At 61.3% G+C, this 115343-nt stretch carries 84 protein-coding genes, 1 tRNA gene, 1 other RNA gene and 4 pseudogenes (1 of these 90 running past the window's edge); 34 read left to right on the top strand and 56 right to left on the bottom strand.

The annotated features are described in order from the left end of the window. Positions 1-948, top strand: a 948-nt coding sequence (locus K315_RS0102435; RefSeq protein WP_029576030.1) for a type IV pilus twitching motility protein PilT, incomplete at its 5' end; no start/stop codon positions are given. Between the two features lie 1434 nt (positions 949-2382). On the opposite strand, the gene K315_RS0102440 is transcribed toward K315_RS0102435, so the two are convergent. The 4 genes from K315_RS0102440 to ptsP form a co-directional block, all read right to left on the bottom strand. Further along, a complete protein-coding gene (locus tag K315_RS0102440) occupies positions 2383-3906 on the bottom strand; it encodes a formate--tetrahydrofolate ligase (RefSeq protein ID WP_029576031.1) in 1524 nt (507 codons plus the stop codon). 328 nt (positions 3907-4234) lie between these two features. Then, on the bottom strand, positions 4235-5848 hold the full coding sequence (locus tag K315_RS0102445) for a C69 family dipeptidase (RefSeq protein WP_029576032.1): 1614 nt from the start codon (positions 5846-5848) through the stop codon (positions 4235-4237). A gap of 188 nt (positions 5849-6036) precedes the next feature. Beyond that, positions 6037-6588: a YbhB/YbcL family Raf kinase inhibitor-like protein gene (locus K315_RS0102450; protein ID WP_029576033.1), complete on the bottom strand. Its 552-nt coding sequence runs from the start codon at positions 6586-6588 to the stop codon at positions 6037-6039. A 193-nt stretch (positions 6589-6781) separates the two neighbouring features. Then, entirely contained in the window at positions 6782-8431 is a 1650-nt protein-coding gene (ptsP, locus tag K315_RS0102455; RefSeq protein ID WP_029576034.1) for a phosphoenolpyruvate--protein phosphotransferase, read from the bottom strand. A 253-nt stretch (positions 8432-8684) separates the two neighbouring features. Here ptsP and K315_RS0102460 point away from each other — a divergent pair, with 253 nt between their 5' ends. Continuing rightward, on the top strand, positions 8685-8948 hold the full coding sequence (locus K315_RS0102460; RefSeq protein ID WP_029576035.1) for an HPr family phosphocarrier protein: 264 nt from the start codon (positions 8685-8687) through the stop codon (positions 8946-8948). Between the two features lie 309 nt (positions 8949-9257). Continuing rightward, positions 9258-10316 (top strand): LacI family DNA-binding transcriptional regulator, encoded by a 1059-nt coding sequence (locus K315_RS0102465; RefSeq protein ID WP_029576036.1) that lies wholly within the window; start codon positions 9258-9260, stop codon positions 10314-10316. 274 nt (positions 10317-10590) lie between these two features. On the opposite strand, the gene K315_RS0102470 is transcribed toward K315_RS0102465, so the two are convergent. The 10 genes from K315_RS0102470 to rpsF form a co-directional block, all read right to left on the bottom strand. Then, positions 10591-11742, bottom strand: a complete 1152-nt coding sequence (locus tag K315_RS0102470) for a DNA polymerase III subunit delta' (protein ID WP_029576037.1) — start codon at positions 11740-11742, stop codon at positions 10591-10593. Next, on the bottom strand, positions 11739-12458 hold the full coding sequence (gene tmk / locus K315_RS0102475; RefSeq protein ID WP_029576038.1) for a dTMP kinase: 720 nt from the start codon (positions 12456-12458) through the stop codon (positions 11739-11741). The genes K315_RS0102470 and tmk overlap by 4 nt, the downstream gene beginning before the upstream one ends. Then, positions 12458-15442 (bottom strand): type I DNA topoisomerase, encoded by a 2985-nt coding sequence (gene topA / locus K315_RS0102480; protein WP_029576039.1) that lies wholly within the window; start codon positions 15440-15442, stop codon positions 12458-12460. The genes tmk and topA overlap by 1 nt, the downstream gene beginning before the upstream one ends. A 77-nt stretch (positions 15443-15519) precedes the next feature. Continuing rightward, on the bottom strand, positions 15520-17040 hold the full coding sequence (locus tag K315_RS10655; RefSeq protein WP_239645891.1) for a phosphatase PAP2 family protein: 1521 nt from the start codon (positions 17038-17040) through the stop codon (positions 15520-15522). Positions 17041-17584: 544 nt separating this feature from the next. Next, an RNA gene (ffs, locus tag K315_RS10130) (signal recognition particle sRNA small type) lies at positions 17585-17681 on the bottom strand. 62 nt (positions 17682-17743) lie between these two features. After that, positions 17744-19240, bottom strand: a complete 1497-nt coding sequence (locus K315_RS09870; RefSeq protein WP_029576042.1) for a polysaccharide deacetylase family protein — start codon at positions 19238-19240, stop codon at positions 17744-17746. A 721-nt stretch (positions 19241-19961) separates the two neighbouring features. Beyond that, complete coding sequence (rplI, locus tag K315_RS0102500) at positions 19962-20408, bottom strand: 50S ribosomal protein L9 (protein WP_026650709.1); 447 nt, start codon at positions 20406-20408, stop codon at positions 19962-19964. Positions 20409-20424: 16 nt separating this feature from the next. Next, entirely contained in the window at positions 20425-20673 is a 249-nt protein-coding gene (gene rpsR, locus K315_RS0102505; protein ID WP_015449763.1) for a 30S ribosomal protein S18, read from the bottom strand. A gap of 53 nt (positions 20674-20726) precedes the next feature. Continuing rightward, on the bottom strand, positions 20727-21371 hold the full coding sequence (locus K315_RS0102510) for a single-stranded DNA-binding protein (protein ID WP_015449762.1): 645 nt from the start codon (positions 21369-21371) through the stop codon (positions 20727-20729). A gap of 106 nt (positions 21372-21477) precedes the next feature. Continuing rightward, positions 21478-21771 carry a 30S ribosomal protein S6 gene (gene rpsF / locus K315_RS0102515; protein ID WP_015449761.1) on the bottom strand — a complete coding sequence of 98 codons (294 nt, stop codon included), beginning with the start codon at positions 21769-21771 and terminating at the stop codon, positions 21478-21480. A gap of 263 nt (positions 21772-22034) precedes the next feature. Here rpsF and K315_RS0102520 point away from each other — a divergent pair, with 263 nt between their 5' ends. Both K315_RS0102520 and asd read left to right on the top strand, forming a co-directional pair. After that, the gene (locus K315_RS0102520) at positions 22035-23048 is read left to right on the top strand and encodes a ribose-phosphate diphosphokinase (RefSeq protein ID WP_029576043.1); all 1014 of its coding nucleotides are present in this window, start codon (positions 22035-22037) and stop codon (positions 23046-23048) included. Positions 23049-23353: 305 nt separating this feature from the next. Then, positions 23354-24448, top strand: a complete 1095-nt coding sequence (gene asd, locus K315_RS0102525; protein ID WP_029576044.1) for an aspartate-semialdehyde dehydrogenase — start codon at positions 23354-23356, stop codon at positions 24446-24448. 652 nt (positions 24449-25100) lie between these two features. Here the strand turns inward: asd and K315_RS0102535 are convergent. The 11 genes from K315_RS0102535 to K315_RS0102585 form a co-directional block, all read right to left on the bottom strand. Continuing rightward, positions 25101-25667 (bottom strand): ACT domain-containing protein, encoded by a 567-nt coding sequence (locus K315_RS0102535; protein ID WP_029576046.1) that lies wholly within the window; start codon positions 25665-25667, stop codon positions 25101-25103. Positions 25668-25775: 108 nt separating this feature from the next. Continuing rightward, positions 25776-26546: an aspartate kinase gene (locus K315_RS0102540; RefSeq protein ID WP_015449757.1), complete on the bottom strand. Its 771-nt coding sequence runs from the start codon at positions 26544-26546 to the stop codon at positions 25776-25778. 135 nt (positions 26547-26681) lie between these two features. After that, positions 26682-27284 carry a recombination mediator RecR gene (recR, locus tag K315_RS0102545; RefSeq protein WP_029576047.1) on the bottom strand — a complete coding sequence of 201 codons (603 nt, stop codon included), beginning with the start codon at positions 27282-27284 and terminating at the stop codon, positions 26682-26684. 107 nt (positions 27285-27391) lie between these two features. Further along, positions 27392-30307, bottom strand: coding sequence for a DNA polymerase III subunit gamma/tau (gene dnaX, locus K315_RS0102550; protein WP_029576048.1), 2916 nt, complete (start codon positions 30305-30307; stop codon positions 27392-27394). 121 nt (positions 30308-30428) lie between these two features. Next, on the bottom strand, positions 30429-30920 hold the full coding sequence (locus K315_RS09875; protein ID WP_338069924.1) for an Rv3654c family TadE-like protein: 492 nt from the start codon (positions 30918-30920) through the stop codon (positions 30429-30431). Then, positions 30845-31399, bottom strand: a complete 555-nt coding sequence (locus K315_RS09880; RefSeq protein ID WP_029576050.1) for a TadE/TadG family type IV pilus assembly protein — start codon at positions 31397-31399, stop codon at positions 30845-30847. Before K315_RS09880 ends, K315_RS09875 begins: the two co-directional genes overlap by 76 nt. 1 nt (position 31400) lies before the next feature. Beyond that, positions 31401-31694, bottom strand: coding sequence for a DUF4244 domain-containing protein (locus K315_RS0102565; protein WP_029576051.1), 294 nt, complete (start codon positions 31692-31694; stop codon positions 31401-31403). Positions 31695-31975: 281 nt separating this feature from the next. Beyond that, the gene (locus K315_RS0102570; RefSeq protein ID WP_161786029.1) at positions 31976-32452 is read right to left on the bottom strand and encodes a type II secretion system F family protein; all 477 of its coding nucleotides are present in this window, start codon (positions 32450-32452) and stop codon (positions 31976-31978) included. A gap of 115 nt (positions 32453-32567) precedes the next feature. Further along, entirely contained in the window at positions 32568-33281 is a 714-nt protein-coding gene (locus K315_RS09885; protein WP_029576053.1) for a type II secretion system F family protein, read from the bottom strand. Then, the gene (locus K315_RS0102580; RefSeq protein WP_029576054.1) at positions 33281-34330 is read right to left on the bottom strand and encodes a TadA family conjugal transfer-associated ATPase; all 1050 of its coding nucleotides are present in this window, start codon (positions 34328-34330) and stop codon (positions 33281-33283) included. The genes K315_RS09885 and K315_RS0102580 overlap by 1 nt, the downstream gene beginning before the upstream one ends. A gap of 336 nt (positions 34331-34666) precedes the next feature. After that, positions 34667-35617, bottom strand: a complete 951-nt coding sequence (locus tag K315_RS0102585; RefSeq protein WP_029576055.1) for a CpaE/TadZ family protein — start codon at positions 35615-35617, stop codon at positions 34667-34669. A 1906-nt stretch (positions 35618-37523) separates the two neighbouring features. Between K315_RS0102585 and K315_RS0102590 the strand changes: the two genes are divergently transcribed. The 4 genes from K315_RS0102590 to upp all read left to right on the top strand — a co-directional run bounded on the left by K315_RS0102590 (position 37524) and on the right by upp (position 42848). Beyond that, positions 37524-39770, top strand: a complete 2247-nt coding sequence (locus K315_RS0102590) for an RNA degradosome polyphosphate kinase (protein ID WP_015449746.1) — start codon at positions 37524-37526, stop codon at positions 39768-39770. Positions 39771-40055: 285 nt separating this feature from the next. Next, positions 40056-41144, top strand: coding sequence for an NUDIX hydrolase (locus tag K315_RS0102600; protein WP_033521031.1), 1089 nt, complete (start codon positions 40056-40058; stop codon positions 41142-41144). A 19-nt stretch (positions 41145-41163) separates the two neighbouring features. Continuing rightward, a complete protein-coding gene (locus K315_RS0102605; protein ID WP_161786031.1) occupies positions 41164-41886 on the top strand; it encodes a hypothetical protein in 723 nt (240 codons plus the stop codon). A 320-nt stretch (positions 41887-42206) separates the two neighbouring features. Then, the gene (upp, locus tag K315_RS0102610; protein ID WP_015449741.1) at positions 42207-42848 is read left to right on the top strand and encodes a uracil phosphoribosyltransferase; all 642 of its coding nucleotides are present in this window, start codon (positions 42207-42209) and stop codon (positions 42846-42848) included. Positions 42849-43017: 169 nt separating this feature from the next. On the opposite strand, the gene K315_RS0102615 is transcribed toward upp, so the two are convergent. The 10 genes from K315_RS0102615 to K315_RS0102660 all read right to left on the bottom strand — a co-directional run bounded on the left by K315_RS0102615 (position 43018) and on the right by K315_RS0102660 (position 58346). After that, positions 43018-44073, bottom strand: coding sequence for a glycerophosphodiester phosphodiesterase family protein (locus K315_RS0102615; RefSeq protein WP_029576058.1), 1056 nt, complete (start codon positions 44071-44073; stop codon positions 43018-43020). Between the two features lie 180 nt (positions 44074-44253). After that, positions 44254-46131 carry an ABC1 kinase family protein gene (locus K315_RS0102620; protein WP_029576059.1) on the bottom strand — a complete coding sequence of 626 codons (1878 nt, stop codon included), beginning with the start codon at positions 46129-46131 and terminating at the stop codon, positions 44254-44256. Between the two features lie 110 nt (positions 46132-46241). Then, positions 46242-46469: a phasin family protein gene (locus K315_RS0102625; protein ID WP_015449738.1), complete on the bottom strand. Its 228-nt coding sequence runs from the start codon at positions 46467-46469 to the stop codon at positions 46242-46244. 162 nt (positions 46470-46631) lie between these two features. Further along, positions 46632-47429, bottom strand: coding sequence for a type 1 glutamine amidotransferase (locus K315_RS0102630; RefSeq protein ID WP_029576060.1), 798 nt, complete (start codon positions 47427-47429; stop codon positions 46632-46634). 73 nt (positions 47430-47502) lie between these two features. Next, the gene (locus K315_RS0102635; RefSeq protein ID WP_029576061.1) at positions 47503-49095 is read right to left on the bottom strand and encodes a Mur ligase family protein; all 1593 of its coding nucleotides are present in this window, start codon (positions 49093-49095) and stop codon (positions 47503-47505) included. Position 49096: 1 nt separating this feature from the next. Beyond that, positions 49097-50536, bottom strand: a complete 1440-nt coding sequence (dnaB, locus tag K315_RS0102640; RefSeq protein WP_029576062.1) for a replicative DNA helicase — start codon at positions 50534-50536, stop codon at positions 49097-49099. A gap of 2468 nt (positions 50537-53004) precedes the next feature. Next, a complete protein-coding gene (locus K315_RS0102645) occupies positions 53005-54837 on the bottom strand; it encodes a [protein-PII] uridylyltransferase family protein (RefSeq protein WP_029576063.1) in 1833 nt (610 codons plus the stop codon). Positions 54838-55077: 240 nt separating this feature from the next. Further along, positions 55078-55416: a P-II family nitrogen regulator gene (locus K315_RS0102650; RefSeq protein ID WP_015449732.1), complete on the bottom strand. Its 339-nt coding sequence runs from the start codon at positions 55414-55416 to the stop codon at positions 55078-55080. A 1-nt stretch (position 55417) separates the two neighbouring features. Beyond that, complete coding sequence (locus tag K315_RS0102655; protein ID WP_029576064.1) at positions 55418-56701, bottom strand: ammonium transporter; 1284 nt, start codon at positions 56699-56701, stop codon at positions 55418-55420. A gap of 295 nt (positions 56702-56996) precedes the next feature. Next, positions 56997-58346: an ammonium transporter gene (locus K315_RS0102660; protein ID WP_029576065.1), complete on the bottom strand. Its 1350-nt coding sequence runs from the start codon at positions 58344-58346 to the stop codon at positions 56997-56999. Positions 58347-58775: 429 nt separating this feature from the next. Between K315_RS0102660 and K315_RS0102670 the strand changes: the two genes are divergently transcribed. Further along, positions 58776-60005, top strand: a complete 1230-nt coding sequence (locus tag K315_RS0102670) for a cation:proton antiporter (protein ID WP_029576066.1) — start codon at positions 58776-58778, stop codon at positions 60003-60005. A 241-nt stretch (positions 60006-60246) separates the two neighbouring features. Here the strand turns inward: K315_RS0102670 and ftsY are convergent, their stop codons facing one another. Then, a complete protein-coding gene (ftsY, locus tag K315_RS0102675; protein WP_029576067.1) occupies positions 60247-61557 on the bottom strand; it encodes a signal recognition particle-docking protein FtsY in 1311 nt (436 codons plus the stop codon). Between the two features lie 233 nt (positions 61558-61790). Here ftsY and K315_RS0102680 point away from each other — a divergent pair, with 233 nt between their 5' ends. The 3 genes from K315_RS0102680 to K315_RS0102690 all read left to right on the top strand — a co-directional run bounded on the left by K315_RS0102680 (position 61791) and on the right by K315_RS0102690 (position 64683). Further along, positions 61791-62330, top strand: a complete 540-nt coding sequence (locus K315_RS0102680; RefSeq protein ID WP_029576068.1) for a DUF6652 family protein — start codon at positions 61791-61793, stop codon at positions 62328-62330. 146 nt (positions 62331-62476) lie between these two features. Further along, complete coding sequence (locus K315_RS0102685; protein ID WP_029576069.1) at positions 62477-63304, top strand: TetR/AcrR family transcriptional regulator; 828 nt, start codon at positions 62477-62479, stop codon at positions 63302-63304. Between the two features lie 152 nt (positions 63305-63456). Beyond that, entirely contained in the window at positions 63457-64683 is a 1227-nt protein-coding gene (locus K315_RS0102690) for a glycosyltransferase family 2 protein (RefSeq protein ID WP_029576070.1), read from the top strand. Positions 64684-64753: 70 nt separating this feature from the next. Here the strand turns inward: K315_RS0102690 and K315_RS0102695 are convergent, their stop codons facing one another. Further along, positions 64754-66421: a C69 family dipeptidase gene (locus tag K315_RS0102695; RefSeq protein ID WP_029576071.1), complete on the bottom strand. Its 1668-nt coding sequence runs from the start codon at positions 66419-66421 to the stop codon at positions 64754-64756. 158 nt (positions 66422-66579) lie between these two features. Here K315_RS0102695 and K315_RS0102700 point away from each other — a divergent pair, with 158 nt between their 5' ends. From K315_RS0102700 to K315_RS0102720, 5 genes are all read left to right on the top strand, one after another. After that, a complete protein-coding gene (locus tag K315_RS0102700; RefSeq protein ID WP_029576072.1) occupies positions 66580-67314 on the top strand; it encodes an amino acid ABC transporter ATP-binding protein in 735 nt (244 codons plus the stop codon). A 142-nt stretch (positions 67315-67456) separates the two neighbouring features. Beyond that, positions 67457-68269: a transporter substrate-binding domain-containing protein gene (locus tag K315_RS0102705; RefSeq protein WP_029576073.1), complete on the top strand. Its 813-nt coding sequence runs from the start codon at positions 67457-67459 to the stop codon at positions 68267-68269. A 53-nt stretch (positions 68270-68322) separates the two neighbouring features. Further along, entirely contained in the window at positions 68323-68985 is a 663-nt protein-coding gene (locus K315_RS0102710) for an amino acid ABC transporter permease (RefSeq protein WP_029576074.1), read from the top strand. Positions 68986-69195: 210 nt separating this feature from the next. Then, positions 69196-69456, top strand: coding sequence for a mycoredoxin (locus tag K315_RS0102715; RefSeq protein WP_029576075.1), 261 nt, complete (start codon positions 69196-69198; stop codon positions 69454-69456). 181 nt (positions 69457-69637) lie between these two features. Further along, positions 69638-69714, top strand: a tRNA-Lys gene (locus tag K315_RS0102720). Between the two features lie 126 nt (positions 69715-69840). On the opposite strand, the gene mtnN is transcribed toward K315_RS0102720, so the two are convergent. After that, positions 69841-70632: a 5'-methylthioadenosine/S-adenosylhomocysteine nucleosidase gene (mtnN, locus tag K315_RS0102725; RefSeq protein WP_044085946.1), complete on the bottom strand. Its 792-nt coding sequence runs from the start codon at positions 70630-70632 to the stop codon at positions 69841-69843. A gap of 313 nt (positions 70633-70945) precedes the next feature. Here mtnN and zwf point away from each other — a divergent pair, with 313 nt between their 5' ends. Continuing rightward, positions 70946-72484, top strand: coding sequence for a glucose-6-phosphate dehydrogenase (gene zwf / locus K315_RS0102730; RefSeq protein ID WP_029576077.1), 1539 nt, complete (start codon positions 70946-70948; stop codon positions 72482-72484). Further along, positions 72481-73476 carry a glucose-6-phosphate dehydrogenase assembly protein OpcA gene (locus K315_RS0102735; RefSeq protein WP_029576078.1) on the top strand — a complete coding sequence of 332 codons (996 nt, stop codon included), beginning with the start codon at positions 72481-72483 and terminating at the stop codon, positions 73474-73476. The genes zwf and K315_RS0102735 overlap by 4 nt, the downstream gene beginning before the upstream one ends. 134 nt (positions 73477-73610) lie before the next feature. Here K315_RS0102735 and K315_RS0102740 read toward each other — a convergent pair whose 3' ends face one another. Then, complete coding sequence (locus tag K315_RS0102740; protein WP_029576079.1) at positions 73611-74543, bottom strand: glycoside hydrolase family 113; 933 nt, start codon at positions 74541-74543, stop codon at positions 73611-73613. A 294-nt stretch (positions 74544-74837) separates the two neighbouring features. Here K315_RS0102740 and pgl point away from each other — a divergent pair, with 294 nt between their 5' ends. Further along, positions 74838-75641, top strand: a complete 804-nt coding sequence (pgl, locus tag K315_RS0102745) for a 6-phosphogluconolactonase (protein WP_029576080.1) — start codon at positions 74838-74840, stop codon at positions 75639-75641. A gap of 8 nt (positions 75642-75649) precedes the next feature. Then, positions 75650-76444: pseudogene (locus tag K315_RS10915) on the top strand (MFS transporter); the annotation flags it as partial. Between the two features lie 2070 nt (positions 76445-78514). Here the strand turns inward: K315_RS10915 and gndA are convergent. After that, positions 78515-79969 (bottom strand): NADP-dependent phosphogluconate dehydrogenase, encoded by a 1455-nt coding sequence (gndA, locus tag K315_RS0102755; RefSeq protein WP_029576082.1) that lies wholly within the window; start codon positions 79967-79969, stop codon positions 78515-78517. Between the two features lie 483 nt (positions 79970-80452). On the opposite strand from gndA, the gene K315_RS0102760 reads away from it, so the two are divergent. The 5 genes from K315_RS0102760 to K315_RS09890 all read left to right on the top strand — a co-directional run bounded on the left by K315_RS0102760 (position 80453) and on the right by K315_RS09890 (position 86043). Then, the gene (locus K315_RS0102760; RefSeq protein WP_029576083.1) at positions 80453-80767 is read left to right on the top strand and encodes a glutaredoxin domain-containing protein; all 315 of its coding nucleotides are present in this window, start codon (positions 80453-80455) and stop codon (positions 80765-80767) included. Between the two features lie 131 nt (positions 80768-80898). Beyond that, positions 80899-81417, top strand: coding sequence for a class Ib ribonucleoside-diphosphate reductase assembly flavoprotein NrdI (gene nrdI, locus K315_RS09205; protein ID WP_033521062.1), 519 nt, complete (start codon positions 80899-80901; stop codon positions 81415-81417). A gap of 95 nt (positions 81418-81512) precedes the next feature. Further along, positions 81513-83681: a class 1b ribonucleoside-diphosphate reductase subunit alpha gene (nrdE, locus tag K315_RS0102770; RefSeq protein ID WP_044085944.1), complete on the top strand. Its 2169-nt coding sequence runs from the start codon at positions 81513-81515 to the stop codon at positions 83679-83681. A gap of 120 nt (positions 83682-83801) precedes the next feature. Continuing rightward, positions 83802-84797, top strand: a complete 996-nt coding sequence (gene nrdF, locus K315_RS0102775) for a class 1b ribonucleoside-diphosphate reductase subunit beta (protein WP_044086021.1) — start codon at positions 83802-83804, stop codon at positions 84795-84797. 361 nt (positions 84798-85158) lie between these two features. Further along, a complete protein-coding gene (locus tag K315_RS09890; RefSeq protein WP_029576087.1) occupies positions 85159-86043 on the top strand; it encodes a type II secretion system protein in 885 nt (294 codons plus the stop codon). A gap of 202 nt (positions 86044-86245) precedes the next feature. Here the strand turns inward: K315_RS09890 and K315_RS0102785 are convergent, their stop codons facing one another. Further along, positions 86246-87694, bottom strand: coding sequence for a putative ABC transporter permease (locus K315_RS0102785; protein WP_152571475.1), 1449 nt, complete (start codon positions 87692-87694; stop codon positions 86246-86248). 913 nt (positions 87695-88607) lie between these two features. Between K315_RS0102785 and K315_RS10585 the strand changes: the two genes are divergently transcribed. Further along, positions 88608-89522 carry a hypothetical protein gene (locus K315_RS10585; protein ID WP_029576089.1) on the top strand — a complete coding sequence of 305 codons (915 nt, stop codon included), beginning with the start codon at positions 88608-88610 and terminating at the stop codon, positions 89520-89522. Between the two features lie 388 nt (positions 89523-89910). Then, on the top strand, positions 89911-90618 hold the full coding sequence (locus K315_RS0102800; RefSeq protein WP_029576091.1) for a hypothetical protein: 708 nt from the start codon (positions 89911-89913) through the stop codon (positions 90616-90618). 432 nt (positions 90619-91050) lie between these two features. On the opposite strand, the gene K315_RS0102805 is transcribed toward K315_RS0102800, so the two are convergent. Further along, the gene (locus tag K315_RS0102805; RefSeq protein ID WP_029576092.1) at positions 91051-91665 is read right to left on the bottom strand and encodes an SMI1/KNR4 family protein; all 615 of its coding nucleotides are present in this window, start codon (positions 91663-91665) and stop codon (positions 91051-91053) included. After that, entirely contained in the window at positions 91652-92455 is an 804-nt protein-coding gene (locus tag K315_RS0102810) for an SMI1/KNR4 family protein (protein ID WP_155804613.1), read from the bottom strand. Before K315_RS0102810 ends, K315_RS0102805 begins: the two co-directional genes overlap by 14 nt. A gap of 1583 nt (positions 92456-94038) precedes the next feature. On the opposite strand from K315_RS0102810, the gene K315_RS0102815 reads away from it, so the two are divergent. The 3 genes from K315_RS0102815 to K315_RS0102825 all read left to right on the top strand — a co-directional run bounded on the left by K315_RS0102815 (position 94039) and on the right by K315_RS0102825 (position 99683). Continuing rightward, complete coding sequence (locus tag K315_RS0102815; RefSeq protein ID WP_029576094.1) at positions 94039-96615, top strand: YhgE/Pip domain-containing protein; 2577 nt, start codon at positions 94039-94041, stop codon at positions 96613-96615. Positions 96616-96620: 5 nt separating this feature from the next. Beyond that, entirely contained in the window at positions 96621-98825 is a 2205-nt protein-coding gene (locus K315_RS0102820; protein WP_029576095.1) for a YhgE/Pip family protein, read from the top strand. A gap of 153 nt (positions 98826-98978) precedes the next feature. Continuing rightward, positions 98979-99683 (top strand): TetR/AcrR family transcriptional regulator, encoded by a 705-nt coding sequence (locus K315_RS0102825; protein ID WP_029576096.1) that lies wholly within the window; start codon positions 98979-98981, stop codon positions 99681-99683. A gap of 244 nt (positions 99684-99927) precedes the next feature. Here the strand turns inward: K315_RS0102825 and K315_RS0102830 are convergent, their stop codons facing one another. From K315_RS0102830 to K315_RS0102840, 3 genes are all read right to left on the bottom strand, one after another. Further along, the gene (locus K315_RS0102830; protein WP_420796743.1) at positions 99928-101403 is read right to left on the bottom strand and encodes an MFS transporter; all 1476 of its coding nucleotides are present in this window, start codon (positions 101401-101403) and stop codon (positions 99928-99930) included. A gap of 305 nt (positions 101404-101708) precedes the next feature. Then, positions 101709-102197 carry a type II secretion system protein gene (locus K315_RS09895; protein ID WP_274518220.1) on the bottom strand — a complete coding sequence of 163 codons (489 nt, stop codon included), beginning with the start codon at positions 102195-102197 and terminating at the stop codon, positions 101709-101711. A 540-nt stretch (positions 102198-102737) separates the two neighbouring features. Further along, a complete protein-coding gene (locus K315_RS0102840) occupies positions 102738-103208 on the bottom strand; it encodes a prepilin-type N-terminal cleavage/methylation domain-containing protein (RefSeq protein ID WP_029576099.1) in 471 nt (156 codons plus the stop codon). 322 nt (positions 103209-103530) lie between these two features. On the opposite strand from K315_RS0102840, the gene K315_RS0102845 reads away from it, so the two are divergent. Next, on the top strand, positions 103531-103995 hold the full coding sequence (locus K315_RS0102845) for a YbaK/EbsC family protein (RefSeq protein WP_029576100.1): 465 nt from the start codon (positions 103531-103533) through the stop codon (positions 103993-103995). A 190-nt stretch (positions 103996-104185) separates the two neighbouring features. Here K315_RS0102845 and K315_RS0102850 read toward each other — a convergent pair whose 3' ends face one another. From K315_RS0102850 to K315_RS10145, 10 genes and pseudogenes are all read right to left on the bottom strand, one after another. Continuing rightward, a complete protein-coding gene (locus K315_RS0102850) occupies positions 104186-104890 on the bottom strand; it encodes an ABC transporter ATP-binding protein (protein WP_029576101.1) in 705 nt (234 codons plus the stop codon). Beyond that, on the bottom strand, positions 104883-105740 hold the full coding sequence (locus K315_RS0102855) for an ABC transporter ATP-binding protein (protein ID WP_029576102.1): 858 nt from the start codon (positions 105738-105740) through the stop codon (positions 104883-104885). Before K315_RS0102855 ends, K315_RS0102850 begins: the two co-directional genes overlap by 8 nt. 1 nt (position 105741) lies before the next feature. After that, complete coding sequence (locus K315_RS0102860) at positions 105742-106845, bottom strand: branched-chain amino acid ABC transporter permease (RefSeq protein ID WP_029576103.1); 1104 nt, start codon at positions 106843-106845, stop codon at positions 105742-105744. Between the two features lie 2 nt (positions 106846-106847). After that, positions 106848-107771 carry a branched-chain amino acid ABC transporter permease gene (locus tag K315_RS0102865; protein WP_015449691.1) on the bottom strand — a complete coding sequence of 308 codons (924 nt, stop codon included), beginning with the start codon at positions 107769-107771 and terminating at the stop codon, positions 106848-106850. Between the two features lie 238 nt (positions 107772-108009). Beyond that, a complete protein-coding gene (locus K315_RS0102870) occupies positions 108010-109206 on the bottom strand; it encodes an ABC transporter substrate-binding protein (RefSeq protein ID WP_029576104.1) in 1197 nt (398 codons plus the stop codon). 827 nt (positions 109207-110033) lie between these two features. Further along, positions 110034-110339: a transposase gene (locus K315_RS10920; protein ID WP_081666366.1), complete on the bottom strand. Its 306-nt coding sequence runs from the start codon at positions 110337-110339 to the stop codon at positions 110034-110036. Further along, positions 110258-111446 (bottom strand): annotated as a pseudogene (locus tag K315_RS10140) (IS256 family transposase). The gene K315_RS10920 and the pseudogene K315_RS10140 overlap by 82 nt, the downstream one beginning before the upstream one ends. Positions 111447-112158: 712 nt before the next feature. Then, complete coding sequence (locus K315_RS0102890; protein ID WP_029576105.1) at positions 112159-113250, bottom strand: NYN domain-containing protein; 1092 nt, start codon at positions 113248-113250, stop codon at positions 112159-112161. Between the two features lie 168 nt (positions 113251-113418). Beyond that, positions 113419-113922 (bottom strand): hypothetical protein, encoded by a 504-nt coding sequence (locus tag K315_RS0102895; protein WP_029576106.1) that lies wholly within the window; start codon positions 113920-113922, stop codon positions 113419-113421. Then, a pseudogene (locus K315_RS10145) lies at positions 113904-114288 on the bottom strand (transposase); the annotation flags it as partial. The pseudogene K315_RS10145 and the gene K315_RS0102895, both read right to left, overlap by 19 nt. A 340-nt stretch (positions 114289-114628) precedes the next feature. Between K315_RS10145 and K315_RS09230 the strand changes: the two are divergent. After that, positions 114629-115343: pseudogene (locus K315_RS09230) on the top strand (IS3 family transposase) (its annotated part continues 233 nt past the right edge of the window); the annotation flags it as partial.

The following is a 115343-nucleotide window of genomic DNA, read 5'->3' on the forward strand; positions in this document are numbered from 1 at the left end:
GTCTGGGATAAGGAGCGGACGTTGGCTGCGGTGCAGGTGATGACGACGGATGAGGAGTTGCAGCGGTTCGAGCAGGAGCTCGAGTTGGATGTGTCGTTCGCGATCGGTGACCTGGTCAGGTTCCGTGTGAACGTGTACCAGGATCGTAACGGCGTGTGCGCGGCGTTGCGTACGATCCCGTTGGAGATCAAGACGGTCAACCAGTTGGGCCTGGACCAGAGGATCGCGGACCTGGCGCTCCTGCCGCGCGGCCTGGTGCTGGTGTGCGGGCCGACGGGTTCGGGCAAGTCGACCACGCTGGCCGCGATCGTGGACAAGGCGAACGCGGAGCGGCACGACCATATCATCACGATCGAGGACCCGATCGAGTTCGTGCACCGGCACAAGAACTGCGTGGTCAGCCAGCGTGAGGTCGGCACGGACACGTTGAGTTTCGCGGAGGCGCTCAAGCACGCGTTGCGTGAGGACCCGGACATCATCATGGTCGGCGAGTTGCGTGACCTGGAGACGATCAGCACCGCGTTGACGGCGGTGGAGACCGGTCACCTGGTGTTCGCGACCCTGCACACGCAGGACGCGGGCTCGACGGTGGACCGTCTGATCGACGTGTACCCGGAGAACCAGCAGCAGCAGATCCGCGTGCAGGTCGCGTCCACGTTGCGGGCGGTGATCGTGCAGACGCTGCTGCCGAAGGCGAGCGGGCACGGGCGTGTCCCGGCGACCGAGGTGATGTACGCGACGCCGGCGATCAGCGCGCTGATCCGCGAGGGCAAGACGCACCAGGTACGCACGCAGTTGCAGTCGGGCGGCGACCTGGGCATGCACACCCTGGACCAGGACCTCGCGCGGCTGGTCAACCGCGGCGACGTGCAGCTCGACGTGGCCGAGCAGCGGTGCCAGGACCGCAAGGAGTTCGAGAAACTCGTCCAATCCCGCGTCGCCTACTGAGCCGCGGCGGTAGGAGCCACGTGTCTCCTACCGAGCCCCGGCGTCTGAGTCCCTAGCGGCGCCCAATCCGGTTTCGGCCCCCGTCCACACCATGCGGGCGGGGGCCGAACCATACCCCCGGCAACCCGGACCGTGGTCGTACGCGCCAATCCTCACAAACCGACGCCCCCAGCCCGCCAACCAACCAAATCCAGCCACCCGAACCGCCATTGTGTGAGCGAATCCTCACACAATGGCCCCCTCACACCACGAAATCAGCCAACCCCAACAACTCCACCCGGTGTTATGTGAACCAAGCCTCACACAGACACCACCGGACACCACCGAAACCACCACCCACCGCAATCCGACCCGCCACCGTGCAAGCCAATCCTCACACAATGACACCCCGACCCCACCAAGCCAGCCGATTCCGCCAGTCCGCCCGTCACCGTGTGAGCAAATCCTCACAAATCGACGCCCGGAACAATCATCGGGAAATTAGCGCATGTCCCCACATACGCAACACAACAGAACCCACGCACACCACGCTCACCGACGCAGCCAACCCCACCACCCGCATGCGCCGACATACGAATCACGACACATCGGACGACAAACTCTGGCCGAGCACCACCAATCATCATGGCCCGTATCCGCCGGTATGCACAACCCAACACATCAGCCAACAAACCCTGTTACCAAGGCCAGCAACCATCGTGACCCGCATGACACCACATACGCAACGCGACGCATCACATATCCAGTCTCCGCCAACCCGGCGATATGTGAGCGAATCCTCACACAGTCGCCCACCGGATCTACTGCATCGGACAAGGACTCGGGCGCACCTTGATGACATCCACCACGGATCCGACTCTGCTTCTGCCGACGCTGAGAACACTGTCAGCGTCGGCAGACGGTTACACAGACAACATGGGTAGGACGGAGCTTCACTCCAAATCGGCCAAGGCTGTGGCTTTCGGAGCCATCCGCGCACGGGTGAGACGGTGAACCGCCACGGCTCTTCGGTGATTCCGGGCTATTGCCTCGTAATGCGGGAATCGATACCGATCCGCGCGGGTGAGCACCAGTCAGGTGTCCGAGTCAGACCGCCGCCGGCTTGGGCAATCACTACACCGCATAAGAAACCCCGCGCACCAATCGGTACGCGGGGTATTCGTCACTCGTCAGGGTGTCGGCAGACTGGTTCCGGGTCGTCTGATTCCAGTCCCGTGTCAAGCGGTGACGCGAACAGGAATCAGACGTAAAGCATAGACTCGATGGCGTAACAGCGGCGCCGTGAGTCAAGCGTCCAACCCGCAGACCGGTTCGCGGACAACGGACTCAGCACACCTGATTCAGTCAAGCGACCAGTCCACACACAGCCGGCCTACGAACAGCCCGTCTGCAACGTCCACAGCCGACCCGCAAACAACCAGCCCGATCTGAGCGTCAGACGATCTTCGGCATCGGCGTGGTCAGCAAGGTGGTCAGATTGACCTGCACCAGACCGGCGCCGGCATGCACCTCGACCTTCTTCAGGGTCACGGTGCGCTCGTCAGCAGGTGCGGAATCGTTGTCGGTCATTGTGGCCGGAGACTTCACAGCAACCAGCGCAAGATCATTCAGGCTGAATCCGGCATCAGCGCACAGTTGCTCGGCCGCAGCCAGCGACTCGTCGAAACCGTCGCGCTTGACGACACGCTCGGCGGGCACACCGTACGCATTGCCGGCAACCCAACGAATGTCATCGATCAGCGGCATTCCCTTGTGGCTGGCCGGGCTGGCCGGAGCCTTGCCGTCGCCAACACCCAGCACATCAACGAATGCATCGAGCTGCGGAGCCAGCGCCGCACCGCCGTCACGGAACAGGTTGCCGATGATCGGGTCGCGGAACTTCAGGTCCTTCGCGGTCGCACGCAGCGAATCAATCTGATCGTCTTCGCCGCTCCACAGGTTGATCAGCGGGAAGGTCGGGATGTTCAAGCCTTCGAGACGCTGCACGTGGAATGGATAACGCCACTGCAAGGCCGGGTCGTCGCGCCAGGTGGTGGCACGGGTGACCACAACCGCGGCGGACGGCCATTGCGCGCCGTACTCGCGGCAGGCGATATCCAGCCACTTCTGAGCGCCCGCGTCGGCGCCATAACCGGCTTCGACGATGACGACATCATGCAGTGTGCAGGCGAGTTCGACGGACACGAGCGTCGGGATGCCGATGGACACGTTCGCGAACGGACCGCCGTGCACATACACCGGCGAGCCGTTGACCGTCTCGGTGAGGGCCGGCTTGACGGCATCGCCCAGAATGCCGGTGATGCGCCACAAATCGGTGAATTCGCCGAACTTGACCGGCTTGCCGTCCTTCGTGCCGGCGATCATGGCGGCGACACGCTCGGCGATTTCGTCCATGGAACGGGAAAGCACGACAATCTGCATCAGCTCGCATGTCGGGGTGAGCACCACGCGTTCGGCGACATTGTTCTTGCCGGCGTCGACGACGATCTTGCGCAGCGAGCGGGACGGGACCTCGGAGACGCGCGGCACCAGCACGGTGTCGAGCTTGCCTTCATCCACGGCCTTTTCGGCGAAGGAGACGAGCAGGTTCTGCGCGGCCTCGATCGCGGCCATTTCACCGCACAGACCCCAGTCGATGAGTTCCGGGTGGGTCAAGGACGCCTTGCCGCCGCCGGACGCGCCGCCCTTGGAACCGGCTGCAGTGATGCCCATGCTCGGCTGGCGCAGCACGGCGGTCGCGTCGATGCCACGTGCACGCAGCGCGTCAATCAGCGCGATGGTGGTGGTGGTCTTGCCTTCGCCGCGGGATGCCTTCAGCGGCGTGTCAGCGGTGACGAGCACGATTTTGCCGTGTTTGCGCGGCGCTTCGGGATGCGTCTTGAGATAGTCGAGGTAGCCGTACGCATCGATCTTGCGGACCAAGCCGTACTGGCGTGTGTAATCCTCGATACCGGTCATGGGGTCTCCTTACCTGTCGGTGATACTGCACCGTCGGCGGCCGCCGACGGCAAGTCTGGTCGGGCAAGTCCACACTGTAGACGCGCTGCTACAGCCACAAGCAAGAAACCATGCGCAAGCCCGCGTTGCGCACGTCTTCACTATAATCGATGGCCCTGTCAGCAACGCCGGGTTGTCCGGAAAACAGACAGCGCTTATGGCGAACAGGCAGATACGGAAAACCCGCGTGTCGGGGCGTGGTCATGTCTACACCACAGACACGCGGGCTGGCTGACGCAGCCGGGAAACCACGGCATTTCCGCGGCATGGCCACGGCAGCAACCGTAGGTCAGTTGTCGGAACGGTTGAACCCGTTCTTCATCTTCATGCTGGTGATGTACAGCACGGTGTCGAGCAGCTTGTCGGTCTCTTCCTTAATCTGGTCGGCCATGGTCTGGTTCGCGGCGGCGAGCACGTCGCGCACCTCCTGATCGCGCACAACCTCAATGATCTGGTCGGGCTCGAGCGGCTCCACATCGCCATCGAGATTGTCCGCTTCGAACTCGTCCTCCAGCTGCTTGGCCTTCGCCTCGTTCTCACCGCCGAGACGGGACACCTGCTCGTCGGTCGCGGCGATCAGACGGTGGGCCATACCGCCGGTCTTCTCCTGATAGCGTTCCACAGCGTTCGCGGTGTCGGAGAACGCCGCATCGCACAGCGCCGCGATAATGCGATTCTCCCAGTAGAAGTTCTCGGAAGTCACGCGGGTAGTCGTGTCCTCGAAGTACTTCGGGGTCGTATCCACGTTCGGGAAGAACGGGACCAGTGTGTTGAACGGGTTGGAACCATAGGCAATCCACTGGATTGCGCGGTTGGACTGCGGACGGTACGGACGGATCTGCATGACCGACAGCTGGCTCTGACGGTTGATGCCAATCGTGCGGTACATATGCCGGGTGTGTTCGTCGCCCAGATGCCCGTACGGATCGAACGGCGTGCCCTGATAATGCGAGCTGAGCACGTATTTCACGTCCTCGATGGTGATCTTGCGCTCCGGCTGGCGGGCCCACGGGATGTCGTTGCTTTCCGGCGTATGATCCGCGTCCTTGCCGTCCCACACCTCGTCATACGGGTTGAGGAAACGCTGCATGTACCATGCGCGCGGCGTGTTGTACACGTGGTCGGAATCCGAATGGGATCCGAACGCGTCACGCGGGTTGAACGGCGAGGTCGATTCGACGGCGAGGTCGAGATGGTTGTGCTCGATGAACTCGGCAAGATCGGCGGAGCACATATGGCTCTCCTGATCTTCCAAAGCGTCGTCCAGATCGAACTCGTCAATGCCCAGCTGGTTCGGCATGGTCACATACGCCTCATCAGGCACGCGCTTGGCGATCCAGTGATGCCCGCCGACCGTTTCCAGCCACCAGATCTCATGCGAATCGGAGAAGGCGACGCCGTTCATCTCGTATGTGCCAAACTGCTCAAGCAGCGAGCCGAGACGCTTCACACCTTCGCGAGCGGTTTTGATGTACGGCAGCACGAGGGTCAGGAAATCTTCCTCACCGATGCCGCCAGGGGTTTCAGGCTCGTAGCCGTCCTCGCCGGGCTTGCCTTTGGCCGGGGTGAGTTCGACGAACGGGTCGGCGCCGAGCACGCGTTCGTTGGTGGTCAGCGTTTCGGTGGCGCTCATCGCCACGTTCGCCTCGTTGACGCCCGCTTCGCCCCAGATACCTTCCTTGGTGTCGGCGTTCGGCACGGCTGTGTATTGCAACGGATTGTCCGGAAGATCAACTTCGACGTGGCTGAGCACACTGCGGTAATGCCGCGGCTGTTCGGTCGGGCGAACGACGATGAAACGCTTCGGATTGAATTCGCCGTTGGCGGAATCCTCGTTGCGGGCGATGATGGTCGAGCCGTCATAGCTCGCGTCCTTACCTACCAAAATCGTGGTGCAGGCCATGGTGTTCCTTTCAGTTTTGCCGAATTTCCAAGCCTTCGCGCGTATCCGTCGGTCAGGTCACAAATGGGTCCGCGGTATCTGACGCGGGGATCACGCGATTGAACCGAATGGAACCGGATTGAACCGGTTGCATCGATTGCATCTGTCAAGCGCATTGTGTCACGCGGGCCATACGACAGGCCGGTCGCTCAGGCGCGGCCGGTGAAGAAAGTGGCCCCCTGATCGACCAGGCTGTCCGCCTTGCGCAGGTCGTGCAGCATCTCGTTGAACCAGAATCCCTGATTCAGCCCAGGCAGCTCCTCGCGAGAGGCCCACACCTGCAGCAGGTAGTCATGATCCTTGTCTGGCGGCTGCGGGCCGTTGTAACGCATGGTCACCGCGGGGTTCGTCGCGCCGACAAACTTGCTGGCCGCCGACGTACGCCCTTGCACTGCCTCGGGAATCATCGAAGGCAGGGAGCGGGAGAAATCAGCCGGGATCTGCAGGGCATGCGAATCGTTGAAATCAAACATGAGCGCGTCAACCGGCACGTTGGCGACCACCCAGTGGATCCATTCGAAACCACACACAGGAATGGAGTCCGGATCGGACAATTCCCAATGCAAGAACATCGCGTCAGGTGCGAGGTCGTCGATATAGAAGGGGAAGGAGACAATAGGCGTGCCATCCACGCGGTTCTCGGCGGGCGCACGCTTGGCGAACTCATCGGGCACAACGGTAAAATCAGCGGAAATTCTCATGTCTTCAGTATCGCGCATCGTGATGACGTGCGTGCAACCGCAACAGGCCCAAATACGACGACGGGCCGGCCCGTGTAGGAACCGACCCGAAACCGTCCAGGAACCGACTCATCGGCGATACGCCCTATTGCCCGGTGTAGCGCCTGATGCGCCAAGCCTGATTTCATCGGGCTCGGCGCATCAGGCTGAAGCGTCACTCCGCCGGCTTGTAGAAATCACCGTTGAGTGCCGCGGCAGCCTTTTCTTTGGCCTCCTCGAAGGTGACGGAGGCGAGCTGCGCGCGCACATCGTCCAGTGCGACCGGGGTCATGGACAGCGAGTTGACGCCGATGCCGGCGAGCACGACCGCCAGATCCGGGTCAGCCGCGGCCTCGCCGCACACGCCCACCGGCATGCCGTTCGCGTTGCCCGCGTCGGCGATCAGCTTGATGGCGCGCAACACCGCCGGATGCCATGCGGTCTGGTAGTGGGCCACAGAACCGAGCGTACGGTCGGCGGCCAGCGTGTACTGGGTCAGGTCGTTCGTACCGATTGACACGAAATCGGCGACCTGGGCGACTTTGTCGGCCATCAGGGCGATTGACGGGACTTCGGCCATGACACCGACCTTCTTCAGGCCCTTGGACTTGCCGAGCTTGACGAAGTAGTCGGCCTCCCACTGGTCGGCGACCATCGGGACCATCACCCACAAATCGGCGTTGGTCTGGGCGTCGGCGCGGGCGATCGCCTCGAGCTGGTCCTCAAGGACCTTCTTGTGCACGCGCAGCGTCCGCAGGCCGCGCAGGCCGAGCGCCGGGTTCGGCTCGTCCTCGGGGGTCAGGAACGGCAACGGCTTGTCCGCGCCGGCGTCCAGCATGCGGATCACAACCTTCTTGCCCGGGAAGCGGCTGAGCAGCTTGGCGTACGCCTCGGTTTGCTCTTCGACGCTCGGCGGCTCCTCGTTGCCGAGGAACAGGAATTCAGTGCGGAACAGGCCGACGCCTTCGGCGCCGTATTCGAGTGCCGGGTCGGCATCCTCCGGCTTGCCGACATTGGCGAGCAGCGGGATGAGATGGCCGTCCTTGGTCTGCCCGGGCTTGCCGCGCAGCTCCTTGGCCTTGGCGGCGTTCGCCTTCGCCTCGTGCGCTTCGGCAATCTCCCCGTCGCTCGGGTCGATGATGACGGTGTTCTTCGCGGCGTTGACCACGACGGTCTGCCCGTCCTTGATGTCATCGGCGCCTTGAGCGGACACCACGGCCACGATGCCGCGGGCGCGCGCCAGAATGGCGGTGTGGCTGGTCGGACCGCCCTGGCTGGTGACGATGGCAAGGGTCTTGTCCAAGTCAAGCGCAGCGGTGTCAGCCGGGGACAGGTCCTCAGCCACAAGTACGAACGGCGTGTCACTCTGGGGCACACCCGGAGCCGGCAGACCCATGAGATCCGCGATGACACGCTGGCCGACATCGTGCAGGTCCGCAGCGCGCTCAGCCTGGTAGCCGCCGATGGCCTTGAACATCTCCTCAATCTGGCCGAAACCTTCCAATACCGCGCGTTCGGCGGTCTTACCGCCGGTGATGAGATTCTTGATTGATTCGGCCAACGACGGGTCGGAGGCGAACATGGCAATCGCTTGCAGAATCGGGGCGGCTTTCTTGGTGGCCTCATCGCCGTTCGCGGCTTCTTCGGCACGGCGGTTGAGATCGGCGTTGACGGTATTGAGCGCCTTCATCGCGCGATCGATTTCATCTTCGGCGCTCACACTTGCGTTCCTCGGCGTGTCCGCCGGTTCGGGAAGCGGGGCTGCCATACGGACAACAGGACCGACAGCGACGCCGCGACCGATTCCAACACCAGTGATGACCATGGGGACTCCTTCTGTATCGCCGGCGTCCGCCGGCGGAAATCGTATGGGAGACGCTCACACCATCGCAGGCGTCTCTTTTCTGCAATACATAACTATATATCAGAAATCCGCGACGCAACGCCGGTAAACGTTTTCTATTTTTCAGAAAAACGTGATACGATTATCGACAGAACGCTACAGCCAAGGTTGTGGCGTGCAGCGGGTGCAATGAGCATCCGCATGACATACCGCATGACGCAAAGGAGTGTCTCATATGGCAACCGCAACCCGTACCGCAACAGTCAACGATCCAGTCGGCATCCACGCCCGCCCGGCAGCTGAATTCGCACAGGCAGCCACCGCTTCCGGCTGCGCGGTCACCATCGCCAAGCAGGGCGGCAATGCCATCAACGCCGGCAGCATCCTGTCCGTGATGGGACTGGGCATCAAGCAGGGCGACACCATCGAAATCACCGTGGACGGAGACAACGCGGAAGCCGTCGCCGACAACCTCGTCACGACCCTGATCAAGGACTGACCAAGGAAAAGCCAGGGCTGAGCAGGGGCTGAGGTCAGGCGAATCCGGACCATGCCCCGTCCTCACACACACCCACGAACCAAGTAAGCCGTCCCGTTTTGACAACCGGGGCGGCTTACTGCTATCAGCGCGACGCCGGAGCACTGGTACACCGGGTATACCGCCGATACCGCCGCCACCGGAGCACGGCGGGGCGCAGCCCGGCGAACACGGCTGCACGGCCGACGCCTCAAACCGCTATAATCCACACAGCGGAAAGCATGTTTACGAAAACAAATGCTTTCCTGGAATCACTGACTGGGAGCACACATGGCATCATCACACGGCAAGCAGAACGGCACCTCAATCACGAACGTCGCCGCCCTAGCCGACGTCTCGATTGCCACCGTCTCACGCGTCCTGTCAGGCAGAAGAACCAAAGACGACGACATTGCGCGGCGGGTGCGCAAAGCCGCCCACGAACTCAACTATTCGGTCAACAGCGCCGCCAGCGCGTTACGCAGCGATGTGAGCAACACCATCGCCCTGTCCATGCCGGCGACCTCGACGCTGATGGCCGCAAGCGTGGTCACCGCCGTGAGCGAGGCGGCCAGCACTGCGCACATGCAGCTGCTGCTTGGCATTGACGGCACCGCGGCGGCGCAACATCGACGCATCAAAACGTTCTGCGGGCACCCTACCGACGGCATCATCGTTCTGCCGTGCCCGCGCGCCGGCGTATCCCTCACCTGGGGCATCGCGGCGGACACGCCGATCATCCAGCTGCTGGGATCGACGAATCTGCTGCGACACGATTGGGTCAGCATCGACAATGGCGCTTCCGTCGAATTGGCGGTCACCCATGTCGTCGCACGCGGGGCGGCGTCCGTCGCGTATCTGAGCGATGAGGTCGCCTCCAGCGATGGTGCGGAAACCCTGCTCGCGTTCCAATCCTCACTCAATTTGCTGCACGTGCGCGCCGACAACGAGTGGATCACCATCGCCGATGGAACCGTGCAACGTGGGTTCTCCGACACCATGCGGATGTTCGCCGGCCGTGGGGCGGACCAGACCCCCGAAGCAGTGATCTGCTCGTCATCGGACACGGCGATTGGCGTGCTCATCGCGCTTGGGCAGCTTTCCATCAACGTGCCCGGGCAGGTTCAAGTCGTTAGTTTGCAGGACAACGAGGCAGCAGCATCCAGCACACCCGCATTGACTTCGATGCGTGCGCCTTTGCAGCAAATGGCGGCGGAGAGTCTGCGGCTTATCGCCAACGCTCAGGCGAACGAATCCGACACCGAGGTGGGGGCACGGCTCGGGCGTCATGTGATGTTCCCCCGCCGCGTCATCGCCAGACAATCCACCCGCGAGTCCAACGACGATTGACATTGTTTGGGTTGACGTTGTTTAGATTGACGTTGTTTGGATTGACACGGCCCGAGTTGATGTTGCCCAGGTTGACACCACCTGGATTGACATGCCCCTAGCGTACTTTCGCGCTCGGAAGCGGCAACACCCGTCAAGAACAGCGCCTAGGCAGTAGCAGATCGGTGGACGCAAGGGCGGAAGCATTCCGCGGGAAGGGCGCAAACGGAAGCGCGCCAGAGCGGAAAGGGCGTTACAGCGGAAAACCCTTAGCAGGGCAACACGCCGAGTCGGCTCAAACAAGCAAAGCGCAGAACAACGCCTCGAACACCAGCAGCGGATTGCCGTTGCCCGCGAGTCTGCGACGAGCCGTCGCAATGTCCTCCAGCCTCCGCACGGCATCCCGGCGCGTCAATCTGACCGAAAGCTCGGTGATGGCTGTGCGATTCTCGAGATTGATCAGCCCGACGGCATCATCAGCGTTGTTCTGGATGACGGCGACATCGCGGTACACACTCGCCACAGTGGTCAGCGCACGGTCGAGCACATCGCGTGTGCGTCTGGTGGCACGGCGTTTCAGATCATCCTTCTTGCTGATCGCATGGTAGGCGGAACGCAGCTTGGGCGGAATCCGGTCCTTCTCTCCCAGTCCGTTGACCCGTCTGAACTCGCGTTCATCCTGCTGCGCCTGACGGTCGACATCACTCTGCGCTTGTGCCTTTGCACTGTCGGTCAGCCGTCCGGCGAGCAACACCGCGTCCGACGCCCGATGCATGCCAAGCACCCCGACCACGAGCTCATCGCGGTCGGCAAGCACCTGATCATTGCCAGCGTATAGCCGGGCAATGCCGATATGCCCTTCAGCGAGCCGCGCCGCACGGGACGCCAAGGCGGAATCGACGCCGTCGTGCTGTTCCAGGAAGCGCGCCACCGCAGCATTCGAGGGCACCGCTAGATTCACAATACGCGTACGCGAGCGAATCGTCGGTAACACGTCCTGCGCGCTCGGGGCGCACAACAGCCAAATCGTATGCTCGGCGGGTTCCTCGATTTCCTTGAGCAGCACGTTGGTCGTGCGTTCGAGCATCCGGTCGACGTCTTCAATGATGATGATGCGCCACGGCGAAATGCTCGGCATCTGCTCCGACATGCCAATCAACTCGCGAACTTCGTCAATGTCGATAGTCACTTTGTCGGTTGACAGGACCGTGACATCCGGATGTGTTCCGGCCAACACCAGATGCGCGGCACGCGTCGATTCGTCGCCGAGCCCATGGTCCGGACTCTCCAAAGCCGCGGCGAAGGCCTTGGCGACATTCGAACGCCCCGATCCAGGAGGCCCGCAAATCAGCCATGATTGGGCGATGGCCGCAGGGTCGCCGGCCGCAATCGCACTCAGCTGACTGACCACGGGCTGCTGCCCGACAATCGAATCCCATACACTCATGAGCTGTGTTCCCCCGTCTGCCGTACGTCGCCTGATACTCCCGGAATTCCCGATATTTCTGATATTTCCGGAATTCCCGTGGATGCCGCCGCTCCCCCGAGCAGCTGTCCGGCATCGTTACGAATAGTATTCCAGACGGCCTCGATTCCCTGTGACGCATCCACCACCAGGAATCGCGCAGAATCCGCACGAGCGAGATTCAGGAATTCCTGACGGGTGCGACGCTGGAAATCATAGCCTGCAGATTCCATCCGATCCTCACCGTGGGTGAGTCGCCTATGCGAAACCTGCGGATCGACATCGAGCAAGTATGTGCGTCGCGGCAGCAATCCGCCGGTCGCCCACATGCTCAAACCCCGCACATCATCGACGGTCAGTTCCCTTCCCCCCGCCTGATACGCGAGCGAAGAGTCGAGATACCGGTCAGTGATGACGATATCGCGGCGTTCCAACGCCGGAACGATAATCTCCGCTACATGCTGGGCACGGTCGGCGGCGAACAGAAGCGCTTCCGTCCTGGGGGCGATATCGCCCCCGTGCAGCAGCATAGTGCGCAATTGCACGCCAAGTTCGGTCCCGCCGGGTTCGCGCGTCACCACGACGTTTCTACCCAATCCCGCGAAATAGTTGCGCAGACGTTCGACCTGCGTGGTCTTGCCCGCCCCGTCAACGCCTTCGAAGGATATGAACAGGCCTGCTGGGGCGTGTGTGGTCATTACTGCTCCTTCGTGGCGGCTGCGCTCTTCGTGCTGCGCTTCGTTCCGGATGCCGATGAGCTGGCGCCTGCGGTTTTCTTCGTGGTGGTCTTCTTGGTTGCGGTCTTCTTGGTTGCGGTTTTCGCTGTAGACTTCTTCGCCGTCGTCTTCTTGGCCGTCGTCTTGGAACCGGACTTCGAAGCACCACGTCGGGTGCGCCGCTTGGACGGGCCCGCAGCACGTTTCTCGGCGAGCAGTCGGAACGCCTCCTGCGGATCGATTGATTCGGGCGTGTACTGCTTGGGCAGCGTGCGATTCGTCTCACCGTCGGTGATATACGCCCCGTAGAAGCCGTCCTTGATAGTCACGGGCTTGCCGGTCTCCGGATCGTTGCCGAGGGTACGCAGCGGCGGTTTGGCAGAGCCACGGCCGCGGCCACGCCCATACTTCGGCTGGGCGAATAGCTCTTGGGCTTTCGCCAAATCCACAGTGAAGATCTCGTCCTCACTGCCCAACGACCGCGTCTCGGAACCGCCATCGGCCGTGGTCTTGGTCAGATACGGGCCGTAACGACCGTTGCTTGCGGAAATGGTCGCCTGCTTGATTTCGCCGGTCTTCGCATCTGTCTCCTCGACCGTACCGACGACACGCGGCAGACTCAGCAGCTGCAACGCCTGCTCCAAGGTCACGGTCTCAGGCTTCATCGACTTGAACAACGACGCCATCTTCGGTTTCGGAGCGCTGCTCTTCTTGCTGCTTTTGGCCCCTGCCGCCTTGCTCTGTGCATCCTGCGACTGCGGGATGGTCAGCGAGACATACGGGCCGAATCGGCCGTTGCGCACTTCGACAATGCCGCCTGTCGCCGGATCGGTGCCCAGTTCACGCGGACCGCCGGCGTTGCTTTCGATCAGCTCATGGCCTTTCTCGACGGTCAGCTCGTCGGGGGCGAGCGTCGGCGGCAGGGATGCCCGCTTGGGATTGCCTTCGGCATCCAGATGATTCATATCCTCGAGATACGGGCCGTAACGTCCGACGCGCACATGCAGGCCGTCACCGATTTCAATGGTGTTGATCGCACGGGCATCAATCTCGCCCAGCTGCGCGACCTGCTGTTGCAAGCCTTCATGCGCTTCATCGGCGTTCGCCGCCGCACCGTCGCCGGACCCGAAATAGAAGCGGGTCAGCCACTCCTTGCCGGTCTCCTTGCCACGGGCGATGCGGTCGAGGCCATTTTCCATATCCGCCGTGAACTGGTAATCCACATACTTGGGGAAATTCGTTTCCAGCAGCTTGACCACAGCGAACGCAAGCCATGAGGGAATCAGCGCCCGGCCGCGTTCGTACACGTAACCGCGGTCGATAATCGTGGAGATGATGCTCGCGTAGGTGGACGGGCGGCCGATTTCCTTGGCTTCCAAAGTCTTGACCAGCGAAGCCTCCGTGTATCGTGCCGGCGGCTGCGTCTCATGGCCGTCCGCCTTGACATCGTCGGCGGCAAGCACGTCCCCTGGTTGCATCGGCGGCAAGGAGACGTTTTCGCTCTCTTTGCCCGACTTGCCGCGCGTCGCGAGCGGCGCCCCGCTTGCCGAAGCTCCGCTCACAGAGGTGGACGCCGATTGCGCGGGATGCTTGCCTTCGCCGGTCGCCCGCATGAATCCAGGGAACTCGATAACCGTGCCGGAGGCCTGGAACACCGCCTCGCCGCGGGACCCGGCGGCCGCGTTCAAGCGCACGGTCGCCGTCGAACCGGTGGCGTCGGCCATCTGCGATGCCAAGGTGCGCTGCCAGATCAGCCGGTAGAGTTTCGCTTGGTCCGCAGGCACTTTACGCGCCACATCGTCAGGATCGCGGAAGCTGGAACCCGCCGGACGGATGCATTCGTGCGCCTCCTGCGCGCCCGCGGTCTTGGTCGCGTACTGTTTCGGGGCGTCGGAGAGGAATTTCTTGCCGAAGTGGAATTCGACAGCGTTGCGCGCCGCGGCAATCGCCTCTCGCGACAGAGTGACGGAATCGGTACGCATATACGTGATGAAACCGTTCTCGTACAGTCCCTGCGCGGCCCGCATCGTCTGGCGGGAGCTCATGCCGAGCCGGTTGCCGGCCGTCTGCTGCAAGGTGGATGTGGTGAACGGCGGCAGCGGACGCCTGCGGTACGGTCGGGATTCCATCGACTCCACAGTGAATGGCGCTTCGCGCAACGCCTGCGCGACCTCAGCGGCACCTCCGGCGTCCAGCTGGCAGACATTGTCCGCGAAGCCCGCCGGCGTGAGCTTGCCGTCCGCGCCGAAATCCTTGGATGTAGCGAGTCGTTTACCGCCGAGCTGCACCATACGCGCGTCAAAGCACACCGGTTCGCCTTCTGCGCCCGGCGCCGACAGCGTCGCCACGACATCCCAGTAGGGGGCCTTGACGAAGGCCATACGCTCGCGTTCCCGCTCGACGATCAGGCGCGTGGCCACCGACTGCACGCGGCCGGCCGACAATCCCGGACCGACCTTGCGCCACAGCACTGGCGAAAGCTCGTAGCCATAGAGACGGTCAAGCACACGCCGGGTCTCCTGCGCGTCCACCATATGGTCGTCAACATCTCGAGTGTTGGTCAACGATGCCTTGATCGCCTCAGGCGTGATTTCATGGAACACCATGCGCTTGATGGGGACCTTCGGCTTGAGGGTCTGCACGAGATGCCATGCAATCGCTTCGCCTTCGCGATCCTCATCAGTTGCCAGATAGAGCTCGTCGGCGTTTTTCAACGCGTCCTTGAGCTGCGACACGGTTTTCTTCTTGTCAGGGCCGACGATGTAATACGGCTTGAATCCGTCATTCACATCAACGCCGAATTTGCCGAATTTGTCCTTCTTCGATGCGGGTACCTGGCTTGGCTGGGCAAGGTCGCGAATATGACCGACCGATGCGAGCACGGTATATCCATCCCCGAGGTATCCCGCGATTTTCTTCGCTTTCGTCGGAGACTCCACGATAACGAGCTTTGTGCCGGCTGTCATTGCCCCTCCTTACGTACTGCTTACGGAACGCCATAATACTCACGGCGTATGGTCAACGCCGTATCTGGTGTGCCGTGCTACTTTGACGGCGGGGCCGGCGGGGCGCCGACCAGACCGAGTTTTGTCAACGGTGAAGCGGTGAGTTGGCGCATCGCGAGCACAAGCCCGAATACCAGCATCGACACGCCGCACACCAGCATGGTCGTCGCCGCGCAGGCGCCGGATTGCGTCCAGCTCGCGCCCAGCGAAAGCCCCGGTTCAATCTGCCACACGAGATACGCCCCGTACAAGCTGACCATGATGCCACCGGTGATCATCACGCTGCCGACAATTTGGATACTCGCCGAAGCCGAACGGGTGCCGATTTCATCCATGCCGGATGTGCGCGTGCAGGCGAGCACCAGCAACGCCCATCCACCGACGATCAGCAGGCTCATCACCACATCCGTAGGGCGATGCCACTTTCCGGCGACCAGGGACAACGCAACGAGCAGCGTATAGGCCGAACCGACTGCGGCGCACGCGGCACGCCAAGCGCGAGGCACCGCGCACACCAGGACCACGACAGCCGCTGCGGCGAGCAACGTATGCCCCGATGGCGCAGTATTGCTGGCTGAAGAATTGATATTCTGCAGGTACGGGCGAGGCAGGACGCCCTTCAACAGCGAAGACCCGTAGCACAGGCCGGCGAATACGACCAGCTGGCCGAGCAGCCACCACCGCTTGCGGACCGCGGCGACAACGATTCCGACGAGTGCGAAGACGACGCTGATGGCGATCACCGTACTCGACACCGCGAGCAGATGCACCAGCGATCGCAGCCACGACGGCAGCGAGGTGTTGAGTCGAAGCCACACTTCGTCATCGAAATTCTGCCCGTTTGCCGTGCGCACGCCAAGCCACCACACGCCAGCGGCCGCGGCGAGCAACAACAGCCCGAACACCACGCACAGAATTCTGCTGGACAGCCGCGGGTGGACGGCGAGCGGGTCAAGTCGGGCAAGACCTGAATCCATGCCTTCGACCGTGAGATCGCTATCCGCCGAGGCTGCAGCCTTTGCTGAAACCACCGGGGAACTTGCTGATATTCCGGCCAATAATCCGGAGTCTGCGTTATCGCCGGCACCGGTGAGCGCGCCTGCATTGCGTCCGCGTTTGGATGACGGAGACGCTTCAAGCGGGTCGGACGGCCAAAGATTGCGCATGCGCGCATCGGCCAGGTCGCCGGCATCGGCATCGTCTGGAATCGGCGCGAACATCGGTTTCGTTGGCGTCCTGGGCGTTGTCTGGCCCTGCGCGTCATCGGTCTGTGGGAACAGCATGGACGACTTGGGGTGCTGCAGCTGCTGCGATTGCTGTGATTGTACCTGCTGCTGCGATTGCTGCGGGGCTGTCTGAGATGGGCCAGTAGGGCTGGACAGGCGTTCTGATGCCCCCGACCGGGACGGTGAGTGTTCCGCGGACTGTTCCGCGGTATCCGTGTGGACGATATCTCCGCGACCGGAGGCGGCATCGTGCGCGGGTTGCGATGAAGCAATCCCGGAAGTGGGATGCAACTGTGCGGACTGGTCTGAAGGCGCGGTATGTATTGCTGGCATCGGAGGCATCGGAGGAACGCGGGGAGCTGGCGGCACCGGTGGCGCTGCAGGTGTCGATGGCGCTGGCGCAGGCGCTGGGTCAGCATATTCCGAAGGCACAGAGGCGGCCGGAGGCGCAGGCGCAGGTACGGCAGGAGGCACGGTCGAAGCCGGTGGTAACACGGATTGCGCAGATGCAGCAGGCGGCTCAGCCCCGCCTTGTGCGGCATTCCGTTCGGGGGCACGAACCGGTTGCATCACGTCCTGTTCCTGCGATCGCGGGTCTTGTGCATTCTCGTCCATAGTCTCTGACTATACCTTCAGCGCTTCTGCACGCTTGCGCAATTCCCAGTGATTGTTCACAACCGCGGCACATCAAGTCAATCAGGACATGTAAAAAGACAGCAGCAGGGATCATGCAATCCGGCGCCGAATTATCCGGAGGTCGTCGACAGCCACCGCCACCTCACCCTCCTGCTTCTACCGACGCTGAGAACCCCGTCAGCGTCGGTAGAAGGTTGAAAGACGACACATTGTCGGGCATCCAGCTTCCGCCGACGAGGAAAAAGAAAAACCTCCGCACACCCGTCAGAGGCCACTTACCCTTGCTGCATTCCTGCCCTGGGGGAGTTGGGTGACGTAACGCCATGCGGAGGCGTATACAAGTATACGCCATGGTCAGGGACAACACGAATCGGCATGGTGGCATCGTGGGACACGCCGGCTACCAGGGGATGATATTGTCGCGCGAATAATACACGTATCCCGGGCGCGGGTACTGGCCTGTCAGTTCTTCGATGGTGACCGTCCTGTAGCCTTTGGCGTGCAAGGCGTCTAGGATATGCGGCAGCGCAGCCGCAGTATGTTCTTGGATGTCATGCATGAGGATGATTGAGCCCGGCCTCGCCTGCGCGGTGACCTTCCACTGGACAGACCGTGCGGATGCGCCTGCCGCCCAATCGTAGGAATCGACATCATACAACGCGATGCCTGCACCAAGATGATTGGCCAGATACCGCCGGCTCGTCTCGTCCGCGGCGCCGTGCGGCGGACGGAGCAGATTGACCGGGCGGCCCGTCGCTTCGCTGATACGCGCTGCAGCGTCATCGAATTCCTGGCGTTCGGTTCCCGCCTGCATAATCGCCGGCAGATCCGTATGCGACATGGTATGGCTTCCCACCGGCATGCCATAGCGCGTGTCATCACGCAGAACCGGGATTGTGGCATCGTTGATTGCCCCGCCAACCGCGAAAAACGTCGCCCGGTCGCCCTTGTCCCGCAGCGTTCGCACGACACGACGGCTCGTTTCGGCTCGCGGGCCGTCGTCGAATGTCAGTGCGACACATGCCATGCGGCCGCAGTCGATGCCACGCTCCGCATTCCTCGCGCGGATGAGCGCGTCCGCCTTCGCGAACAACGTATGCTCGGCATCGGCTAGGGTACGATACGTGGAGCCGGGATTATCCGCCGCAGATGCCGCCTGGGTCAAGGCTTTGTGCAATCCGCTCCTGGTACCGGCATCGCGCAAACCAGTGTTATCCCGATACAACGCGCGCATACCCGGCATGACCGCGCGGATACGATTGACGACCGCCGCCCTGACTTGCGGATCATGTTCGAATACGCGCGCCGCGACAGGCTCGAACGCGCTGTGAATACGCCCGATCTCGGGCCGCAACCGGTTCGACGCATCGCGGAATGCTTCGACATGCTCATGCAAGGCGACCGGCGACTGCTTGGCGGCGCAAGACACTTGAATATCAGTGATTGCGTGCACGGCCATATCGGCTTGACGCCGTTGTTTCGAGGCTTCTGCGGCAACCGTCCGCAGACGTTGTGTCTCACGTGTTCCACTGTTGGCAGTGCGCGATTCGGCGGCATCCCGTGCGGCGAGCGCATCCGCCTGATCGGTCAGCACCGCGACATGCGTGTCAATGAGCCGATACGTGGTCCCCCACTCCACGCAATCCGCCAAAGCACGGCGATACCAGGCGTACGCAGACAAGCATCCCAACAGCACGGCGCTGCCGGCGAACATCATGATGATGAGCGCCGCGACCACGCGCCGGGCGAGCGTTCGGGACGTGGAATGGGATTGAGAGCGAAGTATGGGCGATTGCGCCGGTTGGGGTTGTGACTGGGACCGGGGCTGGGACTTCGATTGCACGTGACCGGCTGATACGCAACTGTGCGTCGGCAGGTCGTCATGGTCTGTCATCATGCCATGTTCCTTTCCCACGTTCCTTCCGGAATCGCCACCGCCGCGATGCATCCCCTTCATACGGCCACGCACGCCTCACGCTCGATACACCATATCCGTTCCGTACGACGCAGCACACTGCGCTGTGTCAAATAGATGCGCCGTGTCAAGTAAGCGCGCTGTGTCAAGTAAATCCACGATGCCGTGACGGTTCGTGCAGACCTTACGATTATCCCATACTCTGATGATTGCTGCAAGGATGCCGGATTGAGGATTGACGAAGGTCCGCAGGCCTAGATCCAAGATCGCAACCCGAAAACAGAATCGGGCCCGGTCACGGACGACCCCACCCCATCACCACGACTGGCAGCACACCGAAAACCGCAGAACACCAACAATCTCACCCACGACCCACGCACACCACACCCCGCCGGCCCGCACCAAATCCAAGATCACACCCCGAAAACCGAATCAGGCCACCGACCCAACCACCCACGACCCACACCACAACAACCACCATCACGGGGCCAAATCCAAAATCGCACCCCGAAAACCGAATCAGGACACCGCACCGACCGCCCACGGCCTCGGCACCACGGTCTTCCACCAACCCAGCCCAGCGACCTTCGCCACGTAACAACACGAAAGCCCCCGTATTCGGGGGCTTTCGCATGCTTAAGCTCAGACTGTTATGACCATGTCATGAGCCGAAATCGGCGGCATGGCCGGAGTCTGGAATCGGTTACTCCGCGACGACCTTGACGGTGAAGGAGGCGGAGATCTCCGGGTGCAGGGCCACGGTGGCGGGGAATTCGCCGGTGGTCTTGATGGTCTCGACCTTGATGGACTTCGGGCTAATCGGAGCCTTGTCAGCAAGGGCGGAGGCGATCGCGTCAGCGGACACAGCGCCGAAGAGCTTGCCGGACTCGGACACCTTGGCGGCGATCTCGACGACCGTGCCCTCGATGGCGGCCTTGGCGGCGACGGCATCCTCGCGGGTGGCGAGGGCCTTGGCCTGGCGTGCGCGCTTCATCGCTTCAATTTGAGCGGCGGCACCCTTGGTCCACTTGAACGCGAGACCCTGCGGGAAGAGGTAGTTGCGGGCGTAACCCGGACGCACCTCGACAACGTCACCGGCGTGACCCAGGTTGGCCACGGTCTGGGTGAGAATGATCTTGGTTTCAGCCATGTCGATATCCTCCTGTTCAGCGACCGGTGGTGGCGTACGGCAGCAGAGCCATCTCGCGGGCGTTCTTCACGGCCTTCGCGATCTCGCGCTGTTCCTGGACGGTCACGCCGGTGATACGGCGGGAACGGATCTTGCCGCGATCGGACACGAACTTGCGCAGCAGCGCGACGTCCTTGTAATCGATCTCGGTGATCTTAGCGGCCTTGAGTGGATTCGGCTTCTTCTTGAACGGCTTGACCGGCGGTTGCGGCCTCTTGCGTGACATCTGATGTTCTCCTTAGTGCAAACTTGATTTACTGCTGGAAGCAAAGTCCGGCGTCAGAACTCGGGTTCTTCCGAATCTCCGCCAAAATCGTCGCTGGATCCGAACGATCCGAAGCTTGATCCCGACTGGCTGGAGCTCGACGTGCCCCACGGATCCGCTGCCGGAGCGGCGGGTGCCTGTTGGGCAGCCGGGGCGACGGAAGCGCCGCCGGTGTAGCCGCCCGAGTAGCCTGCGCCACCCTGGTAGCCACCGTTGCCAGCGAACCCGCCATTACCAGCGTTCCCCGAGTTTCCTGCGAATCCGCCACGATTGCCGCCAGCGAACCCGGAGCCGGAGCTCTGACGGGTCACCTGCGCGGTGGCGTACCGCAGGGAAGGACCAATCTCATCGACCTGCATTTCGACGACAGTACGGTTTGACCCGTCCTGCGCCTGATAAGAACGCTGCTGCAGACGGCCTTGCGCAATGACGCGCATGCCCTTGGTCAAGGATTGGGCGACATGGTTCGCCAAATCACGCCACGCAGAGCAACGCATGAACAGCGCCTGTCCGTCTTCCCACTGACCGCTGTTGCGGTTGTAGGAGCGCGGTGTGGATGCAATGGTGAAACTTGCGACCGTCGCCCCGCTGCCAATGGTGCGCAGCTCAGGGTCGCCGGTGAGATTACCGATGATGGTGATTGTTGTCTCGCCTGCCATGACGCTACCTTCTTACCTGTTGCGGACTCGTCTGTTGCGAATCGGATGTGACCGGACTTGTGAATCGGACGGCTCGTTGAGCCTTGCTTCAGCAATGCTGAACGACTTACTTGTCCTTGCGAAGAATCTTCGTGCGGATAACGGACTCGCTGAGGTTAAGCAGACGGTCGAGCTCGTCACTCGTGGCCGGCTCAGCGGTGTAGTTGACGACAACGTAGTTGCCCTCGGTGTTGCCCTGGATCTCATAGGCGAGCTTGCGGCGACCCCAGTAATCGGTGCCGTCGACAGAACCGCCCTCCTTGGTGACGATCTCCAGATACTGCTCGGTCAGCTTCTTCAGACCGCGCTCATCCAGCTCAGGATCGGCAATGAACATCAGTTCGTACTTATGCGCAGACATCACCCACCTCCTTCGGACTAAAGGCCGTGGACCTTCCACGGCAGGAGTGTGTATGCGACTGCCCGCAGGTGCTGCGGACAACCATGTCAGCATACTCCCGATGCCTGACTTTCGACATGCGTCGCGCGGCACGCCTGATTTGTCGCGTTCTCCCGGATTTGACGCACATCCCGCCTCCGCCCGTACCGTCTTATGCCCCTGCCTTGTTATATTAGGTGATGTTTCAATCCCATCAATCGACCAAAGGGTCGGGAAGGCGCAAGATGTCGGCAATTCTCGAAGGCAAACCGGACAAGCGATTAGCAGTGGTCACGGGACGCGCCTACCCGCAGCTCGCTCAGGAAACCGCCGAATACCTGGGCACGCATCTGCTGGAGACCACCGCATATGATTTCGCGAACGGCGAGATGTACGTACGGTTCACCGAACCGGTTCGCGGCACCGATGTATTCGTCATCCAATCGCATACCGACCCGATTAACAAGTGGCTGATGGAGCAACTCATCATGGTCGACGCGCTCAAACGTGCCTCCGCACGTTCCATCACCGTGGTCGCGCCGTTCATGGGCTATTCGCGTCAAGACAAGAAGCACCAAGGCCGCGAGCCCATCACCGCGCGCCTGATGTTCGACCTGTTCCGCACGGCGGGCGCCGACCGCATCATGACCGTGGACCTGCACGCTTCCCAAGAGCAGGGCTTCTTCAACGGTCCGGTCGATCACCTCACCGCCATGCCGGTGCTGCTTGACTACGTGCGCAGCTCCATGCCGATGGAGAACGCGACCGTCGTCTCCCCCGACGCCGGGCGTATCAAGGTTTCCGAACAGTGGGCCGCGAAGCTCGGCGGCCTGCCACTGGCGTTCATCCACAAGACCCGCGACACTACGCGCCCGAACCACGCGGTCGCGCACGGCATCATCGGCGAGGTCGAAGGACGCGATTGCATCGTCGTCGATGACATGATCGACACCGCCGGCACGATTTGCGAAGCTGTGCGGACGTTGCGCGACGCCGGTGCGAAGAGCGTCACGCTGGTTGCCACGCATGGTCTGCTGTCCGGCCCCGCTATCGACCGACTCAAGGACTGCGGGGCGCGCGAAATCGTGCTTATGGATACCGTCCCCGTGCCCCAGAGCAAGCGCCTGCCCAATATGACCGTCCTGTCGGTCGCGCCACTGCTGGCCGCCGGCATCCGTTCCGTGTTCGAGTCCAGGTCGGTGACCACGCTGCTCAACGGGCTGCCTGACGACATGCGCCCACGCAATATCTATGCGTGATTTACGCGTGAACGAATCCGTGCGATGCGTTCATGCGTGTCTATCCTGCGTGGACAGACACGCATGAACGGACATTTGTAAACGGATGCCTGTGAGCTGATACCTGCGACAACTGGTTCGTGCCACCGCAACGACGCGGTGGTACGAACTGCGCAAAGCCTTACTGCTGAGCCGAAACCGGCCGACCACGATATGAAAACCGGACGCTTGCTGAGTATGCGATCTGCTAGCATGGCTCGCACACGTACACGACCGAAGGTTCGGGCATTGTACTGCGCAGTTACCCTTGCAATCGAAAGGCCATAATGTCACAGAAAATCAAGGTCGGCATTCTCGGCGCAACCGGCATGGTCGGGCAACGCTTCGTCACCCTGCTCGAAAACCACCCGTGGTTCGAGCTGGTCACCCTCGCGGCGTCGGCGCACAGCGCCGGCAAAACCTACGAGGAGGCCGTCGGCGGGCGTTGGAAGATGGAAACCCCGATGCCTCAGTTCGTCAAGTCCATGGTCGTCAAGGATGTGGCGGATGTCGACAGTGTTTCCGCTGATGTCGATTTCCTGTTCTCCGCGGTCAATATGCCGAAGGACGAGATTCGCGCAATCGAGGAACAGTACGCGAAGACCGAAACCCCGGTGGTGTCCAATAACAGCGCGCACCGCTGGACGCCGGACGTGCCGATGGTCGTGCCGGAAATCAATCCGCAGCATTTCGATGTGATCAAGTACCAGCGCAAGCGTCTGGGCACCACGCGCGGCTTCATCGCCGTCAAGCCGAACTGCTCAATCCAAGCGTATACGCCGGCTCTCGCCGCATGGAAGGAATTCGAGCCGCACGAGGTCATCGTCAGCACGTATCAGGCGATTTCCGGCGCCGGCAAGACCTTCAAGGACTGGCCGGAAATGGTCGGCAACATTATCCCGTACATCGCGGGCGAGGAAGCGAAATCCGAGAAGGAGCCACTCAAGGTCTTCGGCCACGTCGATGACGCGACCGGCCAGATTGTTCCGTTCGAAGGCCCGCTGCGCATCACCTCGCAGTGCATCCGCGTGCCTGTGCTCAACGGTCACACGTCCACCGTGTTCATCAATTTCGGGAAGGACCCGTCCAAGGAGGAGCTCGTCGACCGTCTCGTGAACTACACGAGCGAAGCCGCCAAACTCGGCCTGCCGCACGCGCCGAAGCAGTTCATCCAGTACCTCACCGAGGACGACCGTCCGCAGGTGAAGCTGGATGTCGATTACGAGGGCGGCATGGGTATCTCCATCGGCCGCTTGCGCCCGGATTCGATTTTCGATTGGAAGTTCGTCGGACTCGCACACAACACACTGCGCGGTGCGGCCGGCGGCGCGCTTGAATGCGCTGAGATGCTGCACGCGCTCGGCTATATCGAAGCGAAGTAAGACCAGCGTCGGCGAGCGTTGAGAGCAGGTGGACGTCTGTCGGCTGTTGCAGTCCAGCTGCGATGACGGTTGCCGACAACAGCGACGATTCAACAGCGACGATTGCTGACAACGGTAACGGCGGTATTCGTCTTCTCACGTATGTCACGGCATACGCGGGCGGGCGGATACCGCCGTTCGTTGTTGCTACAGCCTGTCCATTCGATCAGTTGCGCATGCCGAGACATACACAACGCAACGCATACGCCAACATTCTGTCACCCAGCGACCCGTGCGTTTGAATCGTGTATGCCGTGACATACGTCATATGCCAAATGCGGCAACGTCCGCCGCATTGGTACGTCAAACCACCCGGTCACGCATGCCAAGACATACACGACGCGACACATACGGCAACGTCCGCCGCCCAGCAGCCCATTCCGTCTAAATCACGCGTGCCAAGACATACACGACGGGCAGAACACACCTGACGCGTCAGACGCACCAGACAATCCCCAACACCCACCCCCAACAACACACAATCCCAAACCACAACAGGAAAGGCCCGCCGCCGGCATACAACCAACGACAGGCCTTCGCCCCATCAACGCCCTGCCGCCCCGAGGCATGAGCATCACCGAGTTTGCGGCTCAGAAGCTCACAGCCCGGCGATTCAGCGACCGGTGCCGCCGTAGACCACGGCCTCCACCTGATCGGCGTCGAGGCCGTAGGCGGTGTGCAGCGCACGCACCGCGTCATCGAGCTGGTCGAGCGGGACCAAAGCCGCGATGCGGATTTCGGACGTGGAAATCATCAGCACGTTGATGCCCGCGTCGCTCAGCGCGTTGAAGAACTTTGCGGCCAAACCAGCGTGCGTCTTCATACCCACGCCGACCACAGCGACCTTGCCGACGCTCGTGTTGACGTCGAAGGACTGGTAGCCGAGCTCGTCATGCTTGTTCTGCAGCAAATCCTGCACCTGCTTGACGGCGGTTTCCGGGACGGTGAAGGAGATATCGGCGGTGCCGGTGGAGGCGCTGGCCTGCACAATCATGTCCACGTTCACGCCGACTTCAGCGAGCTTGGTGAACACCTTCGCGGCCATGCCGGGCTCGTTCGGCACGCGACGCACGGTGACCAGCGCCTCGCTGCGGTCGTGCGCGACACCGGAGATGACCGGGGTCTCGGGACCGAGGTCGGGGAACAGGTCGCCCATGGATTTGTTATCGTTCTCGTTCATTGTTTCCTCGAATCAGTGCAACTTGCGGTTGTGTTGCGGACAGTTGTGTTGGTATGGATATGTCGTGTGTCGTGCGCCTTGCGCAGGCGCCCCGGAATCCTCCGGATGCTATTTGCGCGTAAGGTTCGGCACCGATGCGGGACTGACGCCCTCGGGCAGAATCAGGGTGCCGTTGCGGTGGGAGAAGGAGCTGCGCACATGCAGCGGCATGCCAAAGCGCTGCGCGTATTCGACGCAACGCAGGGCGAGCACCTTGGAACCGCAGGATGACATTTCAAGCATGGATTCGTAATCGATGACCGGGATGCGGCGGGCGGTCGGGACGATACGCGGGTCGGCGGTGAACACGCCGTCAACGTCGGTGTAAATCTCGCACACATCAGCGCCAAGCGCAACAGCCAAGGCAACAGCAGATGTGTCGGAACCGCCGCGGCCGAGCGTGGTAGCGTCGCCGTCCTCATTGATGCCCTGGAAGCCTGCGACGATGGCAACGCTTCCCTTCTCAAGCGCATGGCGGACACGGTCAGGCTTGACGGCGCGAATATGCGCCGCACCGAACCGCGCGTCCGTCATGAAACCGGCCTGGGACCCGGTGAACGAGTACGCATGGGAACCGGCGGAGTGAATCGCCATGGACAGCAAGCTCATGGAAATACGCTCGCCTGCGGTCATGAGCATATCCATTTCACGGGCCGGCGGGGTCGAATCGATGCTCATCGCCTGGTCGATGAGGTCATCGGTGGTGTCTCCCATAGCCGAAACCACTACAGCGACGTCGTTGCCAGCGTTTTTCGTTTCGATGATGCGCTTGGCAACACGCTTGATCGAGTCAGTATCGGCGACCGAGGAGCCGCCGTACTTCTGCACGATAAGAGCCACGATTGTCCTATCTTCTCTAAAGGAATGTCCTGCGCCCGTATTGTACGCAAGTGAGACGATTATACGAGTCGCACAATCCGGCAGAATAGCCGGTGACCAGCATACGGAACGGCATGATGGCAAGGTTTTTACGCGTTATGCCTCACGTCTGCCGGCGAGTGCCCGGCCGAGGGTGATTTCGTCCGCGTATTCAAGGTCGCTGCCGACGGGCAGGCCGCTGGCGAGCCGGGTGACTTTGATGCCGAGCGGCGCCAGCAGACGGCTGAGGTAGCTGGTGGTCGCCTCCCCCTCGATATTCGGGTCGAGGGCGAGGATAATCTCCTTGATGTCCGGGTTTTGCAGGCGCTCGAGCAGTTTGGGGATGTTGAGGTCCGCCGGGCCGACGTTGGCCATCGGGTTGATGGCGCCGCCGAGCACGTGGTAGAGGCCGTGGTATTCGCGGGTGCGTTCGATGCTCATCACGTCCTTGGGCTCTTCGACCACGCAGATCATAGACTGGTCTCGCCTGGGGTCGGAGCAGATCGGGCAGGGGCTGGTCTCGCACACGTTGCCGCACACGTCGCAGAATCGCACTTTTTCTTTGACGTCGGTGATCGCCTCGACCAGGTTGCGCACCTCGTCGTCGTTGGCGGACAGCAGATAAAAAGCGATGCGTTGTGCGCCTTTGGGGCCGATGCCGGGGAGTTTGGCGAATGCGTCAATCAGGCGTTGGATTGCGCCGTCATATGCCAATGCCATTGTTGGGCTCCTTTTACGATAAATCTGCCGATTGAGCGGGTGCCCCACCAAACCCCGGCGATATACGCCGGTCAGGCGATTGCGGGGTTCTGCATGCTATCCGCCTGTTATTTCTGGGACGAAGCGTCCATGTCGTTGTGACGGTTCGGCGGCTGAAGGTTCTTCGGGTTCTTCGGGTCGTCGGGGGCGAATTGCTCGACCGTTTTCACTTCGAAGAGTTCTTTGAGCTCTTCGACGCTGAGTGCTGTGGCAGTTCCGAGCGATTCGTCGTTAAGCGAGTACTCGTCTTCCTCCGGGGGAACTTGCGGGCCGCCCGACGCACCGGAGTACGGCTGCGGGTTGTGTGCACCGAGGTCGCCCGGCTGCCGGGCCCAAGGGTCGTCCTGAAGCTCCACCGGTTCCGGATAATCCTGTGGTTCCGCGGTCTGTGCTCCTGCTGCCGGCATGGAACCCCATACATCGCCTTCGCCCTGACGCACCGGCGTCCGGGGATTGCCCCGGGTTGCCGAGCCTGATCGTGCGGCGGACGGCGATGCCGGGTTACCCGCGGCAAGTCGTACTGTCGGCGCAGCTTGTCCGGAATGCGTTGCGGATACGTTCGGCACGGCTGGAGCGGTTGAAGCGGCATGTGTCGCAGGCGTGGCCGGCTTCGCCCACGGATCGATGCCATCGCTGATGTCCGGCACCGCCACCTGCTTGCCGTGATGCGGCTGCGCGGTGCTCTGGCCATTCCTGCCGCTCTGGTCGACCAGGTTTGACGGGAATCCGCCACCGACAGACGACACCGAACCGTTGCTTCCTGTCGGTTTATGCACCGGCAATGGCTGCATCCACGGGTCATCCTCGGCGAACGCCGCATCGACGGACGCAATTGGCCCAGAACCCGCCGGAATCATGGAAGGGACAGGTGCGGCGGACGTCATCGCGGGCGGCGTCATCGTAGCCGTCGGTGCTGCAACGGCCGCCGCCTGAACACTCCCCCGCCCTCGGTGACCGGGGTCGTCGGCGTCCTGCGTGTCATCGCCGGACTGCCCCGGAGTCTTCGCCTCCTTGCCAGACGGACCGGCATGGATACCGACAGTCACCGCGGCAAGGGTGGCTGCGCTTTGTTTCGCTTTCGCGAGCGCAATTTCACGTTTGACCTGGCTGACCTGCTCGGGCGACATGCGTCTGATGGATTCGACAGTTTCCCCGTTCGCTGCGGTCGGCGTAGGCGAAATGCGCGCGCCATCGCCGAAGATTTCCTTGACGATGTCCTGCACCACGACAGCCGCTTTCTTGCCGTCATACGCTTCATCTGACGACACTGCAAGCGCGAAGGCGTGCTGGTCGATGGGCTTGGCGAAAGTCATGAGGAGCTTGGATTTCCCGGCGGGACCGGCGATGAGCCGGACGGACGGCACCCGCTGTTGGTCAACGTATTCGCGGATATCCGACGGCAACTTGGTCAGAACGGCCTGCCAACGTTCCTCGACGCTGCGGGCGTCCTGCGGTTCAGGCATGGCGGGTGGGGTCGCGCCGTCAGTGCGCAGGACCTGATTGCTTCCAGCGGTCGGCGGCATTGCGGGTGCACCGGCCTGCTGTGTGGCGGGTGCAGCAGACGCCTGCACGCCGTCGGCTTGCGTACTGGATGTACCGGATGTCTGTGTTTCCGTCGTCCGCACGCCTGTCACAGCATGGTCCGGCAATGGCGCGGCAGGGGCCTGCTGGCGTGCTGCCGCCTGAGTGTCTGCATTGCTTGCCGGTTGCGCGGCAGTGTTGCCTGACGCGGCAGTCTGGGCTTGTCCCTTACGCTTGTTGCGGGTCGAATCGATGAAACCGCTGTGCATCGGAGGATTGCCGGCGCGCTGCTGAACCGGGGCACCGGATTGGGCCGTCATATTCGCCGAAGACGTGGCTGACGGACCGAATACGCTTTCCTCACGGCCTGCCAGCAGGCGGGCGACCAGCAGTTCCAGGCGCATACGGGGCGACGTGGCACCGCTCATCGTGCCGAGCGTGTCGTTAATCGTGTCGGCAATGGATGTCAGCGAGCGCAATCCCAGGGCGGACGCCTGCCGGTGCAAATCGGCGATATCCTCAACTGCCGCATCGTCGCTGAGCACACTTTCGGCACGGTCTCCGCCCAGAGTGAGCACCAGAAGGTCGCGCACACGCGCCAGCAGATCTTCCACGAAACGTCGTGGATCGAATCCGCCGACCACAACCTTCTGCACGACCCCATACAGCTGTTCACCGTTGCGGTCGATAATCGCGTCGATCGCCTCTCCGATCAGAGAATCCGGGGTAAATCCGAGCAGTGCAACCGCCGAATCATGGGAAATGACGCCATGCTCGGAACCCACCATCAGCTGGTCGAGCACCGACAGGGTGTCACGTACGGAGCCGCCGCCCGCGCGCATGGCGAGCTTGAGCACGCCTGGCTCCGGCTTGATCTGCTCTTTCTCACAGATTCCCTCGAGGTACGGGCCCATGATTTCGGGCGGGACCAAGCGGAACGGGTAATGGTGGGTGCGGGAGCGAATCGTGCCGATCACCTTGTCCGGTTCCGTCGTGGCGAAGATGAACATGACATGTTCCGGCGGTTCCTCAACGATTTTGAGCAGCGCGTTGAACCCCTGCTGGGTGACCATATGCGCTTCGTCGAGGATAAAGATCTTGTACCGGTCGCGAGCGGGCGCGAAGCCTGCGCGTTCACGCAGTTCGCGGGCATCATCGACACCGTTGTGGCTTGCGGCGTCGATTTCCACGACATCGATGGATCCCGGGCCTCCTGTGGCGAGATCCTTGCAGCTCGGGCATTCACCGCACGGATGAGACGTGGGGCCTTTCGCGCAGTTGACGCATCGCGCGAGAATACGCGCGGAACTAGTTTTGCCGCAACCGCGCGGCCCGGAGAACAGGTACGCATGGGTGAGCCTGTTCTGGTCAAGCGCCCGGCTGAGCGGTACGGTCACCTGATCCTGTCCGATGACCCCGTCGAACGTATCGGGACGATACCGTCGATACAATGCCAACGCCATGTCCAACTCCTTCATAGGCCGCAAACGTGCCCTACAAGCATACGCGGCGCAGGCTACCGCACCGCGACCACCAGTGTCCCTTTCACCAATCTAGCGTTGCGGCAGAACACGCCACACCGCCTCAGCCACAGGCCACGGGTCCGGCGCGAGAGGTTTTCATAATCACCATGCCGAAACCCTGCCGGTATTCGTAGCGCACGCTCACCGTGACGTCCTCGCCATCAACTGTGCAAGCCGCGACACCAGCCCCATCGGCGCGAACGACACGCCCTGCCACCGCGCATGGGTCGCGATGGCCTTCACTCAACGCCACTGCGGCGGACACCGCAGCATCATCAGCCCACGATCTGACACGATTGCCGGTGATTCTCGCATGGCCGACGCCGGCGGCGGCAAGCGCCGCTACGCATGCGACGGATATGATCATCACCATGAGCACCACCGCCGACCCCTGTTCGCGGGATGGAGAGGATTCGCGGGATTCGCGGGATTCATGGGGCTCATGGGACTCACAGGTTGTATGGCGGCGAACACCGGTCACGAGGACGCTCCGCTCGCAGACCCATGCACCGATGCCGGCAAGACGCTGCTCATCCCGGACACAACCGGGCACTGCGTGTGCACAGTGACCAGTCCCCCATCCTCCGAGATCGTGGCCGTAGCGTCTTTCCCCGCGACCGCGGCAACAGCCGTCGATGCAAGGTTCCGCGCCTGTTCGCCGTGCGCAGGCACCCGGGCGACCACCACTTCGCGAACAGCTGAAGATGCCGCGTCCTGACACGCCATCGACGTGGTCACCACATGCGTCAGCGAAAGCAACATCGCCATGAGCACCGCCGCGACGGGAAGCACCATCGCGAATTCCGCGGTGATGGCACCCCGCTGCCCATTTTGTTCAGGGGCATGAGAACGGCCCCGCGCGGCGCCGGATTCCCCCGGCCACTGTTCCCCCGCCAACCGAGTGGGCCATGCCGCCGACATGCCGAATCCCCCATCGGCATTTCTGCGAGCGCCCGATGCGCCGTTCATCCCCTGCACGGCGCCGTGGCTTCCGGCTGCCCTCATGCGGGGCCGTTCACATGCGTATCCCATTTCAGCCCTTCTTCAACTCCATAGCACCCTTGATCAGAGCGAGCACGAGATTCTTCACGATATCCGATTTGATGACCGCGAACAGCACAGCGGCGAAACCGCAGGCAGCAACGAGAACCATCGCGTATTCCGCGGTCGCCGCACCTTTCTGCGGTTCGACGGCCATCAGGCGGATTTTCGCGTCAATCATGCACGCACGTTCTTTGGCTTTGCGCGCCGCCGTTATCGGAGCGCTCCGCATGGCTGTGATGAATCCTGTTTTCCCTTGCATCAGGGGTTGGTGAATGCCGGTCATGGTTGTTCCTTTCTGATATGGCCCGAGGCTTCGGGCACCGCCTGCCTTGGCGGTATCCCCAGTGTGCCCGACCGGGACCTCTCGAGGGAAGCTCGAACGGGCAATGTGGTCGAAAGACGACTGTTATCCACATCGACTTATCCACATTGACTTATCCACATCCCTGTCCATGTCATCCGTCCATGTCATCCGCACTGATTCCGCCCTGATTCCGGTCGGTTCCAGGCGGGTTCCGTCAAGTCGCCAGGCGAAACGCGCCATCGAAACAACAAACGACCCGCTCAGCCTCCTATCAGCGACATCGCGGTCGGCACCACGCCAATCACAACGAACGCCGGCAGAAAACACAACGCCATCGGCAATAGAATCCGCACCGACAACCCCGCCGCCCCCTGCTCAATGGCATGGCGGGCGTCACGGTCGGCGCGTTGCACTGCCAATTCCAATCCGCGCACCGGGGAAGACCCATGCTCCCACGAATCACGCAAACCCTCACGAATCAGCCGACACACCGAAATGCCGGCATCGTCCCCGATCCGCCACGCATCATCCCACGACGTACCCCGGTACAACCGTCGCGAGACCGTACACAGCGCGTCCCCGGTCAATCCTCCGGTCACCTCGCCCACCGCGTCCAACGCGCATGGAACCGATGCGCCCTTACGCAACGCGACCGCAAGCATCTGCACCACAAGCGCATCGCTCGGGCGTAGCCCCTCATCCGCAAGCCGGCGAGCCGCATCAATCCGGCCAATCATGCACGGTCCCGACCTACGCAGCATCAACAACAATGACACGCAACACGAGGCCAACACCGCAAACGCCACAGCAGCCTGCACACCCATCAACTCCCCTTCCATCCCTGCAGCCCGGTTACGCTTCTTGTAAAGCCGAACGCACCATGGAACGCACCCACACGGCACCAGCCGCATACCCGGACAATCCCAGACACAGGCACGCCACACCGACAGGCGAACCGAGCAGAGTCTGCAACGGATGCGCGCCAAGCAGGGCGCCGAACCCCCAGGTGCCGAACGGCAAAACGAGCAGCAGCTTCACTGTTGCCTTCGGCATCGCACTCGCTTGGGCGACCAGCTGGTCACGGCCCACCGAGCGGCGGAACGAAGCGCCTACCGCTTCCAGGCAGGACCCCAGTTCGCAACCCAAGCGACCGCTCAGCTGCGCGACGGCACACACTTCCGCCGCAATCCGCTCAAGATACGCCGACTCGCCGTCCCGAGCGTGGGCAGCGAGCGCTCGAATCACCGCAAACCGGTCCACGGCGTGCCCCGATAGGCCAGATAATCGGCTGGATTGACCTGACTGATCTGACTGGCCTGACAATTGGCTCGATTGTCCCGATTGCTGCCCGGAAAGTCTGGAAAGCGAGTCCTCCAACGTGCCTCCCGCACGCACCCCGGCAGTCAACATCGCCAGCGCCGCATCCAATCCCGCGGCGGCAGGCTGCTCCACTGCCCGACCATCAGCGGCATCGCGCAACCGCCCTCGGCACGACACGCCATCCCACACCGGCAACATCAGCAACGCCGCACAGCAGATTGCGGCAATCAACGGCCACAGAATCATTATGCTTCCACCACCTTCAGCGAATGGCCCTGCCACGATGTCGCCGCCGACGCAAGCCAGCGTGCCGCGAAATCCTGCCATCCCTCAATCGCGAGCGGCCGGCCGACACCATCCCATGCCAACAACGGCACCCCGACCAAAGCGCCGTGAACCACCGCAAGGGTGCCCACCTGCGCGATATGCCGCCCGACCGACGTACGCTCCACATGGATTACCGCATCAAACGCGTCCTGTGCGAGCATACCCAAAGCCCGAGCGTCAAGACCCGCCAGCAACCCCAACGATATCAACCGTGCAGGCACACGCTCCACGCCATCGGCATGCAAGGTCGTGGCACCGCCACGATGCCCGGAGTTGAACGCACGCAACAAATCAGCGATCTCCTCGCCGCGGCATTCACCCAACACCACACGGTCGGGACGCATCCGTAACGTCGCCTTCACCAGCTCAGGCAAGCCCACCGCCCCAGCGCCCTCGACATTCGCCTCCCGTGCAACCAGCGACACATGATTGCCGCCGGAAACCGCCGCCAATTCGCCAAGCTCGCGGACTTCCTCGACGCTGACGATACGCTCGCCGATTTCGCAACGACCGAGCAACGCCTTGAGCAGCGTGGTTTTCCCAGCGCCTGTGCCGCCGGTGATGAGTATCGTGGCACGGCCGCGGACCAAGCCGTCCAGCAGGGCAAACCATGCCGGCGGGAACATGCCGGAGGCACACAACGATTCCAATGTTGGCGGCAGGCTTCCCGGCAGACGGATCGAAATCGAGGCGCCTTGTGGCACAATCGGCGCGATGACCGCGTGGACGCGGATTCCGTCAGCTGTTGACGCGTCTGCAATCGGACAGGCGTCATCAAGACGACGACCCATCTGTGCGCACAGCCGCACGGCGTAATCGCGAACGACCTGCGGCGAGCGGAACGGCACGGCGATGCGGCACGGAAGCATGCCTGCCCCACGATCGGCCCAGACCCCGCCGTCGCAGGTCACCGCGATATCAGTGACCTGAGTGTCCTGAGCTAGCCATTGCAACGGGCCGAACGCGATGGACAATGCTCTGCGCGGCGCTGCGGGTGCGGGGATTCCCGGGTTTGCTGGGTTTGCTGAGTTTGTTCGACTGGCTGGGCTGGCCGGGCTTGCAACTTTGGCGCTTGCGTTGTTCCGGGGATCATCACGATTCATGCGATGTCCTCGTTGCGACGAATTGAGCCGGCGCGCTTACTGGCGGCGGAGTCAGTGTGGTGGCCTCTGGTGTGGCCGTTGGTGTTGTTGCTGTCAGCGGGGCTGATGTTGGTACTGGCACTGGCTGTGAGACTGGCGCTTGCACTGACACAAACGGCGAGACTGACTCTGACGCTAGCGGCACCGTTGCATTCATCGCAGTCATCGCCGCTCCCCACTCCCCGCCGGCCTTACCGACCCCGCCCGCCTAGCATCAAGCCACGATGCCACAGTGCGCAATGCTTTCGCATTCGCCCGGTTCGGCTTGAGCAAGCCGGTCCCCTCAAGTATCTCCGCACACAACCGCGCATCGGGCTGGATGCTGCACAGCACGTCGATGCCCAAGTATTCCGCCGCCTCATCAACGCCAATCACACCACGGGCGGATGCACGGGCGGTCGGCGGCAGAACCCCGACCAGCGCGATATCATCCTCTGTGACTGTTCCCGAAGCGGTACGATTGGCGAGCATGGCGCGGTGATCGGATGACCGTCGACTGCCCCGGCCGGTCAGTGCCTCGATGCACGCCTGCGCGCGGACCGTGCCGAGAACGGACAATTCAACTAGCAGAATCATCGCGGAGCCTTTGAGCGGCAACGGAATCGCCTCACCAGGCGAATACCCGGCACGCCCCGCATCGACAACCACCATGTCGTATATCTCGGCCAGTGCGCAGACCGTCACAGCGATCTCCCAATCCTGCGGCATCGGGCAAATCCACGGGCGGCTGGACAGCACGTCAACGCCATCCCACGTGGTAAGCCGACGACGCAAGGCAGCGCCGTCCACCTCGCCCAACGGAGCCGTGACGGCATTGAGCAGGACGCCAAGCTCGCTTTCCACGCCAAGCAGGACATCCAATCCGCCGCCGGACAGGTCAGCATCCACCAAGGCGAAGTCCCTGTCGTCGTATAGACCGTGCAGTGTTTGCGCGAGCAGCGCCGCGAAGGTGCTCGTGCCCAATCCGCCGCTCGCCGACAGTACAATCGCCGCATTCGGCGCGCGATACACCGGCGACGGGCATGGAACGCCGAACGAATCAGCCCCGGACCGGTAGGGGACGTTTGCCGCCGCGTTGGGGCGGGCGACCTGCTCAGATTGGTGCGTATTCATGTGTGTTATATGTGTCATATGCGATGTATGTGATGTCATACCATCCAATCGAACACGGTATGGGCGCTCGAGCGCCACTTCAAACCGGGAATGTGGTCGAAAGATGATTCCCGCGGTGTGGCTGGGTTTCTGGCTGGTGTGCGGGCGATTGTCCCTCACGTGATGCCGATGGTTTCGCGCGTCTCAGGGTCACTTGGTATCGCGAATCGGGACGGACCGCAAGTGATAATGCCCCGCCCGTGTTGGCGGGTGGCGGAGTCAGGCTGTGGACGGGAGTGTTTGCAATCATCTGCGGTCCGCACTGGTGGTTTGACGTCGGTATCTTGCGTATTTGCGGTACTTGATGGTGCCTGGCAACGTGTATCTCAACTGACTGTAGTACCTCGCGGATTGCATCTGCGTTATCTGCGTGCGGATAGGTTCGATACCGCGAGTACGACCCGCGGAATTTCAACGACGCTACTTCGGGTCTCGGGCGCCGATGAACACAGGTACGCAAGATACGGTCGGGCAAGTACTACGGATACCGCAGATACCCACTCTGAGCGCATGGTATCGCGGTGTATCAAGACCGCTCCTGAGGGTTATAGGACAAAATGTGTATCCGGTGGCGGGTCAGTCGGAGGTGCCGTGGCATTTGGGGCATCGTGGAGTGTTCATCCCGCCAATCTGGCACATTCGAGCCGCCCGTATGCCTTGCACCGCAACGGGTCCACGCTGATTCCGGACACACATTCTGGCCGCGCTCGAAAGTGACGGCATGAGGACTCGAAACCGCGACACGCCTGGCAGGACAACCCCTCACACCCGATTCCGGACAACTACCCAAACTGGTTACGCTAACGACCCTCCCAGCGTAACCAGTTTGGGAAAAGGACTGCAGCAGGCACACGCACCGCCCAGCCACCGGACCACTGAACGCACACTGGCCTATTGCTTGGGGAATACGATCGAACAAGGCCCCGGACAAACGAGAAGGCCCGCCGAAGCGGGCCTTCCGTACAAGGCTTAATGAGCAGAATCTCTTCACAACACCATCGTTGTAACGGTAAGTCTTTCCAATGCCCGTCCAACGTAACAACCTTTCGTGGCTATACACTACTGTGGGCTTCTGCTCTCTTAAGTTTTCCTTGTACTTGTTATTATGCCCCGATTCTCGCCGACCGCAACTCGATATCGTCGTTTGCGGCGGAATTGTTCATTTATTTGCGCAAGTGTTCGACGGCACATCCAGACGCGGCAATCTTGCGGATTCGTGTGCGCATCGAACCGGTTCGCATGTGCGATTATGTGCGCACCGAAAGACACGCCGGTCGCACCGGTCCGGCAGCCCGTCCCCCAACCAACCATTTCCGCACAAATCAGTACCAGAACACACATTCCACCACGCCATTGATGTCCTTGGAACCCAGCGGCAACAGCGAGGCGCGGGACGGCATGCTCTGCCGACCGCCGAGCTATCCGTCACTCGATTCCTTGCCGACAGATCGGGGATATCGGCAATCTCGCGTATGCGGAGACATACATCGTGCACCGAAACCAAGCGCACTGACGCTCAAACGCACCGGAACCTCCAAGTCATGCATGCCATGACATTCGCAGACCGACAGATATGATCACACAGCGCATTCAAGTCGCCGGATACCACTCAGTCCTGCAATCATCTGTTGTGCCACAGGCCGATACCGACCGCCAAGTCCCAGAACACCCCACACGACACCCCGCCATGCGACCCGCCGGTCGCACCACAACCGGGTACCATCCAGCCAACCAACCCCACCCGCAACCCATCGCACCCCAGCAACCACCGCACCCACCCCACCCGCAACACGCCGAAATGTAAACACCGGCTAAATTTTCCTGACTTTGCCGCGACAACTCCCAGCCAAGCGCCTAGAGTGGTGGTATGGCACAAATTTTTGACGCACCCTCGAAGGCGATTCTGCGCAGCCAGATAGCTGAGCACATCGCCGAGACAGACAAGAACGACAAGCGGGAGACCCAGGAAGGCGAGCAGCCGCTGCCGCCCGATCGGTTCTTCGACCGCGAACTCAGCTGGCTGAAGTTCAACAAGCGCGTCCTCGAGCTCGCCGAGAACGAAGATGTTCCGCTGCTCGAACGCGCCAATTTCGGCGCGATCTTCGCCTCCAACCTCGACGAGTTCTTCATGGTCCGCGTGGCCGGCCTCAAGCGCCGCATCGACACCGGCATCGCTGTCACCTCGCCGAGCGGCCTGAGCCCGCGCCAGCAGTTCCGCGCCATCAGCGAACAGGCCCACCGCCTGCAAGACGAGCACGCGCACTACATCATCGACCATATCCTGCCGGCACTCGCCGATCAGCATATCGTCCTGCTGAGCTGGGACAAGCTCACCACCGCCGAACAGGAGCGCCTGTCACGCTACTACCGCCAGCAGGTGTTCCCCGTGCTCACCCCGCTCGCCGTGGACCCCGCGCACCCGTTCCCCTACATTTCCGGCAACTCGCTGAATCTCGCGGTGCTCGTCGAGAATCCGACCAGCGGCAAGACTCATTTCGCCCGCGTGAAGATTCCGGGCAACCTCAACCGTCTGGTCCCGGTCGATGATCTGACCGATGAGGAGAGCCGCGAGGAACGCTACGGCTTCATCACGATGGAGAACCTAATCATCGCCCATCTGGAATCCCTGTTCCCCGGCATGATTATCAAGGAGGCGCGATCCTTCCGCGTCACCCGAAACGAGGATATCGACGTCGAGGAAGACGACGCCGAAAACCTGCTCAACGCGATGGAGAAAGAACTGCTGCGCCGCCGCTTTGGACCTCCGATCCGCCTCGAGATCTCCGACGCGACAAGCCCGTTCCTCTCCCAGTTGCTCGCCGACCAGCTGCGCGTCAGCGCCGACGAGGTCTACCGTCTTCCCACCCCGCTGGACATGACGGTTCTGTTCGAGCTGCAGGCCATCGACCGCCCGGATCTCAAGTACCGCCCGTTCATCCCGATCACCAACCGGCAGATTGCGGAAGTCGAATCCAGCCATGCGCAGGACATTTTCGCCGCCATCCGCGAGCGCGACATCCTGCTGCACCATCCCTACGATTCCTTCTCGACTTCCGTGCAGGCGTTCCTCGCCCAGGCGGCCGCCGACCCGAAGGTGCTCGCCATCAAGCAAACGCTGTACCGCACGTCCAGCAATTCGCCGATCATCGATGCGCTGATTGACGCTGCGCACGCCGGCAAGCAGGTCCTTGCGCTCGTCGAGATCAAGGCGCGGTTCGATGAGGACGCGAACATTATGTGGGCCCGCAAGCTCGAACGCGCGGGCGTGCACGTGGTCTACGGCATCGTTGGGCTCAAGACGCACTGCAAGCTCTCGCTCGTGGTCCGTCAGGAAGCCGATGGCCTGCGCCGCTACTGCCACGTGGGCACCGGTAATTACAACCCGAAGACCGCCCGTCTGTACACCGACCTCGGCCTGCTGACCTGCGACCCGGTGGTCGGCCAGGATCTGACCCGCCTGTTCAATCAGCTGTCCGGTTACGCGCCGAAGTCCAGCTTCCACCGTCTTCTGGTCGCCCCGCGTACCGTACGCACCGGCCTGATCCAGCGCATCCGCCGCGAGGAGGACGCCGCCCGCGCCGGCAAGGAGGCATGGATCAAGATCAAGGTCAACTCGATCGTCGATGAGAAGACCATCGACGCGCTGTACCGCGCAAGCCAGGCGGGTGTGAAGATTGATATCGTCGAGCGCGGCATTTGCGCGCTCAAGCCCGGCGTTCCCGGCCTGAGCGAGAACATCCGCGTGCGTTCGATCCTTGGCCGCTTCCTCGAGCACAGCCGCATCTACGCCTTCGCAAACTCCGACGGCCCGCAGATCGGCGAAGGCCCGATTTCCGGCCCTGAGGTGTGGATCGGCTCCGCCGACCTCATGCATCGCAACCTCGACCGTCGTGTGGAGGCGCTTGTACGCATCACCGCGCCGGAGCAGGTGGAGGAGCTCATCCATTACGTCGATTTGCAGATGGCCGACTCCACCATTTCGTGGCATATGCAGCCGGACGGCGCTTATGTGCTGCATTCGCGCGATGAGGAAGGCCGGCCGCTGGTCGATTGTCAGGAATACCTGATTCACAAGCATCAGCGCAAGCCGGGAACCAACACGCTCGCTCACTGAGCCCACCCGGCGTAAAACCGCAGGAAATCAGGAAACGGGATGCGAGGGATTCGCCGCGTACGACACCCTTGCGATTGCCACGACGATGATGGCGACCGACTGCAACCGCTCGGCCGCCATCATTCATGTCCGGGCCCTGTTCGCGCGGGTTTCGCCGTCACGACCGCATCAGTAGCTGCATCAGCAGCCGCTTTCGCAGTCGTATCCGCGCCGCGCGCAAACAACCCGTGCGAATCCAAGCGTTCACGAACGGTATCGTTGATAGTCAAGGGGAAAGGAATCAGTATGCCAAGAATCGTCGAAGCCGCGGGAGGTATCATCTACCGCCCGCAACAAGCCGCATCGGGCGTGATGAAGTTCTCCGATGACGGAAGGCTGCCCGTCGGGTCGAATCCCGCATCAGCGCTCGACGCCATCGAAGTATGCGTCGTACATCGGCCAAAATACGATGACTGGAGCTGGCCGAAAGGCAAACTGGAGAACAACGAAACCCACCGGCACGCGGCGGTACGCGAAATGGGCGAGGAATCCGGCGTCGCCGTGGAATTGGGGGCGCTGATCGGGGACATCGAGTACCCGCTGGCGGATGAGGGCCGACGCAAGCGTCGCGTGAAAAACAAAACCGTCGACCAGAAACATGTCGTGTTTTGGATGGCGACGCCAATCACTGAAGAAGCCGAAAAGCGCCGTCACACAGCGCTTGGCCCGGTCCTGCCTTCGGACAAGGACGAAATCGACACGGTGGTGTGGGTGCCGGTATCCCGCGCGCGCAAACTGCTGACCCATATCCTCGACCGCACGATTCTCGACAAGTTCGTGGCTCTAGTCAAAGCCGGCGCAGCGCAAAGCCGCACGTTGCTGATCGTCAGGCACGGCAAAGCAGAGGCGCGCAAACAGTGGAAAGGGCTGGATGGCGACCGCCCGATCACCCCGCGTGGAGCCGCGGCTGCATTCGCGTTGAACCGCGAGCTGGCGTGCTACAGCCCTGACCGTCTGGTCAGCTCACCGTGGCTGAGATGCATGCAGACCATCGAGATTTTCTCCTGGCAGACCGGCCTGACCGTTGACACGGCGGACGAGCTGACCGAGGATGCGTTCGCCGAGAACCCTGATGCGGCATGGCAGCGGTTCCGTAAGGAAATCGACCGAATGCTGGACACCGGCATGGACACAGCCATCTGTATGCACCGCCCGGTCATCGGCGGCATGTTCACTCATCTGCGCGGGATGTGCGCGTCCGAGGCTTTGGCGAAACGGCTCATCGCGAAATCGCCGTATATGCCCACCGGCAACGCGATTGCCTTGGCTATCATCGAAACGGGCGACGGCCCGAAAATCATCGATATTCAGAAAGTGAGCCCACTTGTCTACTGACTCCTCCAGTTCCGGATCAATCCAATCCAGCAGATCGGGGTTCCTCGCTTCACTGTCAGGCTCGGCGCGGCCAGCCCGTCCGGCGCAGCTCGACCCGGCGATTTTGGACCATCTGGGGGGCGGTCTCGACCCGGAGGTCATCAGCGAGATGAGCCACGCTTCGGCGGCGGCGCTGCTTGACCGCGTGCACCACACCGAAGATCCGCAGATTGTGCGGCGTGTCATCACGCTTGTGGACACAGAAGGCGTGGATATCATAGCGCAGCTGTGGAGCAATGCGGAGCCAGATTCCCTGCCAGGTATTCTGTGGCGCCTGTATCTGCTGCGCACATGGATGCAACGCAATCGTGAGCAGATAGCGCGATTGTGGCGGCTCGGCGAACCGGTGGCAACCACGGCTTCCGCCATTGTGGGGGTCGATGAGACGCCGGATGCCGAGGATATCGTCCGGACCGCGGATTCCATTCTGTCAGGTGCGTTCACCGGTGATTTCGCTGTGGCGTTGGGCCGGGCGAGCGCGTTCACCGATGTCATCGCCAATGGGTTGCGTGTTCAAGCGCACCGGATCACCGCGGCGCAGAAGGATGCAGCGGCACACAGCGGGACGCAAGGAGCACAAGAGGCGTCGCACGACGCGCAGACCCGCGCCGCACGGCTCATGCACACCGCGGCGAATCTGCTGACCACGTCGCGCGACTTCCATGAGGGCGCGCACCTGTGGCGTCGAGGGCGGTTGGAGTAGCACAACGATTCAGCCTGTGCGGCGGAACCTGCATCTGCACGAATGCGCACGAATGCGCACGCCACGCCGTGACAGAAAACCTCCGGATACCGATATACTGGGCTGTGCGCCGAGCCGTGCTTAAGCCCCGGGCTCCATTTGTTGCCGCTGCGAGCGGCGTTTGCGCCGACAGGCGCTTTCACGGTCCGGCGCATTTCTTTCGTTTTCCCTTCTTTGCGGCGGCCGCCGAATAGCGCGTCACCTCAGGTCCGCATCGTCGTCATTCGCCACGCCGTCGGACCGGCTCGCCCGATCACGCAGATGGCGGTAATCTGGGAAGCATGGAATTGCATGTACTCAACCACCCGCTGGTGGAACACAAGCTCACTGTGCTGCGTGACAAAAACACGCCGTCCAGCACCTTCCGCGAACTCATCTCCGAACTCGTCATGCTCGAAGCCTACGAAGCGACGCGCAACCTTGACGTGGTCGACAAGCCCATCGAAACCCCGGTCGCCCCGATGATTGGCAAGCACATCGCCGAACCGCGCCCGATTATCGTACCGGTACTGCGCGCAGGCCTCGGCATGCTCGACGGCATGACCAAGATGATTCCGTCCGCAGAAGTCGGCTTCCTCGGCATGAAGCGCGACGAAGACAATCCGACCAAGCAGATTACCTACGCAAACCGCCTGCCGGAAGATCTGACCGGACGCCAGTGCTTCCTGATCGACCCGATGCTCGCCACCGGCGGCACGCTGGTCGCTGCAACCCACTATCTGGCCGAACGCGGAGCCAAGGACATCACCGCGATCAACATCATCGCGGCGCCCGAAGGCCTGAAGTTTGTGCAGGAGCAGATCGACCCGAGCATCGCGTTCAAGGTCGTCGTCTGCGCTGTCGACGAGAAGCTCAACGACAAGGCATATATCGTGCCGGGTCTCGGCGATGCCGGCGACCGTCTGTACGGCGTCATCGACTAGACAGTGTAGTGGCACAACCGCTCACGAAACCTAAGAAAGCCGGGAATCCTCGCTATTGCAAGGGTTTCCGGCTTCTCGTTTCCTGCGGTCCATTCCGACTGCGGTCCATTCGGGCCTGGGGTCATTCCAGCCGGGGACATTCCGGCCGGCAGCGATGATGAATCGGCGATTACGCCTTGTCGGACGCGCGTTCGGGGACGAAGGCCTCAAAGATGTGGCGGTCGAACCACCGGTCGCTGATTTTCAGCTCCGCGCGGCTGCGAACCGTCCACGACACGGCGGTCGCGCCCATCGCGCGGGTGGCGCGCATCTGCGGAAGGTCGCCGCCTTGCCAGTCATAGGCCACAAAATCAGGACGACTCATCCAATCGAAACCGAGCAGGCCAGCGAGCCAGCCCTTCCAGTCGGACTGACCCGGCTGCGGCGGCTCGGCAAGCTGACCGCGGCACACCTCCGGACGGTGCTTCCGATACCATTGCACCGCCGCCGGGTTGAAGGACTCAATCACATACTGGCCGTCATAGCGGCGCAGCAACTCGTCCCCACGCTGCATCAGGGCTTCGTCGCGCTCGCCCCACAGGGAGTTGTCGTCGAACTTGTACTCCACGATCAGCGGTACGCGGCCGTTGACCACGCGCAGAACATCCGCGAACAGCGGGACATGCTGGTAGTAGCCGTCCGGCGCGGTTTGCGGAGTGGACGGCTGCCCACCGGCAAAATCAATCCGCTCTGCGGCGGCGTCACCGGGGGCCGCGGGGGCTGGGAACAGCGGGATCCTCGTCAATTCGTCATAGGTGAGGTCTTCGATTCTGCGCGGGTCGCCAGCCACACGCAGCAGGTCTCCGTCATGCACGACCACGACCTGGCCATCACGGGTCAGCTGCAAATCAAGCTCGATACCATACCCAGCCTCGCACGCCGCCGCAAACGAAGCCAAGGAATTCTCGGGCGCGATCGGACCTTCGACCACTGGCGAGCCGTACCCCGCCTGCATGGCCATGCGGCGCGCCAACGCCACGTATTCGCCGCTTTCCGCAGCGTACTGCTCCGTCAGGCCCGAACCGGCATCGTGCAGTCCGCGATGCGCGTACCACACGTGTGGCACGACTGGCACGAAATTGTTGCGCTTGTCGTTGAATGAGCGAGGCGCGATGGCCCATGCCGCAGCTCCGGCCGCGGCGGCGGCGCCGAACAGCAGATGCGTGAGTTGCTTATTACCGGACATGTTTCCTCCTCGTGGACATGCTTATTCGAGCCTACCGTACCGGCCGAACCAATATCGAGGAATCCGGTGAACGCAGCGTAACCATCCGACAAACCGTGAGAAACCCCGCCGCCGATCGCCCGCCTAGCGTAGACAGTTTGGGGATGCCACGGGGTGGCGATGCCTGGCGGGCGGCTCGATTCAGTGCTTCTTTTTGCGGCCTTTGAAATAGATGTCGAACACAATCCATACCGACAAGATGAACGCGATGACATACCCCATGAACCCGACCACGGGGATACCGAAGATAATCGGCTTCATGCCGGCGTAATACACAATCGACGAGCCGATGAACAGCCCGACCACAATCAGCGCCATCGTCAAACGATTGACCATATCGCTCAGCAGCTTGAACGGCTCATCGAATCCGACGAGCTGCATATTGGCACGCAATTGGCCGCGAGTGAGCATCCGCGAGGCGGTTTTCATCTCGGCGAGCGTCTGCAACGCACCGTGCAAGGCCTTATGCCCCTCGATACCGAGCGTCTGGACCTCATTCTCGATTTCGGCGAGGTTTGTCTTGCTGTTGGCGATGTGCTGGGAGATGATCTCGATCATATTGACATCCGGAATGAACTCGTCCAGCAGCCCTTCCAGCGTCACCAACGCCCGACCGACCGTGGTCACCGAACTTGGCACCTCGATGCCGTGCCGTTGGGCGAGCTGGGTGAGTGACGTGATGAAACTGGCGATATCCAGCTCATCGAGGTCAACCGTGCCGTATTCTTCGACGATCAAATCAAGATCCGCAAGCAATTCCGGGTAGTTGTCCACCGCGGCGCCCGTCGTCGCGAACCGCAGCAACCCGTCGGCAAGCGCCGGTGAATCCTGCTTGGCGACAGCGAAAATCATATCCTTCATCACCGTGCGGGTCTTTTTGTTGAGCCTGCCGGTCATACCCAAGTCGATCAGGATGATCTTGCCGCCGGAGATGATGATATTGCCCGGATGCGGGTCGGCATGGAAGAACCCTTCGTCCAGCACCTGGGTCGCGTAATTATCGACAAGTTTGGTGCCGATTTCCTTCAGATCGTAGCCTTTGGCGACAAGCGCGCCCGGATGCGACAGCGAGATGCCGTCGATATAATCCATGACGACCACGTGTTCGGTGCACAGGTCCATATATGGTTTCGGGCAGTCCATATAGGCGAATCGCGAGCAGAACCGCTTGAATTCCTGCAAGTTGCGTGCCTCGACCAGAAAGTCCGTCTCCGATTCGAAGGTATCCCACAGTTCTTCGACGACGCCTTGGAAGTCGACGACCTGCGCGTTGTGCATGATTTTCGTGGCGCTCCTGGCGATGGTGCGCATGATGGACACGTCTTGCGCCATGGTTTCACGCACGCCCGGACGCTGGACTTTGACGGCCACATCCTGCCCGGTCACGAGGGTCGCGCGATGCACTTGCGCGAGTGAAGCCGAGCCGAGCGGAGTCGAGTCAATCGATTTGAAAATATCTTTGACCGGTTTGCCGTACTCGTGGGACAGGGTGTCCAGCACGGTCTGGTAGGGCATCGGGTCGGCGTTGGCCCGCAGTTTGGCGAGTTCGTCGCAGAAAGATTGCGGCAGAATCTCCGAACGCATGGACAGGATCTGCCCGACTTTGACGAAGGTGGGGCCGAGCGCCTCGAACATGAGACGCATTTTGACCGGCGTGAGTCCGTGGATTGCGTCGAACTGGTTGGCGATCCGGATGATCTGGTCGAGACGCTTGAGTTTGCCGCGCCGGGTGAGATGGTATTTTTCGGAGAAATCGTTCTTCCGGCCGCTGAACAGGCCTATTTTTTCGCCGGCGTATGTGGGCGCGGCGCCCGAGGCCTCCTGCTGGGGACCATCGTGCGCGAGCGGCGTATTGTCAGGCGAGGCGTCACCAGAAGCAGCAGCGCCGGAAGCGGCCGCATCGTCACTCCGGAATGACGCGCCCTGCGTTTCCGTGTGCTCTTCCGGCTCAGGCGCTACCGGCCCGCCGGATTCCTGCTTCGCGACATCGCGCGATGCCTCGTGTTGATCGTCTGCCATATCAGCCATATGCTACTGCCTGACGCCGGGCATGCCACATGCCGCCATCGGCCCTGCCGCATGTCATAGCACGCGACGAAGGCGGACGGCGGCATGGCAACCGACCGGAGTCAGTCCTTCTTCTCGTCGGAAGCGGGCTTGGTTTCCTCGGCCTTCGCTTCCTCAGCCTTGTGCTTGAGCTCGGCGTTCAGCGCCTTGCCCTGTTCAACGGTAATCTCGCCCTTCTTCACGAGATCATCCACGATTTCCTGGCTCTTTTCGACCGTAGTCGCCAGAGCGCCGACACCTGCGAGGAACACCTTGTGCAGCAGGCCGTCGTTGAAGTTGAAGTCAGCCATCATTACCTCCTTGTATCAAGTCCTTGTACGTCCAACATTACCCCACGAAGGTCACGGGCGGGAGGTATGACACTCCCATTCGCGCGTCGCGTAGGCAAAATCCGGCCTGGAATGACGACGACAGGCGCTTCCGCCTTCCATCTGCCAATCCCCGTCTGTCGTTTATCTGGGCCGGGATGCGGCCACAACCCGAGCATGCTGCGCGAAATCGTCGATTCTGCGCAGCTCGGCGGACTGCTGCTCGTCCTGCTGAGGAGAAAACGCGCCATACCGCCGTTCGGCGGCGATTCGAATCAAACCGTCCGCCAAACGAGGGTTCTTCGGCAGAACCGACCCGTGCATGTATGTGCCGATCACGTTGCCGAACCGCGCGCCCTCGGTGTGGTCGGTGCCGTTGTTGCCGGTGCCGTCGGCATCCACGCGGCCCAGAGGCTTGGTGCCGCCGGTCAGGAAGGTCTGCCCGGAATGGTTTTCGTAGCCGATGATGTCGCCAAATTCCTCGCTGTGCTCGACCAGATTGCCGATCATGCGGTGTTCGCGGCCCACGGTGTACGCACCGAGGATGCCAATGCCGTCAAGCCTGGTGCCGTCCACGGTTTCGAAATACTCTCCGAACAGCTGGTACAGGCCGCAGATCATGAGCATCGGCACGCCGTCCGCGGCGAGCGCACGCAGGGTGTCCGCGCGGGCGAACAGGTCTTCGGTGATTTTCTTCTGCCCGTTGTCCTGTCCGCCGCCGCCGAGAATCAGGTCCACATGTTCCGGCCACGGGTCGCCCTGGTTGTATTCGTGGAGAACCGGGTCGTAGCCGTACAGCGACAGCCGGCGCATGACGGTGAGCACGTTGCCCCAATCGCCGTAGATGTTCATATCCTTCGGGTACAGGGACACGACGTCAATGCGACGGCCCGGACGCGTGTCGGCCTCGGTATCCGCAAGGTTCCGGGTTGCTTCGTTCATTGCTGGCATGACAAGCTCCTTCATATTTCGCTGATTGCGTCCATGCATGATGGCGATGGCGTCGTTGGCGCGGTCATCTGCCGACGCCCGCGTCCGCGACATCGGTGATATGCGAGAGTTTCGCGCGCGTGCGCAGCATCGCCGTGTAGGTGCAATAGATGCGTTTCGGCGTGGTCGGGTCGGCGGCGACGAAATCGGCGACCGCCTGTTCGAGGTCGGTATCGACATGGCTGACCGGCACCTGGTCGTATTCGAGGCGCAGGGCCATATCCCAGGCGCGCGTGCCGGACACCGCCGCTACTCCAGTGCCTCGCAGGCCGGTGAAATCAACATCCCACAGCCAGCTCATATCGCGGCCGTCGGCGTATTCGTCGTTGATGATGATCATCGTGTCGTGCCCGACGGGCGGGAACGAGGCAAGCGACAGGCGGAAGCCCATCGGATTCTTGACCAGCAGTAGCTCGACGGGCGTGCCGCCGACGCTGATGGTCTCGCCGCGGCCGAACGCAGGGGTCACGCGGGACAGCGATGCGATCAGATCGTCATCCGAAGCGACGCCTTGCGGGGTGTCGGCGGTGACCGCGCGCACGACCGTCGCGGCAGCGGCTGCGTTGAACAGGTTGTAGACGCCTTCGAGTTTCACGGATGTGGCGATGTCGTGATCGGCGATCCGGTACGTGGCTTCGTGGTCGCCTACGTGAGTGAGAGTCACGTCGGCATTGAGGCGGTCGGGGTTGTAAGTGGCGGAAGAGGTGGCGGTGGCGGTAGCCGTGCTGCTGCCGGCGCCTGTGGGCTGTGCCCCCGCGGCTTGTACGGCGGCGGCCTGCACTTCAGCAGTTTGTACCTCAGCGGCCTGCATATCGGTGTTGTGCATGTCGTCGTCAGACGGGAAATAGCTGCGCAACGCCTGGGACAGACCGAAATAGCGCACCTGCACGCCCGGCTGTACCTCGCCGGCAAGCCGAGCGATACGCGGATCCTCGCGGTTGAGCACCACGGTCCCGGTGGTCACACGCGCCACGTGGGCGAGCAGGCGGGCCGTGTTGTCGATTTCGCCAAAGCGGTCAAGCTGATCGCGCATCACGTTGAGCAGCAGCGCGTAGCGGGGGCGGACCTGCCGGACGAAATGCACAGCGTACGCTTCGTCAAGCTCCAGCACCGCGATATCCGCGTGCAGATGCCCGAAGGCGCTCACTTGAGTAAGCAGCGAGGAAACCACGCCGCGCGTGAAATTCGAACCCGTCGGGTTCGTGAACACGCGCAACCCCATGTCGGAGAGCATGGAGGCGACCATGCGGGTCGTGGTGGTCTTGCCGTTCGTGCCGGACACCAGCACCACCCCGTAGGGTAGCGAGCTCAAGGTGCGGGCGAGGAAGCCCGGATCGATGCGCTCGACCACCTTGCCGGGCAGCGCGCTGCCGCCATGATGCAGCAGACGGGACGCGTGCCGGACGACCCGGCCGATTGTCGGTGTCGCGAACGCGTACCACGGACGCTTCGGCGCGGGCGTCGATTCGGCAGTGGAAGCAGGCCGGTCGGTCACGGTCTGCTGTTGGACGGGCTGTTGCTGACCGGACCGTTGCTGACCGGACTGGGCGGTCGCAGGTTGGGCGGTCGCGTCGGAATCCTGCCGATCTCCCGATACCGGGGAAAGCTGTTGCGCCATGTCATACCTCCTGCTGTTGCTGGTAATCCTGCGGCATGTCCTTGAACTTCGACGTAGCGCCAAGGAAGGCAAGATGGAACGTTTCTGTCGGGCCGTTACGATGCTTCGCCATGATGATATCGGCCTCGCCGGGGCGATCCTCTTTATCGTAGAAGTCCGGGCGATGCACGAGGAACACCACGTCGGCGTCCTGCTCAATCGAACCGGATTCACGCAGATCGGACAGCTGCGGCTTGCGGTCGTTACGCATTTCCGGGCCGCGGTTCAGCTGGCTCAGCGCGACGACCGGCACCTCAAGCTCCTTGGCGAGCAGCTTCAAGGCGCGGGAGAATTCGGAAACCTCCTGCTGACGGCTTTCCACCTGCTTGCCGGAACTCATGAGCTGCAGGTAATCGATCACCACGAGTTTCAGGTCGTTCGTTTGCTTGAGTCGGCGGCATTTCGCGCGGATTTCCATCAGGCTCATATTCGGGCTGTCGTCGATAAACAGGGGCGCGTCCTGCATCTTGTTCCAGAAATTATTCAGCCTGTTCCACCGTTCCGGCGTGATGTCATCCGCTCGACGCAACGCGACCAGCGGAATGTTCGTCTCGGCGGAGATGATACGCTGCGCGAGTTCCACGCGGCTCATCTCAAGGGAGAAGATGATAGTCGTCATATTGTGGTGTAGCGAGGCGGAACGTGCGAAATCAACGCCGAGCGTGGACTTGCCCATGGCCGGGCGGCCGGCGACGACAATCATCTGGCCCGGCTGCAGGCCCTGCGTCACGTCATCGATATCGCGAAAACCGGTCGGCACACCACGCTCGACCTCGCCGTTCTGCAGTTTGTCGAGCTGGTCGAGCGCATCATGGATCACCGGGCCGATGGCCGAATAATCCTGACGAACCTTGCCGACGCTCATCTCATAGACCTCGGCCTGGGCCATATTCACGACATCCTCGGCCTGCGAACCTTCCGCCGAATAGCCGAGCTGCGCGATTTTCGTGCCCGCTGCGATCACATTGCGCAAAATCGCGCGCTGATGCACGATTTCGGCGTAATACGTGGCGTTTGCGGCGGTCGGGACGGAGGCGACCAGGCTGTGGAGGTAATCGGCGCCGCCGACCTTTTCTAGGTCCCCGTTCTTCATCAGCTCATTCGCGACGAGCACGGCGTCGACCGGCTGCGAGGCTGAGAACAAGTCGATAATCGCCTGATAGATCGTCTGGTGCTTCGGCTGATAGAAATCAGACACGCTGATCATCTGCGAGACTTCGCCGATGGCGTCTTTGCTCATGAGCATGCCGCCAAGCACGGCCATCTCCGCGTCATCGTCATGCGGGGGCACGCGGTCGAACACCGCGTCGCGGACCGGAGTGCCCGTCTCACCCTTCACATAGCCGGTGTTTTGCGATTGCCGACCGGTGCGGGTATTTTCCCAAGGATTTCCTTCAGCCATACCCTTGAGTATAGGGGGCGTTGAGTATCGGCGGCCAAGTGTTTGCCGTGGTGAAAACCGCGCGATGCGAAGCCGATTGCCGGTGCGATGCCTCCAGTTTCCCGCGCGCGCCCGCGTGTCATCGGCGGGTGGGGCGGGGAGCGAGGAGATGGTTGCGTGTACGCCAATGTGCGAGCCAATCCTCACACGATGACGGTTCTGGCAGCCCGATGGCCGCTTCCTGCCATCCCGGGTGGCCGTTGTGCGAGCCAATCCTCACGCAATGACGGTGTCATCAGCCCGATTGGTCATTCTCAAGTCGGTGAAGGGTGAGTGTGCGAGCCAATCCTCACGCACAACCGGTGTGTGGATGTTCAAGACTGCGCATTCACTTTCGGTTCGTCGTGCCGGTATGTGGTTCGCGCACCGTTTACCTGTGCGACACGCGGATGCCACGAAATGTGGATAGAAAATCGAGTTATCCACATTGTGGGGATAACCGTGTGGATAACGTATGTGATTATCCACATATTGGGGATAATTCTGTGGATAGCTTGGGGACAATCCGCAGCCGGCACCGCATCGACTTGCATCAATCTCGTCAAAGTGCTATGCGAAGCGATCTCCGCAGCATGGCCCACACACCGTCTTCCCCGCAACCCCCTACCCCGCAACCGACCATCTGCAAACGCCCAGCACGCCCCACTTCCCCACACAACAGCACCGTCATTCGGAATTATTGACGCTGGCGTCAGAAATTCCGAAAACAATAGGTTATCTGCGGTGCGACTAGGTCAGGCCGCAGGCAAGGCAGCAGCGCCGGTTCGGCTTAATCCGGCCGACCCACAATCAGGCTGACCGAGACCAGCGCCGCCGCCTGTGTTCCGCCAAGTTGACTTTGTATGGTGGCATCGCTTTCCCAGGCAGCCCCGTCGTTCAATCCGGGCTGATTGTCCGGGGCGGGACTGCGAAAGGACAGCGAAGAGAAGGATGGGATTTAGGCAGACAGCCGGATGCCTCTGCACCGAATCTGAGAACACAGGATGAAATCGGAATCAGTCCTCAACAGGGACTGGCAGCAATGGGCCGCCAATCACGGAGCTGCCGCAAACCCGCGGAATATCGAGGATTCGCTTATACCACGATAACCAGCAGCAGCCATCACGACCGCCAAAGACACCCGAGACACGGACCGAATCGGAGTACACCAGCCGAAAACCAGTCCAGTCCATACAGGCACCGACCGCCACACACCCAGCGACCACGCCCAAGCCGCAAACCGCAAAACTCCAACGGTCCCCCAACACCACGATAACCAGCCGCCGGCACACCGGCCACACAACCGCCCGAAACCGCGGACCGAACCCGAAATCACAGGCCGAAACCGGAACCAGTCCATACAACAACCTGACTGCACCGGGGCCGTCAATCACGACACCACTGCAAAACCGCGGAATTCCAAGTATCTGCTTGCTGAGCTACAATCTTCCACCGCCGAATCAGCTGCCCGGTCCGCCCGAGCTACGGACCGAACCGGAAAACACCAGCCGAAAACCAGTCCAGTCCACACAGGCACCGACCGCCACACATCCAACGGCCACGCCCGTGCCACAAACCGCGAAATACCAAGGGTCCCCCAACACCACGATAATCAACCGCAGCCAACGCGACCGCAAAGACGCCTGAACCTGCGGACCGAACCCGAAATCACAGGCCGAAACCGGAACCAGTCCACGCCCACCCTCGCCAACACCCAGACGCCAACCACGACACCACCGCAAAACCGCGGAATACCAACGGTCAGATCGTTTCACCACAATCCGCCACCGCCAGGCCAGATACCCGAGATGCCCGCGCCACGGACCGAATCGGAAAACGAATCCAAAAGCCGATCCAATCCCACAATGGCACCAGGAGCCCCGGCACACCGACTACGACCACGCTGGAAATGCGCAATACATCAACTATCCGTCAACACTGCAAACATCAGCCACCAGCACTTCGATATCCCGACAGCCCATACTTTCGGAATTATTGACGCTGGCGTCAGAAATCCCGAAAGTTATGGATGATTGTTGTGACGAACGCTGGGCTTGGGCAGGGACAGTTGCGCGGGTTCGACAGCCCAACCCAATCAGGCCGTTCCGACCACAACGCAGTGCCAGCCGGATCACCGGACCGGCCCTGCCCGATTTCACACCAGCCCGGCCCAACCAGCACAGCCGCCACTGTTCAAACCACCGCACGGTTCGACTTAATCCGGCCAGCTCAATCAGCACTGCGCCAGCCGGTCCGCTGTACAGCCGGCTTAATCCAGCCCGATCCAACCAGCATTGCCGCCATCCGGCCTACCGTTCGGCCCGGCTCTAGCCGACTCCGGTAAGCTTCGCAACAGCCCCGTCAGCCCCGGCCCGTCAGCCCAGCTCCAGCCGACTCCGGCAAGCTTCACAACAGCCCCGTCAGTCTGGCCCGTCTGAGCCCAGTCCAGCTCAGCCCTCCATCGCCTCGCGCGCGGCCTGGTACATCATGCGCACGGTCGCTTCGCGCCAATGCGACCAGCCGTACTGCTTGGTGATCGCCTCGCCGGAGGTGGCGCCCAGCGACGAGCCGTCCGCTCGCGTCAGGTCGAAGAGCATGTCCAGCAGCACCGGGTCGTTCTCGACACGCCCGGCGAGTTCGCGGCCAACCGCGGGATCCTCCGGATCCTTGCCCGTGGCGAATTGCGAGAGCGTCAGATGCTCGCGCACCAGCAGCGTCGCCTGGGCGACCACCTGGCCATCGAAGCCCATACGCCCTAGAATGACCGGCACATGCCTTGCGCCCTCGGCCGCATGGTCGCGCACGCCCGGCCGCTTGCCGATGTCGTGCAGCAGCCCCGCCAGCAGCAGTGTCGCGTATTGTGTGTCGTCGTAGCGCATGCCGCTCGGCGCCTCACGTCCAAGCCGTGAGACGACTTCGATCATATGGCGGTCAATCGTATAGCGGTGCGCCGCAGACGCGGACGGCCGGTTGCGCACGCCCAGCCACTCTGGCATCCACCTGCCCGGCAAATCAACGAAATCAAGCTCCTCCCACACCGGTGGCAGTGCCTGACCCGTGGCCAGGAACCGGATGAACAGTTCGCGCGTCTCGTGGCCCCAGCTTTTATCGGTGACCGGGCAATGCTTGAGATTCAGCAGGGTTGACGGGTTAATCGGCAGGCCGTATTCCGCGGCCGCCACCCCGACACGCAACGGGAGGGTCGCGTCCCGGCTCGGCTCGACACCCACGGCAAGGGCTACCTCCTGCTCATGCTCGACGACGCCGGGCGCGATGGCTTTGAAGGTCGGCGCCTCACGTTTGCCGCCCGCCCGGGGCTGGAACATCTGGAAGAACGCGAACCGCGGTTTTTCATGGGTGAGCGTGTGCCGTGCATGCGAAGCCGTGGAATCCAGCGAGAACGCGATGCGGCGGCCCAGCGTGGCCAGCAGGGTTTGCAATCCTTCAACCGCATCCGTCTCGCGCTCGCCTTCCGGCAGGGTCGGGTCGGCCAAGCCGAGCATCGCGGCGACTTTCGGCTGGTAGGCAGGCAGCAGCAAGTTAGTTTCCTTGCCTGCGACCACGTGCAGGCAGTCGCGCACATCCAGCAGCCGTTCGACCGCCTCATCATACGAGCCGTGGGGCCGGTCGGCGAGCCATGATGCAGCAAGCGCCGACACCAGCACGGTGTCGCGCAATCCACCGCGCGCCTCCTTGATATCCGGCTGATTGAGGTAGGGCAGCCTGCCGAACTCCTCAAGCCGCGACGACGCCGAATCAAGCAACTCCTGCAATCGTTTGCGCGCCGCTTTGCGCCAGCGTTCGAGAATGGATTTCGCCGTTTTCTCGATGAGTTCGGTATCCCCGGCGACCGGCTGCACGAACAACCAACCCATCGCCGCCGGCAAATCATGGTCGGTCACCGACTCGCACTGCTGCCGGGTGCGGACCGCATGGTCGAGGTCGAGACCACTGTCCCACAGGGGATACCACAGTTTGTTCGCCAGCTGGTTGAGCTGGTCGTCTTTCAACGTGTGCGGCTCGACCATGAGCACGACGTCAATGTCAGAGCTCGGGCCGATCTGCCCGCGTGCAAGAGAGCCGACCGCGGCAAGACCCACGCCATGTTCGGGCACGTCGAAGGGCACGGATTCGACCGCTTCCTTCCACAGTTCGCGCAGGCTGGTCATCGCGATTTGCGTACGCTGCTTGCGTTTATCCTTGCCGTGACGGTAGACGCCGTCGGCGTCCGGCTTGCTGACGTCCATGAAGCGTTGTTTCAATCCATCAACCGCAGAAGCCATATCCCCTCCAAACGAGCCATATTCCCCGCGATTTGGGCGGACCGCGCATCAGACGCGACCCACCCCCGCACGGGTGATGAAAGTCCAGCGCACCGCCCGCCAACAGTCCGCTTGAACCTCGATACGGGCGTATAAAGAATCCCCGCACTGCGCCAGCACGTGCGGGGACCCGTCTTATCAATACCCGACCGTCAGCGCCGCGGCAAACAGACGAAACCGCGGCACCGGGGACGGCAGCTTTCAGATGGCGGCCGAACCGGTTTCGCCGGTACGGACGCGGGTGACGGAGTCAAGAGGCGTGACCCACACCTTGCCGTCGCCGATGGTTCCGGTGCCCGCGGACTTCACGATCACACCGACCAGCGTTTCCGCGTCGGCATCGTCGGAGAGCACTTCCACGCGAATCTTCGGGATGAGATCCACCGTGTACTCGGCGCCGCGGTAAACCTCGGTGTGGCCGCGCTGACGACCATATCCATTGGCTTCCGAGACGGTCAGGCCATGCACGCCCGCAGCAGCGAGCGCTTCCTTGACATCATCAAGCTTATGGGGCTGAATAATAGCGGTAATAAGCTTCATCTCACTTCACCTCCTTGAGGACGGAGCTGGCAGTGCCAGCGAAATCATATGCACGCTCGCCCTGGTCGGCCATATCGATGCCTGAAACCTCCTGGGCTTCGGTGACGCGCCAGCCCATCGTCTTCTCAAGCGCGAAGACGATGATCGAGGTCACTACAGCGGAGTAGAGGACGGCAATCAGGGCCACCAGGATCTGGACGACCAGCTGACGCCAACTGCCACCGGTGAACAGACCGGTGCCGACACCGAAGAAACCGATGAGCACGGTACCGATCAAGCCGCCAACGCCGTGAACGCCGACCACATCGAGCGAATCGTCATAACTAAACTTGAATTTCAGACCGCACGCCAGGCAGGTGACCACACCGGCGATTGCACCGATCACCATGGCCCACAGTGGGGAGACCACATCGGCCGCAGGGGTGATGGCGACCAGACCGGCCACCATACCGGATGCCGCGCCGACCGCGGTGTAATGGCCGGAGCGCACCTTCTCGGTGAAGCCCCAGGCGAGCATTGCGGCGGCCGCAGCGGCGGTCGTGCTGACCCACGCGTAGCCGGCGGTGCCGTTCGCGCCGAACGCAGAACCTGCGTTGAAGCCGAACCAACCGAACCACAGCAGGAACGCGCCGAGCATGACGAACGGAACGTTGTGCGGGCGGATTGGCTGCGTGCCGAAGCCCTTGCGCTTGCCGATAATGAGTACGGTGACAAGAGCCGCGGTGGCCGCGTTGATGTGGACGACCGTACCACCTGCGAAATCATGCGCGGCGGCGCCGAGAGCCTGAGAGATGGCACCCGTCGGGGACAGCAGGCCGCCGTTCCAGACCATGTGCGCCATCGGGGCGTAGTCGAAGGTGATCCACAGCGCCACGAACAGCATCCAGGTGCTGTACTTCACGCGCTCAGCGATCGCGCCGGTAATCAGTGCGACGGTAATCATCGCGAAGGTGGCCTGGAATGCCACATCAATGCTGCCCGGATAATCACCGGACGTGTTGGCGGCGGTGAACACGCCGTCCTTGGCGACCATGGAGTCCTTGAGCAGGAAGCCGGTGGCCGGATCGCCGAAGATCCCGCCGATATCCTTGCCTGCGTAAGCGATCGACCAGCCCCAGAACGTCCAGATGATTGCGGTGACCGAAATCGCGGCCGCCGACAGCATCAACATGTTCAGGACGGCCTTCGCGCGGACCATGCCGCCGTAGAAGAACGCCACACCAGGCGTCATCAAGAAGACCAGAGCTGCGGATGTCAACATCCACGCTGCATTTCCGGTGTCCATACATTACCTCCCTCTCCGGCGCCCGCCTTGGACGAGGCGGGCGGGCGAGCGAACCACTCACTTGTAATCCCCATGTGGGAACTGACACGGTTATGGAACGCCCGCCGGGTTTTCGAAACGTTACGGAATGTTACGCCAACGTTACAGCGCTTGTACAATTATCCGCGACTTGTCCCGAATTCCGCGCTTCGCGGGGAACCATGGACAGGAATTCCTGCCGAGTTTGATGACCACATTGTGGGCATTGTCCAACGGCGTGCCACAGGTTGGCGGGCCACAGGACGGCTGCCTCTTGTTACTTGGCGGCGGCGGCCTCCTTCGCCGGTGCGCCAGCGGCACCAGCCGCACCAGCGGCCTCGGCTTCAGCTTCGCGGGCGATACGGGCCTCATAGGCGTCCTCGCTCTTGGTGAGCACGCTCGGCTCGAAATCAGCGTAGGCGGCAATCAGGCCGTGTTCAGGCAGATCAAGGCCGGACAGCTCCTCCTTGGCGGAGACGCGCAGGCCGATCGTGTGCTTGATGCCCCAGAAGATGATGATCATCGTGACCGTGGTCCATGCCGCGACCGCGACCACACCGAGCAGTTCGACGCCCAGCAGCTTCAAGCCGCCGCCGTAGAACAGGCCGCCGTCCTTCGCGAACAGGCCGACCAGCAGGGTGCCACCGGCACCGCAGCAACCGTGGGCGGCGAATGCGCCGACCGGGTCGTCGATCTTGAACTTGTTCTCGACGATGGATGCGGCGTACACGTAGATGAACGCGCAGATCAGGCCGATGAAGAAGGCGCCGACCGGGCTGACCACATCGCAGCCCGCGGTGATGCCGATCAGGCCGGCGAGCGCGCCGTTGATGGTCAGGCCGACATCCGGCTTGCCGTACTTCTTCCAGGCGAGGAACATCGCGGTGAGCGCGCCGACAGCAGCCGCCAGGTTCGTGGTGATGAAGATGCTGCCCATCTCCACCCAGGTGTCCTTGCCGTCAGCGGTAATCGTGGAGCCGGGGTTGAAACCGAACCAGCCGATCCACAGCAGGAAGATGCCGAGCATGGCGAGTGTCATGCTGTGGCCCGGGATTGCGCGGGCCTTGCCGTTCTTATCGAACTTGCCGATACGCGGGCCCAAGAAAATCGCGCCGACCAGCGCGGAAATGCCGCCGACCATGTGCACCACGGTGGAACCGGCGAAATCATGGAAGCCGAGCTGGGCGAGCCAGCCGTCCGAATTCCAGCACCAGTGGCCGGAAATCGGGTAGACGATGGCGGAGATCAAGGCGCTGTACAGCAGGTAGGCTGAGAACTTCGTGCGTTCCGCCATGGCGCCGGAGACGATGGTCGCGGATGTCGCGCAGAACACGGTCTGGAACATCAGGTACACCATCGTCGGAACGTATTGGTTGTACTGGTAGCTGCTTGTCACGAAGAAATCAGGCTTGCCGATGATGCCGCCGATGGACGGGCCGAACATGATGCCGAAACCGAAAATCCAGAACAGGACCGTGCCGATACAGTAGTCCATCAGGTTCTTCATGGCGATATTGCCGGCGTTCTTCGCTCGCGTGAAGCCTGTCTCAAGCATCGCGAAGCCGGCTTGCATCATGAACACCAGCGTCGCGGCGAGCAATGTCCAGATGACATTGGTCGATGACATGGCACCCACTTCCCTTCCTCTCTTGGGGATGGCTGTCTGAATCCAAAGGACGTGGACGGTGTGTCCGAAGGGCGTGAACGCCGTGTCCGAAGAACCGGCCTCAACCCGTCTCTTGTGCGTCCCGGATTCTGGCAACCATGCTAAACAAACGGATTTCGGGGGAACGCACGCCTTGTTACGGGCAGGTCATGTAGATTGCGCTCGTGTAACAGTCGATACCGTGGCGAGATTACAGTGAATCCGTAAGTGAATCCATATATATGATGTCGGTTTGCGGGCGATTGACGGCAGGCGGGCTGAATGTATGCGTGCCGCGCGCGTCATGTATGTCATGCGCATCATATGCGCGAAATGCGATATGTGTGCACGCTGGGAGTGACGGGGCGCCGACGGTCGAAATGTCCAAGGCGTTCGGGAAGGAAGGTTCCGATGGCGGTGTTCGTCGCAACGTTATGCGCGATCTTGGTGCTGACCATGCTGTCCGGTGCGATTTGCCGGAAAACCGGGCTGCCTGAGGTCGTCGGGCAGATCGTGGTGGGCATCGTCTGTGGCCCGGCCGTGCTCGGAGTGATGCAGCCGAGCGACTCCACCGAATTGTTCAGCAATATCGGCATCATCGTGCTCATGTTCCTCGGCGGCGTGGGGTGCGACCTGGGGCTGCTCAAACGCTACTCCAAGGCGGCGCTCATCGTGGCGTGCATGGGCGTGATCGCGCCGGTGCTCATCATGGGCGGGGCGAGCATGGCGTTCGGCTTCGACCTCATGTCATCGCTGTTCATCGACGTGGTGTTCTCCGCGACGTCGGTGTCTATCTCAGTGGCCGTGCTCAAAGAAGCGGGGCGGCTGGACACGAAGGAAGGCGCGTCGATTCTGGGCGCTGCCGTTGCGGACGACGTGATCGGCGTGATCCTGCTGAGCATCATGAGCACGCTGATCAGCACCGGCAGCGTGTCGATTCAGCAACTTGGGTTGATTGCGCTCAAGCAGGTCGCGTTCTTCGCGGGGACGGTGGTCGTGGTGTTGTGGGTGGCGCCTTGGCTGATGACTTTGGCCGCGCTCATCAAAGCGCCGAGCGGCATCGCGATCATGGCGACGATCATCTGCCTGGCGATGGCTTGGTGCTCGGAGCTGGTGGGATTGAGCTACGCGGTGGGCGCATTCTTCGCGGGCATCGCCGTAAGCCGCAGCGACTACCGCGAGCAAGTGGACCGCGACATTGAGCCGATTGGCGACTGCTTCTTCGTGCCACTGTTCTTCGTGAGCATCGGTTTGGACACTGAAGCGGTGCACGACATGCACCTGGTGTGGTTCATCGTGGCGATGACATTGCTGGGCGTCATCACGAAGATCGTCGGATGCGGGCTGGGCGCACGGATGGCCGGATTCAACGGACGCAGCTCCCTAGTGATCGGCACGGGTATGATTCCGCGCGGCGAAATGGCGCTGATCACCGCGCAAATCGGCTTCTCGCAACATATTCTGTCGGACAACTACTATTCGACGATTATTTTCACGATTTCACTGGTGACACTCATCGCGCCGCTGTTCCTGAAGGCTGCGCTGCGAGGCGCGCCGGCGAAAGGCGAGGCGGCTGGGGCCGAGGCTGCAGACGAGGCCGAAGCTGCAAACGGGATCGGTGCTGCGGCGACAGTCGCCTGATTCCTTGCTGGTCGGGCGGCCCTCATATGGCGGGGCTCAGCAGCGGGTCCCGATGGTGGATGTAATCAGCGAGTCCCATCAGCGAATCTCGTCGCGGCCACGAAATCTCAATATCTCAATCCTGTGCCCCGAAATCACGAGATATTGAGATTTCGAATCGCGAGGAAACACGACACAGTAGATGAGGATGCCGCCGATGCGCTCCGTTGCGCACGGCGGCACCACTCCGCACCGCCCAGTGTCAGGCGAGAATGCCGTCGACGAAGTCCTCCGGATTGAAGGGCGCCAGATCGTCCGGGCCTTCACCCAGACCGACCAGCTTGACAGGCACGCCAAGCTCCTTCTGCACGGAAATCACGATGCCGCCCTTCGCGGAACCGTCCAGCTTGGACAGCACGACACCGGTGATGCCGATTGCCTGGGCGAATACCTTCGCCTGTTCCATGCCGTTCTGGCCGGTGGTCGCGTCAAGGACGAGCAGCACCTCATCGACCGGCAGGTTCTTTTCGGTGACGCGGCGGATCTTGCCGAGCTCATCCATGAGGTTCGCCTTGTTCTGTAGGCGGCCCGCGGTATCGATGATCAGCACGTCCGTGTTCTCGTCCTTCGCGCGCTGCGATGCCTCGAACGCGACGGATGCCGGGTCGGCGCCATCCTTGTCGGAACGCACGACCGGCACATTGACCTTTGCGCCCCAGGTTTCCAGCTGGTCGGCCGCCGCCGCGCGGAAAGTATCCGCCGCGCCGAGCATCACGCTCTTGCCGTCGGCGACGAACAGGCGCGCGAGCTTGCCCGCGGTCGTGGTCTTGCCGGTGCCGTTGACACCGACCATGATGATGACGCTCGGCTTGTGCGCTTCGGGCTTGTCAGCGTTCAGGCGACGGTCGGTATCCGTACCGACCATCGCGAGCAGCTTGGAACGTAAGGCCTCGCGCACTTGGGCGGGGTCATGCGTGCCGGTGATGCGGGCGTCGTTGCGCAGCTCATCGACCAGCTGCTCGGAAGCATCCGCGCCGACATCAGCCATGAGCAGCGTATCCTCGACATCCTCCCAATCAGCCTCGGACAGGTGGTCCTTGGCGAGAATGTTGAACAGGGCCTTGCCGAAGGGGTTCGCGCTGTTCGCCAGGCGCGCCTTCAGACGGGTCATGCGGGAGGTCGCGGATTCCGGCGTTTGCGGCTGGGATTCAGCGGTCTGAGAGGTCTGGCTCTCAGGTTGGGCGGATTGGGCCGAACCGGCGGATTCGGTTGACGAAGCCGCTGATTGCGCTGATTCGGCTTGTTTCATCGATTCAGCCGATTCAGCTCCCGACTTCTGGTCGGACGGCGTCGATGCAGTCCCGGCGGCGGATCCGGCTTCGGAACCGGCAGCCTGTTTCGCCGCAATCGCCTTGTCGGCGGCCGCTTTCGCCGCGGCCTCACGGTCTTCACGAGCCTGCTCCGCCGCATCGATGCGCTTCTTGCGCGAACGGTCAGCAAGCACGCCGGCGACAATCAGCGCGATGGCGATAACCGCCACCACAACAATCGCGATAATCTGTTGAGTATCCATACCCCCAGCCTATGGTTTTCAAGGGACAGACCGGACTGGACGCATCCGTCGCCCCCACCCGCCGATCCCACCCGGCACAACGTCTTCGACTCGCCTTGATACACCGGGTTAAGCGGAAGGCACATCGTTGTATTCCGCATCGCTGTATTTCCATGCTGCTGCGTTTCGTCGGCTCCCGTATCCACACAGCCGCATGTGACGCGAGATATAGACCATCGACGGCAGGACATGATATGAACACCAAACATTCGCTCACCGCGCTGACCGCGTTCGAAGCCGCGCAACCCTACCTGTTCTGGCTGTTGGTGTTGTTCCCCGAAATGAACTTGGATGAGGGCGGCAGATTCCTCGACGCGATTCCGTGGGTTTCGGTCTGTTGGGTTGTCGCGACCGTCATCGTGGGCGGGGTATACGTGTGGCTCAGCCGCGGCGGGGAATTCCGTACGCTTGCTCGGAATGCGATGATCATCAAACTGGTGCATATCCCCTACTATCTGCTGGTGTTCGCCTTGGCCGTGGTATCGATTGTGCTCTCGCTGAAGATACCGTTCATCACGCTGACCGTGTGGGCATTCTGCTTCGTCGCCGATGCGACGCTGATTGTGACGAGCGGACTGTATGAACTTGCAGCGGTGATTGCCGGGGTGCGGTGCAAACGTATGACAGGCGGGCAAGGCGTGGTGTTCGCGATTGCCGGTTTCCTGTTCTGCGTGGATGTGGTCATCGCGGTGGTGACGTATGTGAAATCGCGCGAGGTGGTGACGGTTGTTTAAGGCCAGGAAGCTGGCCGAGCGAACCGGTCGTCCGCCGATGCTGAAGACATCTGCGGACGGCCACGTCACCCGCCGATCACCACGCCTCCCCACAGCTGAAATCCACAAGGGGTGGGAAACTAGACACTATGGCAAGTAGTTCGAGGATGACGTCGTATCAGCGGCGCGAGCAGCTTATCGAGATAGGGCGGGCACTGTTTGCGTCCAAAGGGTTCGAAGCGGTGAGCGTCGAGGAAATCGCCGCGAGCGCTAAAGTCAGCAAGCCCATCGTCTACGAGCATTTCGGCGGCAAGGAAGGCCTGTACGCCGTGGTCGTCGACCGCGAAATGCGCGCGCTGACCGACGCGCTCATCGGTTCACTCAGCGACACGGACGCCCATCCCCGGCAGATTGTGGAACGCGCGGCCCTCGCGCTCCTCACCTACATCGAGGAGAATCCGGAGGGATTCCAAGTGCTGGTGCGGGATTCCCCGAGCACCGACCCAACCGGCTCGTTCAGCTCACTGCTCGGCGATGTGAGCTCAAAAGTCGAGCAGATTCTCGTCGAATGGTTCAAACGCCAGCATCTTCCCGTCAAAAGCGCGCCGTACTACGCGCAAATGCTTGTCGGCATGACCGTGTTCACCGGCCAGTATTGGGCCGACCGACCCAAGCTCGGCAAGGAACAGCTCGCCGCGCTCATCGTCAACCTCGCCTGGCACGGTCTGTCCCACCTCGAAGCCAAGCCGGAACTGCGCTATGAGGGCACGAAAGCCAAGCGTGCGCGCGAAGCGGCCGAGAAAGCCGAGCAGAAGGCTGAACAAAAGGCGAAACGCGACCGAGACGATGGCGAGGAACAGCGTAATTCTTCCGCCGCCGGCGCTGATACCGACACCAACGATACCGATGCCAACGCCACCGCCGAATCAACCCCGGCAGACCATACAAACCCCGCAAACCCCGCGAATCCCAAGTCTCCGGAAGACGCGGCGTAATCCGCGGGAACTTGCCGCGTTCTGAACCCGCGGTAACGCCTTTGTGAAATCATCATGCAAATTATGGTGATTTCACAGCAAATGGGTCAATTCCGGCATCGCGTCGTTCCGCCTCGTGATAGCCTTGCACGGGACATACAGAAGGTGGAACAATGACCAATTTTACGGGCACCACGACGCAGCCTCAGCCTGATCTTCAACGAGGAACGATTCCGCAGACGCACGGCGAGGGCGGCAAACTGCCACAGGAACGCACGCTGGTCGATACGCAGGAGAACACACAAGGCGACACGGCCGACAACACGGCGGACAGCACGACTGACAACACACCCGGCACCACACCCGCCAACACGACCGCCAAAACATTGACGTTCGTCGTACCCGCCTACAACATGGAGCAGTATCTCGAACGTTGCGTCGCTTCGTTGATTGACACGCCCGATACCGGCGACATCGAGGTGCTCATTGTCGACGACGGGTCATCCGACACGACTCCAGAGCTCGCCGACCGGCTCCAGGCAGCGCATCCGGGCGTGGTCAGGGCGATCCACCAGCCGAACAAGGGGCACGGCGGCGCGGTCAATACCGGCATTCGTGAGGCCGCCGGCATGTACGTCAAGGTCGTGGACGCTGACGACTGGGTCGGCAAGGCTTCATTCGGCCAAGTCATGGAAACCCTGCGCGCGCAACGCCTCGAACGGGAGCCCATCGACCTGCTGGTCACCGATTACGTCTATGACAAGGTTGGCAAACGCAACAAGCATGTTGTGCATTTCAGCAACGTCATGGATGCGAACCGTAGGCTCGGCTGGGACGATTTGCGGCATTTCGGCATCGCGCAGTACATGATCATGCATGCGCTGACCTTCCGTACCTCGGTCATGCGCGAATCAGGCATGATTTTGCCGGAGCATACCTTCTATGTCGATTTCATTTACTCGTATCAGCCGTTCCCGTGGGTGCGCAGGCTCATGTACCTGGATACGCCGTTCTACCACTACTTCATCGGGCGCGAAGGCCAGTCTGTGCAGACCGATGTGATGATCCGGCGCGTGCGGCAGTTGCAACTCGTCAACCATCTCATGCTTGAGGCGACGCCGGAACGCGGCACCGTGCCGGACGGGCTGTACCGGTACATGATCCACTTCCTGTCGATCAACAGCGTGGTGACCAGCGTGTTCCTGATTCTGTCGCGCGACCGTGAAAATTACCGCCAGAAGGACCGGCTGTGGCACGACATCGATGTTACTTCGCCGCAAATCGGGCATGATGTGCGGCATAAACTCGTCTCACGCGCAATCAACCTGCACGGGCAGACCGGGCGATTCATCATCCGGCACGGCTACAACATCGCCGAACACGTCGTTGGTTTCAACTGACGACCGTTGTCCCGGACCGGCTACACCGCAACGAGTTTCGGACAGTAGCCGGTCCGAGAGCCTGGGATGCTCAGCGGTCGGACATAGCAAAGGAATTGCGCATCAGGTTGCTGGACGTGTACAACACCTTGCTGAGCAGCTCCTGGGTTTGCGAGCGCAAGTAATCCGCCATCTGCTGGTTCGCCTGCTCGAGGGCGTCGCACGCAGTACGGCAATCGGCGGATTCTCCGGAAGCAGCATCGTCGGCCGCCCCGACGGCAGCATCCACGCGCACCCCGCTATGCTTGATGCCTTCGACATCCTCGATATCGGCGCAACTCACGGCATGCCCGGCCCCGGCGCCAGCACCAACACCCGTCGCACCCCGCAGCGAGGCATCGACGCGAGCGATATGCGCATGCCCATGCGACATGACGTTCTCACGGTAATGCTCGATCGCGTTGCTGTTCGACACATAATGCGGGTCGGCGAGCGCCGCGATAATCCGGCTCGTCCAGTAGAACGAGTTCGTCGACACCTCCGCGCCCGTATCACGCAAATACGCAGGCGTGTCGCGCACATTCGTGTAGAACGGTGTGAGCGTGGTGAACGGGCCGGACCCGTATTGCAGCCACATCACCGACCGGTTCACTTCCAGCTCGTATGGGCGAATCTGCAGCAATCCCATCTGCCCGGTGCGGTTGATGCCGATCGGACGATACCGATGCCGCGTCTCATCCGTGCCGCGCGTACCATATGGGTCGTACGGCGTGTCCTCGAAATGCGAAGCCATCAGAAACGCGACATCCTCGACCGTCACGCGGTTCTCCGGCCGGCGGCACCACGGAATGTCATCGGATATCGGCGTGTACCGAGCAGCAGGCGAATCCCAATCCTCGCTCGGGTTCAGATAACGCTCCATATACCAAGCGCGCGGGGTGTTGTAAATATGGTCTTTTGTCGTGCGCGTGCCGAACAGCGTGCGTGGGTTGAACTTCTCCGCGAACCGCACGCCATTGCCCATGCCGTTGCCCATGCCGCGGTCAAGATGATTCTCGCGGATGAACTCCACCAGATCGGCGCTGCACATATGATCGCGGGCATCGCCAAACGCATCCTCTATATCAAAATCGTCAAGCCCCAGCTGGTTGGGAATCGCGGCATAGCAGTCATCCGGCACACGCTTGGCAATCCAATGGTGTCCGCCAATCGTCTCCACATACCACACGTCGTCCACATCCGAAATGGCGATGCCGTTCGCCTCATACGTGCCGAACCGTTCCAACAGCTCGCCCAGCCGACGCACGCCTTCACGCGCGGAATGCACGTACGGCAGCACCAACGTGATGAAATCCTCCTCGCCGATACCACCGGGGATTTCCGGCCGGTAATCATCATCGCCGGGATTGCCGTGGGCCGGCTGCAATTCGACCATCGGATCAGCACCGAGCACCCGCTCGTTCACCGCGATCGTCTCGGTCGCGCTCATCGCGATATTGCGCTCGCTGATCCCGCATTCCGCGAGGATTCCGCGGCCGGGCAACGCGTTCGGGACAATGCTGTAGCGGCATGGGTCGCCCGGCAGGTCGATGCTCACGTGGCTCAGTTCGCTGCGGTAATGCCGCGGCTGGTCGCACGGATTGACGGCGATGAAGCGTTTCGGGTCGTAGCGGCCAGAACCGGAATCGTCGTTGCGGGCGATCATGGTCGAGCCGTCGATAGTGGCGGATTTTCCGACAAGAAGCGTAGTACAAGACATGATTCCACTGTAGGACGGCATCGGGATGAGCTGGCGTGGGCGGGCGCTGATAGCCTGCGATAGGCGATTGGTATAGCCGCGCCGAAAACGGTCACCGGCCCGGCCTATACAGTTGATAGATACAAGTCCGCCATATAGGTCCCGTGAAAGGAGCGTCAATGATCACCATCCGCGACGTGCATAAACGTTTCGGCGAGCATGATGTGCTCACCGGTATCGATCTTGATATTCCGCACGCGGCGACGGTCACCGTCATCGGTCCGTCCGGATCTGGCAAATCCACGCTGCTGCGTGTCATCGACGTGCTCGAACATGCCGATAGCGGCACCATTGATTTCGGCGACGGCCCGGTCGATTTAGCGACCCGCGACAAGGCGACGATCCGCGCAATCCGTTCACGCATCGGCTTCGTGTTCCAGAACTACAATCTGTTCGCCAACAAAACGGCGTTGCAGAACGTGACCGAGCCGTTGATCTACGCGCAAGGCAAGTCACGCAAGGCGGCCGAAGCCATCGGGCGTGAACAGCTTGACCGCGTGGGGCTCGCCGACTTCGCCGACCGCTACCCCAGCACCCTGTCCGGCGGGCAACAGCAGCGCGTGGGCATCGCACGGGCCATCGCCGCGAAACCTGAGCTTCTGCTGCTTGACGAGCCCACCTCCGCCCTCGACCCGGAGATGGTCGGCGGCGTGCTCGAAGTCATCCGGCAGCTTGCCTCGGACGGCATGACCATGCTCATGGTCACCCACGAGATGCGGTTCGCCCGGGAGGCTTCCGACCATGTCGTGTTCTTCGAGCACGGCGGCATTGTGGAGCAAGGCACAGCAAGCGACATTTTCGACCATCCGTCGCAGCCGAGGACCGCGGAATTCCTGCAATCCTTCGCTTCCTGACCCTCGTTTCAGGCCGCATGCAATCGACTGTCTGCCAGCGCAGTCCCCGCAATCGGCACGTCTCTGCCATATGCCAAACGTCATACGTCATACGTCATCGTCGGCAATCAATCACCATCAATCACATACAAGGAGAGCAACCATGACCACACGCACACGCCATACCCTGCGGCTCGCCGCCGCGGCCCTAGCCGCCATCACCCTGATCGCGCCGCTGGGCGCTTGCGGCTCCTCCAGCTCGTCCACGAGCGCGCTGCAGGAAGTCAAGAACAAGGGAACGCTGGTCTTCGGCACCGAAGGCACATACGCGCCCTACAGCTACCATGATTCGAAAACCAACGAGCTCACCGGCTACGACGTGGATGTCGCCACTGCCGTCGCCAAAGACCTCGGCGTGAAAGCCGAATTCTCCGAAGCGAACTTCGATTCGCTGCTCGCCAGCGTGGATTCGAAGAAAACTGACAGCGTGGCCAACGAGATCACCACCACTGCCGAACGCAAGGCGAAATACGATTTCACCGAACCGTACGCCTACTCCTATGGCGTGGTCGTCACCCGCAAGAACGACAATTCCATCAAATCCTTCGACGACATCAAAGGCAAGAAAGACGCCGGGCAGAACGGCAGCAACTGGGCGAAAGTCGCGCAAGATAAAGGCGCGACGCTCGTGCAGGTCAACGATTTCTCGCAGGCCGTGGAAACCCTGACCTCCGGACGTGCCGACGTGATTGTCAACGACGGGCTCGCTGTGCTCGACTACCTCAAGCAGAAGCCGAACGCCGACATCAAAATCGCCGTGAAAAGCGAGAAAACCCCTGCCGCGCACTTCCCGCTGCGCAAGGGCAGCGACGACCTGACCGAAGCGATTAACAAGTCCATCGCCAAGCTGCGCAAGGACGGGACGCTCAAGAAGATCTCTGAGAAGTACTTCGGCGAGGACATCTCAACCAAGTAACCCTCGGTTGCGCTGGAAACTGAAATCCGGCATAGATTACGAAAGGAGCCGCAATGGACGGCAGGGTCTGGCAGATAGTCGTCGATTCATTCGGCAAACTACTGATTCCAGGAATCACGGTGACGATTCCACTCACCCTGGTCTCCTTCGCCATTGGCTTGGCGCTGGCGATCATCGTGGCGCTCACCCGCGTGGCACGTACGCCGGTGCTCACGCAAATCGCGCAGTTCTACGTGTGGGTGTTCCGCGGGACGCCGCTGCTCGTGCAGCTGTTCGTGATCTTCTTCGGCCTACCGTCCATCGGCGTGACCATTCCGGCGATTCCGTCCGCCATCATCGCGTTCTCGCTCAACGTGGGCGCCTACGCGTCCGAGACCTTGCGCGGGGCGATTGAAGCGGTGCCGCGCGGACAGTTCGAGGCCGGGTACGCGACGAATATGTCGTACGTGACGATCATGCGCCGCATCGTGCTGCCGCAGGCGTTCCGGTCGGCGTTCCCCGCGCTGTTCAACACGCTCATCTCACTGGTCAAGGACACGTCGCTCGCCGCGAATATCACCGTCGTCGAGATGTTCATGACCGCGCAGCGCATCACCGCCGTGTATTACGAGCCGCTCGCGCTGTACCTTGAGGTAGGGGTCATCTACCTGCTGTTCTGCACGGTGCTCACCTGGGTGCAGCACTGGTGCGAACGGCGGCTGGCGGCGCACAGCTGATTGCGGGGCGCGGCTGAGCTGCGAGCCGTGAAGCGCGGAAGGCTGTCGCGGGGCCGGGCGGGCGCGGGGCTACGCTGTCTGTTTTGCGCGGACTGCGAATCCTGATGCCGGACAGCTGCATCCGCCATCGTCTTGCCTTAGCATAGGCAACCAACGCGCGGGGTGAACGGACGGGAGCCCCGCCGGCAACCATCAACGAAAGAAGGAACCATGAGCGATATCAACGTGTACGGCGCAAGCTGGTGCGGCGGCTGCAAGCGGGCCAAGGAGGCGCTGAACCGGTTCGGAGCGGCGTTCGACTGGCACGATATCGAGCAGGAGGACGGCGCCGCCGACAAGGCCGTGGAAATCAGCGGGCAGAAGCACATCCCGGTTGTCCAGTATTCGGACGGATCATTCCAAGTCGAGCCGTCGGCCAACGATATCAAGGCGAAACTGCAGGAGCTGGGTGCGCTGCCGGCAGAGGTATGAAGCGTAGCTGAACGAAAACATGGCTGAACGAAAACATGGCTGGGACTCGCGCAGGCCTGGCCTAGACCGTTAAACGGTGCAAGTGTGCCAGCGGCTCATTCCCGCGAATCCCAGCCACTCACACGCTTCATCGGCGATGGCCGGCATGCCGGTCGAGCCATGGTGTACAATACCGTTTGTTGCCCCTCTAGCTCAATTGGTTAGAGCAGCGTCCTTTTAAGTCGTGGGTTGTGGGTTCGAGTCCCACGGGGGGCACCACCTAAGCCCTTGGAACCCAGAAGTTTCAAGGGCTTTGTTTTTCAAAGCATTCCATCTGTCTGGTTGCGAATGCCACGTTTTCCCTTATGCGTGGTAGATTTCCGACGATTTTGCGGGGTATCCGGCTTATGCGCGGCGGATTTGTGCCGCTCGTAGGGCCGCTAGGACCGCCCGGACCGCCGACCCGGCGTTTTGGGCGGCGAGGGTCATGTCCGACTGGTGACGGTTGAGGTCTTCGTAAGCCTCGCCGCAGCGGTTGCTCATCGCGCGCACGGCCAGGAAGGGCACGCGGTTCTTGGCACACACGTGGGCGGCCGCCGCGCCTTCCATCTCCTCGCAGTCGCCATGCCAGACGCGGCGGGTGTGCTCGAGTACGTCGGGATCGGTGTTGAACTGGTCACTGGTCGCAATCGTGCCGAGCGTGTACCGGCGGTTGGAATCGTTGTCAGTGACGGCAACAGCAGCGGCGGTACCGTCCATTTCAGCCAATGACGGCGCGCGACGATACCCCTGTTCGTCCAGAACCTGGCAGGCGAGCGCAGAAAGACGGTCATCGGACGCATACGTGTGCAGGAAGGGGTCGCATTCGGCGATGATGTCGTTGTTGGTCTCCAGATACACCAGCGAACGGCCGACCACAATATCCCCGACCTCCAGCAACGGGTTGAGACTGCCCGCAATACCGCTGAATATCAGGGCATCCGGATGATATTCGCAGATCAGCATTTGGGCGGCGGCACCTGCGGCGACCTTCCCCATACCGCCCACGCACACGACGACAGACGCCTCGCCAAGCTGCCCGGTGACCAAATCAGTGCCGTACCGGCTGCTGCGCTCGATTCCATGCAAGCCCTCGATGATGGGTTCAGCTTCCTGCGGCAGCGCACACAGCACCGCAACGCGATGATGAGTCTCCATACTCCGATCGTCGGGCACGGTTGCGACATTCGACGGGCGGCAGACGGACGGCGGCGGGCGGATGGCGTACGATACCCGGCCGTTGTACGACGCGGCAGTCGCGTGCTGGGCAGATAGCCTGATGGCAGAACCGTGGCCCGGTGATATCCGGCGCCATCTGACAGCCGTGCGATCGGGCAGTCACAACAACGGAGCGATATCCCACCGCCGCCCCACAACCGGCCTGTTTGGCGCGATACGCCAGTCGTGAAATCGGCACCGCAGCGCGGACGGCCCGAAACCAAACACCTCCCCCACACGTATGATGGCCATTATGAGTAACACACCAACCTGGACCAACCCGCTGCGCGACCCGCGCGACCTGCGTCTTCCGCGCATCGCCGGCCCGTGCAGTCTGGTGATTTTCGGCGTGACCGGTGATTTGGCTCAGAAGAAGCTCCTGCCAGCCGTCTATGATCTGGCGAATCGCGGTCTGCTGCCGCCTAGCTTCGGCCTGACCGGCTTCGCCCGCCGCGACTGGACCAACGAACATTTCATCGAATTCGTCAAACAGGCAGTCAAGGCCCGTTGCCGCACCCCGTTCAAGGAATCCACGTGGGAGAACCTTGCCAAGGGCATCCGCTTCGTACAGGGCACCTTCGACGATCCCGCGGCGTTCGAACGGCTGAGCAACACCGTGCAGGAGCTTGACCGAGACCGCGGCACGCAAGGCAATCACGCTTTCTACATGTCAGTCCCACCGCGCGCGTTCCCGCTGGTGTCCAAGCAACTCGCCGCATCCGGCCTGTCACGCTCCACCGAAGGCGCGTGGCGCCGCGTGATCATCGAGAAGCCGTTCGGCCATGACCTGGAAAGCGCCCGCGAGCTTGACCGCGTGGTGTCCGAGGTTTTCGACCCGAGCTCGGTGTTCCGCATCGACCATTATCTCGGCAAGGAAACCGTGCAGAACATCCTCGCGCTGCGATTCGCGAACGAGATGTACGAGCCGATCTGGAATTCGAACTACGTCGATCATGTGCAGATTACGATGGCCGAGGATATCGGCATCGGCGGTCGCGCCGGCTACTATGACGGTATCGGCGCCGCACGCGATGTCATCCAGAACCATCTGCTGCAGCTCATGGCGCTCACCGCGATGGAGGAGCCGGTGAGCTTCTCCGCACAGGATCTGACGGCCGAGAAAACCAAGGTGCTGTCCGCTGTCCGCCTGCCGAAGGACTTGCGCGCCCACACCGCCCGCGGCCAGTACGCCCGCGGCTGGCAGGGTTCGCACGAAGTGGTCGGTTATCTGGACGAAAAAGGCATCGACAAGTCAAGCACCACCGAAACGTATGCTGCGATTCGCCTCGACGTGGACACCCGCCGCTGGGCCGGCGTCCCGTTCTACCTGCGCACCGGCAAGCGTCTGGGCAAGCGCGTCACCGAAATCGCCGTCGTGTTCAAGCGCGCCCCACACCTGCCGTTCGAGCAGACCGCGGTTCGCGAACTCGGCAGCAATGCGGTCGTGATTCGTGTGCAGCCGGACGAGGGCGTGACCATGCGGTTCGGGGCGAAAGTCCCCGGCGGCTCCGCGATGGAAGTGCGTGACGTGTCCATGGACTTCAGCTATGGCCGTTCCTTCACTGAAAGTTCCCCGGAAGCCTATGAACGCCTGATTCTTGACGTGCTGCTCGGCGATCCGCCGCTGTTCCCGACCACTGAGGAAGTGGATCTGAGCTGGAAAATCCTCGACCCGATCGAACAGTTCTGGTCAACGCTCGGGCAGCCGCAGCCCTATCGTTCCGGCACGTGGGGCCCGGCGGAAGCCGACGAGATGCTGGCCCGTGACGGCCGCCATTGGAGGATGCCATGATTATCGACCTGCCTAATACACGAACCCGCGAAATCTCTGCGAAAATCGACGAACTGCATGAGGAGCGCGGCGAGTCGGCGACCGGGCGCGTACTCACGCTGCTGATTCGTACCGACGATGCTGAGCTTGAGAACTCGCTGGAAGTCGCGAATGCGGCGAGCCGTGAGCATCCTTGCCGCGTGATTGCGATTGTGCCGAACACGCACGCCACCATCGCTTCTGGTGCGGTGTCAGCTGAAGGTGAGGATGGCACTGACGGCGAAGGCTCCAGCACCAAGACTGCCGACGAATCTAATCTCGACGCGCAAGTGCGATTCGGCGCGGACGCAGGCGCTGGCGAAGTGATTGTGCTCCGCCCGCGCAACGGCCTGGTCGACCATCTCGACACGCTGGTCATCCCGCTGCTCGTGCCGGATGCGCCGGTCGTGGCCTGGTGGCCGACGAATCCGCCGTCCAACCCGTCGAAGGACCTGTTGGGCGCCATGGCGTCGAGCCGTATCACCGACGCGATGCGTTCCAGCAACCCGGAAGCCACCATCGAACGGCTCCGTCGCAACTGGTCCGCCCAAGATGTGGACCTGTCGTGGACGCGTCTGACCGTATGGCGCGCCATGCTCGCCTCCATGGTCGATCAGCCGCCGCACATCCCGATTGTGCGCGCCCGCGTCACCGCGCCGAACGACTTCCTGCCTGCGGACCTGCTGTGCGCGTGGCTGCGGCTCAAGCTCAACGTGCCGGTTGATTTCGAAGCCGACGAGCATGCCGAGGCGGTCACCGGCGTGTATCTGACCCGTCAGGACGGCGGCGTGCTGTCGCTGGAACGCCCGCACGAGGACCAGTCGATCATCAGCGTCCCCGGGCAGACGCCGCAGCCGATCAGCGTGCCGGTGCGTACGCTCGAAGACTGCCTGACCGAGGAGCTGCGCCGCATGGACCCCGACGAGGTTTACGCGGACGTCATCAACAAGGGCTGGGATTTGATCTGGCACTGAGCCGGACAGGATTTCTGCCGCGTAAGACATGCTGGCTCAGGAACGCCCGGTCGTATAGCACTGATGAGCAAGTGTTGTATGACCGGGCGTTCTTGGTATGTAGCGGCATAATCAATCCGCTCTCCCATCGCCAATCAGTGGGCGAACGCCTCGCGGATTACGAATTCGGCGGGTTTGTTGTAGAACTCGTAGTAGCGGTCGGAGGCTGCAGCGTCGGCGCTGTACAGGACGGGCGGCCAGCTCCACAGCACGCAGCCGCGGATCCAGTCGCGCGAGCCCATCGCGTCGAACAGGCTGCGATACCAGTCCGCCTGCGCTTGCAGATCGACCGGTCCTTCGAGCGTCCAGCTGTTGGGGATGTGCTGCGAACCGGCGGTGGACATGCAGCCGGCTTCCGCGAAGAAGAACGGCTTGCTGAAGCGCTTCACCACCTGTTCGATGCGGTCAAGCTGCCGTGTCCAATCCTCAATCGGATAGTAGCCGCTCGATGAAATCATGTCGCACGCGTCCCACCAGCGCACGTTGTGTTCCTGGTATTTGTCGGTGTTGTAGCTGACCGGGCCGTCGTAGCATTCACGTACGGCGGCGATGACCTGCCGCCACTGTTGTTCGCGATGCTCGCTCATCACCATTTCGCAGCCGGGGATGAACAGGTCGACACCCTCCCGCTGGGCAAGTTGCGCATAATGCCGCTGAAACTCTTCATACTGTGCGAACCATACGCTCCACTTCGGCTCGCACACCACGTCCTCATCAAAGAAGCTGATGTAGGCGCGCCAGGTGCCGTCGGTGCAGTTCACCGTGGGTTTGAGGCCGACCGCCATGCCGAGGCTGCGGGCGAAGTGCATCATGTTGATGAGTTCGGCGTCGGACATCGTGGCGTCCGTGGTGTAGTCGATGCGCTGGCTTTGCGGGTGCTCCTGGGCGCCGAGCGGCACGAACACGACCATATTGGCGCCGGTGCGTTCCTTCATGGTGCGCAGGCTTTCTCGGGCTTCATCAGTAGCGAGTTCGCCGCGGCGGGCGAAGGGGGCGAAGGTGATGCCGTGGATTTGTTCGGGCAGCATGAGGTTCTCCTTTTGACTGCTGGCGCTTGTCATGCATCGGCGAGTCACCGTCGGTTGTCGTCGGATTGATGCATGCGGATTCATTGCATTCTCAGCATAATCGCTTAAGTTCCGACGACAGGCCGAAAACGGCAATCAATAACACGTACGGTGCCGTGGCCGGACGCCGAAGGGCATCACCAGGCGCGATGCCACACTACTGGTTACCCAGCCATGACTATGCTGGCAAGAAGATCGAAAACATGCCCGCCGAACGTAACCGTTAGTATGAGGCACGCAGAATCAGGAGGAATCATGGCTCAACGCTCACTCGTGGTATATCCGACCAAAGACGCGGTCGCCCAAGCCGGTGCGCAACGTCTGCTGCTCGCCATCGCCGATCTGCTCGGCGAACGGCTCGCCGGCGGCAAGACACGCACCCGCGTGGATGCGGCGCTCACCGGCGGTTCGGACACCATCAAAGCATTGGAATACATGGCATCCAACCCGTTGACCGACACCATCGACTGGACGCGCGTGCACCTGTGGTGGGCGGACGAGCGTTTCGTCGCCGCCGACAACGGCGACCGCAACGCGCTGCAGGCCCGCCGCATGCTGCTCGACCGGCTGGTCGCCGAAGGGAGGCTCCCCGAGTCCAATATCCACGAAATGGCTGCGGATACCCGGAATGCTGCGGATATCGCGGCGGCAGACGACACGACGGCCAATGCGCTGCTCGATGAAGCGGCACGCGCGTACGAGCACGAACTGGTCCGCGAACTGGGCGCTGTACCGGTGATGGATATCGCCGTGATGGGCATGGGCCCGGACGGCCATTACGCGTCACTGTTCCCCGGGCATGCCGAGGTGTCGGTCACCGACCGGCTGGTCGTCGGCGTGAATCACTCCCCCAAGATGCCGCCGCTGCGTCTGAGCATGACCGCGCCGCTGCTCGCGCAAACACGACGCATGTGGTTCCTGACCGCCGGCGCCGGAAAGGCCGACGCGCTGGCCCACGTATTCGCCACACGCAACGACCCAGCATGGCCGTCATCCTTCGCGGACGCCACCGGCGAGCTCGTCTGGTTCACCACCCCTGACGCCGCCGCGCAGCTGTGAAGCGCCAGATGCGTGTGCAACAGGCAGGTCGTCAGTCCGCTCCTGCGCACGAACGTAGGCTGTGGGATATCCCGGGTTACGTGCCATGGTTCACGGCGGACACTGCAACGGCCGTCGGCGTAGCCCTGCGGTTTCTGGCGGTCTCCCTGATCGGCTACAAGCTCACCGAATCAACCACGGCCGCAGGTTGGTTGGGCTCGCTGGCCGCAATCGCGCAGCAGGTGACCGCCGTGTTCGGAGGCACATTCGCCGACCGTCACGACCGCAAAACGCTAATCATCGTGAACGCGACCATGGGCGTCATCTGCTGGGGGTCGGTCGCCGCGCTCCTCATGGCCGGCGGACTGGTCTTCCCCGTGCTGCTCGCCATCGCGGTGTTCGAATCCGCGGTCAACGGGTTTCTCGGTCCCGCGTCGGATGCGATGTTGAAATCCATCGTCGATATTCGCTCATATCCGAAAGCACGCAGTCTCAACGAAGGTCGTGACGCGACCATCAATATGGCGGGCAGCCCCGTCGGCGGCCTGCTGTACGGCATCGCCCCGTGGCTGCCGTTCCTGTCGGCTGCGGTCATGTATCTGCTGGCAGGCGTGGCTGCGACACGTATCCGGGTTATCGGGAATCCGCGGAACGGTAGCGATAGCGGCAACGGCAATAGCGACGGTGGCGGCAACAGCGAAAATGCAAGCGGTGCATCGTTCTTCCGTGATTTCGCCGAAGGGTGGTCATGGTCGCTGCACCGCAGGATGCTGGTGTTGACGATGGTGTCGTCCGCACTGGCGAATTTCGGGGTCAATGGCTTCCAATATGCGATTCAGCTGCATCTGATGCGCACCGGCGTGAACGCGACGCTCATCGGTTTCGTGAATACGGGCGTATTCCTCGCGATGCTGGCGGGTGCGTTCATCGCTGGGTGGATCAGCGATACTGCGCCGGTCGGGCCGGTGACATGCTGCGGATTCGTGTTCATCTGCATCGCTTCGCTGCCGATGCTGCTGACCGACAACTACTGGGTGTTGCTTATCGCCAACGCCGTGATGTGCCTGCCGTTCCCGATCATCAACGCGCTGCAACTCGGATTCATCTTCGGCAAGACGCCCGACACGATGCAGGGGCGTATCACCGTGACGTTTACCGTGCCGGCCCAGGCACTGTCCGCGTTCTGCTCGGCGACGGCCGGAAGCCTGCTGCCCGCGCTCGGATTCGGCGGGACGATGCTGGTGTTCTGGGCGGTGATGCTCATCATCACGCTGCTGATCATCAGTTCGCGCAGCCTGCGCACCATTCCACGCGCCGACCAGTGGGATCGCACACCGCTGGAGTAGCCGCGGAGGGCCACACAACAAACCGGACTGTGCACCGATGCGCTGCTCTTCGCACACGTCCCCCATTCCACAAACTGGCCACGCATGCAGGCCGCGCGCGAATCCACTCGCATCTCTATACATCGTATCTCCGCCTCGCAATCCTCGTGCCTTTCCCGCGCCCTCGCTTCGCAATCCTCACTTCGCCAATCCTCACTTCGCCAATCCCCGCGCCCTCGCTCCGCAATCACTGCGCCCCTTCTTGCGTTCCCTACGCAATCCCCATCTCCTCTCCTTTGCGAACCGCCGTATCGCAGTCCCCATATCCCCTCTCTCTCACAAACTGGCTACGCTGAGTGGGAGATGAGCGTAACCAAGTTTGTGAGGAATCTCAAAATCTCGATTCAGACGGCTCGATTTACGATTTTTGGAGACTTCAATCTGAAAATCTCCGCGGGAAAGGCCGATTCCGAGAGAAATTGAGAGATCGGGATGGCCGCCTGCGCGATCGATTCTATGAAAACCGCGGAATTCCAACGATTTTGGGACAGGCGCTTGAGACATCATGGGCGTGGAATCTGCAAAAGTCCGTCGGATGGCGTTCAGACGCGAGATGTATAGACTTTTCTCTAAACATCTCGCGGCGAGGGGGCGGAATCGAAAGATATTGGGATGATTGAGATCGGCGGCTGGACATCGAGTGCCCTGTACCGGAACGGGATGCGACCGAGTGAATACCGAGACCGATGCGGGAGTTCTGTTATGAATCGGCTCGAAGACAGCAAACTCCCGGGTGCGCGCGGGAGTTTACAGCGAAAGCATAAATCCGGCGGAGTTCTCCCGGGGACGGCTTTGAGACCGTTTTTTAAGAATCGCGGAATTCCAACGTTCCTGTTGGGAGATTATCCGTGAGAGCGCCGGATTTTCATGAACTCCCGCAGCGGATGCGGGAGATTAGCGACGAATTCCGGAAATCTGCGAAAACTCCCGCAGATTCTGGGAGATTACAGCCCGACGAGGCCTATCAGCATGAACTCCCGGATTGGCCGCCAACACGGCGACCCGATTACACAAACTGGTTACACTAAGAGGCCGGTGAGCGTAGCTAGTTTGTGAGGGACTAAGAAGTCTCAATTCGGAACGACAAATCGGAATTGGCCGCCGCCCAACAGACGGAGACGACCAGCACTGGCGGAATCGTAGAATCAAGCACCACACCGATACCTCCGCGCGCGACCCAACTACACAAACTGGTTACGCTGACGAATCCCTCAGCGTAACCAGTTTGGAAAAGCAGCAAGCCTCTTGGTCTTGCAGGGCGCGATACGGCGTAACTACCACGCGCGCGCAGCCAAACCCTAGGCACGACCCACCGGGGGGCACGTCTACCGGAACACGCCCCACCGCTCCGAAATCACGCAGTGATTTCAGGACGCCCCGGCTCGCCTCCGGCCCTGCAATTATTGACCGGCCTACGGCCGGACCCAATATCTACTGCGGCGCGCGATACGGCGCGCCGCAGCCGAGCCTTGCGACAGCCCCACTGGGGCTGTCGCAGGCGTCGTGAAATCACGCAGTGATTTCAGGACGCCCCGGCTCGGCCCACAACGTGTGGAAGGCGCCGGGCTGGTCGATACGGCCGTAGGTGTGCGCGCCGAAGTAGTCGCGCTGGCCCTGGATCAGGGCAGCGGGCAGACGGTCGGAGCGCAGACCGTCGTAGTAGGACAGCGAGCTGGCGAACGCCGGGGTCGGCATGCCGTTCAGCGCAGCCTGGGCGACCACGCGACGCCAGGAATCCTGCGCCTTGGCGATCGCATCCTTGAAATACGAGGCGAACAGCAGCGACACGTTCGCTTCGCCGGATTCGAAGGCCTCGGCCACGCGGTTCAGGAACTGCGCGCGAATGATGCAGCCGCCACGCCAGATGCGCGCCACCGCAGCAAGATCAATATTCCAGCCGTACTCCTTGGCACCGGCCTGAATCTCATCGAAGCCCTGCGCGTAGGCGACGATCTTCGAGGCGTACAGCGCGTGGCGGATATCCTCGATGAACGCGGCACGTTCAGCCGGCGCGACATCAAGCTTCTGCTCAGGGCCAGCAAGATGCTGCTTCTGCGCTTCGGCACGCTGCTCGGTCATGCCGGACAGGCCACGCGCGAACACCGCTTCGGCGATGCCGGTCACCGGAATCGCCAGCGACAGCGCGGTCTGCACGGTCCACGTGCCGGTGCCCTTCATACCTGCACGATCGACGATCACGTCCACCAGCGCCTTGCCGGTCTTCGCGTCCACCTGATGCAGCACTTCGGCGGTGATCTCAATCAGATACGAGTTCAGTTCGGTCTTGTTCCACTCCTCGAACACGTCACCGATTTCGGCGGCATCCATGCCGAGCCCGCGGTGCATGAGATCGTAGCTTTCCGCGATAAGCTGCATATCCGCGTATTCGATGCCGTTGTGGACCATCTTGACGAAGTGCCCGGCGCCGTTCTCACCGATATGCGTGACACACGGCTCACCTTCGGCGACCGCAGCGATGGACTTGAGGATCGGGCCAAGGGTCTTCCAGGATTCCTCAGTGCCGCCGGGCATGAGGGACGGGCCGTTGAGCGCGCCTTCCTCGCCTCCGGACACGCCGCAGCCGACGAAATGCAAGCCACGAGCGCGGATGTCCTTCTCGCGGCGAATAGTGTCCTCGAAGTAAGAGTTGCCGCCGTCGACGATGATGTCGCCCGGCTCCATGGCGTCGGCGAGCTCGTTGATCACCGCGTCGGTCGGGGCGCCGGCCTTGACCATGATGATCGCGGTGCGCGGGCGCTTGAGCGAGGCGACGAACTCCTCAACAGTTTTCGCGGGCACGAACTTGCCTTCGCTGCCGTGCTCGTTGATGAGCTTTTCCGTACGCTCGTAATGCCGGTTGTACACGGCTACGGTGTTCCCGTGATGCGCCAGGTTGCGGGCGAGGTTGGAGCCCATTGCCGCCAGTCCGACGACGCCGATGTTTGCAGTAGCTTCTACGGCCATTACGTTACCTTTCCCGAGTCCGATGACAGGTTCGATGACACGTTCATACGCGTTCATTCGCAGGCGCGGCTGTTCGCCGCGTACATCAGCTGTCAGTCTATCGCGAGCCTTGGGCGGAGTACCCGCTGCGTTCCACGAATACGCCCTGAGCAGCACCACGGATGGCTCCGACGACGGCGAACACGAGATGCACTCGCGATACCCGCACTCGTGCACACGGACATGTCAAGTCCGAACCACGGATTTGTCGGATACCTCACATTTCGATTGCCGGTCGGCATCGTCGCCATCCCGAACGCACACACCCCGGAATCGTTCTCCCGACTATGATGAACAGCTCCCGGAAATCACTAGATGTAGTGGCGACACGCTCGACACGCCACTAGCGATGGTGGTTTTTTGTTCCTGCCCAGTCGTGTAGCGTAACAGTTCCGACACCGCCACGACAGCTTCCGTCATGACGCTTTCGACCAAGGAGGACAGTTGACCATCACCGTGTTCACCAAACCGCAATGCCAACAGTGCGAGGCGACCAAACGCCGCCTGCGCGACCGCGGGATCACCTTCGAAACCGTCGATTTGAGCGAGAACCCCGCGACGCTGACGCAGCTGGTCCAAGCCGGATACCGCCAAGCGCCCGTCGTGATTACGCCGGACGCGGCGTGGTCGGGATACCGGCCGGACCTCATAGACCAGCTCGCCGGAGCGCTCGCGACCGCAGACACAGCAACAGACACGACCGCGAACGCAAACGCAGACACGCAATCTGCCCTAGCGACCGACGGGAACCGGGCATGACCGACGCAACCGCACGCATGACGGGCGACTTGGGTTCCAGCGTCGCGGCACCCGGCAGCACGACATCCAACAGCACGACATCCAACAGCACGACGTCCAACTGTCCAACGCCTGGCAGTCCGACACCCGGCATCCAAGATTCCAACGCCCCAGCACCCGGCGCACCAAGCGCAGGCGCCCCGGAATCCGCAGCAACCGCCGCCCACATCGGCGCGGTCGTGTACTTCTCCTCCGCGTCGGAAAACACCGCGAGATTCATCGCGAATTGCCACCTGCCCGAAGCCGGACTCAACGTCTATCGCATCCCCTTGCGTCCGAAGGACGGCCCGCTGATCGTCAACGAACCGTTCGTGATCGTCGTGCCGACGTATGGCGGCGGTGACATTGCGAAAGCCCTGCCGCCGCAGGTTCGCCGTTTTCTCAACGACCGCGGCAATCGCAGCCTGCTGCGCGGAGTCATCGCGTCCGGCAACACGAATTTCGGCGATGCGTTCTGCGCGGCGGGCGACGTGATTGCCGCGAAATGCCACGTGCCGTTCCTGTATTCCTTCGAGCTGACCGGCACGCCTGAGGACATGCGCAAGGTCCGCGAGGGACTGCGCGGCTTCTTCCTGCGGCTCGCGGCGGCCGAAACCGACCGGTCCGATTGAAACCCTTGAAAGCTCCGCGACCAATCAACCATCCCCACCATCACTCATCTCCCCCACCTCACCCACAATCACCGCACCAACCAGAAAGGCCAACCATGACCGCAACCGCCACATCGCCCCAATTCACCATTCCGCAGGCGGCTCCCGACTATCACGCCCTCAACGCGATGCTCAACCTATACGACGACAACGGCCGCATCCGCTTCGATGCCGACCATCAGGCCGTCGACGCGTATATGCAAGACCAAGTCGAGCCGCGCACCATGCGGTTCGCCTCCACCCGCGAGCGCCTCGCCTACCTGCTGGATCAGGGATATTACGACCGTCGCGTCTTTGACCAGTATTCGGACGATTTTCTGGACAACTTCTATGACCATGTAGAACGCCAAGGTTTCAGATTCGAGACTTTCCTCGGCGCGTTCAAGTTCTACGCATCCTACGCACTCAAGACGTTTGACGGCTCGCAGTATCTGGAGGATTTCCCACAGCGCTGTGCCGCCGTCGCTCTGGAGCTTGCGGACGGTGACGAGCAGCATGCGATCGAGTATGCGGACGCCATCATTTCCGGCCGCTACCAGCCCGCCACGCCGACCTTCCTGAATCTCGGCAAGGCGCAGCGCGGCGAGGCGGTGAGCTGCTTCCTGCTGCGTATCGAAGACAATATGGAGTCGATTTCGCGCGGTATCAACGCGGCTCTGCAACTGTCCAAGCGCGGCGGCGGCGTAGCGCTCCTGCTGACGAATCTGCGCGAGGCGGGCGCCCCGATCAAGCGCATCGAACACCAGTCAAGCGGCGTGGTCCCGGTCATGAAACTGCTCGAGGATTCGTTCAGCTATGCGAACCAGCTGGGGGCGCGCCAAGGCGCCGGAGCGGTGTATCTCAACGCGCATCACCCTGATATCATGCGCTTCCTCGACACCAAGCGCGAGAACGCAGACGAGAAAATCCGCATCAAATCGCTGGCCCTCGGCGTGGTGATTCCGGACATCACCTTCGAGCTGGCCAAGCGTCGCGAGCGCATGGCCCTGTTCAGCCCGTACGACGTGGAGCGTGTCTATGGTGTACCCTTCGCTGATATCTCGGTCACGGAACGCTATGACGAGATGCTGGCGGATGACCGCATCCGCAAGACGTATATCGATGCGCGCGAATTCTTCATGACGCTCGCCGAATTGCAATTCGAATCCGGCTACCCGTACATGCTGTTCGAGGACACCGTGAACCGCGCGAACCCTCTCAAGGGCCGCGTGACCATGAGCAACCTGTGCTCCGAAATCCTGCAGGTGCAGGAGCCAAGCACCTACCGCGAGGACCTCGGCTACGAGCATGTAGGCCGTGATATCTCCTGCAATCTGGGGTCACTCAATATCGCGAAGGCGATGGACGGGGGTCTTGCCGCGAGTGTCGAAACCGCCGTCCGCGCGCTCACCTCGGTCAGCGACCACACGCGACTGGATTGCGTGCCGTCCATCCGGCGCGGCAACGAGGAAAGCCACGCGATCGGCCTGGGGCAGATGAACCTGCACGGGTTCCTCGGCCGCGAAGGCCTGCGGTACGGCAGTGATGAAGCGCTTGATTTCACGGATATGTATTTCATGACGGTCGCCTACCACGCGTACCGCACCTCGCATGCGATCGCTACCGAACGCGGTACCCGTTTCGCTGGGTTCGACGACAGCGCGTATGCCAAACCGACCGGCAAAGGCAACTATTTCGACAAATACATCGACGGCACATACCACACCGAACCGCGGACCGACACCGTACGCGACCTGTTCAATCGTTTCGGCGTGACCATCCCTTCAGCCGACGATTGGCGCGAGTTGCAAGCCCAAGTGCTGCGCGACGGCATCTACAACGCCTACTTGCAGGCCGTGCCGCCGACCGGGTCGATTTCGTACATCAACCATTCCACGAGCTCGATCCACCCGATCGCCGCGCGCATCGAAATCCGCAAGGAAGGCAAAACGGGCCGCGTGTATTACCCGGCGCCCTACATGACCAACGAGAATCTCGACATGTTCGAGGACGCGTACACCATCGGCTGGAAGGCGATCATCGACACTTACGCCGAAGCCACGAAGCACGTGGACCAAGGCCTGTCGCTCACGCTGTTCTTCCCCGATACCGCCACGACGCGTGATCTCAACAAGGCGCAGATCTACGCGTGGCGCAAGGGCATCAAGACGCTGTATTACATCCGCATCCGCCAGCAGGCGCTCGAAGGCACCGATGTCGAGGGCTGCGTCAGCTGCATGCTGTGAGCGGCGTCATTCCGCCAATCCTTGTCCCATGAACCAATGAACCATTGAACCGACCGAAGGAACATCATGACCACCACCCCCGCCACACCCCGCACTGTCCGCATCGCCGATGACGCGATGATGACCGCGTCCATCACCCCGGCGCAATACCGCTATCATCACGGTTCGCGCGTGCGGCCGATTAACTGGAACCGCATCACGGACGACAAGGACCTCGAGGTGTGGAACCGTCTCGTCGCCAACTTCTGGCTGCCCGAGAAAGTGCCGCTATCGAACGACGTACCCGACTGGCGAGCGCTGAGCGAGCGCGAACGTACCACCACCGTGCGCGTGTTCACGGGGCTCACGCTGCTCGACACCACGCAGGCGACCATCGGCGAAATCTGCCAGATCGAGCATGCGCGCACCGAACACGAGCAGGCCGTGTACACGAATATCGCGTTCATGCAGTCCATTCACGCGCGCTCGTACTCGTCAATCTTCTCCACGCTGTGTTCCAGCGAGCAGATCGATGAGGCGTACCGCTGGGCCGTGGGCAACGACATTCTGCAGGAGCGCGTCGATACGGTGCTCGAACAGTATGAGAGCGACGACCCGCTCAAACGCAAGGTCGCCGCCACACTGCTCTCGTCGCTGCTGCTGTACGCGGGCTTCTACCTGCCGCTGTATTTCGCAGCCCGCGGCACCATGATGAACACCGCTGATATGATTCGTCTCATCCTTCGAGACAAGGCGATCCACGGGTATTATTCAGGCTACAAGTTCCAGCGCGGACTTGAGACCCGCAGCGCCGACGACCAGCAGATGCTGCACGACTTCACCATGGACCTGCTCGAGCGCCTGTACGAGCTGGAAATCGAGTATTCCAAGGACGTGTACGCGGGCTTCAACTTCCTGCCCGACGTGCTCGCGTTCGTGCGATATAACGCGAACAAGGCACTCATGAACCTCGGCTACCCCACGCGCTTCACCGCCGAGGAAACCCAGGTGAGCCCGGAAATCCTGGCCGCGCTGTCACCTTCGGCGAACGAGAACCACGATTTCTTCTCCGGTTCTGGCTCGTCCTATGTGATGGGCAAGGCCGAGGAAACCGACGACGACGATTGGGATTTCTAGGCCGGAACCCGAAAGTCAGCATCCGAAAGTCGGAATTCGTCTCGTCAGCCCTCACCCGATGGCGCGTCCGGAGCAATCGTGCTCCCGGACGCGCCATCGGCTTCTTTGGACACACCTTGGACACACCTTCAAGAATCCTAGACACGCCCAGAACACATGTGCTAGCGTTCACGCCGCGATCCGCGAACACAGAACGCGCAAGCAGGCATATAATTATCTTCAGTATTGATATCTTCCGGTCAAAGTATCCGACTGCGAGATGTCACAACCCGCCGACAGATATATTGAAGTATCCCGGCATATGAAGAGAGACAGCCTCCGCAGGCGGAAGCTGATAACAGAAGAAAGAGAACAGCGCGACATGAGCAGTATCACCGTCATTCACCGAGGTTCAGGCACGCCCAGAACCTACCGAAACACTCACTCGCAACTGGGGCACACCCTGATTGAGCTTCTGACCGTCGTCATTGTCATCGGCATTCTCGCCGCCATCGCAGTGCCGGTCTACATGGGCTCCCGCAAAGCAGCGTGGAACGCCGCAACCCTATCTGATGTGAAAAACGCGTCAAGCGTCATCGAAACCTACAGCTCGGAACTCGACGGAAAACTGCCTCCAAGCTTTGAACGCAAGGCAAGCCCCAATGGCCGCGTCTACACGTTGAAAACATTCGATGAGGAAGCCGGCACCAATACCACCTCGGATATCCAGCTCACCATGTCGCCCAACATCTCGCTGTGCTACACGCCCGGAACCGCTTTCGTAGACAAGGACGGCAACACCATCCCATACACGCCCGATACGCAGACTGGCGATTACGGCGTCTACAACGGCCAGAACTACCGCATCTACGCCACGAACAGCAACAATCTCGACGTGTATTATGTCTATGATTCCTCGACCGGGCAACTTACCAAGGAACAGAACCCGGACCACATACCGGCGTCATCCCAGGACACCGAGGGCTCAACGTCCAAAACAACCACGAAGACGAACGGATCCAACGGCTGGTGGCGCTACGGGACCTTCGGAACAATGATGCTGCCCCACCCGACGCTGTGGGGAGGCCCCTTCGGCTGGGACGGGGACTGGGACTGGTGGCCGTGGAATACCGGCAATCAGAATCACGGAAAGAACAAAGGCAAGAATCCGGGCAGAGGCGGCTCCGGCGGCGGCACCACCACCGAGAAGAAGACAGGAATCACCTACTGCGATCTTGAGCTGTATTACCATCTGTACGGCAACTGACCGCCAACCGCGGTAGTCGTTAACAGCAGCTTGCCGACAACTGCGGTTGACCGCAACAGCTACCAACTCCACCAACGGCGGCCGACTGTTAGCTGCGGCACCGCACGCCATCGGTTGCATCGGTTGTCTTCGGATATGTTCTAGGCACGCGCAAACGCCCATCGCATGGTTCACGGGAAACGCAGTTCCAAATCCGTCGGAGTCACGCCATACGCCCAGACTTCGACGGGTCGATGGTCATCGTCTGGAACCGATGCTGCATATACGCGTCATTGAAATGCTCGGCGAAGAACTGCGTGACCGGGGCATTCTGTGGCACGCCAGAAACGCGGCTGTACCAGCAGTCCAGCGCCATCAGCGTCATCACGATGTCAACCAGCATCAACACCGTGCACACCGCGGTCAACGAATACCTAATCTTCCACGGAATCCTATTGATCAGGCGCAACAGATACGGCAGCACGAACTTGATCCACGCGAGCCCGAGCAAACCCCAGAACACCATGTACTTACCAGACGTACGACCACCAATCGACAGCCATTGACCGGTGTAGTCCCAAGCGGTGATGCCGAACGCCGCCTCCATGAACCAGCTGACGAAGAATTCGAACGCACCGCCGATCGCCGCGCTCGCCAAGAAAATCAACACCGCGTTTTTGCGCCACAACCGGTTCAAGCACACCGTCAAAATCACCGCACCGCAACCATAAATCGGAGAGAACGGCCCCCACAGCAGGCCTGCACGATCCTGATATTCGTGGACGAGTACGAAGTGATACACGGTCTCGATAGCCAGCCCCACCACGCAGCCGACGACGAACAGCCAGAAAATATTGAAGAAATCAAGAGAAATGTAGCCCTTGCCGCTCTGGTCGCGTCCGAGCATATCCTCACTTACGGCCTTGGTGTAGGCATCATGGTCGTCCATGCGCTTGAGATGCCACTGCAGTTGGCGTTCCTGGAGCAGCGTCGGATCAAGCGTGACTGACAAGGCGATCAGGATAATCATCTGCACGAACGGTCCGAGCAAATTCGTGCCGAAACCTTCCAGCGCAAGCGACAGCATGCCATGCGCGAGCGTGAGCGGCATCAGCGCGTACGCCCACCGGGCGGCATGCCGGCGGTGGCTGCGCAACAGTTGCACGCCGAACACCGCCATGCACGCGGCGTTGGCGATCAGCACCACCACTTCGACGCAGGAGAGGATGAACGGCAGGGCGAGCGCGTCGATCGTGACTTTGCCGTCAAGGACCTGGCGAATTTCATACGTGAGTTCGTAGATGATCAGCGGGATGGTGCACACGCCGAGCAGCATGACCAAGCCGCCGTAGAGACGGGTGATGAACGGGAGCGTGTGTTTGCCGTCGTCAAGCAGGGAGGATGATTCCTCGTCGGTACTCAATTGGTTGGCTGTCGCCTCGCGGGTCGCGTCGGAGATCGTGAGCGCGGCGATGGCGCCGGATACCGCGGACAGGGTTGCAGGGGCGGCGGTTGCAGAAGTGCCAGTCGAGCTGGGGGCGTTGTCAGCAGCTGCTCCATCATCGCCCTTGCCGGCGGTATCACATACGTTTGCAGTGTTGTCGGAGCCGCTCACCGACGACGCCCCATCCGCGCCCGCCATTGGAAGACCAGCGTTGTCAGTTCCTGCCATATGCTGCTCCTATCCAGCCAATCGTCCAACCGAAATCCGCAAGGACCCCACGCGTCGCCACGATGCATCTGTTGCCAGCGTACCTAGTTGTTGTAACCGTTTCCAAAGTAACATCATCCCGGCCCTTACTGTGCGACGCATGCGCGACCAGCCAGACAGACGTGGAATTCTCAATATCTTGCAAAATCGGCCGGCGAACAGAGATTTTCAGAAAAATCTCTAAACAACTCTCCGCAGAGACGAAATCCGCGATTTTTGCAGACTTTTCAACGCGTGCAGCCGACACCGTCAACCCTGGAATCGTTGATATTCCGCGCTTTCCCTGATTCCGCACATCGACGATGACGCGTGACAATCTCAATATCTCTCAATCACGCATCGGACACGAGATTTTCAGACTTTGTTCTCAACATCTCGCGAAATCAGGACGGAGCCGAAAGATTTTCAGATTTCAAGACTCGGAGATTTCTTTGGTACTCGGTCGGCGGCTATCGGGAGTCGAGCTTCGAAAGAATCAGAGGCCTAGAACAATCGCGGCGTGGAACGGGTGACCCGAAATTGCAGATGTAGAGCCGACAATCTGAGACCGCGCGCGAAGCCGGAGCCAGAGAAACGGAAGTGAAGAACCAGCAACAGCCCCAGCGTAGACAGTTTGTATCGGTGCGCACACTGGTTTCGCAGCGCGCACCGCCGGCTCTGGTGATCTCGCGCTTTCAGGTTTCATCCATGATTTTGGCAGACCACCGTGTGCGACTTTTGGGATGCTCATACGCCGATTGGCAGTGCATCCAAGGGTTGATGAGGTTAGCTGAAATCAATAAGGAAGCCGGGCAACATGGCTCGGCGGTCCGAGACAAGTCGCGACTACCGCGGCACGGCGAGGACAGCGAACCGACATTGAAGGGAGCATGGCATGAGCGCAAATCAGCAGAATCCGCAAGACCGGCAGAATCAAGACGCACAGGAAACCCAGCAGATTCAGGACGTGCAGCAGACACAGCCGATCACCGACGCGAAGGCATCTGTAACGGGCGGGAAAACCAACGGCGGCAAGGCATCCGTCGTGAATGTGCCCGCAGGCGAAGCGTCCAACAGCAAGACGACGAATACCGATGTTACGGCAAACGGCGACACCGCAGAAGCCCCGGGCATCGACGGGGTTTCCTGGAACTGGGCTGCCACGCATCGCGGCGAAGCGCAACCGGCAGATGCCGTCGCCAAAGCCTCGGCGCAGGCACGGCAGGCTCCGGAAGGGCAGCCTCATCAGTCATCACCAGCGCCAGAGCAGAACAGACAAGTGAGCGGCGCCGGCCAAGCGGCTAGGGCGGGTCAAGCAGCCGGTGCAGGTCAGGCGCAGGTCCCGCCGCAAGCATCACCGTACGGGTATGCATCCCAGCCGTATGCGCAACAGCCCTACGCACAGCAGCCGCAATATCAGTCGCCGTACGGGGTTCCCGGAGCGTATCCTGCACCGACGGGTACCCAGAAGAAGCCGAAAAAGCCGTCAAAAATCCGCGCCTTCTTCGCCAGTCTCAACACCGGCACCATCGTGTTCGCGGCCGTGGCGGCACTGATCTGCGGACTACTCGGCGGCGTTGCAGGCGGATTCATCGTGCGCGCGGCCACGCCCAGTCGGCAGCAGCAAATCGTGCAGCCGTACAGCTACGGGCGCATGATGCCGGGCAGCTCGAACGGCTCCGGGTCCGGGTCGAGCAGCGGATCAAGCGACGGATCCGAAAGCGACGGCTCAAGCTCGTCCAGCGATGACAGCAGCCTTGGACTCGGACTTGGCGGAAGCAGCATCTTCAACGACACCGGCAGCATGTGAGTGAGCGGGCGGCCGCAAGTGAGCGGTCGGGCTATGCGAGCCACGCGGTCCCTTGGAATACACGGCTGCGCGGGTCCACACGATTGCGCGCCGCAGCTGCGTGATTTGCGCGGCTGCATGATTTGCATGACTGTGCAATCTGCATGTCCGCATAGACCGCACGACTATGTGATTTCAGCGGCTGCAAATCCACACGGCTGCGGCAGTTCTCAAGGCCGCCGACCTTCGCTGCGACACCGAAGCTCAGATGCATCAACATCTGTCGCACTCCTGTCGTGGACTGGATCGGGTTTCAACGTTTGATTCCCGATCCAGTCCGTACGGCTGTCCGTCGCAGCATGCGCCCGTAAACCATACCCAGCCGAAAACGGCGGAATACCAAGGTTCTTTGATTATCGCCGATCAGCCGCACAGTCGTGCACCCATCGATCCCAGTGTTCTCCTTGGCCCGATTCCGATTTCGATGTCCGATTTCCGGATCAGTCCACGGAAACAAGCAATCCGGCAGACGGACGCAAACCGCACTCATCCGGAAACGGCGGAACACCAAGGTTCTTTGATTATCGCCGATCAGTTGCACAGTCGGGCACACATCGATTCCAGTGTTCTCCTCGACCCGAATCCGATTTCGGTGTTCGATTTCCGGATCAATCCGCGGAAACAGGCGGTCCGGCAGACGGACGCAAACCGCACTCATCCGGAAACGGCGGAACACCAAGGTTCTTTGATTATCGCCGATCAGTTGCACAGTCGGGCACACATCGATTCCAGTGTTCTCCTCGACCCGAATCCGATTTCGGTGTTCGATTTCCGGATCAATCCGCGGAAACAGGCGGTCCGGCAGACGGCCTCAATCCGTACTCATCCAAGAACGGCTAAATCCCGCGGTTCCCAGACCATGACCAGCCAGCCGCCAAACCGGCCACGGCTCCGAATCCGGACCCAATCCAATCCCGACGGCCAATCTCCGAACTGGTCCACGACGGTGGTCCCCACGGCAGACGATCAACACCTGCATCCAGCCGGAAACAGCGGAATCCCAATGCTTTCGGAATCCGGTCAATCAGGAACACAGCCGATTCCGCAGCCACGCTAGGATCGAATCCGATTTCAGCGTCCGATTCCCGAACCAGTCCGTGGAAACAGGCAGTCCGGCAGGCGACCGCAATCCGCAATCATCTAAAAACAGTGGAATACCGCGGATACCGAAACCAATACCAGCCACCACGCCGCCCGCCACAACACACCACACGGACCAAATCCAATCTCGACGGCCAATCTCCGAACCAGTCCACGGAGAAGGCCGGCACGGCATGTGGTCGCAATCTGCAATCATGCGTGAGCCGCGAAATACCAAAGCTCCCGCAATACAGCACACCGAACAGGTCGATAATCCCACCGCCGCCCGCGAACCGCATCGGGTTTCGGCATCCGATTCCCGAATCAGTCCGCGGGTACGCCAAAAAATGCGTCGACAGATTCAAAGCTCGGCAGTCCGCCGGCCACAAGAGCAACAATCCTGTTTATCTCACAGAAGGATGCCATTCTCATTAACCGTATAGGTACCATCTTCGAGCCGCCCAATCTCCTGGCGGACGAAGTCCAATACCGTCCGCGAGCTCGGATTGACATACCCGTAGTCGCATGACAATACGAGGGAATCCTTGGCATCGGGATCATGACAATCAATGACTGTTTGCGGCAAATCACCGTCGTAGACGACGAGAGGGACATCCCACAGGCACATCGCGCTGGTTCCGCCGTTGAAATCCTTGACATCATTCTTATTCATATGATGTGTCGGATAGCCGCCATCACCCTCGCCCCATTCCCAAAGCGCGCACATCCGCTCGGCAAGCTGGAATGCAACGGACAGCGGCGGGAATCCAGCTCCTGCGAAGATCCCTGGCGTGCTTTCCGTTTTGCCCCGATATCCCGGGCAGTAGGGGACGGTGCCTTCGCCGTCATGCCACATCCACACGGCGAGCGCGTCCTCGGTCAGTGTGACGTCATACCCGGCGGCGATCCGCTGCGCATCCTCACGAGTGAGCCCGGGACGGAGCCGGCGTGGTGCGGTGCCGCCTTTCTCTGCGACCTTGGCCTCATACTCGCGCAATGCCTCGGTGACTTCACTGAACGCCATGACCGTCTCCTTCCCGAGCATCGTCAGCATTCCCGTCCGCCGACGCATCTGTCTCAGCCTCGTACTCCTGCGCAGCCTTGATGAAGTCGGCAATGCCGCTGAGCAGACCCTGCCGCTGCTCAGGCGTCAACTTATCCAGATATGACCTGCCACGTTTGGCAGAAGGCTTCTTCTTGGATTTCTTCGCCCGTTGACGGTAGTCCTCGATCTGCCACTGCCGATCACAACGTATCTGCCCATCCGGGTAGATACGCCAAATGCCGGACTTGATGCACTGCTCGCACATGGCGACGAACTCCGGGATAGTCCAGCAATCCCCGCTTTCCAGCGCATAGGTATCGTTGCCGCTGCCGGGGAACACGATCGCCGTTTCTCCATCAGGGCAGACAAGCGACATTCTCGGTTCGCCGAGATAGTAGGCAATCGGAGGAATGCTGCGGAGCGGTACCTGGGATTCTGTGCCATCGTCGAGGGAAATATCGACTTGCAGTCCCGGATTCGGATACGCCTTTTCCAGCATGGTGAGTGTGGATTCGAGGCTGGGGAAGGAATACCAGGCGACGATGCCGGGCTGGCCGGTCCACCCGTTGTCCTCCCACGGGCCGGCGGCATCACCGTCATGCCACATCCACAACGCGCGCGCATCCTGCGGCAATACCGCGTTATGCTGCCGGCACAGGTCGTCGATCCGCCGCCCGTCCAACCCCGGACGCAGCCTGCGTACCACATCAGCGCCATGCGAGGCGAGGAAATCCTCATACCCGCGCAACGCATCCAACGATTCACTCATCGACATCACACACACCTCCCCGCGCGCCTGGCGCCGATACCGCCATCACATGTTTGAACCGTGTCCACGCCCCCAGTGTCCGGGCGGAACCATTGTGCCGCATCATCGCCCCCGATCCGCAACCGCGCGTCGCGACGCCGAACACTCCCGACCCCGACCCCGGGGTCACGCCGTGCCAGCCGCCACCGCGCGACCTTCTCTTACCGCCAACGGCATACCGGCCGCCGAGAACGCGCACGGGGCGCACAGGCGGTTCCCGGGATGACGCAAGGCTGGTCCCAGTCTACGCCCGGAACACCACGACACCGGCAGCGACACGCACCGAAACCAACAATCCACACATACGGCATGCCGACGGCCACGCCCGATGCGCGGGGACCGGATCCGATTCCCGCATCCGATTCCCGAACCGGACCACGAAAACAAGCAATCCGGCAGACGGACGCAATCCGCACCCATCCTAAAACGGCTGAATCCTTCGGTTCTCAGACCATGACCAGCCAGCCGCCAAACCGGCCACGGCCCCGAAGCCGGACCAAATCCGATTTCGACGGTCAATCTTCGAATCAGCCCACGGAAACAGGCGGTCCGGCAGGCTGGCACAATCCCCATCAATCCAGAAACGGCGAAATACCGCGGTTCCCGAAACCGATATAAGTCATCACATCGCCAGTCACCAACATCCCACACGGACCAAATCCAATCTCGAGGCCTGATCTCCGAACCGGTCCACGGGACAGCGGCAACTGCGGCAGACAATCACCACCCGTATCCATCCAGAAACGGTGGAATACCGTGGTTCGTTGATGATGACCGGCCGGTCGCACAGCCGGGCACACACTGATTCCAGTGTTCCCCTCGTACTGAATCCGATTTCGGGGTCCGATTCCCGAATCAGTCCACCAAAACAAGCAATCCGGCAGACGGACACAATCCGTATCCATCCGGGAACGGCGGAATCCCAATGCTTTCGGGATCCGGTCAATCAGGAACACAGCCGATTGCGCAGCCATGCAAGGATTGAATCCGATTTCGGCGTTCGATTCCCGAATCAGTCCACGGAAACAGGCGGTCCGGCAGCGGACGCAATCCGTATCAATCCTAAAACGTCGGAATCCCGCGGTTCCCAGACCATGACCAGCTAGCCGCCAAACCGGCCACAGCTCCGAAGCCGGACCAAATCCAATCTCGACGGCCAATCTCCGAACTGGCCACAGGTAGCGGCCACTGCGGCAGACGGTTCCAACCGCGTCCACACGAAAACAGCGGAACACCAAGGCTCTTTGATTACAGCCGACCGGCCGCACGGCCAGGCACACACTGATTCCAGTGTTCCCCTCGGACCAAAACCGATTTCGGAGTCCAATCCCCGAATCAGCCTCACCGAACCCACCCCGGAACAAATCATCACCCCAGAGCCGGACGCAGCATATCTAGACACACCGGCACGACACGCGCAGAAGCCTCAATCCGGCAGCGAACTCTTCCACACCTGCCGTTACGCTACTTATCTCGTAGCGCTACGTGTCGCGTATCGCTTTTACCATTAAGGTATGCACGTCAAACAAGCAAGGGGCCGCCATATGAGGAATGCGTTGAAAATCCTGCGCCGCGATCTGCTGCGCTGGATCAAAGCCCCAACCGCGTGGGTGATTGCTTTCGGATTGTGCCTCATCCCACCGATGTACGCGTGGTTCAACGTGCGCGGTTTTTGGAACCCGTACAACAACACCAACGGCATCAAGGTCGCCGTTGCCAACAAAGACAAAGGCACCACCAGCACGCTGACCGGCGATTTGAACGCGGGCAAGCAGGTCGTGGACGAGCTGAAGAAAAACAAGCAGATCGGCTGGACGTTCATGAATGAGAGCGACGCCTTGGAAAGCGTCGAATCCGAGCGCTGCTATGCGGCGATTATCATCCCGTCCGATTTCAGCGATTCGCTCGTCAACGTGGTCACCGGCGGCGGCGATAGGCCCGAACTGAGCTATTACGTCAACGAAAAAGCCAACTCCGTGGCCACCAAAGTCACCGACACCGGCGCCAATACGCTTGACCAGCAGATCAACAGCAATTTCGTATCCACGGCGAGCAAGGCGATTGTCAATATCGTCAACAAGACCGCCGACACCATTGACGACCAGGCGTCCACCGCAGGCGGGAGCGCGGCCAAAGATCTCAGGACCACGTCCAACAATCTGGCGACCATACGCCAGACCATGACAGACCTTGACACGACACTCGCGCAGGTACCCACGAAAACGTCGGCAGCGCGCGCGTCCTTAAACACCGCAACCCAGCTGGCGGCCCAAGCCGGCAACGGACTGACAGGCACCTCGCAACTACTGAAAACCGCGCAGACCAGCATCAACACCTTCACATCGGAATCCTCAACCACGCTTGACACCAGCTCAAGCTTGCTGTCGCAAGCCAGTTCGCAGACCAGCCTCACCGTCGCCGCCCTCGGCACGGCGCTAACCAAGGCGAACGGCTCGGTCCAGACCGCGCTCGACGCCGCCCAGAACGTCAGCGACACGAACGCCACCATCATCACCGAACTGACAGAGCTCAACACTGAACTCGGCAACGCTGGTATCGCCACCGACGCCGGCACTGCGGCGCTCAAACGCCTCCAACAGCAGAACGACAATCTGCAAGGTTCCATCAGCGACCTGACCACCCTGAACCGCGACATCAACGACACGGTCACCGCCGGCACCACGGCGTCACAATCGCTCAACGACGCCACGCAGAACACGCTGCAATCAACCAACGAAGCCCGCACCACCATCAACACGACGGCACTGCCGAAACTCAACAGCGGGCTAAGCAGCCTCGCCTCGACCAGCGCAACCCTGAGCGCCCTGGTCACCGGGCAGGATTCACTGGTCGCGCAGGTCAACACCGTGCTCGACCAGCTTGACCAGTCCGCAGCCAGCACTCGCAGCGCCATCAACAGCGCCGGCGACAGCCTTGACCGTGTGCAGAGCAAGGTTGACACCCTGGCCACGGATCTGACCGCGCTGAGCACATCCAACGCACTGAGCAACATCCTCGGGGAGAACGGCAAACTCGACGCCAAGAAGATCTCCGACTTCATGCTCTCCCCCACCGTGCTCTCCACAAAAACCCTCTTCCCGGTGAATTCGTACGGTTCCGCGATGGCGCCCCTGTTCACCGCGCTCGCCCTATGGGTGGGGGCTTTCACGCTCACCGTGATTCTGCGCACCGAAGCCGATGACGACGGCATCGAAAACATCACCCCGGGAGAACGCTATTGGGGCCGATGGCTGCTGCTCGCCATCCTCGCCGCCGGGCAAGGCGTCACCACGACAGTCGGTGAAATGCTGCTCGGCGTGCAGGCGGTCAATCCGTTCGCGTTCGTAGGCACCGGCATCATCGTCGCGCTCGTCTACCACAGCATCATCTACGCGCTGGCCACCACCTTCCTCCACATCGGCAAAGGCATCGCCATCGCCTTGGTTATGGTGCAGATTCCGGGCGGAACCGGCTTGTACCCCATTGAAATGATGCCAAGTTTCTTCCGCAAGGTGTATCAGCTGTTCCCGTTCACCTACGGGATCGGTGCACTGCGCGAATGCATCGCCGGCTTCTACGACGGCCAATGGCTCGACGACATTGCCAAACTCATGATCTTCGCCGTCGCGTTCTTCATTCTAGGCCTGTGGTTGCGGCCGAAAACCGCCAATCTCAACCGCCTGTTCACGCGCGAACTTGAGGAAGGCGACATGGTCGTCAGCGAGAAAATGGAAATGCCCGGCCGCACGTATGGCCTGACACAAATCATCCGCGCACTGGCCGGACGGGACGAGTACCGCGAGCGCATCGAACGCAGAGCCGCCCGCTTCACCATGCTGTACCCGAAACTCAGGCGGGCCGCACTCATCATGGGTATCGCCGTGCCGGTGATTCTCGCCGTTGTGCTGTCCATTCTCACGCCGAGCAGCAAGGTCAACGCCATGGTCATCTGGCTGATTTGGATTCTGCTCATCATGGGATTCCTTATGGCCATCGAACTCATCAAAGACAACATCGAACGGCAGACGCGCCTAGGCAATCTTGACGAAGAGGCGATTCAGCAAATCCTGCTCGATGAACAGGACAGCCGCCCAAGCCGCATAGGAAGGCATTCCACATGAAAACAGTGAAAACAGCATGGAAACTTTTCACCGGTGATATGCGGCGCATGTTCAGCAATGTTGTCTCGGTAATCATCGTGATCGGGCTTGTCGTCATCCCCGGCCTGTTCACCTGGTTCAACGTCGCCGCCGCTTGGGACCCGTTCGCCAACCTCAACCAGTTGAAAATCGCCGTCGCCAACACCGACAAGGGATATAAGAGCAGCCTTGTCCCGGTGAAGGTCACTGTCGGTGACAGCGTGGTCAACGCGCTGCGAGCCAACGATCAGCTCGACTGGACCATCACCACCAAGGACGATGCGATTGACGGAGCGAAATCCGGCAAATATTATGCGGCCGTAGTCATCCCCTCCAGTTTCAGTAAGGACATGATGACGTTCTTCTCCGACGACGTGCAGCATGCGAAACTCACCTACTACACGAACGAGAAAATCAACGCCGTCGCCCCGAAAATCACCGGACAGGGTGCCGATCAGGTGGCTGCGCAAGTCAACCAGACCTTCGCCCAGACCATCGCCACGGTCGCGCTGAGCGTCGCCAGCGACCTGTCCGATGAGCTTGGCAGCGAAAAGGCGTCGAAACTGCTCACCACCTTCAACGCGAATGTGGGCGATATGGCGACGCAACTGGGCGACGCCGCATCCATGCTCAACACCTTCGCCGGACTTACCGACACCGCGCAATCCTTGATTTCCAGTTCCGACCAACTCGTGGACAGCGTCTCTGCGAGCGCGAAAAGTGCAAGCAGCTCGCTGAAAGACACCAAGCAGGGCACCAGCGACATCACCAGCGCTCTCAACACGGCGTCGAAAGCCCTGACCACGGCGTTCACCAACTCAAGTTCAAGCTATCAGGCTGTCGCTGATTCCATCGACTCCACGCTCGACAGTGCGGGGACGGGTGCATCGGACGCGTCCGCGGGGCTCAAACGACAGGCGGGCATTGTCGACCAGCAAATCACGGAATTCCAAGCGCTCAGGGACAGTATCGCGGGCATCACCGTGCCCGACATGTCCGACACCGCTGCGCACGATCGACTGGTCACCGCCCGCGACAACATCGTCAAGCAGCTTGACACGGCGATCAGCGCGCAAACCCGGGTGCGCGACGCCATCAATACCGCGGCGACCGCCATCGACACCGGGAAAACCGATGCAGAAGCGAAACGTGCCGAAATCAGCGGACTCGCCAAACAAGCCAAGCAGTCCATCAGCGGCCTGAAAACCAGCTATACCAAGGAAATCAAGCCGCAAATCACGTCAATCAGTGGGTCGATCTCCAGCGTGACATCCACGCTCGCCAGTGGATCGGACACTTTGGACTCCACGCTCAGCGACCTCGATTCCACGTCGAAAACAGCTGGTAAAGCGCTGTCCAACATGCGCAGCGTGCTGACATCCACCGCGCAGCTGCTCGAGAAGAACAGCACCAAACTGAATGATTTGAACAGCAAGCTGGCGCAGGCGCTCAACAGCGGTGATATGAGCGAGGTGCGCAGCGTGCTTGGCAATAATCCGGAAACGCTGGCCGCGTCGCTTGCGGCACCGGTGAAACTCAACCGTAAGGCGCTATTCCCCGTGGAGACCTTCGGCGCTGGACTCACGCCGTTCTACACCTTCCTGCCCCTGTGGGTCGGCGCGCTACTGATGGCGGTGACCCTCAAGACGCAAGTGTCGGCGCGTATCCGCAAAGAGCTTGGCGACCCGAAGCCCAGAGTCCTGTTCTTCGGGCATTACGGAGTGTTCGCGGTGCTGGGGCTGTTGCAAAGTACCTTCTCATGCGGCGGCACGCTATTGTTCCTGCGCGTGCATGCCGTGCACCCACTCCTGTTCATGCTCAGCGGGTGGCTCAGCTCGCTGGTCTACTCGTTCTTCATGTATGCGATGGTCGTGAGCTTCTACAACGTCGGCAAGGCGATCGGCGTCATCATGCTCGCCATGCAGATTTCCGGCTCCGGCGGCGGCTACCCGTTGCAGGTGCTGCCTGATTTCATCACGTGGATCAGCCCGTTCCTGCCGGCCACGCATTCGATTATGGCGATGCGAGCGGCGATTGCAGGCATCTACAACAACGACTATTGGATTGCCATGGGCAAGTTGGCGCTGTTCATCATCCCGGCGCTGCTTGTGGGACTGGTGATCCGCAAGCCGGTCATGCGGTTCAACCGCTGGTACGCGCACACGCTCGAGGCGACCAATGTCATCCAGTAGGTGATGCGCAGTAGGTGATGCGCAGTAGGTGATGCGGCGACCGAGTCCGTACGTGGGGCTCGCGCGGCAGGTCATACGGCAAGTCGCATGGTGGGAGCGTGCGGCAGGCGGACGAGCGAACAGAGAGTAAGAAGAGAGCGGGAGAGAAACATCATGGACGACAATTCGTCAGCATCGAGACGGCTCGACGCCTCAACCACGTTGGAACAGGCGACTGTCACGGCGGTGGCTTCGGCGCAGACCCCGAAACGGGCGGCGCAACGAGCCCAGTCGCGAGCGCATATTCAAGCGCATTTGCAACGCGGCGAACGGCGTCGTGAGGAAACCGACCGGAAAATCCTGCAAGCGACACTGCAAATCGTGGCGTCACAAGGCATCGGGGCGGTGACCATCGAGGAAGTGGCGCGGCGTAGTGGAGTCGCCAAAACCACGATTTACCGCCGGTATCGCAACACCGACGACATGCTGCATCGTCTGCGCACCATGCAATGGCCCGAGAGCATCCTCGATACCGCGGATCTCGAGCCGAATCGTGGCAATCTGCGTCGCATGCTCGAATCCATCACCAGCCAGTTCGATGAGGAAATCGGGTTGAAAGCCGTCGGCGTGGTGCTGTCTGCGAGCAACGGGTATTTTGAGCAGATTGTCGCGCAGGTGATTCAGCCGGTCAAGCAGCACGTCAGCGACTTCTTCATCCGCGGGCAGCAGGCGGGAGTGTTCCGGAGCGGCTTGGATCTGGGCTTCATCTTCGCGACCATCATCGGCTCGATGATGGCGAACCATGCACTCACCGAAGAGACGAGCGCATCCTGGGCGGTGAAGATGACTGACCTGCTGTGGACGATGATCGCGGCGTAGCGGGCGAGGCGGGTGCGGACCGGCGGCTTAGTGGGGCGGTGTCCGGCGGGCTTAGTGGGCCGACGAGCCGAATCACGGCCACACCAGCCCGCCATGCAACCGCCCAGTCACACCACAGGCAGATACCCCGCCAACCACTCCGACAACCAAACCAATCCACCCACCGTACAACCACACAGTCGCACGGCGGGTGGGTATCCAGCATGACGGCACACCAGCACCGCGGCACACCGCCGCGCCTCACTCACGATTCCAGCACAGCCAGCACCTTGTGCTCGTCGTAGAACGCGAAGATGAAGCCGCCGATTGCGCACAACACGGCCGCGCAGATCGCCGCGACACGGTAGCCGGTCCCTGCCGCCGCGCCGATGGTGCTCACGCCGGTGAACAGCAACATCGCCACGCTCTGTCCCATCTTCATGGCGAAGGTGCGAGCAGCATAAAACATGCCCTGACGGTCCTGACCGGTGGTCTTCGCGCTGGCGTCCGCGATGTTCGCGACAATCGCCTGCGGCAGAATACCGAACGCGGCCATCGGCACCGCACCGACCACCGACAGCAGCACGCCCTGCACCATTGGCGGAATCGCACTGATCACGCCGGATCCAAGCAACCCCGCGAAGGCGAACGCAACCGTGAAGATCACGAACGCGATGAGCAGCAGCCGCTTCTTGCCCACCCGGTTCGCGAGCATGTTCACCGGCACGTAGAACAGCACAGATACCGCGGTCATGAGCACGAAGTACACGGTGGTCACGGATTCAGGCAGTTTCAGCAGACTGGTCACGAAGAACGGCAGCCCGGTCTGGAACGTGGTGATCGCAACCCAGTAGATCACGTCAGACCCTACGAAACGGCGGAATTGCACGTCCCCGAAGGTCTGCTTCAACGATTCCAGCGTCGATTCGCTGGTCGGCTGCGAGCGCACGTAGCGTTTCTCGTCAATGGCGAGCGGCGGAACGAGCATGCAGATGAACGCGACGATCGCCATCAATGTGAAGGTGAGCCGAATGGCAGGCACACGGCCCATGGACGGCACGAACGCACCCCAGATGACGGGCGCAACGTAAGCCAGCGCAGTACCAGCGACCCATGTGAACGAGATGGCGGTGGAGATGGCGAGCTGCTGCTTGGAGTTGTGGCCGAGTTCTGCGATCAGCGCGTTGTATGGCGTGCAGTAGAAGGTGAGCGCCACGTAGTAGGCGATGACGGCGACGAACAGGAAGGCCGCGTTCAGCCAGCTGGTGCCGTTGATCGGGCTCCAGAACACGAGCACGGTGATGATGGCGAGCGGTAGCGCGGCGAGACGCAGGAACGGCATACGGCGGCCGCGCGGGGAACGGCAGCGGTCGGACAGGCTGGCGACTGCCGGGTCGACGAACGCGTCGAAGAACCGCGCGAAGGCGGTGATGCCGCCGACCACGGTTACGATGCCGAGAATGGCGAGGCCTTGCGGCACGAAGACGGTTTGGCCTTGGCGGATGGTTTCGGCGTCCGGCTGGTAGAAGTACACGAGCCAGTTGGAGATGATGCCGGACAGGAGCGCCCAGCCGAACTGACCGATGGCGAATGCGCGGATTTTGGAGCCGGGCAGTGATTGCGGTCCGGTTGCAGTCGTGTCTGCCGGGGGTTGTTGTTGTGCGGCCTGGTGCGTGCTTGCCGCCGCCATGACGGTAGCGTCTGATACGTCTGGTGCCGCTGATTCAGCGGTGGTGCGCATTGTCGCGCGTTGTGTCTCATCCATGAGAACGCCTCCGTGTCCGTGCCGGACTTCATTGCCGGTCTCATAGCAGTCTACCGCGCATCCGCGTTCGCTGCTGACGGGTATGGGCATTCGACGGATAAGAATTGGCAGCCGGAGTGCGGTAGGCCGAATGCACCAGAAATGTACTAGGAATGTACCGGCACCCGGAATACCGGCATACTACAAGTGGGCCCGCGCTTTGCAATGCGCGGGCCCACTCGGAATTTGAAATCGGCAGGCTTACTGCCGTTGAGTGCGGAAATCTACTGTGCCTTGCAGACTCAGTTCGTACTCAATGTGCCGTCTGAAGACCTGTAGGTCACATTCGGCTTATCGACGGTTCCACCGAGACTCGAGTTCCAACCGAGAATCCTGTACTCGTTCTTGCCGTCTTGCATAATCTGCAATGTATTATCTTTGGACACTACAATCTTTTGGCCATTATCATGATCGTCTTCAAAGGCATTCAACGTACCGGGGGCTTTTTCATTGACACTGACATAGCACGCGGGAGGGCACGTAAACCCACCACTTGATACGACAATCTCACCATTGTTGTCCTCGGCGATTGTCTCCAGCACCAGCGACGCGTTCTTCACATCAGATTCCACTGACGCGCGCCACGCGGACTTACGCTGGTTCAGGTAGATCGGCACGGCGACAGCGGCCAGGATGCCGATGATGATGACCACGACGAGCAGCTCCACCAACGTGAAGCCCTTCTCACCATTCTTACGACGATTCAGTGCATGTCGAACGCTTGTCATCATACACTCCTTCCTCGGGGTGAAAACTTGATATCTCCTTTTGACTCACTGTGAGTCGCCGAAGATACCACTATCATACACGAATCGTGTGTTTGCCGAAACTGAGGCTACTGCTGTGGACATACCGTCCTGTCACGCATTCAATGACATGTGCAGCCGACCGGAACACTCAGTGAAATGGCGGGATCCAGAATCTCCTGTCATCCGTCGACGTACGCGTACATGGCATACTCGTAAACGACAGCCCCACACCGTACGGAAAGCTGGCTACGCCCGGCTTCGAGAAGACATGAGCATCAACCCAACGCCCCCGATACCCCCGACACGCATACGATTACAACGCCTGCGAAGATTCTCAGCAATAACCTTGGTTCCCAAATGCCGCCTTACTTGGTGGCAGCGTCTGGCAACCGGGTTCAGCGATGACGCCGTCGGCTGCGCAACACAGCTGACTAGATACGGTTTGGCCCCGCACGCCATAACACGTGCGGGGCCAAACCTCGGAATAAGAAGTTCACGATAGAGTAGAGCTACCGTCAACTATCACTTGTTGGTGGTCATGGAACCGGTCGAGGACTCGTAGACGATATTCTCAGTGCCGAGGTTCTCATTTTTGCCAGTAATTTTGTAGGTATTCGCGTTTGATCCTGCTTCAAAGGTCAAGGTGTTACCGTTAGACACGGTAATTTTCTCGCCATCACCAGAAGCATGGAAAGTCAGCGCACCAGTTTTAGCATCAACGGTAACGACGCAGGAAGGATGAGTGCAGTCTTGTTTTCCTGCAATGGAAATCTTTCCATTGTTATTCGTGGAGATGGTCTCCAGTGCCAGCGACGCGTTCTTCACGTCGGACTGGACCGAGGACTTCCACGCGGACTTGCGCTGGTTCAGGTAGATCGGCACGGCGACAGCGGCCAGGATGCCGATGATGATGACCACGACGAGCAGCTCCACCAGGGTGAAGCCCTTCTCGCCCTTCTTACGACGGTTCAGTGCGTTCTGAACACTCTTCATAATCTCTCCTTACAATAAGGTTCTTCGTTCCTTGCCGGTTCACCAACGAACCAGCAAGGTGATTCCATTATACACCCTTTGCATGCAAACGATTGCTTGTACCACCGAAGTCAAACGTTTGACGAATTGGAAATCTTCACAAATAGCGGATTCGCCGGCGTGTCTACAACAACATTCCGTTCACCGCAGCTTTACACGACAGGCCGATTCCCTGTATACAACAGTATGCATGCAAACGGTTGCAGTCACGGGGGTATGCTCGGCCATCGCGCCGCACCCGACCGGCCACACGGCACCGCACAACCACAGACAAGGAGCAGGCATGTCTTTCGACAACGCGCACGATTATTTGGCATCACACGGGTACGGCGACCGAATCATCGTGCTGGAAGCCGCCAGCGGCACCGTCGCCGAAGCGGCACAGGCACTCGGCACGCAACCCGAACGCATCGCGAAATCCTTGTCGTTCCTGCTTGACGGTCAGCCGATCATCATTGTGGCCAAAGGCACCGCGCGCGTCGACAATCGCAAGTACAAGGCCACTTTCCACAGCAAGGCGAGCATGATCCCCTTCGGCGAAGTGGACGCATATATCGGGCACGAGCCGGGCGGCGTGTGCCCATTCGGCATCAAGGACGGCGTGCGCGTGTACCTCGACCGCAGCCTGCGCGAATTCGACACCGTCTACCCCGCGGGCGGCGACGACCACAGCGCGGTCAAGCTCACGCCCGACGAACTCTACGACATCTCCAGCGCCGACGACTGGGTTGACGTGTGCAAGGAGTAGTGCGGTGTGGTGCGACCGGGCAGTCACGCCACGGACAGAATCGGCAACCCCAACCGACCCAAATACCCAAACGACCCTCTAACAACCCCCAAACCCCCAAACAACAGCAAAGGGGAGCGACCGGAACCCACGCTAGGTTCCCGTCACTCCCCCTTCACCCGCCTGCGCCTACCATCAGCGCAACCGGCACTCACGCACCGAGATACGCCTTGCGCACCTTCTCGTCATGAAGCAGATCGCTGGCCTTGCCTTCCATGGTGATGCGGCCGGTTTCCAGCACGTACGCGCGGTCGGCAATCGACAGAGCCATTTTCGCATTCTGCTCGACCAGCAACACGGTGATGCCTTCATCGTGCAGCTTTTCGATGATGCGGAAAATCTCCTTGACCAGCTTCGGCGACAAGCCCATCGACGGTTCGTCCATCAGAATGGTGTTCGGCCGGCTCATCATCGCCCTGCCCATCGCGACCATCTGCTGTTCACCGCCGGAGAGCGTGCCCGCCAGCTGGCGACGACGCTCCTTGAGCCGCGGGAAATACGTGTACACCTTGTCCAGATCCTCAGCCACATGCGAGGTGTCCTTGAGGCTGTACGCGCCCATCTCCAGGTTCTCCTGCACGCTCATGCGGGTGAACACGTGGCGGCCTTCGGGCACGTGCGCCATGCCGAGAGTCACAATCCGGTTCGCCTTGGTTTTCAGCAGGTCCTGGCCGTTGAACATGATGCTGCCGGATTTGGCCGGCACCAGCCCAGTGATGGTGTGCAGGGTCGTGGTCTTGCCGGCGCCATTCGCACCAATCAACGACACGATCTCGCCGTCATCCACGTGCAGGCTGATGTCCTTGACCGCGTCGATGGCACCATAGGATACGCTCAGGTTCTTGATATCAAGCATCGTGCTCCTCCTTGCCATCAGCCACGTTACCGTCCGCAGCCGCATCGCCCTCAGCCTCATCAGCCGCGTCATCCTCATCCTCGTCACTGCCGAGGTAAGCGGAAATCACGCGCGGATTGTGCGCAATCTCCTCAGGCAGGCCGGATGCGATCGTGCGCCCGTAATCAAGCACCTGGATGCGCTGGCACACGTTCATCACGAGGCTCATATCATGCTCGATCAGCAGAATCGCGATGCCGAACCGGTCGCGAATCGTGTTGATGCATTCGAGCAGGTCCTCGGTCTCAGTCGGGTTCATGCCGGCAGCCGGCTCGTCAAGCAGCAGCAGCTTCATGCCGGTCGCAAGTGCACGCGCGATTTCGAGCTTGCGCTGGGCGCCGTACGGCAGGTTCGCCGCCTGCGTCTGGGCGAGGCCCTCGAGCTTGAAAATCCGCAGCAAATCAATGGCTTTCTGGTGCATCTCGCGTTCCTCGCGCCAGAAGCGCGGGGTGCGGAAGATCGCGCCGCCCATGTGGTAGCTGAAGGATTCGTTGAACGCGACAAGCACGTTCTCCTCGACGGTCATCTGCTTGAACAGTCGAATGTTCTGGAAGGTTCGGGCGATGCCGGCACGCACGACCTGGTAGGTCTTCTTGCCGTTCATTTTCTCGCCGTCCAGCCAGAATTCGCCGTCGGTGGGCTTGTACACGCCGGTGAGCAGGTTGAAGACGGTCGTCTTGCCGGCGCCGTTCGGGCCGATCAGGCCAACAAGCTCGCCCTTGTTGATGGTCATGTTGAAATCGTCGACAGCGCGCAGGCCACCGAAGGTGATGCCGAGATGTTCGGCGCGCAGAACCGGTTGTTCAGCCATCTCACGCCTCCTTTCCGGCGGATTCAGCGGTTTCGACTTCGGTCGCGGCCGCGGTTGCAGCGCCCTCCGCCGCGATGGCCGCCTTCGCCGCGCCGCCACGACCGTTGCGGTAGACGATGCGGTTGATGAGCTTCGGCAGCGAGAACTCCCAGGACCCGAAGATGCCTTGCGGGCGGAAGATCATGAACACGACCAGCACCACCGAGTAGGCGAGCATGCGGTAGTCGGAGAACGCGCGCAGCGCCTCCGGCAGAATCGTGAGCACGATGGCCGACAGGATCGAGCCGGTGAGCGAACCCATGCCGCCGAATACGACCATGATCACGTAGTTCGTGGATTGCAGCCAGCCTGCGTACGCCGGGGTGAGCGAACCCATGTACTGTGCGTAAATGCCGCCGGCAAGTCCAGCGAAGAACGCGGAAATCGCGAACACGAGCACCTTCAAGTACGTAACGTTCAATCCGGATGCGCTGGCCGCGATCTCATCGTCACGGATCGCCTTGACCGCACGGCCGTAGCGGGAACGCGCGAACATGAACAGCAGCACGACAGTGATCACGGTGATCCAGAACACCACGTACAGGTTGGCGATACGGTCGATGCCGATAAGCGCCTGACCGGCCTGGCCCTTATCAAGGCCGACACCGCCGGCGGCGGGGATGTTCTGCAGCACGACGCGGATAATCTCGCCGAAGCCGAGGGTGATAATCGCCAGGTAATCGCCATGCAGACGTAGCGCCGGAATACCGACCAGAATGCCGAAAATGCAAGCGATTACAGCGCCCACGAAAATCGTGAGCAAAAAGCGAGCGGTCGGGTCCATCGCGATGCCCTTGGCGACAATCAGCTTGCTGAGCAGGGCTGCGGAGTAGGCGCCGATCATCTCAAAACCGCAGCAGCCGAGTGTCAGCTGGCCGAGCACGCCGACCGTCAGGTTCAGGGACGTGGTCATGATGACCGCGATGCAGCAGGTCATCAGGATGCCCTTGATATACGTGTTCGCGGCCCCGGATTCGCATACCGCCATCAGCAGGCCGAACAGCACGGCGATACCCACAGCGCACACGATATAGGACTGTTTCATGGAAAGCGCGGATTTCTTCATCGTCACACCTTCTCCGTCTCAGGCTCGCCCATCAGGCCGGACGGGCGTACGAGCAGCACGATGATGAGAATCGCAAACACGATCGCGTCAGAGAACGCGGACGTGATCACGCCGCCGGTAATCGTGCCGATATAGGCTTTCGTCAGGCTTTCGATCAGGCCGATCGCCAAACCGCCGACCATAGCGCCAGGAATCGAGCCGATGCCGCCGAGCACAGCCGCCACGAAGGCTTTCAGGCCGAGCATCATGCCCATTGTCGGGGACACCTGCGGGTAGGACACGCAGTACATGAGCGCGGCGATGGCGGCGAGACCCGAGCCGATGGCGAAGGTCAGGGTAATCGTGCCGTTCACGTTAATGCCCATGAGCAGGGATGCTTCCTTGTCTTCGGACACCGCACGCATGGCCTTGCCTTGCTTCGTGCGCTTGACGTACAGCTGCATGGCGACCATCATGATGACGCCGAGCACGATGGATACGATGGTCGCGCCGTCGATCTTCAGCTGGCCGATGGTCAGGGTCGGAATGGAAACGATAGTGGGGACGGTCTTGTAGTCGGCACCGAAAATCGCCTGCGAGCCGTTTTCGAGCAGCAAGCTCATGGCGATGGCGGTGATCAGGGCGGTCATGCTGTTGCCCTTCTCGCGCACCGGCTTGTATGCCAGGCGTTCGACGAGCACGCCGACCAGCGCGCAGACCAAGGTTGCGGGAATGACAGCCGTCCATGCGGGCAAGCCCATGACGGCGAGTGCTGGAATGCTGAGCATCAGCGTATATGCGCCGATCATGATGAAGTCGCCGTGGGCGAAGTTCAGCAGTCGGATGATGCCGTAGACCATCGTGTAGCCGAGCGCCACGAGCGCGTACACGCTGCCGATCTTCAGGCCGTTGAAAATCTGGCTGATGAACATGACGAAACCGCTCATCATTCCTCCTTTCGTGTGTGTGTATGTGGATGTGTGTGAATGCGTACGAAATGTGCGTCAATCGTTGACTCAGTCAATCAGCGAATCAGCGAACGCAAGCGTAAAGCTATATGTATGTAAGCGTGATGTCGCCTGAAAAAGGCGACTAGTACGCGAATGGAGAGGGCCGAAAACGACCCTCTCCTGCGGGATTGGTTGCCTCACCGCGTCGGGTATCCGGCGTGGGCGGCGACCGGCCTCACTTGGTGGACGGCTGGATGGTGGTGCGATACGTCGGCTTGCCGTCCTTGAGCTCAAGAACGATCACGGACTTGTTCGGCGAACCCTTCTTGTCGAGCGTGAACTTGCCGGTCACGCCGCTGAAGGACATGCCGGAAATCGCGTTGCGCACCTGCTCGCGGGTCGCGTTCTTGCCGGCCTTATCGTAGGCCTGCTTGAACATGTACACGGAATCGTAGGCGAGCGCGGTGAAGGTGTTCGGCTCCTGGTTGTTGTTGGCCTTCTTGTAGGACTTTATGAAGTCCTGCACCTTGGTGTTCGACGTGTCGTCAGGCGAATAGTGCGTGGTGTACAGCACCTTGTCGTACTGGGACTTGTCGCCGGTGAGCTTCAGGCCGTCGTAGCCGTCGGGGCCCATGACGTAGCCCTTGTAGCCGAGGGCGCGGGCCTGCGGGATGATGTACGGGCCGGCGACCGAATAGTAGTACGGCGCGTACAGGAACTCGGCGCCGGACGCCTGGATCTTCTGCAGCTGCGAGGAGTACTCGGTGTCGTCGGCGCTGGAGGAGTTCTCCTCGTCGACCACGTCGAGGCCGGCCTTCTTGGCCGCCGCGGCGAAGGCCTTGCCCACGCCGGAGGAGTACGGGTCGCCGGTGCCGTAGAGCACGGCGACCTTCTTGACCTTCAGGGTCTCGGCGGCGAACTTGGCTGCGATCTCACCCTGGTAGGAATCCTTGAAGCAGGTGCGGAACAGGTAGCCGCCGGTGGCGATGGAATCGGAGGTCGCCGCCGGTGCGATGGCCGGGAGCTTCGACTGGTCGGCCAGCGGGGCAACAGCCGCAGTGGTGGAAGAGATCGTCGGGCCGAGCACGGCGAGGACATTGCTGTCGCCGGCCAGCTTGTTGAAGGCGTTCGACGCTTCGGTGGCGTCGCCCTTGTCGTCCATGCTTTCCAGCTTGATCTTCTTGCCGTTCAGGCCGCCCTTGGCGTTAATCTCGCTGATGGCCAGCTTGAAGCCCTTGAGCTCAGCCTCGCCGTACGCTGCGGCGGTGCCGGAATTCGTGGTGATGCTGCCGAGCGTGATCGTGTTGCCGCTGGCTGCGCCGGCGGAGCTGTTGGAATCGTCCATGCTGCCACCGGAGCAGGCCGCCATGGACATCATCATGGCCGCGGCCGCCGCGATGGCGGTCGTTTTGCCGAAGAACTTTGCGTTCATCAGGAATCTTCCTCTCTACAAAAGATTCTGGGGGATAATCGTGAGAATTGGTCAGAATGTCGCATGAAATGCTGATTCTGAATGCCACAGACGTGCGCGACACGTGATCGGGTGAATCCGTCAAACGCCGTCAGGCAAAGGTTCTTCGGGCTTTTGGCCTTACTCGGGTAAACCTCTTCTCAATCTATTGCTGGGTTCCCTTTATACGCGAGAATTGCGGATATGTAAATGGCTTGTCCTTATATTGAACTTTTCGGCGGTCTTATCATGAGATGATTTGTGTCCACATTGTGGACGCGACAGACTGAAATCGGCGGAATTGCGCGGGTTTGCTGGGTTGCTCTGAGGAGGTGCAAAGGTTTCGGGCGCGGGCTCTTCAGTCAATCATCATGTTGCCGGCGTATTGACGCGGGGGTACGTGCGGTTGTCGGCAACGCAGGCGTGGGCGGGGTGCCACAACGACCGTCTCACCGACCAGACCACACGACCCGAACCATCAGCACCGCCACCATGCGAGGAAATCCTCACACGATGACCCCCGACCAAACCAAATCACCAAACCTGAACCGCCCAACCCGTCAGATTGCGAGCCAATCCTCACACAGCGACCCTTGAACCCCTACTACGAACCGACATTGATGGTCAGAAGCGCCACCGTGTGAGCCAATCCTCACATACTGCCCCCGGGCTTATGCTCCGAAGCCGGCATCAATGTCCGGGAGCACCACCGTGCGAGCCAATCCTCACACAGCGACCCCCAATTCGCGCTTATTATCACTTAGCCCGTAACTGATAAGGCCTTTCGCTGTTTGGTGTGGGTGGGCTGGTTATATGGTGACGGTGGCTAGGTCGAGCTTGCCGCGGGTCGGGTGGATCATCGTGGAGAAGTAGTCCATGTCGCGCAAGCCGCGGGCTCGGGTTTCGATGTGTTGGATGATGCCGTTCAATCCCTCGAGGATCGCGTTGGTGCACCGGTGGTCGACATCCTCACGTATGTCGAGGTAGTGCCTGGGTTCTTGCGCACTTTGGGTTTTGTCTCCTGTGTGCGTTTTCAGTTCGCTTCCTGTATGGCGTCGCCGAGTCGGGACATGTCCAGGCAGCGTCGGGTGGACCAGTCGTCGTCGGTGACGTATCGGATCCTAGCGGTGATGAGCATCAACGCGCTCCTACCATCGGGGAAAGCGCCCACGACGCGGGTTCTCCTGCGGATCTCCCGGTTCAACCGTCCGAATCATGTCGGTGGTGCGGATACGCCGACGATGCTCGACGGGATAGTCGTTCAGCAGGTACGTGGTGGTTTCGTTAATGCCCTCGCGCAGGCACGTGGCGGCTTCCCTGAGTTTCCGCTCCTCCATCTCGGAGGCGACCTGTTCGACCTTGGCCGGCGCCGATTCGCGTGACTCCATGGCGAAGATCGCTTTCAGCGCGTCGCCGGCCCATCGGGTGTGCCGTGGGCCGGCCCTGGCGAGCACGCCCGCGCATGGCATGCACCATGCAGCGTTGGTAGCGGGCTTCGGGCGGCAGTTCGCCGACGGTGTCCACCAGTCCGGCGCATCGGTCGCCGGTCACCATCCGCTCGCCTCCCGGACCCCGTGCGATCAGGGAAGCGATGAAGTTCCGCCAGCTGGTCGCGTCCTCCTGTCAATCCCTCCGCCACGCCGATCACCTCGCGGTGCCCGTCCGACCCGACGCCGATAGCAACCAGCACACTCACGTTCTCGACCGCCCCGCCCCACGAACGCTTGTGCCACACGCCGTCCATGAACGCATACGGGTAGGGCTGTTGCAACGGGCGCTGCCGCCACTGGTCGATCCGGACATATACTTTCTTCAACCGGTCCGACAGGGTCTGCGACGGCATCCGCTCGCCCCACAGGGCCTGGCTGATGTCATCGACGCGACGCGTGGACACGCCCGCCGGATACATGTCGATCAGGGCTTCCTCGACCGACTCCTCCCGCCTCCGGTAGCGTTCGATGACCGCCGACTCGAAGACCGCCCCCTTGAGCTTGGGCACCCTCACCGCCATCTTTCCGGCCTTGACCGTCAGTTCACGCTCGTAATGACCGGCCCGATACGCCTTCCTGGAACCGGAGCGCTCGTAGCGTGCGGCACCGGTGATCTCGTCGGCCTCCGCGTCCAGCATCCGGCCCACGGATCTCGTTGACCTTCGCACTGACCATCCGATCCAGCTTGGTCTCGAACATGGCCTGGTTCACCTGTAGAATTTGTTTGGGCATGGTTATCGTCGCATGCTTTCTCATAGCGGTTAATGGTTTGGCGACTGAAATCGTACACAGGCGACAAGCCATGCCCCACTACTTCAACAAGCACCAACCAATCTGCGCAAAAAACCGGACGTTATCTGCCTTTTTCTGCCATTGCCGCGGCCTATAGACTTCTATCGATCTGGCGTCGATTGCGTGCGACCTTGTGGCGTGCGTCGATAAGCATATGCGCTGAAAATATTTAATTCAAACTATTTAGTCATTTTAATAATAGTTTAGTCATTTAATAACATGAAATATAAGAAAGCCCGATGGGGGAAAGGTGAAAATCTCATGAGACGAGGCATCCGGCTGATGCCCGCTGCCCGTCGTTCCTTCGCCGGTATTCATGGTGTCGTCGTGGTGCTGGATTTCTCCATCGTGCCGACGCTCGTCATGTGATTATCGGGATTTTGCTCTTCGCGCTCACGATTCCCGGGATTCCTGGATTGAGGGTTCTCACGACAAGGAAGGATCCGGTCACGTCTCCGGGCATGGTCTGATCCGCAATCCCGCACGACGCGGTTTCGCCGCCCGCCTTCCGTAGCGGCCGATGGCATGACGGGAACGTGGCGTTTGTTCATCGTCCGATTCTGATATGGACTCCACCATTGACCTCTTTCCCCGTTTTCTTTCCCTGCCGCCCCATGACTCGAATGCCGTCTCCGGTTTGGAACCGCCTTGGTCACCGCCGCCTGTCGCGCAGACGCAGCTCGGTGATGTTGCCGTTGCGACGGATCTCCACCTGGCCCTGCCGTGATTCGACGAACTTCGTGAAGGTCGAGTAGCCGAGCGCGGACTCCTGGAAGCCGGGCTCCATGCGCAGGATCTGGTTCTTCACCTTCGAGGCGTTGTGCCATTCCTCCTCGGTCTTCGACGTGAAGTACGTCAGTGCACGCAGCAGCAGCTGCGTGGCGCGCGACTTCGAGACGAGCGCCGTGTTGCCGTTGTCGTCGGGAGCCTTCTTCGGCGTCGCGCTCCTGGATGCCGCATCCCGCGCAGCTGAGACGGCGCCGGTTCCGGACGTCTTCCCCGCTTCGTCGGATGCGGGGGAGGGCTTCGGCCCGTTCCGGCGGGAGACATGCGAGTCGGTCGTCTCCGTGGCCGGGTGCTTCGTCTCCGCGGACTTGCCCGTCATGCTCGCATGGTCGGATCGGCGCAAGTCGTGGTCCACGCACCCCGCCTTGTCGTTTTCTTCAGTCGCCGTCTCCTCGTCTTCACCGCCGTCGGTGTACAGCCCGGGCAGTTCATCGTAGTCGTAGAACTCGTCACAGGCGGCGGCGAGCAGGCGGCTGATGGATCCGGCCACGCCGATGCCGATCACCTTGCGTCCCATGCGGCGCACGCGCTGGGCGAGGGGGATGTAGTCGGAGTCGCCGGCCACGATCACCACGTCGGTGATGTCATGGAGAAGATAGAGGTCCTCGATGACGTCGATGGCGAGTCGGATGTCCGCAGCGTTCTTCACCTTGCCGGAGGTGGTGAACATCTGGATGGTGTCGACCGCCCGGCTGAGCAGGCGCTGGCGGTACGGCCAGGTCTCGGTGCGCGACCAGTCGCCGTATGCGCGGCTCGTGGCGACGATGCCGAACGACGAGCAGAAATCGATGATGGCGTCCAGATCGATGGACGGGTCCATGCCCTGATGCTCCTGCGCCTGGTTACGACGTGAGATGAGGATGTTGTCGAAATCGATGTACACGGCGACGCGATCATCGTCGGCAGGGGAGACTGAGGATTCCACGGATACCGCGGATGATGATGCACTTGTAGTCACTTCTCCAGTCTAGCCGCTATGCGTACTGAGCATGCGTACTGAGCATACGTGCGTCCGATTCCCGTTGCTCAGGGTGCGGGCGATCATAGATCGGGGCGTCGTCGACGGCGTCATCGCCAATTCCCGTATGCATGACGGGAATTGGCGATGACGCGATCTGACGAAGTATCAGGGAACATCGGAGTCGGACGCATTCTCCGCATCCCCTTCCGGCAGCTGGATTCTGAGCCGCCACCGGTGGCGGTTTCTGTCGTCGCTGCTGTTGGGGATATGGGCAAGCATCACCGTGCCATCGGCGGGTAGCTGACCGGAGTGTGTCATCATCTGATGTGCCGAGAGAAAACCCACCTCCTGTCCGTCAAGACGGACGTAGCAGGTCGCCTCCCCGGCATGTGAGCCCGTTCGTATCGCGCCCCGTCGGATGGTCACCCAGAGCCAGGCGTCGTATCCGTAGCGCGACAGGATGCCCTGATGCTCAGGGTCGCCGGTCAGATTCACGTTCACTCCGCAGTCGAACGACCGAAGAACGGGTCCGTTCGGTTGCGGATTCCTTGGGGTCACATCCGATCTGTCGAGATAGCGCGCCTTCGTGAAGATCGTCGCCTTGCGGCGCCTGTCCGCGGCCGCCTCGGACCGCAGTCTGCGTTTTTCGGCGGCATCCGCGAACCCCACAGGGCCTGGCTGATGTCGTCGACCCGACGGGTGGAGACACCCGCCAGATACATGTCGATCAGCGCTTCCTCGACCGACTCCTCCCGGCGACGGTAGCGTTCGATAACCGCCGACTCGAAGACCGCCCCCTTGAGCTTGGGCACCCTCACTGCCATCTTTCCGGCCTTGACGGTCAGATCTCGCTCGTAATGACCGGCACGATACGCCTTCCTGCCACCGGAGCGCTCGTAGCGTGCGGCACCGGTGATCTCGACGGCCTGAAGCGTCCAGCATCCGGTTGAGGATCTCGGTGACCTTCGCACTGACCATCCGATCCAGCTTGGTCTCGAACATGGCCTGGTTCACCTGTAGAATTTGTTTGGGCATGGTTCTGTCGCCTGCTTTTCTAGAGCGGTTAATGGTTTGGCGACCGGAATCGTACACAGGCGACAAGCCATGCCCCACCACTTCAACAAGCACCAGCAAATTTGCGCAAGAAACCGGGCGGTCAGGGGCTGCGGACGTTTTCTTGGAGGTTGAACGGGAGGATTCTATGTTCAGTCAAGAGGAGCGTGGTCGTGCTGTGGAGTTGTATCTCTCCACTAGTATGACGACCCAGCAGGTCGTGGAGTATCTAGGTTATCCCACGCGTCAGTGTTTGGAACGCTGGCTGCACCAGGATCCCCGGTATATGGAGAGAATCCCCAAGCCAATCATCCCGCTCTCCATGCGGGTGAGAGCCGTACGCCGGTGTCTTACCGGCTTGCAACAGCAGGCAGCGGCGGCGCAGTTGGGTGTCAGTGCTGGCGTGGTGAATCATTGGATGGCCTTGTATCGTGAGGGTGGTATGGCAGCATTGCAACCCCAAAGGAGGTCCCCGATGCCCGAAGAAGAGAAACCCGGGGTTCACCCTGTTTCTGATGATGTTGGTGAGCTGCACCGTCGGATCAGAGAACTTGAGCTGGAGCATGCGCTGATGCGCCAGGTGGTCAACGTGGTAAAAAAAGACCCAGGCGCCAGCCTGGGGCGCCTTTCGAACCGGGAGAAGACCAGGCTGATCGACCGGCTTCACCCGACGTTTTCACTGCACTGTTTGGACCGCAGGCTCACGATCCCCTTGAGCAGCTACCATTATCACCACGCTCGAAGAGATGGGGATAAGTACTCGGATATCCGCGTACGCGTGAGAGCATTGTTCAAGGAGTCGTCCTCACGCTACGGCTACCGTAGGCTTCATCACGCTCTGGGTCTGCGGGTATCGGAGAAGGTGGTACGCCGGATCATGAGGCAGGAGGGATTGGTGGCTCGTATCCCCCACCGCAGGCGTTACAGCTCCTACCAGGGTGAGAGCACGCCAGCCCCCGACAACCTGATCCACCGGGATTTCAGTGCCAAAGAACCCAATATGAGGTGGCTGACCGACATCACCGAGATCAAGGCGT

The organism is Bifidobacterium thermacidophilum subsp. thermacidophilum DSM 15837, from assembly GCF_000426425.1.
Taxonomy (GTDB): Bacteria; Actinomycetota; Actinomycetes; order Actinomycetales; family Bifidobacteriaceae; genus Bifidobacterium; species Bifidobacterium thermacidophilum.

What these genes read in the sequence shown, in the direction of transcription:
- K315_RS0102440 (WP_029576031.1), bottom strand. Translation starts at nt 3,906, where the DNA reads ATGACCGGTATCGAGGATTACACACGCCAGTACGGCTTGGTCCGCAAG.
- K315_RS0102445 (WP_029576032.1), bottom strand. Translation starts at nt 5,848, where the DNA reads ATGGCCTGCACCACGATTTTGGTAGGTAAGGACGCGAGCTATGACGGC.
- K315_RS0102450 (WP_029576033.1), bottom strand. Translation starts at nt 6,588, where the DNA reads ATGAGAATTTCCGCTGATTTTACCGTTGTGCCCGATGAGTTCGCCAAG.
- ptsP (WP_029576034.1), bottom strand. Translation starts at nt 8,431, where the DNA reads ATGGTCATCACTGGTGTTGGAATCGGTCGCGGCGTCGCTGTCGGTCCT.
- K315_RS0102460 (WP_029576035.1), top strand. Translation starts at nt 8,685, where the DNA reads ATGGCAACCGCAACCCGTACCGCAACAGTCAACGATCCAGTCGGCATC.
- K315_RS0102465 (WP_029576036.1), top strand. Translation starts at nt 9,258, where the DNA reads ATGGCATCATCACACGGCAAGCAGAACGGCACCTCAATCACGAACGTC.
- K315_RS0102470 (WP_029576037.1), bottom strand. Translation starts at nt 11,742, where the DNA reads ATGAGTGTATGGGATTCGATTGTCGGGCAGCAGCCCGTGGTCAGTCAG.
- tmk (WP_029576038.1), bottom strand. Translation starts at nt 12,458, where the DNA reads ATGACCACACACGCCCCAGCAGGCCTGTTCATATCCTTCGAAGGCGTT.
- topA (WP_029576039.1), bottom strand. Translation starts at nt 15,442, where the DNA reads ATGACAGCCGGCACAAAGCTCGTTATCGTGGAGTCTCCGACGAAAGCG.
- K315_RS10655 (WP_239645891.1), bottom strand. Translation starts at nt 17,040, where the DNA reads ATGCCAGCAATACATACCGCGCCTTCAGACCAGTCCGCACAGTTGCAT.
- K315_RS09870 (WP_029576042.1), bottom strand. Translation starts at nt 19,240, where the DNA reads ATGATGACAGACCATGACGACCTGCCGACGCACAGTTGCGTATCAGCC.
- rplI (WP_026650709.1), bottom strand. Translation starts at nt 20,408, where the DNA reads ATGGCTGAAACCAAGATCATTCTCACCCAGACCGTGGCCAACCTGGGT.
- rpsR (WP_015449763.1), bottom strand. Translation starts at nt 20,673, where the DNA reads ATGTCACGCAAGAGGCCGCAACCGCCGGTCAAGCCGTTCAAGAAGAAG.
- K315_RS0102510 (WP_015449762.1), bottom strand. Translation starts at nt 21,371, where the DNA reads ATGGCAGGCGAGACAACAATCACCATCATCGGTAATCTCACCGGCGAC.
- rpsF (WP_015449761.1), bottom strand. Translation starts at nt 21,771, where the DNA reads ATGTCTGCGCATAAGTACGAACTGATGTTCATTGCCGATCCTGAGCTG.
- K315_RS0102520 (WP_029576043.1), top strand. Translation starts at nt 22,035, where the DNA reads ATGTCGGCAATTCTCGAAGGCAAACCGGACAAGCGATTAGCAGTGGTC.
- asd (WP_029576044.1), top strand. Translation starts at nt 23,354, where the DNA reads ATGTCACAGAAAATCAAGGTCGGCATTCTCGGCGCAACCGGCATGGTC.
- K315_RS0102535 (WP_029576046.1), bottom strand. Translation starts at nt 25,667, where the DNA reads ATGAACGAGAACGATAACAAATCCATGGGCGACCTGTTCCCCGACCTC.
- recR (WP_029576047.1), bottom strand. Translation starts at nt 27,284, where the DNA reads ATGGCATTGGCATATGACGGCGCAATCCAACGCCTGATTGACGCATTC.
- dnaX (WP_029576048.1), bottom strand. Translation starts at nt 30,307, where the DNA reads ATGGCGTTGGCATTGTATCGACGGTATCGTCCCGATACGTTCGACGGG.
- K315_RS09880 (WP_029576050.1), bottom strand. Translation starts at nt 31,399, where the DNA reads ATGGGATACGCATGTGAACGGCCCCGCATGAGGGCAGCCGGAAGCCAC.
- K315_RS0102565 (WP_029576051.1), bottom strand. Translation starts at nt 31,694, where the DNA reads ATGACCGGCATTCACCAACCCCTGATGCAAGGGAAAACAGGATTCATC.
- K315_RS0102570 (WP_161786029.1), bottom strand. Translation starts at nt 32,452, where the DNA reads ATGATTGGCCGGATTGATGCGGCTCGCCGGCTTGCGGATGAGGGGCTA.
- K315_RS09885 (WP_029576053.1), bottom strand. Translation starts at nt 33,281, where the DNA reads ATGATTCTGTGGCCGTTGATTGCCGCAATCTGCTGTGCGGCGTTGCTG.
- K315_RS0102585 (WP_029576055.1), bottom strand. Translation starts at nt 35,617, where the DNA reads ATGAATACGCACCAATCTGAGCAGGTCGCCCGCCCCAACGCGGCGGCA.
- K315_RS0102590 (WP_015449746.1), top strand. Translation starts at nt 37,524, where the DNA reads ATGGCACAAATTTTTGACGCACCCTCGAAGGCGATTCTGCGCAGCCAG.
- K315_RS0102600 (WP_033521031.1), top strand. Translation starts at nt 40,056, where the DNA reads ATGCCAAGAATCGTCGAAGCCGCGGGAGGTATCATCTACCGCCCGCAA.
- upp (WP_015449741.1), top strand. Translation starts at nt 42,207, where the DNA reads ATGGAATTGCATGTACTCAACCACCCGCTGGTGGAACACAAGCTCACT.
- K315_RS0102615 (WP_029576058.1), bottom strand. Translation starts at nt 44,073, where the DNA reads ATGTCCGGTAATAAGCAACTCACGCATCTGCTGTTCGGCGCCGCCGCC.
- K315_RS0102620 (WP_029576059.1), bottom strand. Translation starts at nt 46,131, where the DNA reads ATGGCAGACGATCAACACGAGGCATCGCGCGATGTCGCGAAGCAGGAA.
- K315_RS0102625 (WP_015449738.1), bottom strand. Translation starts at nt 46,469, where the DNA reads ATGGCTGACTTCAACTTCAACGACGGCCTGCTGCACAAGGTGTTCCTC.
- K315_RS0102630 (WP_029576060.1), bottom strand. Translation starts at nt 47,429, where the DNA reads ATGAACGAAGCAACCCGGAACCTTGCGGATACCGAGGCCGACACGCGT.
- K315_RS0102635 (WP_029576061.1), bottom strand. Translation starts at nt 49,095, where the DNA reads ATGGCGCAACAGCTTTCCCCGGTATCGGGAGATCGGCAGGATTCCGAC.
- dnaB (WP_029576062.1), bottom strand. Translation starts at nt 50,536, where the DNA reads ATGGCTGAAGGAAATCCTTGGGAAAATACCCGCACCGGTCGGCAATCG.
- K315_RS0102645 (WP_029576063.1), bottom strand. Translation starts at nt 54,837, where the DNA reads ATGGCTTCTGCGGTTGATGGATTGAAACAACGCTTCATGGACGTCAGC.
- K315_RS0102650 (WP_015449732.1), bottom strand. Translation starts at nt 55,416, where the DNA reads ATGAAGCTTATTACCGCTATTATTCAGCCCCATAAGCTTGATGATGTC.
- K315_RS0102655 (WP_029576064.1), bottom strand. Translation starts at nt 56,701, where the DNA reads ATGGACACCGGAAATGCAGCGTGGATGTTGACATCCGCAGCTCTGGTC.
- K315_RS0102660 (WP_029576065.1), bottom strand. Translation starts at nt 58,346, where the DNA reads ATGTCATCGACCAATGTCATCTGGACATTGCTCGCCGCGACGCTGGTG.
- K315_RS0102670 (WP_029576066.1), top strand. Translation starts at nt 58,776, where the DNA reads ATGGCGGTGTTCGTCGCAACGTTATGCGCGATCTTGGTGCTGACCATG.
- ftsY (WP_029576067.1), bottom strand. Translation starts at nt 61,557, where the DNA reads ATGGATACTCAACAGATTATCGCGATTGTTGTGGTGGCGGTTATCGCC.
- K315_RS0102680 (WP_029576068.1), top strand. Translation starts at nt 61,791, where the DNA reads ATGAACACCAAACATTCGCTCACCGCGCTGACCGCGTTCGAAGCCGCG.
- K315_RS0102685 (WP_029576069.1), top strand. Translation starts at nt 62,477, where the DNA reads ATGACGTCGTATCAGCGGCGCGAGCAGCTTATCGAGATAGGGCGGGCA.
- K315_RS0102690 (WP_029576070.1), top strand. Translation starts at nt 63,457, where the DNA reads ATGACCAATTTTACGGGCACCACGACGCAGCCTCAGCCTGATCTTCAA.
- K315_RS0102695 (WP_029576071.1), bottom strand. Translation starts at nt 66,421, where the DNA reads ATGTCTTGTACTACGCTTCTTGTCGGAAAATCCGCCACTATCGACGGC.
- K315_RS0102700 (WP_029576072.1), top strand. Translation starts at nt 66,580, where the DNA reads ATGATCACCATCCGCGACGTGCATAAACGTTTCGGCGAGCATGATGTG.
- K315_RS0102705 (WP_029576073.1), top strand. Translation starts at nt 67,457, where the DNA reads ATGACCACACGCACACGCCATACCCTGCGGCTCGCCGCCGCGGCCCTA.
- K315_RS0102710 (WP_029576074.1), top strand. Translation starts at nt 68,323, where the DNA reads ATGGACGGCAGGGTCTGGCAGATAGTCGTCGATTCATTCGGCAAACTA.
- K315_RS0102715 (WP_029576075.1), top strand. Translation starts at nt 69,196, where the DNA reads ATGAGCGATATCAACGTGTACGGCGCAAGCTGGTGCGGCGGCTGCAAG.
- mtnN (WP_044085946.1), bottom strand. Translation starts at nt 70,632, where the DNA reads ATGGAGACTCATCATCGCGTTGCGGTGCTGTGTGCGCTGCCGCAGGAA.
- zwf (WP_029576077.1), top strand. Translation starts at nt 70,946, where the DNA reads ATGAGTAACACACCAACCTGGACCAACCCGCTGCGCGACCCGCGCGAC.
- K315_RS0102735 (WP_029576078.1), top strand. Translation starts at nt 72,481, where the DNA reads ATGATTATCGACCTGCCTAATACACGAACCCGCGAAATCTCTGCGAAA.
- K315_RS0102740 (WP_029576079.1), bottom strand. Translation starts at nt 74,543, where the DNA reads ATGCTGCCCGAACAAATCCACGGCATCACCTTCGCCCCCTTCGCCCGC.
- pgl (WP_029576080.1), top strand. Translation starts at nt 74,838, where the DNA reads ATGGCTCAACGCTCACTCGTGGTATATCCGACCAAAGACGCGGTCGCC.
- gndA (WP_029576082.1), bottom strand. Translation starts at nt 79,969, where the DNA reads ATGGCCGTAGAAGCTACTGCAAACATCGGCGTCGTCGGACTGGCGGCA.
- nrdE (WP_044085944.1), top strand. Translation starts at nt 81,513, where the DNA reads ATGACCGCAACCGCCACATCGCCCCAATTCACCATTCCGCAGGCGGCT.
- nrdF (WP_044086021.1), top strand. Translation starts at nt 83,802, where the DNA reads ATGACCGCGTCCATCACCCCGGCGCAATACCGCTATCATCACGGTTCG.
- K315_RS09890 (WP_029576087.1), top strand. Translation starts at nt 85,159, where the DNA reads ATGAGCAGTATCACCGTCATTCACCGAGGTTCAGGCACGCCCAGAACC.
- K315_RS0102785 (WP_152571475.1), bottom strand. Translation starts at nt 87,694, where the DNA reads ATGGCAGGAACTGACAACGCTGGTCTTCCAATGGCGGGCGCGGATGGG.
- K315_RS10585 (WP_029576089.1), top strand. Translation starts at nt 88,608, where the DNA reads ATGAGCGCAAATCAGCAGAATCCGCAAGACCGGCAGAATCAAGACGCA.
- K315_RS0102805 (WP_029576092.1), bottom strand. Translation starts at nt 91,665, where the DNA reads ATGGCGTTCAGTGAAGTCACCGAGGCATTGCGCGAGTATGAGGCCAAG.
- K315_RS0102810 (WP_155804613.1), bottom strand. Translation starts at nt 92,455, where the DNA reads ATGAGTGAATCGTTGGATGCGTTGCGCGGGTATGAGGATTTCCTCGCC.
- K315_RS0102815 (WP_029576094.1), top strand. Translation starts at nt 94,039, where the DNA reads ATGAGGAATGCGTTGAAAATCCTGCGCCGCGATCTGCTGCGCTGGATC.
- K315_RS0102825 (WP_029576096.1), top strand. Translation starts at nt 98,979, where the DNA reads ATGGACGACAATTCGTCAGCATCGAGACGGCTCGACGCCTCAACCACG.
- K315_RS0102830 (WP_420796743.1), bottom strand. Translation starts at nt 101,403, where the DNA reads ATGCGCACCACCGCTGAATCAGCGGCACCAGACGTATCAGACGCTACC.
- K315_RS09895 (WP_274518220.1), bottom strand. Translation starts at nt 102,197, where the DNA reads ATGATGACAAGCGTTCGACATGCACTGAATCGTCGTAAGAATGGTGAG.
- K315_RS0102840 (WP_029576099.1), bottom strand. Translation starts at nt 103,208, where the DNA reads ATGAAGAGTGTTCAGAACGCACTGAACCGTCGTAAGAAGGGCGAGAAG.
- K315_RS0102845 (WP_029576100.1), top strand. Translation starts at nt 103,531, where the DNA reads ATGTCTTTCGACAACGCGCACGATTATTTGGCATCACACGGGTACGGC.
- K315_RS0102850 (WP_029576101.1), bottom strand. Translation starts at nt 104,890, where the DNA reads ATGCTTGATATCAAGAACCTGAGCGTATCCTATGGTGCCATCGACGCG.
- K315_RS0102855 (WP_029576102.1), bottom strand. Translation starts at nt 105,740, where the DNA reads ATGGCTGAACAACCGGTTCTGCGCGCCGAACATCTCGGCATCACCTTC.
- K315_RS0102860 (WP_029576103.1), bottom strand. Translation starts at nt 106,845, where the DNA reads ATGAAGAAATCCGCGCTTTCCATGAAACAGTCCTATATCGTGTGCGCT.
- K315_RS0102865 (WP_015449691.1), bottom strand. Translation starts at nt 107,771, where the DNA reads ATGAGCGGTTTCGTCATGTTCATCAGCCAGATTTTCAACGGCCTGAAG.
- K315_RS0102870 (WP_029576104.1), bottom strand. Translation starts at nt 109,206, where the DNA reads ATGAACGCAAAGTTCTTCGGCAAAACGACCGCCATCGCGGCGGCCGCG.